108 protein-coding genes, 1 riboswitch and 2 other annotated features (1 of these 111 running past the window's edge) are annotated in these 105,322 nt (G+C 36.7%); of the genes, 88 read left to right on the top strand and 20 right to left on the bottom strand.

Going from position 1 to position 105,322, the window contains the following annotated elements; translation table 11 throughout:
* The first annotated feature begins 40 nt into the window (after positions 1 to 40).
* The 5 genes from EW028_RS11435 to EW028_RS11415 all read left to right on the top strand — a co-directional run bounded on the left by EW028_RS11435 (position 41) and on the right by EW028_RS11415 (position 3,381).
* Positions 41 to 205 carry a thiazolylpeptide-type bacteriocin gene (locus EW028_RS11435; RefSeq protein ID WP_131520947.1) on the top strand — a complete coding sequence of 55 codons (165 nt, stop codon included), beginning with the start codon at positions 41 to 43 and terminating at the stop codon, positions 203 to 205.
* A gap of 268 nt (positions 206 to 473) precedes the next feature.
* Positions 474 to 1,769 carry a sensor histidine kinase gene (locus EW028_RS11430; protein WP_131520946.1) on the top strand — a complete coding sequence of 432 codons (1,296 nt, stop codon included), beginning with the start codon at positions 474 to 476 and terminating at the stop codon, positions 1,767 to 1,769.
* Positions 1,766 to 2,515, top strand: coding sequence for a LytR/AlgR family response regulator transcription factor (locus EW028_RS11425; RefSeq protein ID WP_131520945.1), 750 nt, complete (start codon positions 1,766 to 1,768; stop codon positions 2,513 to 2,515). Before EW028_RS11430 ends, EW028_RS11425 begins: the two co-directional genes overlap by 4 nt.
* Before the next feature lie 157 nt (positions 2,516 to 2,672).
* Positions 2,673 to 3,239: an accessory gene regulator B family protein gene (locus EW028_RS11420; RefSeq protein ID WP_193767360.1), complete on the top strand. Its 567-nt coding sequence runs from the start codon at positions 2,673 to 2,675 to the stop codon at positions 3,237 to 3,239.
* Positions 3,232 to 3,381 (top strand): cyclic lactone autoinducer peptide, encoded by a 150-nt coding sequence (locus tag EW028_RS11415; RefSeq protein ID WP_131520943.1) that lies wholly within the window; start codon positions 3,232 to 3,234, stop codon positions 3,379 to 3,381. The genes EW028_RS11420 and EW028_RS11415 overlap by 8 nt, the downstream gene beginning before the upstream one ends.
* Before the next feature lie 473 nt (positions 3,382 to 3,854).
* On the opposite strand, the gene EW028_RS11410 is transcribed toward EW028_RS11415, so the two are convergent.
* Positions 3,855 to 4,346 (bottom strand): SRPBCC family protein, encoded by a 492-nt coding sequence (locus EW028_RS11410; RefSeq protein ID WP_131520942.1) that lies wholly within the window; start codon positions 4,344 to 4,346, stop codon positions 3,855 to 3,857.
* Between the two features lie 135 nt (positions 4,347 to 4,481).
* On the opposite strand from EW028_RS11410, the gene EW028_RS11405 reads away from it, so the two are divergent.
* Positions 4,482 to 4,847 carry a YybH family protein gene (locus EW028_RS11405; protein ID WP_131520941.1) on the top strand — a complete coding sequence of 122 codons (366 nt, stop codon included), beginning with the start codon at positions 4,482 to 4,484 and terminating at the stop codon, positions 4,845 to 4,847.
* Here EW028_RS11405 and EW028_RS11400 read toward each other — a convergent pair.
* On the bottom strand, positions 4,844 to 5,638 hold the full coding sequence (locus EW028_RS11400; protein WP_131520940.1) for a sulfite exporter TauE/SafE family protein: 795 nt from the start codon (positions 5,636 to 5,638) through the stop codon (positions 4,844 to 4,846). The two genes, EW028_RS11405 and EW028_RS11400, sit on opposite strands and share 4 nt — an antisense overlap.
* A 110-nt stretch (positions 5,639 to 5,748) precedes the next feature.
* Between EW028_RS11400 and EW028_RS11395 the strand changes: the two genes are divergently transcribed.
* The 14 genes from EW028_RS11395 (at position 5,749) to EW028_RS11330 (ending at position 17,659) form a co-directional block, all read left to right on the top strand.
* Complete coding sequence (locus tag EW028_RS11395) at positions 5,749 to 6,558, top strand: alpha/beta fold hydrolase (RefSeq protein ID WP_131520939.1); 810 nt, start codon at positions 5,749 to 5,751, stop codon at positions 6,556 to 6,558.
* A 15-nt stretch (positions 6,559 to 6,573) separates the two neighbouring features.
* The gene (locus EW028_RS11390; protein WP_048394081.1) at positions 6,574 to 7,143 is read left to right on the top strand and encodes a nucleotidyltransferase family protein; all 570 of its coding nucleotides are present in this window, start codon (positions 6,574 to 6,576) and stop codon (positions 7,141 to 7,143) included.
* A 21-nt stretch (positions 7,144 to 7,164) separates the two neighbouring features.
* Positions 7,165 to 7,629 (top strand): DinB family protein, encoded by a 465-nt coding sequence (locus EW028_RS11385; RefSeq protein ID WP_103118936.1) that lies wholly within the window; start codon positions 7,165 to 7,167, stop codon positions 7,627 to 7,629.
* Between the two features lie 10 nt (positions 7,630 to 7,639).
* Positions 7,640 to 8,470 (top strand): helix-turn-helix domain-containing protein, encoded by an 831-nt coding sequence (locus EW028_RS11380; protein WP_131520938.1) that lies wholly within the window; start codon positions 7,640 to 7,642, stop codon positions 8,468 to 8,470.
* Positions 8,471 to 8,674: 204 nt separating this feature from the next.
* Positions 8,675 to 9,658, top strand: a complete 984-nt coding sequence (locus tag EW028_RS11375; RefSeq protein ID WP_048394087.1) for an ABC transporter substrate-binding protein — start codon at positions 8,675 to 8,677, stop codon at positions 9,656 to 9,658.
* 155 nt (positions 9,659 to 9,813) lie between these two features.
* Entirely contained in the window at positions 9,814 to 10,821 is a 1,008-nt protein-coding gene (locus EW028_RS11370; protein WP_009370610.1) for a FecCD family ABC transporter permease, read from the top strand.
* Positions 10,822 to 10,849: 28 nt separating this feature from the next.
* Positions 10,850 to 11,845: a FecCD family ABC transporter permease gene (locus tag EW028_RS11365; RefSeq protein WP_016993066.1), complete on the top strand. Its 996-nt coding sequence runs from the start codon at positions 10,850 to 10,852 to the stop codon at positions 11,843 to 11,845.
* Between the two features lie 29 nt (positions 11,846 to 11,874).
* Positions 11,875 to 12,654 carry an ABC transporter ATP-binding protein gene (locus EW028_RS11360; RefSeq protein ID WP_048394302.1) on the top strand — a complete coding sequence of 260 codons (780 nt, stop codon included), beginning with the start codon at positions 11,875 to 11,877 and terminating at the stop codon, positions 12,652 to 12,654.
* Positions 12,654 to 13,424: an alpha/beta hydrolase gene (locus tag EW028_RS11355; RefSeq protein ID WP_131520937.1), complete on the top strand. Its 771-nt coding sequence runs from the start codon at positions 12,654 to 12,656 to the stop codon at positions 13,422 to 13,424. The genes EW028_RS11360 and EW028_RS11355 overlap by 1 nt, the downstream gene beginning before the upstream one ends.
* Positions 13,425 to 13,543: 119 nt before the next feature.
* Complete coding sequence (locus tag EW028_RS11350; protein WP_066037974.1) at positions 13,544 to 15,115, top strand: BCCT family transporter; 1,572 nt, start codon at positions 13,544 to 13,546, stop codon at positions 15,113 to 15,115.
* A gap of 82 nt (positions 15,116 to 15,197) precedes the next feature.
* Complete coding sequence (locus EW028_RS11345; RefSeq protein WP_131520936.1) at positions 15,198 to 15,686, top strand: GNAT family N-acetyltransferase; 489 nt, start codon at positions 15,198 to 15,200, stop codon at positions 15,684 to 15,686.
* Complete coding sequence (locus tag EW028_RS11340) at positions 15,683 to 16,327, top strand: aspartate/glutamate racemase family protein (RefSeq protein WP_131520935.1); 645 nt, start codon at positions 15,683 to 15,685, stop codon at positions 16,325 to 16,327. Before EW028_RS11345 ends, EW028_RS11340 begins: the two co-directional genes overlap by 4 nt.
* A gap of 72 nt (positions 16,328 to 16,399) precedes the next feature.
* Entirely contained in the window at positions 16,400 to 16,879 is a 480-nt protein-coding gene (locus EW028_RS11335; protein WP_131520934.1) for a hypothetical protein, read from the top strand.
* Positions 16,880 to 17,146: 267 nt separating this feature from the next.
* Entirely contained in the window at positions 17,147 to 17,659 is a 513-nt protein-coding gene (locus EW028_RS11330) for a YfiT family bacillithiol transferase (RefSeq protein ID WP_048394098.1), read from the top strand.
* Positions 17,660 to 17,791: 132 nt separating this feature from the next.
* On the opposite strand, the gene EW028_RS11325 is transcribed toward EW028_RS11330, so the two are convergent.
* Both EW028_RS11325 and EW028_RS11320 read right to left on the bottom strand, forming a co-directional pair.
* A complete protein-coding gene (locus tag EW028_RS11325; protein WP_009370618.1) occupies positions 17,792 to 18,406 on the bottom strand; it encodes an exosporium glycoprotein BclB-related protein in 615 nt (204 codons plus the stop codon).
* A gap of 163 nt (positions 18,407 to 18,569) precedes the next feature.
* Positions 18,570 to 19,757, bottom strand: a complete 1,188-nt coding sequence (locus EW028_RS11320; RefSeq protein ID WP_131520933.1) for a hypothetical protein — start codon at positions 19,755 to 19,757, stop codon at positions 18,570 to 18,572.
* A gap of 235 nt (positions 19,758 to 19,992) precedes the next feature.
* Between EW028_RS11320 and EW028_RS11315 the strand changes: the two genes are divergently transcribed.
* From EW028_RS11315 to EW028_RS11300, 4 genes are all read left to right on the top strand, one after another.
* The gene (locus tag EW028_RS11315) at positions 19,993 to 20,643 is read left to right on the top strand and encodes a BMQ_0737 family morphogenetic spore coat protein (RefSeq protein ID WP_004231775.1); all 651 of its coding nucleotides are present in this window, start codon (positions 19,993 to 19,995) and stop codon (positions 20,641 to 20,643) included.
* Between the two features lie 84 nt (positions 20,644 to 20,727).
* Positions 20,728 to 21,300 (top strand): hypothetical protein, encoded by a 573-nt coding sequence (locus EW028_RS11310; protein ID WP_048394104.1) that lies wholly within the window; start codon positions 20,728 to 20,730, stop codon positions 21,298 to 21,300.
* Positions 21,293 to 21,574 carry a hypothetical protein gene (locus EW028_RS11305; RefSeq protein WP_112116799.1) on the top strand — a complete coding sequence of 94 codons (282 nt, stop codon included), beginning with the start codon at positions 21,293 to 21,295 and terminating at the stop codon, positions 21,572 to 21,574. The genes EW028_RS11310 and EW028_RS11305 overlap by 8 nt, the downstream gene beginning before the upstream one ends.
* A gap of 11 nt (positions 21,575 to 21,585) precedes the next feature.
* Entirely contained in the window at positions 21,586 to 22,320 is a 735-nt protein-coding gene (locus tag EW028_RS11300; RefSeq protein WP_048394108.1) for a hypothetical protein, read from the top strand.
* Positions 22,321 to 22,468: 148 nt separating this feature from the next.
* Here EW028_RS11300 and rpmG read toward each other — a convergent pair whose 3' ends face one another.
* A complete protein-coding gene (rpmG, locus tag EW028_RS11295) occupies positions 22,469 to 22,618 on the bottom strand; it encodes a 50S ribosomal protein L33 (protein ID WP_004231780.1) in 150 nt (49 codons plus the stop codon).
* A gap of 169 nt (positions 22,619 to 22,787) precedes the next feature.
* Between rpmG and EW028_RS11290 the strand changes: the two genes are divergently transcribed.
* On the top strand, positions 22,788 to 23,981 hold the full coding sequence (locus tag EW028_RS11290; RefSeq protein ID WP_131520932.1) for a GTP-binding protein: 1,194 nt from the start codon (positions 22,788 to 22,790) through the stop codon (positions 23,979 to 23,981).
* A gap of 20 nt (positions 23,982 to 24,001) precedes the next feature.
* Here the strand turns inward: EW028_RS11290 and EW028_RS11285 are convergent, their stop codons facing one another.
* Positions 24,002 to 24,544 (bottom strand): isoprenylcysteine carboxyl methyltransferase family protein, encoded by a 543-nt coding sequence (locus EW028_RS11285; protein ID WP_112116796.1) that lies wholly within the window; start codon positions 24,542 to 24,544, stop codon positions 24,002 to 24,004.
* Between the two features lies 1 nt (position 24,545).
* Positions 24,546 to 25,628, bottom strand: coding sequence for a type III polyketide synthase (locus tag EW028_RS11280; RefSeq protein ID WP_131520931.1), 1,083 nt, complete (start codon positions 25,626 to 25,628; stop codon positions 24,546 to 24,548).
* 392 nt (positions 25,629 to 26,020) lie between these two features.
* On the opposite strand from EW028_RS11280, the gene rsgA reads away from it, so the two are divergent.
* The 4 genes from rsgA (at position 26,021) to metG (ending at position 30,236) form a co-directional block, all read left to right on the top strand.
* Positions 26,021 to 27,091, top strand: coding sequence for a ribosome small subunit-dependent GTPase A (gene rsgA / locus EW028_RS11275; RefSeq protein ID WP_004231826.1), 1,071 nt, complete (start codon positions 26,021 to 26,023; stop codon positions 27,089 to 27,091).
* A gap of 17 nt (positions 27,092 to 27,108) precedes the next feature.
* Positions 27,109 to 27,534, top strand: coding sequence for a FosM family fosfomycin resistance protein (fosM, locus tag EW028_RS11270; RefSeq protein WP_131520930.1), 426 nt, complete (start codon positions 27,109 to 27,111; stop codon positions 27,532 to 27,534).
* Positions 27,535 to 27,549: 15 nt separating this feature from the next.
* On the top strand, positions 27,550 to 28,197 hold the full coding sequence (locus EW028_RS11265) for an HAD hydrolase-like protein (RefSeq protein WP_131520929.1): 648 nt from the start codon (positions 27,550 to 27,552) through the stop codon (positions 28,195 to 28,197).
* Between the two features lie 87 nt (positions 28,198 to 28,284).
* Positions 28,285 to 28,545: a binding site (T-box leader), on the top strand.
* A 56-nt stretch (positions 28,546 to 28,601) separates the two neighbouring features.
* Positions 28,602 to 30,236 (top strand): methionine--tRNA ligase, encoded by a 1,635-nt coding sequence (metG, locus tag EW028_RS11260; protein WP_131520928.1) that lies wholly within the window; start codon positions 28,602 to 28,604, stop codon positions 30,234 to 30,236.
* Positions 30,237 to 30,286: 50 nt separating this feature from the next.
* Here metG and EW028_RS11255 read toward each other — a convergent pair whose 3' ends face one another.
* Together EW028_RS11255 and EW028_RS11250 are read right to left on the bottom strand one after the other, a co-directional pair.
* Positions 30,287 to 31,858: a 2-isopropylmalate synthase gene (locus EW028_RS11255; protein WP_036079516.1), complete on the bottom strand. Its 1,572-nt coding sequence runs from the start codon at positions 31,856 to 31,858 to the stop codon at positions 30,287 to 30,289.
* A gap of 91 nt (positions 31,859 to 31,949) precedes the next feature.
* Positions 31,950 to 32,188 (bottom strand) — a binding site (T-box leader).
* 262 nt (positions 32,189 to 32,450) lie between these two features.
* Positions 32,451 to 34,145 carry a methyl-accepting chemotaxis protein gene (locus EW028_RS11250; protein ID WP_131520927.1) on the bottom strand — a complete coding sequence of 565 codons (1,695 nt, stop codon included), beginning with the start codon at positions 34,143 to 34,145 and terminating at the stop codon, positions 32,451 to 32,453.
* A gap of 311 nt (positions 34,146 to 34,456) precedes the next feature.
* Here EW028_RS11250 and EW028_RS11245 point away from each other — a divergent pair, with 311 nt between their 5' ends.
* The 4 genes from EW028_RS11245 to EW028_RS11230 all read left to right on the top strand — a co-directional run bounded on the left by EW028_RS11245 (position 34,457) and on the right by EW028_RS11230 (position 38,369).
* Positions 34,457 to 34,951: a DUF1648 domain-containing protein gene (locus EW028_RS11245; RefSeq protein WP_131520926.1), complete on the top strand. Its 495-nt coding sequence runs from the start codon at positions 34,457 to 34,459 to the stop codon at positions 34,949 to 34,951.
* 226 nt (positions 34,952 to 35,177) lie between these two features.
* On the top strand, positions 35,178 to 35,768 hold the full coding sequence (locus EW028_RS11240) for an RNA polymerase sigma factor (RefSeq protein ID WP_131520925.1): 591 nt from the start codon (positions 35,178 to 35,180) through the stop codon (positions 35,766 to 35,768).
* Positions 35,740 to 36,864 (top strand): DUF4179 domain-containing protein, encoded by a 1,125-nt coding sequence (locus EW028_RS11235; protein ID WP_131520924.1) that lies wholly within the window; start codon positions 35,740 to 35,742, stop codon positions 36,862 to 36,864. Before EW028_RS11240 ends, EW028_RS11235 begins: the two co-directional genes overlap by 29 nt.
* Positions 36,865 to 37,388: 524 nt before the next feature.
* Positions 37,389 to 38,369, top strand: a complete 981-nt coding sequence (locus EW028_RS11230) for a GNAT family N-acetyltransferase (RefSeq protein ID WP_131520923.1) — start codon at positions 37,389 to 37,391, stop codon at positions 38,367 to 38,369.
* Between the two features lie 48 nt (positions 38,370 to 38,417).
* Here the strand turns inward: EW028_RS11230 and EW028_RS11225 are convergent, their stop codons facing one another.
* Complete coding sequence (locus EW028_RS11225; protein WP_048394127.1) at positions 38,418 to 38,855, bottom strand: Rrf2 family transcriptional regulator; 438 nt, start codon at positions 38,853 to 38,855, stop codon at positions 38,418 to 38,420.
* A gap of 190 nt (positions 38,856 to 39,045) precedes the next feature.
* Here EW028_RS11225 and hmpA point away from each other — a divergent pair, with 190 nt between their 5' ends.
* The 11 genes from hmpA to EW028_RS11170 all read left to right on the top strand — a co-directional run bounded on the left by hmpA (position 39,046) and on the right by EW028_RS11170 (position 46,756).
* Positions 39,046 to 40,212 carry an NO-inducible flavohemoprotein gene (gene hmpA / locus EW028_RS11220; protein ID WP_131520922.1) on the top strand — a complete coding sequence of 389 codons (1,167 nt, stop codon included), beginning with the start codon at positions 39,046 to 39,048 and terminating at the stop codon, positions 40,210 to 40,212.
* Positions 40,213 to 40,433: 221 nt separating this feature from the next.
* The gene (locus tag EW028_RS11215) at positions 40,434 to 40,694 is read left to right on the top strand and encodes a metal-sensitive transcriptional regulator (protein ID WP_004231849.1); all 261 of its coding nucleotides are present in this window, start codon (positions 40,434 to 40,436) and stop codon (positions 40,692 to 40,694) included.
* A 41-nt stretch (positions 40,695 to 40,735) separates the two neighbouring features.
* Positions 40,736 to 41,077, top strand: a complete 342-nt coding sequence (locus EW028_RS11210) for a rhodanese-like domain-containing protein (RefSeq protein WP_131520921.1) — start codon at positions 40,736 to 40,738, stop codon at positions 41,075 to 41,077.
* A gap of 12 nt (positions 41,078 to 41,089) precedes the next feature.
* The gene (locus EW028_RS11205; protein WP_131520920.1) at positions 41,090 to 41,389 is read left to right on the top strand and encodes a rhodanese-like domain-containing protein; all 300 of its coding nucleotides are present in this window, start codon (positions 41,090 to 41,092) and stop codon (positions 41,387 to 41,389) included.
* 65 nt (positions 41,390 to 41,454) lie between these two features.
* Complete coding sequence (locus tag EW028_RS11200; protein WP_131520919.1) at positions 41,455 to 42,003, top strand: sulfurtransferase TusA family protein; 549 nt, start codon at positions 41,455 to 41,457, stop codon at positions 42,001 to 42,003.
* 17 nt (positions 42,004 to 42,020) lie between these two features.
* Positions 42,021 to 42,416 carry a DsrE/DsrF/DrsH-like family protein gene (locus tag EW028_RS11195; RefSeq protein WP_016992899.1) on the top strand — a complete coding sequence of 132 codons (396 nt, stop codon included), beginning with the start codon at positions 42,021 to 42,023 and terminating at the stop codon, positions 42,414 to 42,416.
* 79 nt (positions 42,417 to 42,495) lie between these two features.
* Positions 42,496 to 43,623 (top strand): MBL fold metallo-hydrolase, encoded by a 1,128-nt coding sequence (locus tag EW028_RS11190; protein ID WP_131520918.1) that lies wholly within the window; start codon positions 42,496 to 42,498, stop codon positions 43,621 to 43,623.
* 144 nt (positions 43,624 to 43,767) lie between these two features.
* The gene (locus EW028_RS11185) at positions 43,768 to 43,995 is read left to right on the top strand and encodes a sulfurtransferase TusA family protein (protein WP_131521045.1); all 228 of its coding nucleotides are present in this window, start codon (positions 43,768 to 43,770) and stop codon (positions 43,993 to 43,995) included.
* 80 nt (positions 43,996 to 44,075) lie between these two features.
* On the top strand, positions 44,076 to 44,852 hold the full coding sequence (locus EW028_RS11180; RefSeq protein WP_103118920.1) for a sulfite exporter TauE/SafE family protein: 777 nt from the start codon (positions 44,076 to 44,078) through the stop codon (positions 44,850 to 44,852).
* A gap of 12 nt (positions 44,853 to 44,864) precedes the next feature.
* On the top strand, positions 44,865 to 45,569 hold the full coding sequence (locus tag EW028_RS11175; protein ID WP_131520917.1) for a DsbA family oxidoreductase: 705 nt from the start codon (positions 44,865 to 44,867) through the stop codon (positions 45,567 to 45,569).
* 236 nt (positions 45,570 to 45,805) lie between these two features.
* Positions 45,806 to 46,756: a c-type cytochrome gene (locus tag EW028_RS11170; protein WP_131520916.1), complete on the top strand. Its 951-nt coding sequence runs from the start codon at positions 45,806 to 45,808 to the stop codon at positions 46,754 to 46,756.
* Positions 46,757 to 46,795: 39 nt separating this feature from the next.
* On the opposite strand, the gene EW028_RS11165 is transcribed toward EW028_RS11170, so the two are convergent.
* On the bottom strand, positions 46,796 to 48,490 hold the full coding sequence (locus tag EW028_RS11165; RefSeq protein WP_131520915.1) for an FAD-dependent oxidoreductase: 1,695 nt from the start codon (positions 48,488 to 48,490) through the stop codon (positions 46,796 to 46,798).
* Between the two features lie 250 nt (positions 48,491 to 48,740).
* Between EW028_RS11165 and EW028_RS11160 the strand changes: the two genes are divergently transcribed.
* The gene (locus EW028_RS11160; protein WP_131520914.1) at positions 48,741 to 50,729 is read left to right on the top strand and encodes an ABC1 kinase family protein; all 1,989 of its coding nucleotides are present in this window, start codon (positions 48,741 to 48,743) and stop codon (positions 50,727 to 50,729) included.
* A 322-nt stretch (positions 50,730 to 51,051) separates the two neighbouring features.
* A complete protein-coding gene (locus EW028_RS11155; RefSeq protein ID WP_004231877.1) occupies positions 51,052 to 52,206 on the top strand; it encodes a C40 family peptidase in 1,155 nt (384 codons plus the stop codon).
* Between the two features lie 161 nt (positions 52,207 to 52,367).
* On the opposite strand, the gene ytvI is transcribed toward EW028_RS11155, so the two are convergent.
* Entirely contained in the window at positions 52,368 to 53,426 is a 1,059-nt protein-coding gene (gene ytvI / locus EW028_RS11150; RefSeq protein ID WP_131520913.1) for a sporulation integral membrane protein YtvI, read from the bottom strand.
* Positions 53,427 to 53,516: 90 nt separating this feature from the next.
* Between ytvI and EW028_RS11145 the strand changes: the two genes are divergently transcribed.
* The 20 genes from EW028_RS11145 (at position 53,517) to EW028_RS11050 (ending at position 73,025) form a co-directional block, all read left to right on the top strand.
* Positions 53,517 to 54,071 (top strand): hypothetical protein, encoded by a 555-nt coding sequence (locus EW028_RS11145; protein WP_131520912.1) that lies wholly within the window; start codon positions 53,517 to 53,519, stop codon positions 54,069 to 54,071.
* Positions 54,072 to 54,152: 81 nt separating this feature from the next.
* Positions 54,153 to 54,698: a glutathione peroxidase gene (locus EW028_RS11140; RefSeq protein WP_131520911.1), complete on the top strand. Its 546-nt coding sequence runs from the start codon at positions 54,153 to 54,155 to the stop codon at positions 54,696 to 54,698.
* A 124-nt stretch (positions 54,699 to 54,822) separates the two neighbouring features.
* A riboswitch (cobalamin riboswitch) is annotated at positions 54,823 to 55,020 on the top strand.
* Between the two features lie 158 nt (positions 55,021 to 55,178).
* Positions 55,179 to 55,736, top strand: a complete 558-nt coding sequence (locus EW028_RS11135) for a hypothetical protein (protein WP_131520910.1) — start codon at positions 55,179 to 55,181, stop codon at positions 55,734 to 55,736.
* Complete coding sequence (locus EW028_RS11130) at positions 55,720 to 56,670, top strand: ABC transporter substrate-binding protein (RefSeq protein ID WP_131520909.1); 951 nt, start codon at positions 55,720 to 55,722, stop codon at positions 56,668 to 56,670. Before EW028_RS11135 ends, EW028_RS11130 begins: the two co-directional genes overlap by 17 nt.
* A 145-nt stretch (positions 56,671 to 56,815) precedes the next feature.
* Positions 56,816 to 57,583 carry a tyrosine-protein phosphatase gene (locus EW028_RS11125; protein WP_131520908.1) on the top strand — a complete coding sequence of 256 codons (768 nt, stop codon included), beginning with the start codon at positions 56,816 to 56,818 and terminating at the stop codon, positions 57,581 to 57,583.
* 134 nt (positions 57,584 to 57,717) lie between these two features.
* The gene (locus EW028_RS11120) at positions 57,718 to 59,085 is read left to right on the top strand and encodes an MATE family efflux transporter (protein ID WP_131520907.1); all 1,368 of its coding nucleotides are present in this window, start codon (positions 57,718 to 57,720) and stop codon (positions 59,083 to 59,085) included.
* 2 nt (positions 59,086 to 59,087) lie between these two features.
* Entirely contained in the window at positions 59,088 to 59,921 is an 834-nt protein-coding gene (locus EW028_RS11115; protein WP_131520906.1) for a putative RNA methyltransferase, read from the top strand.
* 79 nt (positions 59,922 to 60,000) lie between these two features.
* A complete protein-coding gene (locus tag EW028_RS11110; RefSeq protein WP_048394163.1) occupies positions 60,001 to 60,603 on the top strand; it encodes a lysophospholipid acyltransferase family protein in 603 nt (200 codons plus the stop codon).
* A 60-nt stretch (positions 60,604 to 60,663) separates the two neighbouring features.
* On the top strand, positions 60,664 to 61,125 hold the full coding sequence (locus EW028_RS11105; protein ID WP_131520905.1) for a low molecular weight protein-tyrosine-phosphatase: 462 nt from the start codon (positions 60,664 to 60,666) through the stop codon (positions 61,123 to 61,125).
* 201 nt (positions 61,126 to 61,326) lie between these two features.
* Positions 61,327 to 62,046 carry a YebC/PmpR family DNA-binding transcriptional regulator gene (locus EW028_RS11100; RefSeq protein WP_131520904.1) on the top strand — a complete coding sequence of 240 codons (720 nt, stop codon included), beginning with the start codon at positions 61,327 to 61,329 and terminating at the stop codon, positions 62,044 to 62,046.
* A gap of 64 nt (positions 62,047 to 62,110) precedes the next feature.
* Entirely contained in the window at positions 62,111 to 63,406 is a 1,296-nt protein-coding gene (locus EW028_RS11095) for an arsenic transporter (protein WP_131520903.1), read from the top strand.
* Between the two features lie 82 nt (positions 63,407 to 63,488).
* Positions 63,489 to 65,237: a methyl-accepting chemotaxis protein gene (locus EW028_RS11090; protein WP_131520902.1), complete on the top strand. Its 1,749-nt coding sequence runs from the start codon at positions 63,489 to 63,491 to the stop codon at positions 65,235 to 65,237.
* Positions 65,238 to 65,461: 224 nt separating this feature from the next.
* Positions 65,462 to 67,204, top strand: a complete 1,743-nt coding sequence (locus EW028_RS11085; protein WP_131520901.1) for a methyl-accepting chemotaxis protein — start codon at positions 65,462 to 65,464, stop codon at positions 67,202 to 67,204.
* A gap of 75 nt (positions 67,205 to 67,279) precedes the next feature.
* On the top strand, positions 67,280 to 67,855 hold the full coding sequence (locus EW028_RS11080) for a YdcF family protein (protein ID WP_483308056.1): 576 nt from the start codon (positions 67,280 to 67,282) through the stop codon (positions 67,853 to 67,855).
* Between the two features lie 141 nt (positions 67,856 to 67,996).
* On the top strand, positions 67,997 to 69,694 hold the full coding sequence (locus EW028_RS11075; protein WP_131520900.1) for a M3 family oligoendopeptidase: 1,698 nt from the start codon (positions 67,997 to 67,999) through the stop codon (positions 69,692 to 69,694).
* Positions 69,695 to 69,859: 165 nt separating this feature from the next.
* Positions 69,860 to 70,951, top strand: a complete 1,092-nt coding sequence (locus tag EW028_RS11070) for an AI-2E family transporter (RefSeq protein ID WP_131520899.1) — start codon at positions 69,860 to 69,862, stop codon at positions 70,949 to 70,951.
* Between the two features lie 11 nt (positions 70,952 to 70,962).
* On the top strand, positions 70,963 to 71,586 hold the full coding sequence (locus EW028_RS11065) for an NUDIX hydrolase (RefSeq protein ID WP_131520898.1): 624 nt from the start codon (positions 70,963 to 70,965) through the stop codon (positions 71,584 to 71,586).
* Positions 71,587 to 71,720: 134 nt separating this feature from the next.
* The gene (locus EW028_RS11060) at positions 71,721 to 72,185 is read left to right on the top strand and encodes a hypothetical protein (protein ID WP_131520897.1); all 465 of its coding nucleotides are present in this window, start codon (positions 71,721 to 71,723) and stop codon (positions 72,183 to 72,185) included.
* 22 nt (positions 72,186 to 72,207) lie between these two features.
* The gene (locus EW028_RS11055) at positions 72,208 to 72,399 is read left to right on the top strand and encodes a hypothetical protein (protein WP_004231917.1); all 192 of its coding nucleotides are present in this window, start codon (positions 72,208 to 72,210) and stop codon (positions 72,397 to 72,399) included.
* Between the two features lie 17 nt (positions 72,400 to 72,416).
* Positions 72,417 to 73,025, top strand: coding sequence for an alpha/beta hydrolase (locus tag EW028_RS11050; protein WP_131520896.1), 609 nt, complete (start codon positions 72,417 to 72,419; stop codon positions 73,023 to 73,025).
* Between the two features lie 44 nt (positions 73,026 to 73,069).
* On the opposite strand, the gene EW028_RS11045 is transcribed toward EW028_RS11050, so the two are convergent.
* The 3 genes from EW028_RS11045 to EW028_RS11035 all read right to left on the bottom strand — a co-directional run bounded on the left by EW028_RS11045 (position 73,070) and on the right by EW028_RS11035 (position 76,945).
* On the bottom strand, positions 73,070 to 75,181 hold the full coding sequence (locus tag EW028_RS11045; RefSeq protein ID WP_131520895.1) for an MMPL family transporter: 2,112 nt from the start codon (positions 75,179 to 75,181) through the stop codon (positions 73,070 to 73,072).
* Between the two features lie 105 nt (positions 75,182 to 75,286).
* Positions 75,287 to 76,303: an inorganic phosphate transporter gene (locus EW028_RS11040; RefSeq protein ID WP_004231925.1), complete on the bottom strand. Its 1,017-nt coding sequence runs from the start codon at positions 76,301 to 76,303 to the stop codon at positions 75,287 to 75,289.
* A 21-nt stretch (positions 76,304 to 76,324) separates the two neighbouring features.
* The gene (locus EW028_RS11035; RefSeq protein WP_004231927.1) at positions 76,325 to 76,945 is read right to left on the bottom strand and encodes a DUF47 domain-containing protein; all 621 of its coding nucleotides are present in this window, start codon (positions 76,943 to 76,945) and stop codon (positions 76,325 to 76,327) included.
* Positions 76,946 to 77,370: 425 nt separating this feature from the next.
* Here EW028_RS11035 and EW028_RS11030 point away from each other — a divergent pair, with 425 nt between their 5' ends.
* Positions 77,371 to 78,057, top strand: a complete 687-nt coding sequence (locus EW028_RS11030) for an ABC transporter ATP-binding protein (protein WP_131520894.1) — start codon at positions 77,371 to 77,373, stop codon at positions 78,055 to 78,057.
* Between the two features lies 1 nt (position 78,058).
* The gene (locus EW028_RS11025) at positions 78,059 to 79,378 is read left to right on the top strand and encodes an ABC transporter permease (protein WP_131520893.1); all 1,320 of its coding nucleotides are present in this window, start codon (positions 78,059 to 78,061) and stop codon (positions 79,376 to 79,378) included.
* A 59-nt stretch (positions 79,379 to 79,437) separates the two neighbouring features.
* Here EW028_RS11025 and EW028_RS11020 read toward each other — a convergent pair whose 3' ends face one another.
* Complete coding sequence (locus EW028_RS11020; RefSeq protein ID WP_131520892.1) at positions 79,438 to 80,598, bottom strand: class I SAM-dependent methyltransferase; 1,161 nt, start codon at positions 80,596 to 80,598, stop codon at positions 79,438 to 79,440.
* Positions 80,599 to 80,796: 198 nt separating this feature from the next.
* Between EW028_RS11020 and putP the strand changes: the two genes are divergently transcribed.
* The 12 genes from putP to EW028_RS10960 all read left to right on the top strand — a co-directional run bounded on the left by putP (position 80,797) and on the right by EW028_RS10960 (position 94,342).
* Positions 80,797 to 82,284, top strand: coding sequence for a sodium/proline symporter PutP (gene putP, locus EW028_RS11015; protein WP_131520891.1), 1,488 nt, complete (start codon positions 80,797 to 80,799; stop codon positions 82,282 to 82,284).
* Positions 82,285 to 82,417: 133 nt separating this feature from the next.
* On the top strand, positions 82,418 to 83,704 hold the full coding sequence (hflX, locus tag EW028_RS11010) for a GTPase HflX (RefSeq protein ID WP_131520890.1): 1,287 nt from the start codon (positions 82,418 to 82,420) through the stop codon (positions 83,702 to 83,704).
* A 399-nt stretch (positions 83,705 to 84,103) separates the two neighbouring features.
* On the top strand, positions 84,104 to 85,591 hold the full coding sequence (locus tag EW028_RS11005) for a peptide MFS transporter (RefSeq protein ID WP_048394189.1): 1,488 nt from the start codon (positions 84,104 to 84,106) through the stop codon (positions 85,589 to 85,591).
* A gap of 205 nt (positions 85,592 to 85,796) precedes the next feature.
* Complete coding sequence (locus EW028_RS11000; RefSeq protein ID WP_131520889.1) at positions 85,797 to 86,942, top strand: M20 peptidase aminoacylase family protein; 1,146 nt, start codon at positions 85,797 to 85,799, stop codon at positions 86,940 to 86,942.
* Positions 86,942 to 87,766: a GNAT family N-acetyltransferase gene (locus tag EW028_RS10995; RefSeq protein ID WP_131520888.1), complete on the top strand. Its 825-nt coding sequence runs from the start codon at positions 86,942 to 86,944 to the stop codon at positions 87,764 to 87,766. The genes EW028_RS11000 and EW028_RS10995 overlap by 1 nt, the downstream gene beginning before the upstream one ends.
* A 21-nt stretch (positions 87,767 to 87,787) precedes the next feature.
* Positions 87,788 to 88,894, top strand: a complete 1,107-nt coding sequence (menC, locus tag EW028_RS10990) for an o-succinylbenzoate synthase (protein ID WP_131520887.1) — start codon at positions 87,788 to 87,790, stop codon at positions 88,892 to 88,894.
* Between the two features lie 51 nt (positions 88,895 to 88,945).
* On the top strand, positions 88,946 to 89,998 hold the full coding sequence (locus EW028_RS10985; protein ID WP_131520886.1) for a YkvI family membrane protein: 1,053 nt from the start codon (positions 88,946 to 88,948) through the stop codon (positions 89,996 to 89,998).
* A 284-nt stretch (positions 89,999 to 90,282) separates the two neighbouring features.
* Positions 90,283 to 91,233, top strand: a complete 951-nt coding sequence (locus tag EW028_RS10980; RefSeq protein WP_131520885.1) for an ABC transporter permease — start codon at positions 90,283 to 90,285, stop codon at positions 91,231 to 91,233.
* Positions 91,226 to 92,179, top strand: a complete 954-nt coding sequence (locus EW028_RS10975; RefSeq protein WP_131520884.1) for an iron chelate uptake ABC transporter family permease subunit — start codon at positions 91,226 to 91,228, stop codon at positions 92,177 to 92,179. The genes EW028_RS10980 and EW028_RS10975 overlap by 8 nt, the downstream gene beginning before the upstream one ends.
* Positions 92,176 to 92,937, top strand: a complete 762-nt coding sequence (locus EW028_RS10970; RefSeq protein ID WP_131520883.1) for an iron ABC transporter ATP-binding protein — start codon at positions 92,176 to 92,178, stop codon at positions 92,935 to 92,937. Before EW028_RS10975 ends, EW028_RS10970 begins: the two co-directional genes overlap by 4 nt.
* A 63-nt stretch (positions 92,938 to 93,000) precedes the next feature.
* A complete protein-coding gene (locus tag EW028_RS10965) occupies positions 93,001 to 94,026 on the top strand; it encodes a siderophore ABC transporter substrate-binding protein (RefSeq protein WP_131520882.1) in 1,026 nt (341 codons plus the stop codon).
* A 1-nt stretch (position 94,027) separates the two neighbouring features.
* Complete coding sequence (locus EW028_RS10960; RefSeq protein ID WP_131520881.1) at positions 94,028 to 94,342, top strand: antibiotic biosynthesis monooxygenase family protein; 315 nt, start codon at positions 94,028 to 94,030, stop codon at positions 94,340 to 94,342.
* Positions 94,343 to 94,994: 652 nt separating this feature from the next.
* Here the strand turns inward: EW028_RS10960 and EW028_RS10950 are convergent.
* Positions 94,995 to 95,540: a hypothetical protein gene (locus tag EW028_RS10950; RefSeq protein WP_131520879.1), complete on the bottom strand. Its 546-nt coding sequence runs from the start codon at positions 95,538 to 95,540 to the stop codon at positions 94,995 to 94,997.
* A gap of 340 nt (positions 95,541 to 95,880) precedes the next feature.
* Here EW028_RS10950 and EW028_RS10945 point away from each other — a divergent pair, with 340 nt between their 5' ends.
* The 8 genes from EW028_RS10945 (at position 95,881) to zupT (ending at position 102,991) form a co-directional block, all read left to right on the top strand.
* Complete coding sequence (locus EW028_RS10945) at positions 95,881 to 96,783, top strand: polyprenyl synthetase family protein (RefSeq protein WP_131520878.1); 903 nt, start codon at positions 95,881 to 95,883, stop codon at positions 96,781 to 96,783.
* A gap of 12 nt (positions 96,784 to 96,795) precedes the next feature.
* Positions 96,796 to 96,954, top strand: a complete 159-nt coding sequence (comX, locus tag EW028_RS10940) for a competence pheromone ComX (RefSeq protein ID WP_131520877.1) — start codon at positions 96,796 to 96,798, stop codon at positions 96,952 to 96,954.
* A 5-nt stretch (positions 96,955 to 96,959) separates the two neighbouring features.
* On the top strand, positions 96,960 to 99,248 hold the full coding sequence (locus EW028_RS10935) for a sensor histidine kinase (protein WP_227744932.1): 2,289 nt from the start codon (positions 96,960 to 96,962) through the stop codon (positions 99,246 to 99,248).
* Complete coding sequence (locus EW028_RS10930) at positions 99,232 to 99,843, top strand: response regulator transcription factor (RefSeq protein ID WP_225341057.1); 612 nt, start codon at positions 99,232 to 99,234, stop codon at positions 99,841 to 99,843. The genes EW028_RS10935 and EW028_RS10930 overlap by 17 nt, the downstream gene beginning before the upstream one ends.
* A gap of 414 nt (positions 99,844 to 100,257) precedes the next feature.
* Positions 100,258 to 101,157, top strand: coding sequence for a hypothetical protein (locus EW028_RS10925; protein ID WP_131520876.1), 900 nt, complete (start codon positions 100,258 to 100,260; stop codon positions 101,155 to 101,157).
* Between the two features lie 39 nt (positions 101,158 to 101,196).
* A complete protein-coding gene (locus EW028_RS25865) occupies positions 101,197 to 101,328 on the top strand; it encodes a hypothetical protein (protein WP_255501606.1) in 132 nt (43 codons plus the stop codon).
* Positions 101,329 to 101,414: 86 nt separating this feature from the next.
* Positions 101,415 to 102,023 (top strand): phosphatase PAP2 family protein, encoded by a 609-nt coding sequence (locus tag EW028_RS10920; RefSeq protein ID WP_131520875.1) that lies wholly within the window; start codon positions 101,415 to 101,417, stop codon positions 102,021 to 102,023.
* A 158-nt stretch (positions 102,024 to 102,181) separates the two neighbouring features.
* Positions 102,182 to 102,991, top strand: a complete 810-nt coding sequence (zupT, locus tag EW028_RS10915; protein WP_016992734.1) for a zinc transporter ZupT — start codon at positions 102,182 to 102,184, stop codon at positions 102,989 to 102,991.
* Positions 102,992 to 103,046: 55 nt separating this feature from the next.
* Here zupT and EW028_RS10910 read toward each other — a convergent pair whose 3' ends face one another.
* The 3 genes from EW028_RS10910 to thrC form a co-directional block, all read right to left on the bottom strand.
* Positions 103,047 to 103,733 (bottom strand): MtnX-like HAD-IB family phosphatase, encoded by a 687-nt coding sequence (locus EW028_RS10910; protein WP_131520874.1) that lies wholly within the window; start codon positions 103,731 to 103,733, stop codon positions 103,047 to 103,049.
* 99 nt (positions 103,734 to 103,832) lie between these two features.
* Positions 103,833 to 104,747 (bottom strand): homoserine kinase, encoded by a 915-nt coding sequence (gene thrB, locus EW028_RS10905; RefSeq protein WP_131520873.1) that lies wholly within the window; start codon positions 104,745 to 104,747, stop codon positions 103,833 to 103,835.
* Positions 104,744 to 105,322, bottom strand: partial view of a threonine synthase gene (gene thrC, locus EW028_RS10900; protein WP_131520872.1) — the 3' portion only. Its footprint extends 474 nt past the window's final position; 579 of the gene's 1,053 nt are visible here — the last part of the coding sequence; its start codon lies beyond the right edge, outside the window; the stop codon is at positions 104,744 to 104,746. Before thrC ends, thrB begins: the two co-directional genes overlap by 4 nt.

Here is a 105,322-nt window from a genome sequence, read left to right as displayed (position 1 = left end):
GTGTTGTTCATCATAAATAAAAAAAGTGGAGGAAAGACTTATGAAAAAAGAAACACTTATGGAAGAATTATTCTCAGATATTGAGGACATGGACTTTGTAGAAATCAATGAAGCAACAGCACTACCAGAAACAGCGGCAACAAGCGGATCAATGATAAGTAATGGCTGCTCAACATGTGGTTCTAGCTCGTGTTGTTCATCATAAATAAACTATCAAAAACACTAGCTCAAAATTTAGGCTAGTGTTTTTCTTTTTGTCAAAAGAAGTTATTAAATATGAAGTAAAATAATCGAAAAGTTATAATTACTCATTGTAAATAATCACACTTTATACTTATCACCATTATGTTGAAGTGTTTACTTTTCATCAAATACAGACTATAATAAACGGAAAAATGAGAATAGTTTCCATAAAAATATATTCCTTACATTGTTTTTGATTTGGATTCTTCTGGTTAAAGGTGAGTGAGAAAGTGAACACTATTTTTTCGGTTGAGTTTGTAGGACTGTTTTTACAATATTTTTTTATTTTTTTATGTGGTGGTTATTTAATAAGAGTAGCGAACAAAAAAATATACATATTAATTACCTTTATATCTGTATTTTTTATAAGTATGGTTTATTTTAAGCTAAATGTACTTGCTACTGGAGTTCTATGGGGAGTACTATCATTAATTTTAATAAGATATTCTAGAAAAATTGATTTTTCCTTTTTTGCATCATCAATGTCCATTCTATTATATATTTTATCGGATTACATAATTGTTTACCTATTAAGTTCTTTTGAATTAATGACAAATCTTGTTTTTCGTTTCATAGTTGGGACATTTCTCTATCTAGGTATTATTTATTTATTAAAAAAGATCATAGATAAATATACATATTATTTTAAAAGTACTAGTTTCCCTTTGATGATTTCCGCTGTCGCTTCTTCATTAACGGTGATAATTTATTTGGTGATAATTTCTATAGAGAGAGCTATAGAAAGCGGGATCTCTATGGAAAAGACAAATTCAGTGTTCATTGTTGCGTATGCCCTTGTTTCAGGTTTAGTTTGTTTAGCGATCATTTACGCAAAGAATAAAATGTATGTAGCAAGAGAAAAACAAAAAGAGTTGACATATCTCTTAGAATACTTAGATCAGATAGAGAGTAATTATAATGAAATGAGAAAATTCAAACATGATTATATGAATATCTTGATTTCAATTGAAAGCTTCTTAGAATCTAATGATATTCAAGGGTTAAAAAAGTATTATTATAATGAAATAAAATGGACATCACAAAACTTTGATCGAAACTCATTTAAATTGTCCCAATTAAGTAATTTACAAGTAAAAGAATTGAAAAGTTTATTGGCCAATAAATTAATGGTATCGCAAGAAAAAGGTATAGATACCGAAATCGAAATGAGAGAAAAAATAAAAAATATACCGGTTGACTCCGTTGTTTTAGTACGTTCCTTAGGGATTATCCTAGATAATGCCATTGAAGCTGCTGAGGAAATAAATAATGGAAATATCAGAGTTGCTATAGTAAAAGATAATCAAGTTATAAAAATAATAGTAGCAAATTCTTGTCATAAGGACATACCTAAACTTTTTTTATTGAAAAAAGAAGGTTTTTCTACAAAAGGAGAGAATCGTGGTTTGGGTTTAGGTAACCTAGATCAGTTATTGAGTAAAGCTAAAAACATAATTCTTGAAACTAAAATTGAAAGAGATGTATTTACTCAAATCCTTACTATTAATGGGGAGGTGAGAGTATGATAAAAGTATTTGTGTGTGAGGATAATGAAAAACAAAGAAATATTATATCTAATATAATTCAAAATTATTTAATAATGCAGGATTATGATATGAAGTTTGAACTTTCAACAGAAAATCCTAATGACATCATATCCTATTTGGAGCGTAATAAACTAAACAATGGCTTATATTTTCTAGATGTTGAGTTAAACTCAGAAATGAATGGAATTTCTTTGGGGGTAGCAATTAGGAAGTTAGATCCTTCTGCAAAAATAGTTTTTATAACAACTCATACAGAATTAACATATTTAACTTTCCTCTACAAAGTAGAAGCAATGGATTATATACCAAAAGATAATCAAAAAATTATGCAAAATAAAATTATTGAATGTATAGATGTTGTAATGGAGAGATACTTAAATTCAGGGGCTTTGATTGATGATAATATTGTAGTTAAAGCTGGTGAAACGAGTATAAGATTAAATGTAAATGAAATTTATTTTATTGAGTCTTCCTCTGTTCCACACAAGCTAGTTGTTCATCTGAACAATAGGACAATAGAGTATTATGGAAAGATAAAAGAAGCTGAAAATTTAAGCCCCAAGTTTTACAGATGTCATCAATCTTATGTTGTAAATATTAATAGTATTCAAGAGATAAATAAAAAAAATAGAACAATAACGATGAAAGACGGAGAAACGTGCTATGTTTCCACTCGATATTTAAAAGAATTACTTAGAAAGTTTGAATCTTCTATAAAAGAATAATAAAAAGTGCACTTAAATTTTCAAAAGTGCACTTTTTTATTTGTTTAGATAACACTTTTTACTTTAAATATATGTTTTAAGAAAATTTAATCATCATTAAATAATACGATGTAGAATCAGTTTAAAGAGAAGGGGGAGGCTAATGAGGAATCTATCGATGGAAGAAAAACTATCATGCTATTTAACAGATATTATCAATAAAAATATTCAATTAAGTAAAATGGAATTAGCAAAGATAAATTATGGCATAGCCACTCTTTTGATCAACCTAATAAAGGTGAGCTTAATTTATAGCGTATCTATTATGTTAGGTGTTGTAAGTGAAACCTTAGTTTGTCATTTGGTTTTTTGCATAATGAGAAGATATTGTTATGGGCTACATGCTAAGTCAAGTATTGTCTGTTCGATAATCGGAGTATTGTACTTTTCGATTGGTCCTTTTATTGTACTAAATTACTCGTTTAGTATTACTCGAGAGTTAGTAATATTACTCGGAATTATTTTTGAAATTATTATTTATTATAAAGTTCCAGCTTATACGAATAACAGCAGAGTTGGTGACTCAAAAGAGAAAAGAAAGAAAGCGTTGATTATTAACTTCCTTATAATTTGTGGAATACTAATGTTAAATGATGAACAATTAAGGCTTATTTCATTTATGGGGATTTTTTTATCAATACTTCTTACAATACCTATAAAAAAAGGAGATATGACTAATGTTTGAACTAAATGCTATCAAAGTAACAAAGGAAAAATTGTGTTTGTTTTTTGCTATACTTGCTATAAGTATTGGAGAGATGGCTATAAATAACTGTTGTCTTTTAGGGATCTATGAGCCTTCATTACCTGAAGAATTAAAAAAATAACGATTTATTCTGCTAACGGATAGTAAGTATCTAAAATATTTACTGAAGCGATTAGGAGGTAAAGAAAGCTGAAAAATAACAAGAAGAACCCATATTCTAATGAGAAAAGAAAAAAGAATAGAGATTTAAAGTTAAGTATTACATATGGTTTAATTAGTTTTCTAGTGATCATAACTAGTTGGACAGTTGTAATTGCGATAACTAATGGCGACATTGATATGTTACAGATTAATTTTGATAGATTACTTAAAAATATAAGCAGTTACACTTTGATGTCTTCTTTATTTGCTGGATTAATCATTAGTGGAGTATTTTATTTTTATATATTTCCAAGAAAAACACACAACTCAAAACAACCCGATAAGTAAAAGGTAGATTTTGTAAGTATCATGAGAGATACCTATATGATAAGATTTTGATTAAAAATATAACTCCTGAAGCATTTTGCTAAAGGAGTTTTATACATTATAGATTTAGATTTTTTCAGTCTTAATCACAAGTTGCTTATAGTTTGTAAAACATTTTTGCCATTCTTTCATCGGAAACTCTTCATGTATAGTTCCGCTTAAAAAGTCTGTTAGTTGGTTTAGGCATATATGCCACCCTGCTAAATCCTTCGGTGTATGCTCTGTCAGCTCTTGAAGTGTCTCCACTACTACCAATAATGAACCATCGTCAGTAGAAGATAGTTCAAATCTCACCGTATCTGTTCCCCAATCAAATTCTAGTACTTCTTTCTCAGCATAATCTGTGATGGTTATTTCCTCAAAGGTACCTGTTCCATCATTCATATTAAAATGTATTTTCCCGTTCTTACGAAGATCAATGATTTCTAGATTACTCATCCACTTTTGTAGGCTTTCATTGTTAGTAAGCACTGCCCAAACGGCATCTACTGAATGTGTCAGTGGTCGTTTGAATGTTGCAACATGACGATTGGATTGTTTTTCAATAGTAGCTAACATAGACATCCTCCATCTTTATTGTTTTGACTTCATTATAGGTGTTCTTCATTAGCTGTCCAAGCAGAAGGTCATTCAACAATTATTATTTCTAAGAAGTCAATCTTAGGATAATATTGTTAAACAGGGGGAGTGAAGATGACACATCAACAAGCATTAGAACGTTATATACAAGCTACAAATACACATGATTTTAATGAAGTTAAGGCTATTTTGCATCCACAAGCGGTTTATTGGTTCTCCGATAAAACTTGCACAACTACAGATGAGATTGAGGCTTATTTCAAGCATGCATGGAATGTCATTAAAGAAGAGGTTTATTCAGCTACTGAAGTAAAATGGTTAACCGTTGATGAAAAGACGGCTACCTGTCTTTATACATATCACTATGAAGGCTATCATAACGAAAAGTTTGTATCAGGTAGCGGTAGAGCGACAAATATTTTTACGTTAGTTAATGATGAATGGAAGATCATTCATGAGCATTTGAGTAATGGTCATTAAATTATTTTCAATGTAACCTGGACAAGCAACAATATAATAATCAATGTTAGTAGTGTTTTGGCTATTTTTAATGGAATGTAGGGGAGCACTATAAGACCTAATTGGGAACCTATAATGGAGCCAAGTGCCATAGCAATCGCATAGTGCCATTGAATAAAGCCAGTGTGATAAAACACAACAAATGCTCCTGTACAGCTCCCAAAAAGGAGTACTCGAGTGAGCTGTACAGCCTTTATGTAAGTGTGGTGAGAACGTAGATAATGCAAAATGCTAAATGTCGAAGAGCCAGGGCCGAAACCACCATCATACATGGCGATGAAAAATGGTTGCCAAAAACGAGGTGCTTGATGTTCTAGCGAATCAGGAATCTCAGTCCACGCCTTATTCTTCAAAGTAACGACTAAAGCCAAAAGAAGTAGTACACAGGCAGAGTAGTTCATAGTTTGCTCAGACAGCGAAACGGCTAGAAGTGCGCCACAAATTCCCCCAACAATAGCAAGAGCTATATATTTGATGATAGATATGGGATGTAGCTCCTTCTGGTAGAGAAGATAGAAAATACTGGTTAAAGCCGAAATGCCTGTCGAAAATTTGTTTGTGGCAATACTTGTTTGAATAGGGATACCGACAAGCATCATGGCAGGAAGTGTAATTAGTCCACCACCTCCCGCAAGTGTACCAATAAAAGCAGACACCATTCCGATACATATGAGTGTTAAAGAAATGTTTGTATAGAAAAGTCCAACTAAGGTAAGTAGTACAAATAATAACAGCATGATCATTTTATTCATAAGCTTCTCCCTTTCTTTTATTAGCTTTAGGGTAAATGGTGTTAATGTATAAATCTAATATATTATTTTTGAAAATTCATAAAATAAATTTATATAAATAGGGGGATTAAATGAATCACCAAATATATCAATGGGGAAATCCTCATAATCCATCTTTAGTTTTTTTACATGGACTTGGAAGCTCAGGTTTAGCATTTGGGGAGCTAGCAGCGTATTTATCGGAGTACCATGTTATTTCCTTTGACCTACCTGGACATGGTTATAGAACCGCGTTAGAAGAAGAGGAGGGTTATCTCCCTTCCAATTTAATTAAACTAATAGAAGAAATAATAGGTACAAATTTAAAGAGTAAGCCTTTTTATTTGATAGGGCATTCTTTTGGAGCAGATCTGGCTATCCATTTCGGATCTAAATACCCGCAGCAACTTAAAGGCATGGTATTGCTAGATGGGGGATATATGTCAGGGAAAGATTTAGGTATCACTTTAGAAAAGGAATTAAAGGACGTAGCAAGCTTTTGCGAAAATGTCCGCTTCCCATCATGGGAAGAATTTTTTAAATCTGAGAAAGAAGAGCTTGCTCGATGGTCAGAAGAGTTAGAAGTAGCTTCAAAAGCACAAGTAAAGGAACAAAATGGCGAGATTAGACTAACTCTATCTCCCTTCACGGCACAAGCAATGATAAAAGGTATGAATGTGGAGCCAGTTGACCAAGTAGTGGGTATGATAAAATGTCCTACACTATTATTGCATGCAACGGTACCTGCAGAGCTAGGAACGAAAAGAAAAAATTGTATTCAGAAATTACAAGTAAAAATAGAACATTTAGATGTTGAATCTATTGAAGGAGCAGGACACGATATCTTTCGAGATGTCCCTGAAATAGTGGCGGAAAGATTAAATTTTTGGTGTAAAGTTTAATTGGAGGCTGACAGAATGAGGTTGCTTCAATCGGAGGAAGAGCTGAAGAACTTAATTGCATCTGATGACTGGATGATGAGCATTTTATCCACAGTAGAAAACTTGCAACTACCAGATTGGTGGATATGCGCAGGAATTATTCGCTCAAAGGTATGGGATTACCTTCACAATAAGGAGGAAAGAACACCAATTGCTGATATTGATGTGATATATTTTGATAAAGAAAATTTAGCAGAAGAAGTAGAGAAGCAGTATGAGCAAGAACTGAGAAAGTTATCTCCAAACGAGCCTTGGTCCGTGAAAAATCAAGCACGAATGCATGTCCTAAATGGTAGTAAACCATATCAATCTGCTGTTGATGGAATCTCTCATTTCCCAGAAATCCCAACGGCAATTGGAGTAAAATTATCAGATGGGGTACTAGAGATTGCAGCACCGTACGGTATTCATCTTTTAGGAGCAGGCATAGTAGAGCCAACATCGTTTTACCTAGAAAATAAGTATGCCTATGCGATTTATCGTCAAAGAATTCAGCAAAAACAATGGCATTTATGTTGGCCAGAATTGAAAATTCATCTTCAATAAAAAAAGAAAGAGGGGGAACAATTGCAACAAGATAAAACCTATGTCATTAAACACTATATAAAATCTTTAGATTGGATAGATAATTTACGAGGGTTATCTGAGGCACAATGGCGTATGCCCATTGAACCTGGGAAATGGTCGGTTGCAGAGGTAATTGGGCATCTTCCTCCATGGGACAAGTTTGTGCAAAATTACCGAATTCCTTTTCTCTTTACAGATGAGCGTCTGCCGAAAGGGCCAGATGTAGCACATTTGAATACGATGGCAGCTAAGAAAAGCCGTGAACAAACAATGGAGGAAACATTGAATGATTTTATTTCCACAAGGCGTCAATTATTGCAGGACATTCAGCAATGGACAGATGAGCAATGGCAACAGTCATTTAAAATTGGACAGTCAGAAATGACTATAATCGACTATTTTGTAGGATTAATCAATCATGATTTACATCATTTTTCACAGATTCAGAATGTTATACATGTATAGGAGTTAGCATATGGATATCAAGTATTTAATTGATTACTTTGCACATGCTTCTGTAAAATTTACAGATGTTTTTACTAAAAAAATGGAGCCAGGTGAAGTAGATACTGGTAGAACAACAGCTCCAGAAAAGTGTGGTATAGTAGTGCCACTTGCAGGGAGTGCGATCTTTAGCTTTAATGGAACCCCCTATATGATGGAGCCAGGAATGATTGCCCATGCTGGCCCCCAGATGCCGATAGAAGTGAGAGCGACTGGCCATAAAGGTTGGGAGTATGCAGTTGTTCATTACAGCCTACCTACAGAAGAAATAAATCTATATCCGCTAGCCGAGCAACATTTTCTAATCAATACAGGCTTTAACACACAAATTATTAGCCATGTTCAGCAATTAGTAGAAAGCTATTCCTTTCCTGGTAATATGGCTGTATTCAAGTCTAAGACATTATTTATGAATTTGTTGGAAGATATCCTTGTAGCGGCAAAAATGCAGGTTTTAGATAGTGCCAGCGAATTAATGGAACAGGCATTACAGTATATACATGAAAATTTTTCACAGCAAATCTCAGTATCAAATATCTCGATGGAACTGGGCATTGAGCGTCGTCGTTTTGCTTATTTATTTGAGCAGCATACAGGTATGAATCCAAGTACATATATAACAGAATACCGTATACGACGTGCGAAAGACTTACTAGAATATGGTGGAATACCTGTAGCTGAAATTGCAGAATGTGTTGGATATGTAGATTGTTTTTATTTTAGCAGAGTATTTAAAAAGTGTACGGGTTTATCTCCCTCAGCCTATCGCAAGTTAAAAATAGAGGAAGCCAGATATGTATAATTGACTGTTTCTTATAAAAAAGAAGCAGTTTTTTTATTGCTTAAATCGGCAAAAATCCATGTCATTTTCGAAATCGTCCATTCACAATCTTTTTTCACTTTGTTAGGATAGTATCCGTAAATGATAATGAGTATCAATTATATATTGACTTATATATGAAAACGATTATCATTATCAATATGAGCTCGTTAGGGGAGAATATCTATGAATAAATATTTTAAAATGTGTGCACCAGCACTATTAGCATTATCACTGGCCGCATGTGGAACAGACAAAGCAGAGGAATCAACATCAACAGCTAATACAGCAGAAACAAGTGCAACAGAATCACAGACAGAGCAAGCTAAATCAACGCAGACCATCACGTACTTAGGCGAGCAATATGAGCTACCAGCCGAAGTAAAGAACATTGTCGCTGCCAGTCTTGAATCAATGGAAGATGCGGCAATGCTTGGTATTAAGCCAGTAGGTGTTCTAGAAGTAGGTGGAAAAGTTCCTGCCTATCTAGCAACAGATTTTGAAGGAGCTACACTTGTAGGAAATAAAATGGAGCCAAATGCAGAAGCCATTCTTAATCTGGATCCTGATGTAATTGTGGGTACTTCGAAATTCCCTGAAGAAACGGCTGAAAAGCTCAACAAAATTCAAACAATGATTCCATACTCACATATTTCAACAAATTGGAAAGAAAATTTAACATTGCTTGCACAATTAGCTGGGAAGGAAGAGGATGCAAAGAAAATCATCTCTGACTATGAAGCCAAAGTTGCTGATGCCCAAGTAAAATCCAAGGAGCAATTAGCAGATAAGCAAGTATTAATCATCCGTGTTCGTGGTGGAGTGATGTACATCTATCCAGCAGGCGTTTATTTAAACCCTGTTCTATATGAAGATTTAGGAGCACCTGTACCAGAAGTTGTTACAACAGCTAAGGCGCAAGCGGAACTATCACTTGAAACATTAGCACAAGTAAATCCAGATGTGATTTTCCTGCAATTCGAGGATTCCGAGAATAAGGATACGCCAAAAGCTTTAGAGGAGCTACAAAAGAATCCAATTTTCACTAGCTTAAAGGCAACACAAAATAATCAAGTTTTCGTCAACACAATTGAGCCATTAGCACAAGGTGGTACTGCTTGGTCTAAGGTGAAATTCTTAGATGCTGCAGCTGAAAAATTATTTAAATAGTATAAACAGGCTGGTAGTAGATTTGGTGGTATCACCGGGCTATTACCAGCCTTTTGTAAGATGTGGCATTTTTCATTGCAGGCAGTTGTTACGGGTATACACTTAAGTGATTGATATTGTGTACCGCAAAATGGATAAAGAAAAAGGTGTGAAAGTTGAAAAAAACAAACATAGTGTCGTTTTCAATATTAGCGATATCTCCTTTCCTTATTGCCCTTGTGGCACTTATTTCTGTTATGTATGGGACAAAAGATATTAGTGCCATTACAGTATGGCAGTCGATGACAGCATTTGATCCATCGGATGTCGATCATCAAATTATAAGAACAGGCCGTATTCCAAGAGTTGCCGCGGTATTACTAGTTGGAGCATTTTTAGCAGTTGCCGGTGCAGTTATGCAGGGGATTACACGAAACTATTTAGCCTCGCCTTCATTAATGGGTGTCAATGATGGCTCTGCATTTGTCATTACATTAGCCATTGTTTTTTTTCCAGGGCTACCAAACTATCAAATGATTTTATTATCGATGCTTGGTTCTGCATTGGGAGCTGGTATTGTCTTTGGTTTTGGCTCGTTAATCCGCAATGGCTTATCTCCAGTAAGGCTAGCCATAATTGGAACGGTCATTGGCACATTTTTAAGTAGTATTGCTACTGCTATTGCGATGTATTTCCAAGTATCACAAACAGTAAGTGCTTGGTATAACACAAAGGTACATATGGTAAATATGGATATGCTGATTCTTTCTATTCCATTTGGTTTAACTGGGTTGATCTTGGCTTTATTATCGGCAAAAGCGATTACCATTACTTCATTAGGTGAAGATATTGCCATGGGGCTAGGACAGAAAACAAAAGCAGTACGTATTATTAGCATGCTAGCTGTCGTATGTTTGACAGGGACAGCGGTTGCACTTGTAGGGAAAATCGCCTTTGTAGGGTTAGTCATACCACATATTACACGCTTCCTTGTTGGTGTTGATTATCGCTATATTATTCCTTGTGCAGCTGTCATTGGAGCCTTTTTCTTAGCGCTTTGTGATGTCCTGAGCCGCGTTGTCAATTATCCATTTGAAACGCCAATTGGTGTCTTAACCGCATTGGTCGGTGTACCATTCTTCTTATATTTAGTTCGTAAGCACGGAGGTGAAAAACGTGCATAAAAAAACCTCAAGTGTATTCTTTTTAACCATGCTGATGCTTGTTTTAATGATTTTAGTTGCGAGCTATTTACATATTACAAATGGTGTTTTTGATATGTCTGTAATGGATGTCATCAAAACATTGCTACGGATCGAGTCAAATTCAAAGTTTGATCTTGTTATATTTGAGTTCCGTTTACCTCGGATTGTCATTGCTGGACTTGTCGGTATTGGCTTAGGTATGGCAGGAGTTGTATTACAGGGGATTACACGCAATGGACTAGCAGATCCAGGAATATTAGGGATTAATGCTGGAGCTGGTGCAGCAGTCGTACTATTCATGTACTTCTTTCAAGTAAAGCTAGTGAGTGCAGATATGAACAGCTGGATGTCAATTTTAATGATGCCACTATTCGGTTTTATCGGTGGAACAATTGCAGCTATCCTGATTTTTTCATTTGCTTTAAAAAATGGTCATCTCGATATGCAGCGATTAATCTTAACTGGTATAGCTATCAATAGTGGATTTGGAGCTTTGTCCTTGTTCCTATCCTTAAAAATGAGTGCACAAGATTTTGAGTCAGCGGCTATTTGGATGGCAGGTTCAATTTATAATGCGAATTGGATCTTTGCGCTTACGATGCTACCTTGGCTTTTGATTTTAGGAATATATGTGCATAGAAAATCATATTTACTCGATTATTTTCAGCTTGAAGAGGATAGCATCACAAGTTTAGGAATAGCTGTTGAAAAGGAGAAAATGAAGCTGTTACTAGCCAGTGTAGGTCTTGTCAGTGCTTGTGTGTCTGTATCAGGGAGTATTGGCTTCATAGGTTTAATGGCCCCACACATTGCCAAGCAGCTTGTTGGTATTCAGCACCGTTATGTTATGCCAGTGAGTGCTTTAATTGGTGCAGGTCTGTTAATCCTCGCTGATTTTATTGGTAAAACCGTTTTTGCACCATCGGAACTGGCTGTAGGTATTGTCGTTTCAATTATTGGGATTCCATATTTCTTGTATTTACTGGTGAAATCTAAGGCATAGGAGGAAATGGCGTGCAAACTGCATTTAGAATGGAAAATTTGGCTTCAGGTTATGAGCAGGTACGTGTCTTTGAAGGGTTAAATTTAACGATAGAAGAGGGCAAAGTGACTACAATCATCGGTCCAAATGGTTGTGGTAAATCTACACTCCTTAAAACGATAGGACGTATTTTAAAAAAACAACAAGGTACGGTATATTTGCAGGAGCAAAATATGCAAAATTTATCGACCAAAGATATTGCCAAGAAACTAGCAATATTATCTCAAACACCGATAGCTCCTGGTCAATTGAAAGTGGAGGAGTTAATTGCGTATGGTCGCTATCCACATCGCAACAATGTCAATCGTTTAACGAATAAGGATGAGGAAATGATTGAATGGGCTTTAACAGTTACTAATACGATGGAATATCGAAATAGGGAGCTTGCCCAGCTTTCAGGAGGTCAGCGTCAGCGTGTTTGGCTAGCTATGGCCTTAGCACAAGAAACAAATATCTTGCTATTGGATGAACCTACTACTTATTTAGATATGGCGCATCAGCTAGAGGTATTGGACATTGTTAAAAGTTTAAATGAGCACCACAGCTGTACAGTAGTGATGGTTCTACATGATATTAACCACGCGGCCAGATATTCAGATCATCTTATTGCAATGCGTAAGGGTATTATTATGCAAACTGGCACGCCACAGGAAATTTTAAGTGCTGAGGTAATGCGTAAAGTATTTAATATTGATGCACGTATTATGGAAGATCCTGTAACCAATACACCTGTATGTTATGGCTATGAAATTTTGAAGGAGGATATCTAATGAATACAACTAAAGTAGACTACATTACACAACAAATGACTTCAAAATTGACAAATTATTTGTACACGATTAATATCTATGTGCCAGAGGAGGAAGCGCCACAAGATGGCTTTCCAGTTTTGTATGTACTTGATGGCTCATCCTATTTTAACCTTGTAAAGGAAGCGGTGCGTCTACAAAGTCGTAATGCACCAAAAACAGGTATCCTTCCAGCTATTGTTATTGGAATTGGTCATGGCGACGATATGCGTGAAAGAAGATTTTATGATTTTACAGCACCTGCGGAGTCTTATATTTATCCAGCAAGATTTAAAGGAAAAGGTCATGAGAAGCTTGGAGGAGCAGTGGATTTTAGTCGCTTTATAGAAGAAGAGCTAAAGCCGACGATTGAGGCACAATATCCAGTAAATCAAGCACAGCAAGCTTTATTTGGTCATTCTCTAGGAGGTTACTTTGCACTGTGGCAACTATTTCACCACCAATCCAGCTTCCAGCGCTATCTAGCTATTAGCCCATCCATTTGGTGGAATGAGCATGAATTAGTGCAGTGTGCTTCAGTATTTCTGAACGAGCATCAAGACATGAACGAAACTTTGTTTTTGAGCGCTGGTGAACTTGAAACCTTTATGGTGGATGATGCGCGCCAAATGGCGACAGTATTAGAAAAAATAATGAATGTTGAATTTTATGAGGCTTTAAACGAAAATCATGCTTCGATCGTACCAACTGTTATGAGTAGAGCCATACGTTTTATGCATAAATCACATTAATAGTAGACCGCATTGTCTTTTGATAATGCGGTTTCTTTTTTATTTATTAATAAAATTAACGAATGATACGCATAATAAAGGAAATTTGGTCATCTGTCTGGGATAAATGGAGGCGCTGTATGCAAAATAAAATTTTAAGAAACCCAGTATTTCTTATTTCAAGTGGAGCAATTTTTCTTTTGGTCATTATTGGAGCAACGATACCAGAAAAATTTAAGAACGTAGCAAACAGCGTATTTCATATGACAACGGATTATTTCGGCTGGTTTTATTTAATGTCAGTCTTTATTATCGTTCTTTTTTTATTCGGACTGGCAATTAGCAAATATGGCACTATTCGTTTAGGGTCAGAAGATGGTCGTCCTGAATTTAGTTTTCTAACATGGATTTCCATGCTCTTTTCAGCTGGACTTGGTGTCGGTCTGGTCTTTTGGGGTGTAGCTGAGCCGATGAGTCATTATTTTTCACCTCCATTCAGTGACACAAAGCCTCTATCAACGGATGCAGCCCGACTTGCGATGGGATATTCATTCTTTCATTGGGGATTAAGCCAGTGGTCTGTTTATGCCATATTGGGCCTTGTTATGGCCTTTGTACAATTCAATAAAAAAAGAAATATGCTCATCTCCACTGCTTTAGAGCCTGTCACTGGAACAAATCGAGTCGTTAAAGGAACGATCGATATTCTCGCAGTAATTGCTACCGTCATGGGAGTAGCAACGTCTATAGGGCTAGGCGTATTACAAACAAATGGAGGTTTGACATTTGTTTTTGGTTTGCCAGATACATTTATCTTGCAAGTGGCCATTATTCTTATCATGTTTATTGGCTATATGTTATCAGCCACAACAGGTCTACAAAAAGGGATGAAGATTCTGAGTAATGTCAATATGACTTTAGCAATTGTCTTACTCTTATTTGTTTTTATTACAGGCCCAACAATCTTTATACTTGAAACCTTTACATTAGCTATTGGTGATTATATTTCAAATTTTATTCAATATAGTTTAAGGATGCAGCCATATGTTGGTGGAACTTGGGTGAAGGATTGGACAATCTTTTACTGGGCATGGGCGATTGCTTGGTCACCATTTGTAGGCTCCTTTATAGCTCGTGTATCCAAAGGCAGGACTATACGAGAATTTATTATAGGTGTATTAATTATTCCGCCCCTCATTGCCTGCTTTTGGATCGCGACCTTTGGAGGAACTGCGATGTGGTTTGATTTACATCAAGATGCACAAATCGCTCAATCTGTTCATAATGATGTAACGGTTGCTCTTTTCCAGCTTTTTGAACACTTACCACTTTCAATGATTGCATCCACAATTGGAATACTTTTAATCATAATATTTTTAATTACCTCTGCTGATTCCGCCACCTTTATTATGGCAAGTATGACGACAAAAGGATCTTTAAATCCCACCATTTTATCAAAGTTTGTATGGGGTGTTTTGATGGCAGCTATTTCAGGTGTTTTATTGTATACAGGAGGTCTTGAAGCATTACAAACGGCCTCGTTAATTGCTGCATTACCCTTTACAGTGGTGTTACTTTTATTAATGATTTCTTATATTAAGATGATGAAGGAAGAGATTATTCCTCTTAAGAAAAAGGATATCCAACGTTTGAAAATAGCGAGAAAGCATATTGAAAAGGAAGCAAAAGTGAAAGACAAACATACTAAGTAGTAGGCCGTATTCGAAATAATACGGTTTCTTTTTGTTTTAATATGCACTATTATGAATAAAAAACGATAAGAGGTGGTTTAGGATGGAAATTGTTTTAGCACAGAGCAAGGATGCCCCAGTTATACATCAGGTGATGGTACAGGCGTTTCAAGAATATGAAAAAGCTACTCCACCATCCAGTGCACTAAGTGAAACGGTGGATTCTATTGAGCAGGCAATGCAGCAAAGTGAACAAGCGTTTATTGGCTATATCGAAAAACAGCCAGTTGCCATGGTAAGGTTTACCCTCAGTACAAAGGGAATTTATTTTTTTAGACTTTCAGTTATCCCAGAAAGACAGGGACAAGGTTTAGCTAAAACACTAATTTCTTGGCTTGAACAATATACACTATCGAAGGGGATTACAATTAGTCAGTGCAAAGTACGTATGAGTGTTCCACGTAATATTGAGTTATATCGTTCTTTAGGTTATGTTGTAACGAAAGAGGAAATGGTGAAGAATCGTAATGGTAACTCTCTAGTAATAGCAACAATGGAAAAGAGACTTTCCAATGAGGAGGAGTTTAATTGAGAAAAAAGGTCGCCTGCTTGCATGCTCATTATTCCAATATACAATACATTGAGCAGGCTTTTCAAAGCGCTGAAGACATAGAGATACTCCATTTTGTAGACCCTGGCGTGATACAGCACGTGTCTAAAGGTAGTGATGGTTTAGCACGTAAAGTTAAGGAGCAAATTGAATGGATGATTAGCTGTGATGTGGATGCCATTTTAATAACGTGTACAAATTATATTGCTTTATTAGAGGATGAAACTTTGTTCGATCCCTCGATCCCTATCATCAAGATAGATGAGCCCTATTTTGAAAGTATATGTAAGCAACAGCCTCAATTTATTCTTTTTACAAATCCTGCAACTGTCGAAGGAACGATGGCAAGACTTCACCAATATGCTAAGCATCAAGGAGTATCAGTAGATGTAGAGGGAAAAATTATTGAGCATACATTTAATCTCATTATGCAGGGGAAAAAGGAAGCCTATGATGATGCTATTTTAAGGGCTTTACATAATTTGTCAGCTGAAGAAAAATCCATATCAGTTGCCCAGCTATCGATGGTGGATGCAGCACAACGATTTGAAGATCACACGGCGATTACAATTCTCCATCCATTAAAGTCATTAGTTGATATTGTAAAGAGTACGATAAAATGATAGTTTCATAATTTACAGAATTATCTGTAACAATCTGGTTAAAACAAACGTTTCATAAGAAAGGGGGATTTTATGAAACGAGTTGTATTTGGATGTATATTGCTATTATTTTTAGTGGGTTGTACAGACAAAGCAAATGTTACAATGCCAGAGGATCTACCTGATTTTGTGAAAGAAAGTGATATTGAATCAGTTGATTGGAATCAAAAGGCAGTGGAATTTGGTGATAGAGGCATTATTGGTAATGCTGATAAGTCGGGTGTCATTGGTGCGAATATGCCTAGTCTAAGCACACAAAAATGGATGTGGCATCTATGGGGAATAGATGAAGTACGAGATACAGAATTAACAGTTATTGGATACCATAGAGACTCTAAAGTCATACAACCGATTTTAGCGAATGGTTGGAGCATAGGACTCGGAGGACCTGTTAATGGAGCAGATGCTCATACACCTTCTCATGTGAAAGTTCCTAAGCCTGGTGAATGGGCTATTCTACTGTATACAAATGAAAAATACTTTGATACGTTGATATACGATATCCAGGAATAATAGTAAACCCTTATATTGTAATTATTTATACTTATAAAATAAGGGTTTTTGATTGTTAGAATATGTATTGGGAAAGAAGGTGTATGGTGTGCGCATGTAAGCTTGCATTGTGTATTGCTTTCATATTTCTGAAATGCACAAGATGCTGAAGACGCCATTCAGAAATTTAAATGCGAAAAGCTATTGAACATAGATAATTACAGTGCATGGTTGTAGCAAGAAAAATATTAAATTGGTAATATAAAAAATAAAATGGAGGTCAGCAGTATGAAAGATTTACGTTATCCCATTGGACAATTCCAATTTCCCAAAGAAATGAATTCACAGCAAGTACTAGAGTGGATTAATGAAATTCGTTTGTTACCAAAACAACTTGCAGAGGCATTAAGTGGTGCAAGCGAGCAAGACTTAGTAAAATCTTACCGTGAAAATGGCTGGACTGTGACACAGCTAGTCCATCATATTGCTGATAGTCATATGAATAGCTATATTCGTTTTAAGCTAGCGTTAACAGAGGATGTACCAACCATTAAGCCATACAATGAGGCAGAATGGGCACAGCTACCAGATTCTGAAATGCCAGTAGCAATTTCTTTTAATTTAATTGAAAGCTTACATGAACGTTGGGTTTATTTACTGTCAAGCTTATCGGATGAACAATTACAAAGAGCCTTTAATCATCCTGATTCAGGCCTAACGACTCTTGAGCATGCAATTGGCCTTTATGCATGGCATGGTAAGCATCATTTGGCACATATTCAAAATGCATTGGTTAAATAAAGATTTCAGAGTGAAAACAGGCGATTTCCTAATTTGAAGGAAATCGCCTACTTTACTTATTACTTTTGATTTCAAGTAATTTACACAAGGATGCTGTAAAGTAGCTATAATCTAACTTGTGAATGTAAATTTTTATATAATATTAATTCCTGCACTTACGGATCCAGTAATAGTTTCCACAAGTGATGAAGTAGTAGCGGAGAACACCATTAATAAACGATCACCAGCAGCCACTGGCACTGGTGTAACGTTTGCAGTTCCAAATGTAAGAGTACCTACTGCTAACGTTGTGAGAGCTGGTGCTAAATCGACAAATGCTGTTGTAGGACTGAAAATACTACTTCCCGCAACCGCGCGGTAAATTTGTGCTCTGACTGTTGCTGGTTGTGTAAGAGCTAAAGTAACTGTGGACTTCAAGGTTGCAGAAATAGATGTAATAGTACCAGCACGTGGAACTGAAAAGGCTTCCGTGCCAGTAACAGCTGATAAATCTATAATTGTACCAGTAAGACTGATCCCTGTAATATTTGTACCGAATCCTACAAGACTAACTGTACCGATCAAGCCACCAAGACCTGATACTAAGATAACAGGAGTTGGTCCTGAAGAGAATGGGATGATCGAGCCTGTAGCTACTGGTGGAGTAATACATGCAGCATCAACGCCGATAAAAGGCCCCAGTGCAGTACACTCCCCGTTACCATGACCGTTACCTGAACAGCCACACATTGAGTTATTCAAACACATTTTTACACCCCCTTTCTTCATTATTCTATTCATTTCAGATTAGGGGTTAAGGGCAATTATCTATTTCACCTATAAATTCAATGATTTCTTTATGACTGCTTTTATTTAACACATAAAGACATCCACTATGTATGTTTTGACATAGTGGATGTTTAAGATAATGTTAACTCCATCTTTTAAAGAAATCGAAAAATGAGTTTTTTCCCTTTTTATGTTCTTCCTCAATCGGCTTGTTTACAGATTCAAGTTGCATGATCTCTTCTTCAAAGGACGGATGAACCTCATAGGTTGCATCAGCATGATACACTTCAACATATTCTTCTGTTTCTAATGAAGGAGAATGATCTATAGCTGCAGGTTCTGCTACTGTTTCTGCAATGATTTGGTTGAGAGGCTCACTAGCTATTGCTTCAATGTCTTGACTAACAGGTTCGCTAAGTTGCTCAAAGATAACTTGTTCTATCGATTCATTCGTTACAATGGGATTCTCAAGATTGTTATGTTCATTCTCAATTTTCACAACCTCCATAGGATTATTTAATGTTTCAGTTTTAGTGCTATCTGATTCATTAACTATAGAAGATTGTAAAGTATCATTCTCGATGTTTTCTTCTCTTGAAGCAGGCTGTACGGCAGATGGATCATATACACTTACTGGAACTTCCTTTGCATCCATGGCATTTTTAAAATGGAAGGTGGATTCAACTGTCGTGTTTCTGTATAAACCATTGTATATTTGGCTGGGGTGCGTATTGATTGATTGGAAATATTGCTGATTAAAATGCCGTTCTTCAGGTTTAGTTTCCGGTAGACCATTCTGAGGAGAGGGACCCCCGATATTTACATTTGGTTGGTGGTTTTTGGCTTTACCTGCCACACTTTGTAGTAGTCTATAAGAAGGTTGTGCTGATGTAATTGTAGTTTGATCTGCTGTCTGTGTCATTCTAGGTTGTCTAGGTAAAAGATTAGAATAGGTTTGAGCAGGCATGTCAATGGAGGGCATTATGGTTTTTGTATCATTTCCTTTAACTGGCAACAGTTTATTTAAAATTGATAAAATCTCTTGGTTCATTCCTTCAATGGTTTGATTCAAAGACTCAAGCTGTGTTGAAAGAACCCTAATTTGATCGTCGTATCCTTTTATATATGAATTTTGTTTAGTATCCAATGTCTCTGTAATCCCTTCTAAATGGGCCATCTGTGTTTTTAGTCCATCAAACTCCTGCTTCATATAAAGGAAATCTTCAATTGACTTCCCCATTTTTAACGAGGTTAACGATTCTCTATAAGATTCAATTTTTTCCTTTAAATTTTCAATTTCTTGAGTGGTATACAATTTTGACTCTTCCATTGTAGTTCACCCCTTTCAGTCCATTATTAGTTTATTAAAAATATTGACTTTCTGTTACAAATATAACGGTTCTTTCAACATTTTGATTCGTATCGTTAATGAGGGAAGTGTATGAAAACAAATCTTGATTGATTTTAATAAATATCCAATGTAACTATTTGTTAGCCCATGCACTTATAGCTGAAAAACATATGCTACAAACGAAAGATAAAAATTTTATGGAGGTGTCAAAAGGATGCAAGAGCATATGCCATCCCAGGCGCAGGAACTAATCTGTATAAATGTTGATAAGGTATACGACTGGATTGTAAAAGAAATGTCGTTTGATATTTCACCTACTGGACCAATTACATTCCCAGGTGTTACAGCAACTACTGACTTAACAGGTGCTATTGTTACTTGTCGAGTAATTCCAGCAACTACAAATCCAATTGTGATTCTGAACCGTGAGAATCGCCAATTCTCTATTGATGGATCAACTGTTTGTCTGCAACATCTAAATGTTCAAAAGAACTTCATTCTAACAATTGTCGTTACTTTACCTAATGGTACTGTTTTCACAAGCAATAATATTCCAGTTTCTCGCTGTGAGCAAGTGACATTATGTGCACCTAAGGGAACAGACGTTGAAATTTTATACACAGATTTAGATTGCTTCGTTTGTACAACTGGAACACTTAGTGTTGGAACAGGTGCTGCAGCAGGTACAATCACGTTCTCTGCGTTGACAATTACTGTTGCTGTTTGTCAAAGTATTCAATCTACATTCCCAGTTACTGTGGAATTTTTAGCAACTTTCTGCGAACCAAGAGCAGACTTACCATTCTCATGTCCAACTGCGGTTCGTCCACAACAATGCCCAGTTATTTTCCCAACTGTTGGTTAATTGTGATAACAAAAAGAAGAAAGTCATACTATGAAGAGAGGGTAATCCTCTCTTTTTTTAATGGAAATAACAAGGAGGTTTAAAGTGGCAGATCGTATTGAAGACAAGATACAGGCACTAAAAGAACAAACAAATGCCTATGTTCATGATATTAAAAGATTGGTTGAGGAATTAGCAATTCCGAATAGGATTAACCTCATTAGTTATTTTACAACTGCACTTAATATTTCTTATGATCCTGAGCAAGAGAGTTTATGTTTAGGCTCCTATCATATTCGTAATATTGGTAGTGCAGCCGTCACGAACCCATCTTTGTGTATAACAATACCCAAGGAGTCACCGTTTTACTTTTCAGGGAGATATGTTCATGAAAATTTCACTCCGAATTTTAAAACTCAGGGGCAGAGTCAGTGGGAGCGTTTTAATGACAAATCAAGCAAAGAGGAGTATTGGCTGAGACCAGTTGGTAAATCAACAATCGAACCGAATGAAACCATTTCATTTACCAATTTTCAAATAAAATGGTCCCATAATTTATCATATTCAGGCACGATTATGGGTTTTACATATTGCGATCAGCTCACAGAAGGTGTTGTTGTTTTAAATCCAATTAATCTAAATGGAATGGGCCAAACACAGGAGGAAGACAATGGGTGACAACGAAAAACAAGAGTTCGGTAGTGTAATTCAACAATTAGTAAAGGAACAGCTAAGTCGTCGTAATGAACAAGATAATAGCTTTGCCTTTCTTGAAAAAAGTACATTACAGCTATTAATGGCTTATCTTGTTTCAGGCGAAAAGAGTCATGTTGAACAAATAGAGAATTCAAAGTTAGAAGAAAAATGGATGAAGCAGCTGGATGATTTACTAGAGGAAAGTAGAGAGCAGCTTGAAGAGGTGGTCGATTTACTAAAAAGATATTCAGGCTAGGGGGTGTGATGATGGACAATGATATTGTGAAAAACAATGATCCAATACAGCTCCAACAAATGATTATTTTTTTAAGGGCCGAGTTAGCCAAGTACAAAAATGAAGTAAAAAGACTTAGAGATAGTGATTATTATGCTTTGGTTCTTCGACTTGAACGAGAAAATGTTCAATTAACAAGGCATAAAAAAGAACTTTCGATGGAGCTCCTAAAGTTGAAAAGAGACTTTGATAAAGAATTGCAAGCTTACGATGAAGAAATTCAGAAGAGAGAAGCACAAAGAAAAAAGCAAATTGCATCCATTGAGGCATTATTAAAGGAATTGGCAGAATTGCGGGCTGAAAAAAAGTCATTGATGGACAAATTTCAAGCATCGAAGGAGGCTTCGATCGATTCAAATGAAAGGTCTATTGTGGAAGGCATAGATAAAAAGTTAAGTGACTATACAACCATAGCAAGTAAACAAATGGAGAATATTTTAGAGACACTAGAAAAATACCATAGAGAGAAAGTAGAATCGGACAGCCTTCATCGACATTTACTAAGTGAGTTAGAGACGAAAAATCTAGATATTGAGAGATTATCCAATGAAATAGTTGCATTAAAGAAACAATCTAAGGATGGTAGCACATCAATGAAACAAGGAGTTAATATTGATGAACAAATAGATTTTAGATTACGCATGCTCGATGAATTAGATGAGAAATTGAATGAATTAGCGTTAGAAATCAATAGTGAGCAGCTTTAGCTATAAAATTTCATCATGACTGTTTCAAAGTGTACCCTTGAAACAGTCATTTTTTTGATTCGAATAAGAAGCTTTTAAGAAGGTTCAACCGCTCACAAAGAAGAGGAAGGCGCTCCAAAGCATCTCATCTTGACCCCCTATTCCAATATTACTTTGTTTCTCTATGCAAGGTTACGCGTTTCAGGCGAGGGGAGTACTTTTTAAGCTCCAATCTTTCGGGATTATTGCGTTTATTTTTAGTAGTAATATAGTTTTTATCACCTGTTTCAGTACAGGCTAATGTTACTTGTACACGCATTGAAGGACCTCCTTTTAAATAGTAATTATTACGATTTAAACAATATATTTCTTACTGGATATTGTCAAGTTTAATTTCACTAGTAATAAAAAGCTTTGCATTTTCCAAAATAATATGATTTAATTACAAATTGTAAATAGTAATGATTACGATTTGAGGAGTTGTAAGAATGACAAAGAAAATTCCTGTTACAGTATTGAGTGGATATTTAGGTTCTGGTAAGACAACAATGATGAATCATGTATTGCAAAACAAAAAGGATTTACGTGTCGCTGTTATTGTGAATGATATGAGTGAAATTAATATTGATGCGGAGCTTATCGCAAATGGTAGCGGTATATCACGTACAGAAGAGAAATTTGTGGAGCTATCGAATGGTTGTATTTGCTGTACATTACGAGAGGATCTATTGCAGGAGGTGGAACGTCTTTCGAAGCTAGGCAATATTGATTACATTTTGATTGAATCGACAGGGATTAGTGAGCCGATTCCAGTTGCACAAACATTTAGTTATTTAGACGAGGAGCTTGGCATTGATTTAACGAAGTTTTGTCGATTAGATACAATGGTTACTGTCGTAGATGCCCATCGTTTTTGGCATGATTTTCAGTCTGGGGAAAGCTTATTGGAGCGGAAGGAAGCTGTTGGTGAATTAGATGAGCGTGATGTTGCAGACCTTCTTATTGATCAAATTGAATTTTGTGATGTCCTTATTTTAAATAAGTGCGATTTAGTATCCGCAGAGGAGCTTGAGCGATTAGAACGTATTTTACGTGCATTACAGCCTGAGGCAAAAATTATACGTACAACAAATGGTGTTATTGATCCAGTTGAAATTTTAAATACAGGGCGCTTTGACTTTGAACGTGTCTCTGAATCGGCTGGTTGGTTAAAGGAGTTGGAGCTTGGTCATGAAAACCATACACCAGAGACTGAGGAGTACGGGATCTCTTCTTTTACCTATAAACGCAAAAGACCGTTTCATCCGATGCGCTTTGTTGAGTGGTGTGATCACATGCCAGATTCAATAGTACGAGCAAAGGGTATTATTTGGAGTGCAAGACATCAGGAAGTTGCGCTATTATTATCGCAAGCGGGGTCATCTGCAAAAATTGAACCAGTCTCTTATTGGGTAGCGGCACTCTCTCAAGCCCAGCAGCAGGATGTATTCCAGCAAAGCCCTGAAGTATTGGAAGATTGGGATGAAGAGTTCGGAGATCGAATGACACAACTTGTGATTATTGGCATTGATCTAGATCGAGAAGACATCACTAAACAGTTGGACAACTGTTTGTTAACAAATGAAGAGTTTCAGAACCCTTGGGAACGTCTACAAGATCCCTTTAACTGGGAATGGCAATAAAGAAGAAAAGAAGATTTCGGCTAAGACTCCGAAATCTTCTTTTGAAATACACGATTATAATTAGTAGCATCTCGTAATGCTTTTTCTTCTATAGGTATTCGGACAGAAAGCATTGTAATATTGAGTAATGTAAAACAAAATGCTGTAAAGTATGCCTGAAACATGAGTGGTAGCAAAAGGATTTCTAAACAAACTACCGCATAATTGGGATGGCGCATATATTCATATGGCCCTTTACGAACAACATGTGCGTCAGGTAAAATGAGGATCTTTGTATTCCAAAAAGTGCCTAAAGAGCGAATACACCAGATTCTTAAAGCCTGCACAGCTAAAAATAATATAAAAAATAACGGAAATAAGGGCGAGATACCATTGTTGTTTGTGACGATTTCCACTATTAAAAACAGAAAAAAGCTAATATGCATGGCTACCATATAGGGGTAGTGTGAAGCACCTACTTCATAGGCTCCTTGAGAAAGCATCCACTTCTCATTGCGCTTGGCAATAACAACCTCTGTCAATCTTTGTAGAACGACAAGGATAAAAATAAAATAGAAGATCATGTTACTCCCTCCAGTTTAATAATACAGCTTCTGCACAAAAACCAGGGCCAAGAGCTACGAGCAAGCCTGTATCCTCCACTTGTCCTTCATTTAACATAAACTGCTCTAATACGTATAACACTGTCGGTGATGACATATTACCATGTCGTCTCAATATTTCCCGAGAAATGTCGGTTTTTTGGGGAGATAGATAAAGTGTATCTTCGTAAGCTTTTAATACCTTTTTTCCCCCAGGGTGCGCAATAAAATGAGTCAATTGTTCGCTATACAGTCCTTGTTCCATTAAAAATTGCTCAATGAAAGGTCCGAGCCAATTGGTAATAATAGAAGGAATACTTTTTTGGAAAACGACATGAAGCCCGTTGTTTTTCACATCCCAACCCATTACATTTTCCGAATCTGGCATCCATTTAGAACCTGTAGCTAGAATATTAGGGGTTGGCCTTTTTGTTGCGATAGCTACTTCATCCCCACAAACAAGTATGCATGCTGCACCATCGGCAAAAAGGGAAGCACCAATTAAATTACTTTTAGAAAAATCATTTGGCTGAAAAGTGAGGCTACATAACTCGACACAAACGACAAGTACCTTTGCATGTGGATGGGCTTTACAAAAATCATAGGCTCTGCTTATACCAGCGGCTCCTCCTGCACAACCAAGACCCCATACAGGAATGCGTTTAAGTCGATCTGAAAAGGGAAGCTTGTTCATAACACGTGCGTCAATGCTAGGTGTTGAAATTCCTGTACTGCTAACAAAAATGATGGCATCGATGTCCTCAGTAGGAATAGATGAGGATAAAAAAGCTGAATTAGCTAAACATGCTTGAATGACACTTACACTGTATTGTGTAGCTAACTCAATATATAAATTATTACGTTCTTCAAAGGAGTGATTCGTACGATGCCATTCAGCTGGCACACAAAAATGGCGTGTGTCGATGCCACCATTTTCAAAAACCTTTAAGTAGCGCTCTAGTTTTGGAATTTTTGCATAAAAAAGCTCTTTCGTTAGTTCCTCTGCGTTATCTTGCTGTAATGTGTAAGGTGGTTGATATGTGCTAATTGAAATGATTTTAGGCAATCCAACATCTCCTCGCATTTAATGGTTTTGTTCATTGTATGCGTGGAAGATTGGAATAAATGCTTATAATATTGTAATTGACAATTTCTGAAAATTTAGCTATATTGATAACAACTAAATGGAAAGTAGGTGATGTGACATGATGAATAGATCTGTAATTAGCGAACTGCAATCCGGTTTGTTCAATTTCACACGCCTAAAATATACAAAGTGACGCCGTGCCATAACTTGGGGTATTTGTGTATCTTTTAAACGTGCCTGTGAAACCTTGTAACTGCCGAATTGCAGCTACAAGGTTTTTTATTGTAGTTCCAAAAGGTGAATTGCGATAGGGCCTCTTGCGGATGACAACTATTTTCGCTGAGGCATCATACGTTTAGGAGGAAAATAAATTGAATTTAACAACATTAGGTTTTACAACATATTTTGAAGAGCAAATGATAGAAATGAAAAAACAGGCTAAATTAAAAAATTGTGTGCCTGCAAGGGTTACTTTAGAGCATAAGCATTCTTATCGGGTGTTAGCTGAAGAGGGAGAATGGCTTGCGACAATTGCTGGTCATTATGCGTATACATCTTTAGCGAGGGAGGACTATCCAGCAGTTGGTGATTGGGTGCTAGTGGAGAAAATGCCCGGAGAGGAACGAGCAATTATTCATCAGCTATTCCAACGAAAATCTGTATTTTCACGTAAAGTTGCAGGAACGGAAATTCAAGAACAGATTGTCGCATCAAATGTCGATATTGTGTTACTTGTTATGAGCTTGAACGCAGATTTTAATATTCGACGTTTGGAGAGATATTTAGTGGCTGCTTGGGATTCAGGGGCAAAGCCCATTATTGTCCTGACAAAAGCTGATTTATGCGAAGATGTTTCGAGCTTAGTACAAGAAGTGGAGTCTGTAGCCTTTGGTGTGGATATCTTTGTAACGAGTGCTCTATCGGGCGAAGGTCTAAAAGAAATTCAGACGCTATTCACAGAGGGGGTCACGGGGGCACTATTGGGGTCTTCTGGAGCAGGGAAATCCACATTAACAAATGCTTTATGTGGTGAGATACTGATGAAAGTAGCTGGTATACGTGAGGATGATGCCAAGGGACGACATACAACAACCCATCGAGAGCTAGTAGTATTGCCTGCTGGCGGCTGTCTAATTGATACGCCAGGGATGCGTGAGCTTCAATTGTGGGATCAAGGGGATAGTTTAGCTTCTAGCTTTCAAGATATTGAGGAACTAGCAACAGCTTGTCGTTATCGTGATTGTACACATCAAAAAGAGCCTTATTGTGCTGTCCAGCAAGCTATAGTAGATGGAGACTTGGACCAATATCGTCTACAAAGCTATTTTAAGCTGCAAAGAGAATTGGCTTATATGGAGCGCAAAACAAATACGCAAGCAAAACTTGAGGAGCAGCGCAAGTGGAAGCAAATAGCCAAGGGAATGAAAAAGGGGAAGAAATAATCAATAGGAGCACAACCATGACAATTCAAAACATCAATCATTTATTGTTTTCAGTTTCTAATTTAGAGGAATCCATCACTTTTTATGAAAGAGTATTTGATGCCAAGTTGCTAGTAAAGGGGAACAGCACAGCCTATTTTGATGTAAATGGGCTGTGGCTAGCTCTTAATGTAGAAAAGGATATACCCCGTAATGACATCCATCATTCCTATACACACATTGCCTTCACAATCGCTGAGGATGACTTTGATAATATGTATGACAGATTGGTGCAGCTAAAGGTCAATATTTTAGCAGGTCGGCAAAGAGATGAAAAGGATAAAAAATCGATTTACTTTACAGATCCTGATGGTCATAAATTTGAATTTCATACAGGAACTTTGCAGGATCGTTTGAGTTTTTATAAGCAAGAAAAGCAGCATATGTTGTTTTTTGATAACTAATGAAGGAGAGATTTTATGAATAAAGCGTTTATTTTTGATATGGACGGAACATTATTTCAAACCAATCTTATTTTAGAGCCTGCGCTCGATGCAACATTTGATGTGCTGCGGACAAACGGCTTGTGGCAGGGAGAAACACCTATAGAAAAATATAGAGAAATAATGGGGGTTCCTTTACCTGTTGTGTGGGAAACATTATGTCCTATGCATGCTTTAGAGATACGAGAAGAGAGCAATGTATTATTCCATGTAAAGCTGATTGAGCAAATACGTGGACATAAAGGTGCTTTGTATCCAAACGCTGAACAAACCCTTGCAACATTGTCAGAGAATTATCCGTTATACATAGCGAGTAATGGACAGGTTGACTATTTACAGGCAATCGTCGAAACCTATCAGTTGGAGCGTTTTATAAAAGGAATTTATAGCATTCAAGCAATTGCAAGTGGGCATAAATCAGATCTGGTAAAAAGAGTTGTAGATGAAAATAAAATTGATTATGGAGCAGTGGTAGGAGATCGTTCTTCGGATATCCAAGCTGCACATGACAATCAATTACTATCAATAGGTGTTCGCTTTGACTTTGCACAAGATAAGGAGTTAGAAAAAGCAGATATAGTAATTGATGATTTAACTGATTTGCTAAAGGTTACATTCGATTAACTCAAGAAAATGAATTAAAAAAAAGACGCTTTTATAACAGTCATTGCAATTCTTCACAAGAAGGCGTAAAATAATGCCAATCCTATAGAAAAAGCATTGAGAAGGAAAAGTAAATTGGATTAGCATTTTATAGAGAGCCTCTGTTGGTGGAAATGAGGTAAATGAACCCTTTTGAAAATGACCTTTGAGCTTCGTACCGAAAGCTTTTTAGCCAGTAGATTACGACGAGATGGGCACTCGTTACAACAGCAGCAGTATCTCTTTTTTGAGTGAAGACGTACTGATAGAGGCAAATAGTGTGAGCTATTTGTAAATATAGGTGGTAACACGGGTATACTCGTCCTAATCAGATTTGATTAGGGCGATTTTTTTTATCATTTTTTCTGTGAGGGGAGCAATTTAGAATGACGATTGTTATTGGAGGCGCTTGGCCGTATGCAAATGGCTCTTTGCATTTAGGGCATGTTGCCGCATTATTACCAGGTGATATTTTGGCTAGATATTACCGACAAAAAGGTGAGCAGGTTTTATATGTATCGGGCAGTGATTGTAATGGTACACCCATTTCTATTCGTGCCGCCCAAGAAAATACAACGACAGAAGCTATAGCTAATCACTATCATGAGGAGTTTACAAGATGCTTTCATGATTTAGGATTTACCTATGATTTGTACACAAGAACGGATGCGGAGCACCACCATGAATCCGTTAAGGCCCTTTTCTTACAGCTACTGGCTAATAATTTCTTATACAAGAAGAAAATTGAACAGGCTTACTGTGAGACGGATAAACAATTTCTACCAGATCGATTTGTCGAGGGGCTCTGTCCAAATTGTGGAGCGAAAGCAAGGGGAGATCAATGTGATAACTGCTCAGAAATTTTAGACCCATTGGATTTAATTGATAAGCGCTGCAAAATATGTGGGAACGAACCTGTTATTCGGGAAACTGAGCACTTTTATTTTACCTTTAGTCAATTTCAAGGAAGGTTGGAGTCTTATTTAGCACAAGCGAAAGCCGAGAAACGTTGGCGTGACAATGCTTTAGGGTTAACGGAGCGATACTTGGCAGAGGGAGTTCCCGACCGAGCAGTAACAAGAGATTTACCGAATGGCATAGATGTTCCAGTGCCAGGTTTTGAAGGGAAAAAAATATATGTATGGATTGAAGCTGTAGCAGGGTACTTAACAGCAAGCTTAGAATGGGCAAAAGAGCATCAAATAGCTATTGAAGATTTATGGAATGAAGAGACCATTTCATACTATGTACATGGGAAGGATAATATTCCATTCCATACAGTTATTTGGCCAGCCATTTTAATGGGAATTGGATCCAAGGCATTGCCTACCCATATCGTATCTAATGAGTATTTAACATTAGAAAAACGCAAATTATCTACTAGTCAGAATTGGGCTGTATGGGTTCCTTATATTTTAAGCCGTTATGATGCGGACTCTATTCGTTACTTCTTAACGATGAATGCGCCAGAAAATCGTGATACTGATTTTTCATGGCGGGAATTTATTTATAGCCATAATGGCGAACTACTCGGAGCCTATGGCAATTTTGTAAACCGTACATTGAAGTTTATTGAGAAATCATTTGCTTGTCAGGTGCCACAAGCGGAGGTGGATAGCGACATTCGAAAACAAACCGTACAATTGTTTAATGAAGCGGGCGTTCTTATCGAAGATGGTCATTTCAAGCAGGCATTAGAGTCTATTTTTGAGTATATTCGAGGAGCTAATCGTTATTTTGATGAACAACAGCCATGGCTACAGGTAAAAGAAAACGTAGAGGCAGGTAATCGTACATTAGCAACTTGTGTCTATATCATTGCGAATTTAGGACAGCTGTTGCATCCTTTCTTACCGTTTTCAGCAAAGAAAGTAAGAAATATGTTAGGTATAAATGAAATGATGTGGCATGAGCAGGTAGATCTCCCTAAAGTCATTCGAGAGGTGACACCATTATTTGAACGTCTTGATATCGAACGAATCGATGAGGAATATCAAAAACTAGTTAGGGATAGTCACTAGGATTGAAAAAGCAGTATAGCGCAAGAGCCATACTGCTTTGCTATTTTCATTTAATTCATAACAGGTGTTAATTTTGTCACTACAATGCTATTGATGGCATTAATATAGGCTAATGCACTTGCCTTAAGAATATCTGTATCTGCTGCTTTTGCAATATACTTTTCACCTTCATGCTCAATCGTAATTTTTACTTTACCTAAAGCCTCTTTGCCTCGTGAAACACTATTGATATTATATTCCACTAGTTTAACATCCATATTTGTAATTTCTGCAATGGCTGAATAGAGAGCATCAATTGGGCCAGAGCCTACAGCACTAGCTTTAAATACTTCGCCGCCTTTACGAACCTTAACACTTGCAGAAGGGAAGCTTGTATTGCTGACGACTTGTAGATCATCAAAATCAAAGAATTGCTCACTATAATGTGTAGCATTTTTATTATTGGCATCATGTTTTTCATAATAGCTTTCAACAATAACATATAAATCGTGATCATATACTTCTTTCTTCGCATCGGCTAGCTTTAAGAATCCTTCGAAAATACCTTCAAATTCCTCTGTTGAAAGATTAGTAAAACCTAATTTTTCAAGAGCATTTTTCACTGCATGGCGACCAGATCGAGCTGTTAGTACTAGCTCCATATCATCAAGACCTACATCCTCAGGATGGACGATTTCATAAGCATCACGCGATTTTAACAAACCATCCTGGTGAATACCAGAAGAATGGGCAAATGCATTATCTCCTGTAATGGCTTTATTGACCTGTACATCTAAGCCCATAAAGCTAGAAACAAGACGTGAAGTATTCATAATTTCTTTTGTATTAATGCGCGTTTCTGCATTGTAGACGGAGCTACGAGTTTTAAGTGCCATGACAACTTCTTCTAATGCAGCATTACCTGCGCGTTCACCGATACCATTGATTGTACACTCTACCTTATCTGCACCATTTTTAATTGCAGCTAGCGTATTAGCCGTTGCCATGCCAAGATCATTGTGACAATGAACGCTTAAAAGAACGCTATCATCTAAGTTTTTCATACGGTCATTTAATTTAAAAATCATTTCGCCAAATTCCTCTGGCTCTGCAAAGCCAACCGTATCAGGAACGTTAATCATCGTTGCGCCAGCTCTCATAACAGCTTCAATTGTTTTCCAAAGATATTCAAAGTCAGAACGAGAGGCATCCTCTGTGGAATATTGAACTTGCGGCAATAATGTTTTAGCGTATTTCACAGCATCCACGCCAATTTGTAAAATTTGATCTTTTGACTTGCTGAATTTTTTCTCCACATGAATATCAGATGTGCCAAGTACCATGTGAATCATTGGGTTTTGAGCATATTTCACAGCGTTATAGACAGCATCGATGTCAGCCTTTACTGCACGTGCTAATGCTGTAATCATAATGTCATTTGTATTGCCAACCTTTTCAGCTACAGCTTTGACGGCATCAAAATCACCTTGAGAGGAAGCGGGGAATCCAGCCTCAATAATATCGACACCTAATTTTTTCAGCTGCTGTGCGATCTCTACTTTTTCATAAAGATTTAGCTTTGCTCCAGGCACCTGTTCGCCATCACGTAAAGTTGTATCAAACACCCAAATTTTTCTTCCCATTTTCAAACACTCCTTTTTAGTGATTAGTATCTAAAATCTACACTTAGGCCAATAAGTCATTAAAAAATAAAAAAACCCGTCTCTATTTAAAAATAGAGACGAGTTTATGCTCGCGGTACCACTCTAATTGACCTTCTCTTTATAGAAAAAGTCCCCTTATCGACAGCTATCACTGTCTATCCTGTTAACGGGGGAAACCGACATCCCTTACTAAAAAGTTCAGGGAGTAGCTCATGGACGAGTTCAAAATGTGTGCCTACCGATTTACACCAACCATCGGCTCTCTACAAGTACACAAACACTTTTACTATTTCCAATCTTGGCCTGCAATGTGTTGTTGAAAGCAATATTACTTGGATATTAACTTCCTGTCAATAATATTCTAAAAATTTATTTAATTCTGTCTTAGGTAATGTCTATTTTATTAAAAATTTGATATTTGGTGAAGTGTGAAATGAAATGTCGAATAATGTATTTATTGGGATAAAATGTTAAGCGTGGTTAGCATACGATAGGTAGAAAAATCATGCTATTTTTCATTGTATGAAGAAACTGCTCGTTTTCTATAAACCTAAAGAAAACGAGCAGTTTTTTATTCTACCTTAAAACGAGAGACTTGCGTGTGAAGTTCTTCTGCCATATTTGAAAGTGTTGCTGCTGAAGCAGCTACTTCTTCGATAGTAGCTAATTGTTCCTCGGAAGCAGAAGCAACATTTTGTAAATTAGATGAGGACATCTGTGCAATAGTTGCAATTTCATCAAAGGAAGCATAGATTTGCTCTGCACTAGAGGACATCTCCTCTGACACTGTCGTTGCTTCTTGGATTTGCATGGATACTTGCTCAATCAGCTCAACAATCTTAGAGAAACCTTCTTCTGCTACCTTCACTACTTGCATACCAATTTGAACCTCTTGAGTTCCAGTATCCATCACCGTTACAGCACGGTTTGTATCCTGCTGTATTTCAGAAATCAAGGTAGCGATTTGCTCAGCGGATTTTTTTGATTGCTCTGCTAGCTTTTTCACTTCATCTGCTACGACTGCAAAGCCGCGTCCATGATCGCCTGCACGAGCCGCTTCAATGGCAGCATTAAGTGCTAATAAGTTTGTTTGTTCTGCAATATCAGTAATAATGCCAATGATATTGCCAATTTCAATAGAATGTCCGTCTAGATTTTTAACAACACTTGCTGACTCTAAAACAGCCGTGTTGATTGTTGTCATCTGAGAGATAACACGATGTAAAGAATCATTCCCTTTCTTAGCCTCTGAATTTGTTTCGATTGCCAGTTCAGAAACAGCCGCAGTAGTAGAAGCTAATTGTTGTATACCCTTTGTCATGTTTTTCATTGCTTCTGAGCTTTCAGTTGCGTTTTTCCCTTGAGCCTCTGAGCCACTAGCAACCTCTTGAATAGAAGAAGTGATTTGTTCTGTAGCCTGTATAGTTTGCTCTGCACTAGCTGTTAACTCAGCAGCAGAGCCACTTACTTGTACAGTATTTTGGCGAACATTCGTAATTAAATCCTTTAAATTTGTAGCCATTTGATTAAACGCAAGCGCTAAATCACCCACTTCATCACGATTCTTTATACGAATTTTTTCAGCTGTTAAGTCACCCTCAGCTATTTTTTTCGCAGCCTTAGCCATGCCGTTAATTGGACGAGACATTAGACTACCAACAACCATAGCAATTATCAGACTTATGACAACAGCAAAAACTCCAAGAAGCATCATTTGGAGCTTGATGTCTTGAATTTGATTGGATGTAGCAGCCATTTTACCTTCTACATATTCATTTTGATAATTAGAAAGGTTTTCAACACGTTCATCGAATTGTTTAATAATTAAGCGTCCTTGAGTACTATCCAATTTTTCGTACTTCTCTGTTTCGCCAGCAGCTTTTAACTCAAACATACGATCTGCAAATTCTTGCACATTTTGCTCACTTTTATTAATCGCTTCAAGCATCTTAATTGATTTTTCTGAATCTAAAGTAGCCATTAATTCTTCTGATTTTTGTTTGAATTCCTCGCGTGAGGCTTGATTACTTTGAAAGTTTTGTTTGTCTCCAAGTAGTAAGTAGCCTCGCATGCTGACAATTTCCTGTTTTGCAATCACCCGTAATTCCTGAATACTTATAGATTTAGTAGTTTGTTCCTCCAATAATGTACGATAGGTCTTATTTACAGAATCAAGCTGTTTTATATTTAAGCCGATTGTTGTAACGAGTACCAAAATAACTATAAAAAAACCGAGTAATAATTTCTTGTAGATAGTAAATCGCATAGTTGAAATATCCCTTCTCAGTAATTAGTAGAAATGTTACAAAATAATGAAATATGTATATATATCATTTATATCAGATTATATGAATTTTACAAAGTATTATGAGTATTTCTACAGTAATTAGTAGTTTGAAAATGGGTCTTAATTATATATGAAGTAATAAAAAAAGTAGATTTTATCGCTATAATGCTACTAATAATAGGGATAATTAATGGTGCATGTTGAATATTAAGTCAATTTTCATAAATTTTGAAACTTTAATAGTAGTCATAACGTAGAAGTAGTAGAGGAAAAGAACAGGGGTGGAGAAAATGTATAGGCCAATTTTAAAGTTACCTAAAACAAGATCAGAAAAGATATGGGACTATATTGGTGGTAGTATATTTATTTTATCCATCTTTTATATTATATTGGCATGGGGTAAGTTGCCTGATGAAATACCTGGTCATTTTAATGGATTAGGTGAGGTGGATCGTTGGGGCGCAAAAATAGAATTATTCATTCTTCCGTTCATCGGTTTATTTTTATGGATTGTTATGGGGCTGCTAGAAAAAGCACCTCATATGCATAATTATCCGACACGTTTGAATGAAAGTAATGTAAAAGCATTTTATTTGAATAGCAGAAAAATACTAAATCAAGTGAAAAACATCTGTCTCATTTTATTTGCCTTTATATCGTTTCAAATGGTTCGTATCGGTCTTGGTGAGGTAAATTCATTAGGAAGGTGGTTCCTACCCATTGTATTGATAGGAGTATTTATCCCAATTATTAAAGGGTTTATAACAAGCTACAAAATAAAATAGTGAGACTCAAACGCTTAGGATACCCTTAAGCGTTTTATTTTTGCGAAAAAATTTTTATAGTGTGTCACAAATGGCTGTTGATTTCAGTTATATAGGCGAGGAAGGGAAGAAATAAAAGATTTCTCCAAGTAACTCGATGACATTCAATAATATTTTTAAGATTTTTTATCTAGTGTCACAAACTTCTAATAATTTCAGTTATATAGATTGGAGAGGGGGGACAACATTGACTACACGAGAACCATCAAAAGAGCGAGCTGATATAGATATTCAATCAATCGTGGAGCAAGTTCAATCAGGGGACACGCATGACTATGCAGAAATCATTCGTTGTTTTCAAAAGCAAATTTATATTTATTGTTACTATATGCTAGGAACTAAAGAGGAGGCGGAGGATGCTTCGCAAGATATTTTTATTAAGGGATTAGAAAATATTCATAAATTTTCTTATACAGTATCCTTATCAGCTTGGCTTTATAAAATCGCTCACCACCATTGTATTGATGTCATAAAAGCAAAAAATAAGGGCTATAAATTTTGGCTAAATCTGAAGCAGGAACAGGTGAAGCAGACACAGACACCAATGCCTGAATATGATGAAATGGTACATAGGCTACTGGAAAACTTACATGTAGATGAAAAAAGAATTTTACTGCTTCGTTCTATTGAAGAGTATAGCTTTGAAGAAATTGCTGCCATTATGGATTTGAAAGCAGCTACAGTAAGAAAAAAGTATGAACGATTACGGAAAAAATTGATGAAGGAAAATATGTTAGGAGGGGATATTTATGGACACTCGTTCAAAATTGGAGGATAAGGAGTTAACTCAGATAGAAAGATTTATTCGGGAAACACCTGTTGAAGTGGATATAGTAAATCGGACTATGGACAAATATGAAAGCAGCCGTGATACAAAGCAGTCTGAAAAATTTAAAGCTCGTAAGAACTTACGTCAAAGAATCATGATGATTACAGTCTCCGCAGCAATGATTGTTAGTTTGATTATTATTACAGGTTTAATTTCACCAACGATGGCTGCGGCGATGAAAGAAGTGCCTTTATTATCATCTGTTTTTAAATTTACAAGGGATCTTGGTCTACACGCCGCAGATGAAAAGGGACTCTCAACAAAATTGAATATAAGCGTTACGCATGAAGGCTTTACATTAAATGTAACAGAAGTAGTGTATGACGGTACACGTGTTGCAATTGGGATCGAACGCCATCATAAGGAAGATGAAAATGCCAAAGAAAGTTTATCAGAGCAAATCAGTAATATTGAATTTTTACTAAATGGTGAACCATTGAATCACACCAATTTTAGTAGTGTTTTTGGACAACCAAGTAAGGATAAGAATTCCGCCATTCTTGAATTTGCAGATTTGAAAAACCAAGGTGGAAGTCCTTTTCCAAAGCAATTTAATTTGACATTTTCTGCTACAATAAATGGGGTTTCTAAACCTTTTAAAATGGATATTCCAGTGAGTGATATTGGAAACTATGTAAACCTACAACCTAATATAAGTAGAAAATACAAAAATAATCAGTTTACTATTGAACAAATTGTGCTAACTCCCATAACAACTAGTATTACAACAAGAATAGCCTTGCTTGATAAAACAACTTCTGTCGATTTCCGGGAAGGAATAAGTATCGAAGTTTATGATGAACAAGGGCATGAACTAAAACTAATTCATGGCAATGGTAGACGTGAGACAAATAAAGGAAATAGTGATTTCATCATGGATCTACGGGTACATCCATTTGAAACCGTACCGAAAGCTATTACAATGAAACCGTATATTCATCTTTATGACGATGAGGGATCATACCAACTGGATGAAAACGGAGACCCCAAGATTCAATACATTCCAGAGCTAGAAATAACAATACCAATTAACTCAAAAGAATAAAAAAGTAAAGAAAGTGAGGCAAAGCTCACTTTCTTTACTTTTTAGTACTTCAAACTATCCTCTTATATAAAAATAATAAGTACAAGTAGTGCTTGTACTACAGCGTTCCCTACATTGACAACTCTCTCTCCTTGCGCAATTGACCAATGATGACCATTCAATGCGATTCTAGAGTCAACATTTTGAATTAAATTCCAATAAATAATAACGTTATAAAAATAACGTGTTATGAATTTAATGGTAAATATCGTATATTTTACAATAGGTGTTTTATAATGAAATGTTGCAAAGTGAGTAATGCATAAAATACAGTTGATCTTTTATAGAAAGGAATAATGAAAGTATTAATAAAGTAAACTTTTTTATAACTCGTTTGGTTGTAGTTTTTGTTGCCTTTATTTAAAGTAGTTTGTAAGGCTACAAAGATTATTACGTCTTATGGATATTCCAATCGATGAAAAAGTTTTTCGTAAGCTTTACAATAAAGAAAATGTATTGTTAACAGAAATAAAGGAGAATAGAAGATGACGGTAACTTTAGTGAGACACGATATCAAATATGCCGAGGCTATGCATGCGTTGTCTTCTATGCCGCAGGTTCGTGATGCCCTTGGCTTACCTGCCGGCAAGGTAGAAGACACGATTCATTTTATTAAGCGTGAACGTATAGATGAAGAAGAAGGTAAAACCGTTCCTCGTGTGGTTTTAAATGAGGAGGGGCAAGTCATAGGTGTTACATCTCTGATGTTTATAGACCATCATAAAAAGAGCTGTCATATCGGCTCTTGGCTTGGCTATCAATTTTGGGGGAAGGGCTATAATCTTGAAGCAAAAACGGCTATTTTAGATATTGCGTTTTTTGAGTTGGGATTATCACGTGTTTTTGCAGGAGCCCGAAAGGTTAATATCCGTTCACAAAAAGCCCAAGAAAAGCTCCCTTTTGTTCGAGTAGGGGTGGAACAAGATTATCCTGAGGAGCATTTGTGGTTAGAAGTGAAGGAAAAGCAACCATGTGTGTTGAATGTTTTTGAACGAGAAGATTATGTCCATTATCGAACATCCCTAGAAAAGGTAGAAGGAAACCGAGAAGCCTTTTTACCTCAGCTTTTATTAGCGGATGAGAGTGAGGTGGCGGTTCGGAAATATTTAGATAAGGGTACATTATATAAAATTAATTGTGGGGAACTGCTGGTGGGAGTGGCATTAGTCATTCCTCAAACTGATACTACAATTGAATTGAAGAATATTGCTATTGAAGCCAAGTATCAAGGTAAGGGAATAGGCAAAGAGATTTTGCGACAACTTACTGAAAAATGCCGTAAGGAAGGCTATCAGGTAGTATTGGTTGGAACAGCGAACTCAAGTATTGATAATATTGCTTTTTATCAAAAAGCAGGCTTTCGCATGGAGGCTATTGAAAAGGATTTCTTTAGTCATTACCCAGAACCAATTTATGAAAATGGTATTCGTGCATTGGATATGATTTTCTTTACAAAGCAATTATAGGCAATTTCATAAAAAAATACCCGTTCAACAAATGTTGAGCGGGTATTTTTATTTACCGAGCAGTAGAGCCATTAATTTTTCCTTAGAATGAAGGAAATCGTCTAAGGTGTATTGATCTAATACTTTCAAATAGGCTTGCAAAGCTTCATACAGTACACCCTTTAATTGACATTCTGGAGCTATTTTACATAGGTTATTTTCTTTATCGAAACATTCTACAAGATGAAAATCCTCTTCTGTATGACGAACAATTTCACCGATGGTAATGGTTTTTGGATCGATAGCAAGGCGAATTCCACCGCCGCGTCCACGAATTGTTTCAATGTAACCTAATAATCCAAGCTGGTGTGTCACCTTCATTAAATGGTTTTTCGATATATTATAAGCATCTGAGATCTCTTGAATAGTTGATAATTGACCATCTTCCTTTGCGCCTAAATAAATAAGCGTGCGCAGAGAGTAGTCCGTGTATAAAGTTAAGCGCATCCGAACACCCTACTTTCTATAATTCATAATAATTATAGCATTTTTACATTGAAGTATAATATCTTCAACCTATTTTTAAAGATGTATTTAGAATACATCAAATATGTCTATTTTGTTAAAGATGTATTTTATATATTGCTTTAAGAGAATGAAAGCGTTATATTGTAATCACGAAAGGATGGTAAGCGATATGTTAAAACAAGAAACAATTCAAATTATTAAAGCAACAGTACCTGTATTAGAAGTTCATGGTGTTGAAATCACAAAGACGTTTTACAAAAATATGTTTCAAGCTCATCCAGAATTACTAAATATTTTTAATCACACGAACCAAGAACAAGGCCGCCAGCAAACAGCATTAGCTAATACTGTTTACGCTGCAGCAGTTCATATTGAAAACTTAGAAGCGATTTTACCAGCAGTAATGCTTATTGCACATAAACACCGTAGTTTAGGAATTTTACCTGAACATTACCCAATCGTGGGTGAAAACTTATTAAAAGCGATTAAAGAAGTACTTGGTGATGCAGCAACTGATGACATTATTGGTGCATGGGCCGAGGCTTATGGCGTTATCGCAGATATTTTCATTCAAGTAGAAGAAGAGTTATACCAAAAAACTGAGAACAATGGTGGTTGGCGTCTATTTAAACCATTAAAAGTGGCAAAAAAAGTTGTAGAAAGTGACTTAGTAACTTCTATTTATTTTGTTAATGAAGATGGATCACCACTACCAACTTATGAACCAGGTCAATACATCTCTATTCGAGTGAAAGTGCCAGGAGAAGAGTATTTAATGAACCGTCAATATACACTTTCACAAGCGAGTGCAGAAGATGGCTATCGTATTTCGGTGAAACGTGAAAGTGACCATACGCCAAATGGTAAAGTGTCAAATTATATTCATGATCACTTACAAGTTGGAGATTTGGTAGATGTAAGTGCTCCAGCCGGATTATTTGTGTTAGAAGAAACGGCTGCACCAATTACATTTGTAAGTGGCGGTATCGGTGTAACACCTTTAAACAGTATGCTGCAATCTTTAAATGATAATGCAGTGAATGAAGTGAACTTTATCCAATGTGCTCGTAATGAGAAGGTTGTAGCATTCAGTGATGACATTCAAGAGAAAGTAAACGTATTACCGAATGCATCCTATACAGCTTTATACTCTGATGAAGACAAGCTTATTACAAAAGAATTGCTGGCTGAAAAAGTAGCTGATAATGCAGATGTATATGTATGTGGCCCTGTAGGCTTTATGGAAGCGGTTATTAAAAATTTACAGGAAATTGGCGTGAAAGATGAAAAAATTCACTATGAATTCTTTGGACCAGCCATGCAATTAGCTAAATAAAAAATAAACTCCCTGCTATGAGTAATAACTCGTAGCAGGGTTTTTTGTTGAAATAATAAGGAAGCAGATAGTTGAGGTTAAAGCAATAGGCAGAACATTGTGACTCGCAAGTGCAGCATTAAAAAAAAGATTGAAGCTTTATATTGACAATATACCTATAGGGGTATAATATAAATCTCGTAAGGAAGTTGAAGCTATCGTTTGAAAGGGGGCAAAACAGAATGGCGTATGGTTCAAACACTGCAAATCGTGTGAAACGTATGGAAGGTCAAATGCGGGGTATTTTACGCATGATGGAAGAAGATCAAAGTTGTAAAGATGTGATTACACAGCTATCTGCCGTGCGTTCTGCTGTTGACCGGACGATCGGTGTCATTGTAAGTGAAAATTTATTAGATTGTGTATCGACTGCTGAAGGTAATGCTGAAAAAATGAATGCTGCTATCCAAGAGGCGATGGATTTGGTCGTGAAAAGTCGATAACTTGATATACCCATAATTGTATAAAAAGGAGGACTGATCATATGGAAATATGGATTATTATCGCGCTTGTGGCAGCCTTTTTCGTTTGGCGAATGAAGCCAGCGAAAGGCGTTCAATCAATTTCTACAACCCAATTAAAAGATATGCTGAATGATAAGGATAAGCTATTTATCGATGTACGCACGCCTGCTGAGTATAAAGGTCGGCATATCTCGCAATTTAAAAATGTTCCGCTTGGATCAAGCTTTGAAAATCTTCCGAAGGATAAAGAGATCATAGTTATTTGTCAGAGTGGCATGCGAAGTAGTCAGGCTTGTAAGCAACTGAAAAAGCAAGGCTTTGAGCGTGTTTCTAATGTTCGTGGTGGAATGAGTGCATACTAGGAGGAGAAAAAAATGAAGGAAATTACAGCCAGAGAAGTTCAGCAAACGATGGAGCAAGGAGAGAAGCTGAATCTTATTGATGTGCGAGAGGTAGATGAAGTAGAGGCTGGTCACATCCCAGGCGTTATTCATATCCCGCTAGGTTTATTAGAGTTTCGACTACATGAATTGAATAGGGGGGAGTCGTATATTATGGTTTGTCGATCAGGTGGACGAAGTGCTCGGGCTACTCAACTATTAGAAAGTCATGGTTTTAATGTAACTAACATGACTGGTGGTATGTTAGCTTGGGAGGGCAAAGTACAGTTATAGTTTTATATCTATATTTTTTTTGAATAAAATAATACCCTTACAGGTATGTGGAGGTTATGGAAAGTATGAAGGCGGATTTTCAGCTAGATGCCAAGGGTCTTTCTTGCCCGATGCCGATTGTGAAAACCAAAAAAGCGATGGCTGATTTAGTAGATGGTCAAATTTTAGAAGTAGCTGCGACAGATAAAGGGTCAAAAGCTGATATTGCGGCATGGGCTGAAACTGTAGGTCATCAGTATATTGGTACTTTAGAAGATGATGGTGTACTGAAACACTATATTCGTAAATGTACAAACGACCAAATAGAAGAAATGACGTTTGATCAAACAATTGATTTAGAGCAAATCACAAGTTGTAAAGGATTAATTCTAGATGTACGTGAGGAAGCGGAATTCGCTTTTGGGCATATTGCGGGAGCAAAATCGATACCAATGGGCGAACTGGAGACACGACTTTCTGAGCTTGATAAAGAGCAGGAGATATATGTTATTTGTCGTACTGGAAAACGCAGTGACATGGCTGCGCAAATGCTGGCTTCACGTGGTTTTACGAAAGTATTTAACGTCTTACCAGGTATGACATCCTGGTCAGGTGATTTAACAAAAAACATTTAAATTGGAGGAATTTTATTATGTCGAACAAAGTAGCAATCATTGCAAGTAACGGTGGTTTATTTGATGCATACAAGGTATTTAATATCGCAACAGCTGCGGCAGCTTCTGAGAAAGAGGTAGCTATCTTCTTTACATTTGAAGGTTTGAACCTAATTCATAAGCAAGGTATGCATGCATTACCAATGCCAGCTGGAGCAGAACACTATGCTGAAGGGTTTACAAAAGCAAATGTGCCAGCTATTCCTCAATTAGTGGAAATGGCACAAGAATTAGGTGTGAAATTTATTGCTTGCCAAATGACGATGGATGTTATGAGTTTAACTACTGAAGATTTCATAGAGGGTATTGAAGTTGGAGGAGCCGTAACGTTCCTAGAATTCGCGAAAGACGCAGCACCGTCACTTACATTCTAGTGACCTACCTATAAAAGCGGAGAGGGCACCCCTCTCCGCTATAAAAAACATAAAAATAATACCGATGGGGGTAAAAGAGATGTCAATTCAAAAATGGAGCGCGTCACAAGTAGCTAAAAAGGTTATTCACAATGAAGAGTTGTTTATTTTAGATGTTCGTAATGCGGATGCATTCGAAGATTGGAAAATCGATGGACATCGTTTTGAGTACTTAAATATACCGTATTTTGAACTGTTAGATGGTATTGATAATATTTTACCGAATATCCCAACTGATAAAGATGTATTAGTCGTTTGTGCTAAAGAAGGATCGTCTTTAATGGTTGCTGAAATGTTAGCTGAGGCAGGTATTGAGGTTGCCTATTTAGCTGGAGGTATGAAATCCTGGAGTGAATATTTAGAGCCAATTAAAGTAGGTGATTTAACAGGCGGTGGTGAGCTTTATCAGTTTGTGCGCTTAGGAAAGGGTTGTCTGTCTTATATGGTCATTTCTGAAGGTGAAGCAGCTATTATTGATGCTGTACGTTTTACAGATGTGTTTATTAACTTTGCAGAACATAAAAATGTCCAAATTAAACATGTTTTTGATACACACTTACATGCTGATCACATTTCAGGTGGGCGCCATATTGCAGAGATGACAGGCGCAACCTATTATTTGCCACCTAAGGACGCTGAGGAAGTTATGTTCCACTATACACCATTAGTTGATGGAACGACTGTTCAAATCGGTGCATCAAAAATAGATGTAGGAGCTATCTATTCTCCTGGTCATACGATAGGTTCTACTTCATTTGTGGTTGACAGCAAATATTTATTAACAGGAGATATTTTATTTATCGATTCAATTGGCCGTCCTGATTTAGCTGGCCTTGCTGATGACTGGGTTGGAGATTTACGAGACACGCTTTACAAGCGTTATCGAGAATTGTCTGATGAACTTATTGTCTTACCAGCACATTTTATGATTATTGATGAGCTGAATGAAGATGGGACGGTTGCTAGACGACTAGGGGATTTATTTGTACAAAACCATGGATTAAATATTCAAGATGAAGCAGAATTTAGACGTGTGGTAACAGATGAATTACCTCCACAACCAAATGCTTATCAGGAAATTCGTCAGGTGAATATGGGGAAAATCACACCTGCGTTAGATGAGCAAACAGAAATGGAAATTGGACCAAATCGCTGTGCAGTACGATAAAGCATGCTAAAGTGCAATGAGTATGCATGTATGCTGATTATATGTAAATTTCGTGAATTGAAGGCGCTCATCCTTCATGAAGATATAAAACAAGAAGAACCGGCAAAATCGCTTACAACTTTTGCCGAGTCGAAGGAGAATATGATGAAATCAAGTTTACAACTAGATGCAAAAGGCCTTTCTTGTCCAATGCCTATTGTGAAGACAAAAAAAGCAATGGATACCCTAAAGTCTGGGGAAGTTTTAGAAGTTCAGGTGACAGATAAAGGAGCTTTAGCGGATATTCCTGCTTGGGCAAAAGCAGGAGGTCATATCATTTTAGATCAATCTGAAGAGGCTGACGTTATTACATTTTTCATTCAGAAAGCATAGGGCTGATTGAGGGTTGTCTATTACAGTAGAACAACCCTTCTTTCCTTTTGTTGAATACAGCCAGAAAGAAGGAAAACTAAATGGATATTGCATGGATCTTAACCATTTTACTTATTGGTTTTCTCGGTTCATTTGTATCAGGGATGTTAGGTATTGGCGGTGCCATCATTAATTTCCCGATGCTACTATATATACCGCCATTACTAGGATTTGCGGCCTTTTCGGCACATGAGGTGTCAGGAATAAGTGCGATTCAGGTGCTTTTTGCTGCTCTTTCAGGTGTTTGGGTCTATCGTAAAGGTGGGTATTTAAATAAATCACTCATCATCTATATGGGGAGCGCCATATTAGCGGGAAGCTTTGTGGGTAGCTTCGGTTCAAAATTTTTATCTGAGTCTGGTATTAACATGGTCTATGGAATCCTTGCATTGATTGCAGCTGTGATGATGTTCATACCGAAAAAGCAAATTGATGATAAACCGATGCAGGCTGTTACATTTAATAAACCATTGTCGGCCCTATTAGCTTTCGTTGTTGGTATCGGTTCCGGGATAGTAGGGGCAGCTGGTGGATTTTTATTAGTACCAATCATGCTTGTGGTCTTAGGAATCCCTACTCGTATGACCATTGCGTCAAGCCTTGCTATTACGTTTATCTCCTCAATAGGAGGAACTATTGGTAAATTAATGACTGGGCAAGTGGAATATTATCCAGCGCTCATCTTGATTGTAGCTAGTCTAATAGCTGCTCCTCTAGGTGCGAGAATAGGGGGCAAGTTAAATACTAAATTCCTACAAATTATTTTAGCGGTTCTTATATTAGCAACAGCTATTAAAATTTGGATGGATATATTATAAGGGGGTATGGTAATGAAAATTGAAGTTTTCTCTGATTTTACATGTCCATTTTGTTATATTGGCAAGCGAGAACTGGAACGGGCGATTGGCATCGCAGGCTATACAGGATTAGTGGAAATAGAATATAAAGCATTTCAAATAGGCCCAGATATCCCGAAAGTGAATGCACCCTCTTTTTATGAGGCACTGGCTAAAAAGTATGATGTCACGCTAGATGAATTGAAAGATATGGTCGAGGGTATAGCTACGAGAGCAACGGAAGTTGGTTTGCATTATGATTTTGCTAAGATGAAAACAGCGCATACAGAAAAGGCTCATCGTTTAGCTAAATGGACGCAGCAATTTGGTAAATCGACAGCCTATACGGAAGCACTAATGGCTGGTTATTTTAAAGATGGTGAAGATTTGAATAAAGATGAGTTCTTATTAAAAGTTATTGCGCAATTAGATTTGGATAGAGAAGTTGCAGCGGGAATATTAGCTTCAACTGATTTTAGTGAAGAGCTAGACAAGGATCGCTATGAAGCACAGCAACTTGGCGTGCAAAGTGTTCCGTTCTTTGTATTTGAAAATCGTTATGGTATTAAAGGGGCTGAACCGAATGAAGTGTTTGTGCGAACTTTGCATCAAGCTGCAGAAATAGCTGGTATTCAGCCAACGATAATGATAAATGGTAATGGAGAATCGGTATGTGCTGATGGACAGTGTAAACTATAAAAGGCTTTAAAGGTGTCGAGTGCGTAGGTGTACTTGACGCTTTTTTTTTTCGAACAAATGAATACTGCAAGAGGTATTAAGTCTTGTTTTCTGTGTTATAGAACAAAATTAAATGTATAATTTATCCTTTTTTATCATCTAAATGGTTCTATTTTATGGTAGTGTGAGAAAAATCACATCCAATAAATTGTTATGTTGCTAAAATATAAGTGTGAATACAAAGGGGGGTATTATAGATGAAACCTATAGTAGCAGGAGTAGCAGGAACAGTACTGTTAGCAGGCGCCATTTTTGTTGGGACGTTTGTCAGTGACAAAATTACAGTTGATTCGAATGTGAGTGAGAAAGAAGCGACAGTGCAAGCACAAATACCAACAACAGCAGCTGCTCAGTCAGTGGTCTATGCTCCACCAAGTATTGAAGAAGTACCAGATGGTCCAATGAAAGAAGCAATATTAACGGGCTATGAACTTGTTAATAACACACATGTTGCGGCAGATGAATATGTGGGCAACCAATTATCTTGCACAAGCTGTCATGCTGGTGCTGGCTATGACGAGCAAGCCTCATCATTAGTAGGTGTAATGGCAAATTATCCACAGTATATTGGACGCTCAGGTGGTGTGGTTACAATAGAAGAACGGATTAATGGCTGTATGGTTCGTAGTATGAATGGTAAAAAATTCGAAATGAATAGTGATGAACTAGAGGCTATGGTGGCGTATTTCGCTTATATTTCTGAAGGTGTTCCGATTGGAGCAAAACGTGAATGGGCGGGCACAAGTGATATGAAGAATGTGCCGATTCCAAATGTTGCAGATGGTGAGGAGCTTTATGCACAGTCCTGTATAGCCTGTCATGCAGCTGATGGCGCAGGAACTGGTGCTAATACTGGCCCAGCTTTATGGGGAGATAATTCATTTAATGATGGCGCAGGCATGGCACGTATGTCAAAAATGGCTGGCTATATTCAAAATAATATGCCGATAGGTGCAGCGGGGACCTTAACAGATCAAGAAGCTGCAGATTTAGCTGCCTTTATTTTATCGCAAGATCGTCCAGAGTGGGCAAACCATGAAAAAGACTGGCCAAAAGGCGGACGTCCAAATGACATCATGACTAAGGAAAAACGTGAACAAGTTAAAAATGGTACGATTGACTGGGAAAAAGTTTTGTCTACAAACTAACGTAGAAAAGGGATGCTGATAATTGGCATCCCTTTTAATTTATTTAAAATTATAAGCAGTTACTATTTTGTCTCTGTTTGTTGTGATATCTGTAAAATATTCATATAAGCAAATCCCTAGGAATGACCCACTTACATTAAAGACGTTAGAAAAACCGCTATTTTGAAGGGTCATAACAGCATTATAGCTACGTTGACCAGATCGGCAATGCACATACACTGCTTGATCCTTCGGAATTTCATCCATTCTTACCCGAAGTTCACTTAGAGGAATATTGTGTGCATTGATGAGATGACCTGATTCAAATTCATTTTTTTCACGAACGTCTAAGAAAAAGGCATGATTTTCAATGAGTTCCCTCACTTCATCAACTTTTACCTGCTTAAAGTGTCCGTGTAATAGATTTTGAGCTACAAGAGCTGCCAAATTAACGATATCACGGGCAGTGCTAAACATTGGGGAATAGGATAACTCTAGCTCCTTTAAATCTTCTAAAGTACCACCCATGGTGATGAGGGTAGCTATTACGTCAATCCTCTTATCTGCATTACCTTTGCCTATTGCTTGAGCCCCTAGTATTTTACCTGTGGGTGTTTCATAAACAAGCTTAAAGTGAAGTGGATGACTATTAGGCATTAGTCCTACTTTGTCGGGAGCTATCAAATAAACACTTTTTGCTTGAAAGCCATTTGCTAGGGCTGTTTTTTCGTTCAAACCTGTTGTCGCGCATACGAGATCGAAAATTTGTACGCTTGAAGATCCAATGACTCCTTTGTTGTGATGAGGGATGTTATACATATGATTAGCTGCTGCACGTGCTTGTCGTTGAGCGGGACCGGCTAAAGCAAGGCGCGTCTGTTTATGGGTAAGCTGATGGAATACTTCTATCGCATCTCCCACAGCATATATGGAAGGATCAGACGTCACGTAATTTGCATCAACTTGGATACCTCCGAGTTCACCAATTGTTAGACCGGCCTCTTTGGCTAAGCGGATTTCAGGTCGAACGCCAATTGCTAATACGACTGCTTGTGCCTTCAAGTGTTTGCCTGAGTTCAACGTCACATTATTTGGTGTAACCTTTGCAAGACCGTCATTGACAATAACTTGAATCCCTTTATCAGTCATTTCCTTGTGTAAGATTTGAGCCATATCATAATCAAAAGGGGCCATAATTTGTTGGCCGAATTCAACTAGAGATATATTATAGCCTGCTAGCTTCAAATTTTCCGCTACCTCTACACCAATGAAGCCTCCGCCGACCACGGCAATATCCTGTACATTATCTGCTTGTAGATACCAATTTAAACGGTCAATATCAGCCACGTTTCTAATAGTAAAGACGTGCTTAGATTGAATGCCCTCTAAGTCAGGGACGATAGGACTTGCTCCTGGGGATAAAATTAATGTATCGTAACTTTCCTCATAATCTCTATTCGTTTTTAAATCCTTAATGGTGATGGTTTTTTGCTCTCTGTTAATACGTACAACTTCCTGCTGAACACGAGCCTCTATATTGTATTTTGTTTGGAAGCCTTGAGGCGTCATTAAAATTAATTTGTCGCTATTTTCAACAATCCCGCTTAAATGGAAGGGGAGAGAACAATTAGAGAATGAAACATTCGGCCCCTTTTCAAATATAATAATTTCTGCCTTTTCATCTAGACGACGAAGACGAACAGCTGTGGATGCACCACCTGCAACGCCGCCGACTACTAAAAATTTTTTACTCAAATGTAAACACTCCTTTTCTTAGTAAATACATGATGGGGTATTTGAAAGCTTATAAATAAAGATTTTGTTTCTATAAGTAAGTAGATTATGTAGTTTAAATACTACAAATAAATAATATACCCTAAAGGGTATATTATCAAGGTGCAAAATTAATAAATTTTCTGTGGTGTTCCTTCTTCAAGAAAGTTGGTGAACAAATTTGCTATACTAACGGTAGTAGGAAATGGAAATGGCACAGGGGGTGAAACTGTTGATCTTTTTGAAATTTTTAACCCAAATCCTCATAGTATCGGGTTTGATTTATATTGTGAGTGGACGATTAATTGGCTCGAATATCAATTTTGTACGAAGAGTGCTGTCAGTTGTTATTAGTGTGACATTAACCTCTTTTGTGTATTGGTATTCTTATCTGCGCCATACAGATTTTTTATCAGAAACGATGATGCAAACAGTAACCGAGGTAAGCACACTGATTTGGATCGGTAGTATGCTACTAATTTCGATGTTGCTTTATTTGGTATTTGAGCTTTTTGACCCGAGTGGTATTACAAATGGAGATCGCCGTCACGGCCAAAAATCTTTAATACTACGATTGCGTAGCTATTGGCGACAGCAGAAACGCCTGCGTCAGGTATTAAAAATTGCTGTTACAAACGGTGTCGTACAAACGATTAAATATGCGAGGCAACGAGAAAATGAAAAAGAGCTTGCAATTGCTTTGCGCGCAACGTTAGAACAATGTGGTGGGATTTTCATCAAATTTGGCCAGGTGCTTTCCACACGAAAAGAGCTTTTTTCACCTATTTTTATTGATGAATTAGAAAGACTTCAACACCGAGTAAGGCCTTTATCAGAGGAGCAGGTGAAACAAATTTTAGAGAGGTCTCTTCCGCAATCAATGGACGAAATATTTAGCCAATTTCAAATGGAACCCATTGCAGCAGCCTCTATTGGCCAGGTGCATAAAGCAAGGCTTAAAAATTATGAAGAGGTGGTAGTCAAGCTATTGCGTCCAGAAGTAAAGGGAATTATGCGCGATGACCTTGAAATTTTAGAGGAATTTGCTAATTGGCTATCCACAAAATCAACCTGGGCAGAATCATTGGGCTTTCGAGAGTTGGCTGGGGGATTTGCAGATGGGTTACGTGAGGAGATTCATTTAGATATTGAGGTACGTAATACGCTACAGGTGAAGAATGCTTTGGCGAAAAGTGATTACAAGGTTCGCATTCCTAAAATTTTTACGCCTTACAGTAATGAAAATGTTATTGTGATGGAGTATATTCGTGGACAAAGTGTGGCAGATGGGGCATCTGAATTTAATCGCTTGTCTATTGATCGTAGGCAGTTTGCAAGAACCGTACTCTATTCATTTTTTGAGCAGATGCTATTCTCTGGTATTTTTCATGCAGACCCGCATCCAGGAAATATCCACATAGATGAAACAGATGGCACACCAGTCTTGCTTGACTTTGGCGCAGTAGGACGTTTAGGTGCAACACAGCAAGAAGGCTTAAAGTTATTTCTGATGGGCATTCAACTAAATGATTCAAGTGTTTTATATGATGGTTTAACATTATTGGTGGAAAATGCTGATCATGCAGAACGTGCGAAAATGGAGCAGGCAATCGACCAAATATTACTGAAAATTTCCTATGTTGACCGTATACCAACTGAAGAATTAATTCACGCGCTATTTACAGTGGTAAGAGATTTTGGACTTGCATTTTATCCAGCAGTAGGATTAGCTCTCCGTTCCTTAGTGACGTTAGATGGCACATTACGGGTAATAGATCCACGTTTTGATATCTTTACTGAGGCAAAGGATTTTTCTGCTACATATATGCGTGCCTCTTTCCTTAAGCCTTTTAAAGAACCGATGGCAACTAAGGAGCGGCTGCAAGAAGAATTATCTATGCTAATACCGACTTTACGTAAAATGCCTAGAAGAGTCGATCAGCTCATTCAGCGAGTTGAGAGCGGAAAAATCATTTTACATCATGATGTCTTTTCGGATGAACATAATTCACGTTTTATTACACATTTGTTTTCTCAATTTGTTTTGCTGCTGGTGGGTATAACTTTTGGTATTATATCTGTCGCTCTTTTAGCTATTTCACAATTTATCCACGATTCTTATGCGGTCTATTTGAACACAGCGGCATATTTAGGTTTATTTTTATGTGCTATTTTGTTAGTGAGATTATCTATACAAGCCTTAAGGTCGATGAAGCAATAGGTAGGGAATTTTTTCCCTACCTTTTTTCTTTGGCACCTAGAAATATTACAAAAACATTACAAAAGATCTGTTAGGTCTAATGTCGAATTAGCTAATAGTTTCTTTGTGTAGAAGAAAAATGTGTTTTGTAGAATAATGTAGTTTAAGTGCGAATGTTACAGAATTATTTCGAGTTTTACTAATGTATTAAATAGACATGAAATAGTATAAAAGTTATGTAGAAAATGCTAAACTTTAAAAGGCTAAAATAAATATAAGAACATTTGATTAAAATAGAAATCGTTCAAGTGATTACATAGAATATCGAGAGCGAAATTGATAGATGAAGGGAAATGAAGGTAACGTGGCTAAGCGTAACAAATGGCGTAAGTCGATGGTGCTAGCATTAGCACTAGCTGGCGGCTTATTATTTAATACAATTCAACCAACAGAAGTACATGCCGAAGAAACTTCTCAACAAATGATTGAGAAAAAGGCTGAAATAGATGCACAAATTAAAAAATTACAAGAAGAACTAACGAAACTACAACAAGAGATCGACGCAAAAGTAAAGGTATTTAAACAAGTACAAGCAGATATTAAAGAAGTGGATGCTAGTATTGTTGAAACACAAAAACGTATCGAGCAACGTTCAAAAATTTTAAGTGAGCGTATGGCTGCATACCAAGCACAGGACAACACTGTAGGTGTTTATTTAAATGTAGTGCTTGAGGCAAAAAGCTTTGCAGATTTAATGGATCGTGTCGTAGCGGTAAAAACATTAATGGATGCTGACCAAGAATTAGTAGATCAACAGGAAGCAGATAAAGCAAGCTTAGAGCAACAAAAAGCTACATTAGATGAAAAACAAAAGGAACTTCAAAAACAATTCCAAGAGCTTCAGCAAAAAGAAAGCGAAATGGAAGTGAAGAAAGCTGAGAACGAAGCGAAATCACTTGCATTAAAAGCTGAAATTGCAACGAAACAAGAAGAAGAACGTTTAGAAGCTGAGCGTAAAGCAGCTGAAGAAGAGGCAGCTCGTTTACGTGCACTTCAAGCAGCTACACCAGTTATACAAGCAACTCAAAATAATGGTGGAGGCGAACCACAAAAAATTATTGTTGGGTCAGGAGCTGGCACTGTTTCTTCAGGAGATGCCATTTCTACAGCTAAACAATTCCTAGGACGCCCTTATGTTTGGGGTGGTAGCAACCCATCGACAGGCTTTGACTGTTCAGGTCTTGTACAATGGTCATATAAGCAAGCGGGTGTTTCTTTACCTCGTACAGCATCACAACAATATTTAGCAACACAACGCATTTCAGCAGGTGAAGCACGCGTTGGGGACTTAGTGTTCTTCAGCTATGGTTCAGGGGTAGCACACGTAGGTATTTATTTAGGTAATAACACAATGATCGACGCTCAAAACAATGGTGTCGTAATTGAATCACTTGATTGGTGGAATCAATACTTAGTAGGCTTTGGACGTATTCAATAGGCCTCACTATTATATAGACGGTTGAGATAAGAAAAAGGTCATCTTTGTAGAGAAAAATATACAAAGATGGCCTTTTTTGTTTTTGGAATGCTATTCTTTCAAAGAAACAAGACGACAACTTCTATTCTTGAAAAGAGATTTTCCTGCATACTAGATGGATATTAAATTTTAAAATTTACTTTGATGACACCTGTCTCTTTCAACGCTATAAAGAAAATAATAACGAATGGGCCGACAAGTAAACCGATAATACCAAATAACTGTAGACCTATGAACATGGAAATTAATGTTGGTAAAGTGGATAAACCGATATGGTCTCCCATTAATTTAGGCTCGACTACTCGACGAATAATAAGTAAAATAGCAGCTAAGATGAATAATTTTACAGCTATAGAGGTGTTTCCCATCAATAGGTGATAAAGTCCCCATGGCGCTAGAATAATGATAGAACCTAGGAATGGTACAATATCTATTAACCAGATAATAATCGTCATTGTTACTGCGTATTTCGGTTGGATTAATAGCAGTCCAATGAGTGTGACGCCTCCAATAATAAAGCTTACAAATAAGTGAGCCTTCATATAGCCAAGTGTTGCATCTTTTAAGCGATTTAAAATAATTTTTATCTTCTTTGCTGTATTGGGCTTTAAATATTTATAAGTGATTTGCTTTAACTTAGGCAAATCAAGCATAAATAGGAATAGCGCAATCATATAAACGAGAAGACTGATGAATAGGCTGGGTATCTCTGAAAAGAAGGCAGAAACTTTGCTATAATTAAAGAAGCTTAAAAAGGATTCTTCAACTTTCTTTATGAAATCCATTGTGGTTTTTTGAAGCGAAGCACTTACTTCAGGTGGAAAGTCTTCTGTATATTTAGAAATATTTTCTTGCATATGAAGCCACATATCTGATAGCTTGGAAATATAATAGGGAGCTTGCTTAGACAGTAAAATTATTTGTGTCATTATTTGGGTAATGGACAGATAACAAATAATAGATATAACTATTACACTCACTATGTAAATAAAAGCAACTGCTATTTTCCGTGACATTTTCCATTTCCGTTTAACGAACATGACAAGTGGTTCTAAGAAAAATGCACTAATCCCAGCAAGGATTAAAGGCATGGACACTGGGATAACAAAATACGCAGCTAGAAGTAGGGATATAATCACAATCAACCGAAAAATCAATTTCCTAGCATTAAATTTATTCATAAACTCACCTTCTTTGCGAAAAAAATTAAGTTAAGTGTACCATAAATCAAATTTTATTACGTTCTGAATCAATAAAGGTAGGGATGAATTATGGAAAAAGAGATTTTGCAACTTTTTAGTAATTTAACAGAGCATGATCGCGATATTCAATATGAATCTTACGAGGAATTAATGAAAATTATGCAGGAACCTGTAGATTGGACATATGCAGTTTGGGAACAGCTAGTAAAAGCACTTACATACAATAATGGTTATTCTCGTGCACGTGCTGCACAAATTTTATGCGCTTTAGCTGCAAAAAGTGATCCAGAAGAAAGGGTCTTGGAGGATTTTTTAAAGATTTGGGCTGTGACTTACGATGAGCAATCTGCTACAGCAAGGCATGCATTACAAGCAATTTGGAAAATTGGACAAGCGGGTCCAGTACAAAGAGATTTGGTTGTATCGTATCTAGCTAAAAGATTTCAAACATGTATAGATGAAAAACAGCCATCTCTTATTCGTCAGGATATTATTATGTCATTTAAAAAGCTATATGATCAAACAAATGACTCGAAATTATTAGATATTGCCCATCGTTTAATTAATGAAGAACAAGATGCTAAATATAAAAAGAAGTATAAGTCAGCCATCCGTTCAAAGTAGCGAGGTGGTGTTTTTTTGTGCAAATTCTTTGATGAGTGGTAGAATAGTCAACTATAATGAATGAAAAAAGGGGATTATGGCATGAGCATTTATAATTATCTAGTTCGGAAGCCTAATGGCGAAATTTTATCGATGGAAACATATCGTGGAAAAACAATGTTAATTGTTAACACGGCAAACCAATGCCGATTTACATATCAATTTGAAGACTTACAGAAAATGTATGATAAATATGGAAAAGAGAATTTTGTAGTTCTTGGATTCCCTTGTGATCAATTTGGCCATCAAAATCCTGAAGATGGGGAGGAAACTAAGCATCTCTGCAAGGTAAACTATGGGGTCACATTCCCGATTTTTGAGCTTGTACAGGTAAATGGAGAGGCTACCCATCCACTCTTTAATTATTTAAAGCATGAAGTGGATTACCGAGAGTTTGGGAAGGCAAGTATGCAGGAGAAAATGTTGGCAGAAGCAATTGTTCAACTTGCCCCAAGCTTTTTAGATGGTCGTAATATTCGCTGGAACTTTACAAAATTTCTAGTAGATGCTAATGGTAAGACCGTCTCACGCTTTGAACCAACAGATTCACAGCTCGATATTGAAAAAGCAATTGAAACACTATTATAGTAAATTTCTTAATAATGTAAAAATTTGTTAGGGTTTTCTCTTCAAGTAGAAATATTGCTATATTTTAAAACTGAGTACAGCTATTTTTTCTGAAGCATATATGATAAACTGCTTTACAAATGAAATATTCTTGCAGAATAAAGGTGCTAATTAGCATAATCGGGAATCCGGTGAAAAACCGGAGCTGTTTCCGCAACTGTAAGTGCAGCCATTATAAAGATTTACCACTGTCTCAAAGAAGATGGGAAGGTCCTTTATAACACATTCGTTTCATGTGACGAACTGTACAAGCCAGGAGACCGACCTTTATTTGAACGTATAAAAACTTCTCGGAAGCTAGGAGGATATACGGCAAATACATAGGCTTTGTCCAGTTTGATGGCTCATTATGTTATTTTTGTCGTTCCTTTGCAAAAAGGAGCGACTTTTTTATGCCTTTCAAATAAGAATTTTTCATTATAGAAAATAGGGGGGAAGCAAGTGAAAAAAGATGCCCGTTATTCTTGTTATCCATTTATGCGTGAGAAAGCTTCAACGGTCGATTTTGAAATTCGAACAGATAGCCTTACAACACATCTAGGAGTTGCATTAGCTGCGGTAAAAAAAGAGGATGTTCAAGTCGTTGCTGAGGATTTATTGCTTATGTTACCTATGGCGTATCATGTGAATGGCTCAGTTCGTGGGAAATTAGCAGTAACTGAAGAGGATTTATCTTGGTTAAGTGAGCGTTATGATTTTTACGTTCGCCATGTGAAGGAAGAGATTCAAAGTTTTGTTTTACCTCAAGGAACAGAGGCCGCTGCAGCCTTACATCTTTGTCGCAGTGAAGCAAAAAAATCATATCGTACTTTACACAAAGTATCAGAAGAACGAGAGGTTCCTGCTATTCTTTTCGATTACCTTGGTTTATTAGCTAATGTATGTTTTGTCATGGCTGTTTTTATGAATCAGCAAGCTGGAATAGCTGAAATACCGTTTATTAGTAAATCCTACCCAATGAAAAAGAAAAAGGAGAATAACAATGAAGAAAGTATTTAATTTCCAATGGCTATCAGTGCTCTTACTTGCACTGGTATTAGCAGGCTGTGGCACTGCTGAAGATACAAAAAATAAAGATGCTTCGCAAGATACACAACACTCAGAGAAAACAAGCTATAAAGTGACAGATGACCGTGGAGTGGAAATAGAGTTTAAAGAAGTACCAAAAACAGTTGTATCTTTACAACCAAGTAATACTGAAATTTTGTTTGCTTTAGGTGTTGGCGATAAAATTGTAGGAGCAACTGAGTACGATACTTATCCAGAGGAAGCACAAAAAATTGAACGTGTCTCTGATACTACGAACTTTAACAGTGAAAGAATTATAGCGTTAAAGCCAGATGTTGTCATTGCTTATACAATCGGTGATAAGGATGCCCTAAAGCCGCTTGAGGACGCAGGAATTAAAGTGTTTGTTATTCAATCTGCGACAACTTTCGATGATGTTTATGGAGATATCGAACAAATTGCTGCTGTGATGGATGTTGCTGATATAGGAAATAAATTAAATGAAGAGATCAAGGCGAAAATTGCTGAAGTACAAACGAAGGTGAAGGACGTAAAAACGCCGAAAAATGTTTATTTAGAGGTTAGCCCTAAGCCAGACATATATACAGCAGGCTCTAGCACTTTCCAGCAAGAAATATTAGATGCAGCTAATGTTAATAATGTTTTTTCTGACTTGAATAGCTGGGCAAAAGTGAATGAGGAAGATGTTATTGCGAAAAATCCAGATGTTATTTTAACAACAGTAAACGATACAGAAGATCCAATAGGAGAAATTCTTGAACGAGATGGTTGGAATACTGTGACAGCTATTCAAAACAAAGCGGTATTGTCCATCGATACAGATATCTCTAATCGACCTGGTCCGCGTATTGGTGAAGCTGTAGAATTAGTAGCGAAAGCTGTGTACCCCGAATTATTTAAATAAGAAATGTTTCCATGCTAGCTGTGAGCCATTCAGCTAGCATTTTTTATGTGGTTTAAATTATTACCTAGCGTGAAAATTGGAATTAATGTAGTTTGTTCTTTAAAATAAAAGTAAGTATGCTTAATAATCTTAGGAGGTGTAGTGATTGGAGCAATTAGAGACAAAGGTAATTCCATTTGAGGCAGTCTATAATTTCCGAGACATGGGTGGATATAAGACAAAAGATGGGCGTAGGATAAAAAAAGGTTTATTTTACCGCTCAGCTGCTCTTGGAAAAATGACACTGGCAGATAAAGAGCTATTTGAAACATTAGGGATTAAAACCATTTTTGATTATCGCGATAACAATGAGGCGTATCATAATCCTAACCCAGTGTTCTCGCATGCTCAATATATACAAATCCCAGCGAAGGGTAATCATGCTTTTGAAATGCCTACCAATGCTGGTGGTAGAGATTTCTATAAAGTGGTAAGCCCTGAGATGTTTCGGGATTTTTATGCACAAATGCCTTTTAACAATCTTTCATTTAAAGAGTTAATGCAAACGATTCAAAATCCTAATAATCTAGGTCTTGTCCATCATTGCGCAGTTGGTAAGGACCGAACGGGTATTGGAGGAGCACTTATTTTACTAGCTTTAGATGTACCTGAGGAGACTATCATGGAGGATTATTTAGATACTAATATACATTTACGTCCGATGGTAGAAAGAATGGCTCAGGCTATTCAGCATCAGTATAATGAGCAAGAACTACTGCAATTTTATGCCTTAATGTCCGCCCGTGAAGACTATTTACAAGCAGCGTTGGATGCGATGGATCGTCGCTATGGTTCAAAGAATGGGTTTTTAGAGCAGGAATTTGGCCTAACAATTGAAAAACGAGAGCAATTACAATCCTATTGCTTGATTTAAAAATGGACCCTTTCACACGATGTGAGAGGGATTTTTTATGTGGAAGCGCTGTCTTCCTATAAATCTCTTTACAGTCTGAATATTTGTGATAAGATACAATAGATTTTTAAGAAAAAATAGGAGAAGTGAAAGTATTGGCAGACACAATTAAAGAGACAAATAAGTTAAGTCTATTCCATTTAACATGGCCAATCTTCTTAGAAGTTTTTCTATTTATGTTGATGGGATTAGCCGATACTTTTATGCTCAGTGCTTTATCAGATAATGCTGTATCAGGAGTAGGTGCAGCCAATCAATATATCCATATTGCCATCTTGATTCTGGAGGTAGTGGGCAATGGTGCATCTATTGTTGTTTCTCAGTATTTAGGCTCCAGACGCTTTTTTGAAGCAGCCAAGATCTCGGCGTTAGCGATCACGATGAATTTGGTCGTTGGGCTTTTAATGAGTATTTTATTTTTCTTCTTTGCGAGACATTTAATGACAATGATGAACTTGCAGGGAGAAGTACTCCACTATGCACAAAGTTACTTAGCCATCATTGGGAGTTTTATTTTCCTACAGGCTATTATTAATGCACTAGCTGCAATTATTCGTGTACATGGTTGGACAAAACAAACTATGTACGTTTCACTTGGCATGAACGTCTTACATGTTGTGCTAAACTACGGTCTTATTTTTGGGAATTTAGGTTTACCAGAGCTTGGTGTGAAAGGAGCGGCTATTTCCTCTGTCATTAGTCGCGGATTAGCCGTCCTAGTATTTTTCTGGTTACTGTATCAGGTAATGGAAGTGCGCGTAAAGTTACAATATTATTTTGAGTATTCAAAGGAATATGTGAGGAAAATACTAAACATTGGTTTACCATCTGCGTTTGAACAGGTACTTTATCAATTTTGCCAAATCATCTTTTTATATTATGCGACATACTTAGGAGCAGAAACACTAGCAGCACGACAATATGCTATGAATATTTCGATGTTTACATATTTATTTGCAATTGCCATTGGTACAGGAACAGCCATTATTATTGGTCGTCATGTAGGTGCAGGAGAAAAAGATGAGGCGTATCATCAGCTATGGAAAAGTGTTCGTGCAGCATTTGTTTTTACGATTATTATGGTCGCAGTCGTTACGCTATTCCGTAAGCCACTTATGCAGGTATTTACTGATAATCCAGAAGTCATTAAGATTGGGGCATCCGTGTTAGCATTAAGTATTTTGCTAGAGACTGGTCGCACAATGAATATCGTGGTCATTAACTCTTTACGCGCTTCAGGGGATGCTAGATTCCCTGTGAAAATTGGTTTTCTATCAATGGTTTGCATGAGCCTGCCGCTTGGCTATTTATTTGTCTTTGTATTGGATTGGGGCTTGGTCGGAATTTGGCTAGCCATTTCAGCAGATGAATGGGTGCGGGCAATTATCGTATACTTTAGATGGAAAAGTCGTAAATGGGAGCGTTATGCTCTTGTATCACCGAACGACAAAAAGGAGGCATAGAAATGGGCGCATTATCGAAACGTGCGATCGGGGCGGCATTAATGGATCAACATATCACCCTTTTTGCTTGTCCAATCTGTCAGCAATCAATGCATGTCTATGAGCAGGGGAGATTGGTTTGTACTTCTAACCATTCCTTTGATATGGCGAAACAAGGCTATGTCAATATGCTGACACATAACGCCGCTTCTAAATATAGTAAGAGCCTTTTTGAATCCCGCAAGGCTGTTATTGATAGTGGGATTTATGATGCTGTAGAAGCCCGAATCGGTGAGCTTATAAGCTCTGCAAAAACGGTGCTCGATACTGGTTGTGGAGAGGGCTCACATTTAGCTCGCATTATGAATGATAGAGATCATGGTATTGGCGTTGGAATTGACATAGCGAAGGAGGGTATTTTGGCTGCAGCACGTCATTATCCTCAACAAATTTGGTGTGTAGGGGATTTAGCTAAAAGTCCATTTGCTCAAGCGAGTTTCGATGCCATTTTAAATATACTATCACCAGCAAATTATGAGGAGTTTAAACGACTTCTTACACCGAATGGCTGTCTTGTGAAGGTTGTACCGCAAAGTGGTTATTTGAGGGAACTGCGTGCTCAATTATATGCAGATTCAAACAAGGAAACTTACTCTAATGAACAAATTGTAGCTCGTTTTCAAGATAGTTTTCGTGAGGTAAACGTAGAACGTGTAACTTATACTTTACCGCTTTCGGAAGAGCTAGTACCCGCGCTATTAGAAATGACACCAATGGGTTGGCATAAAGCAGAACAAACAGCCGTTGAACTAAATGAAATCACGATTGATGTGGATCTATTAGTAGGGAAGGTTTAAGTTGGTCACCAGCAATTGCAGTATACTGGTCTTTTCGATTACAATGGGAATAACTATTGAATAAGGTAGGAATGTAACAGTGTATAAACTAGCAGCAAATGTTGTCAAAGTAATATTAAAATTAATGGGTTCAAAGGCTCGTGTATACGGAGAAGAAAACTTGCCGAAAGAGGGTGGGTTTATTATAGCTTGTACACATACCGGCTATGTTGATATTTTAAACCTTGGTGTAGCCATGTACCCTCGTGAAATTCACTTTATGGCGAAGAAGCAATTATTTGAAATGAAAGGGCTTGGCTGGCTTGTTAAGCATTTAAATGCTTTTCCGGTAGACCGTGATAATCCTGGACCAAGCGTGATTAAAATTCCTTCGCAGTTATTGAAGGAAGGTAAAATTGTTGGGATTTTCCCCTCTGGGACTCGTAGTGCAGAAGGAACAGATTTAAAACAAGGGGCTATTACCATTGCACAGTTGGCAAAGGCGCAAATTGTTCCAGCTGCTTATGTTGGTGCACGTAATGTGGGTGATGTAATGAAGCGAGGCAAAGGCTATTTAATTTATGGTGAGCCATTTTATGTAACAGGCAAGGGTAAAGAAGGCCGTGAGCAGTTTACTCAACACCTTGAGCATGAATTAGTTGCATTAACAGAAGAACTACAGAAACGTATTCCCGTAAAATAAAAGCAAAGGGCACTCAGAATCAAATTGATTTTGAGTGCTTTGTTGTAGGAGGAAAATAAAATGATTCGAGTACTTTTCGTATGTTTAGGTAATATCTGTCGCTCACCCATGGCTGAGGCGGTCATGCGCGACATGGTGAAGAAAGAGCATTTAGAAGATAAGATTGAAGTGGATTCCGCTGCTACTAGCTCATGGCATATTGGCGAACCTCCACATAGGGGTACACAGGATAAGCTTAGGGAATATGGTATTTCTACAATAGATATGCAAGGTCGACAATTACAAAAGTCTGATTTTGAAAAGTTTGCTTATATTATTGGAATGGATGAAAGCAATATTCGTAATATCCGCACAATACTAGGCAATCCAAACTCGCCAAAGATTTTTCGGTTTTTAGATTTAACAGCACATCGCAAGGATGTCCCGGATCCTTATTATACAGGTGATTTTCAGGAAACCTATGAATTGGTGCAAGAAGGTTGTCAGGCATTGCTAGCAAAAATTAAACAAGAGCTGTTGTAAGATGGCGCTAAAATCGTAAATTTTAACAGCCGTTTTTTTAGAAAAATACTACCTTAAACATTGGTATATCTAGCTTTGTAAGCATCATTGTGTTATTATTTGCAGAGTAAAGATACGATAAGTATTTAATTACCATTTACAGATATGCAACCGCGTATCTATTATTTTTATAAATTTATCTTTTGAAAGAGAGTGAAAACAATGGGTCGTAAGTGGAACAATATTAAAGAAAAGAAAGCGTCTAAAGATCAAAGCACAAGCCGTATTAATGCAAAATTTGGGCGAGAAATTTATGTGGCAGCTAAATCAGGCGAACCAGATCCAGAGTCAAACCGTGCACTTAAAGTAGTGCTTGAACGCGCAAAAACATACAGTGTTCCAAAACATATTATAGAAAAAGCCATTGATAAAGCAAAAGGTGGCGGTGATGAAAGCTTTGATGAATTACGTTATGAAGGCTTTGGACCAGCCGGCACAATGATTATCGTGGATGCTTTAACAAACAATGTAAATCGTACAGCATCTGATGTACGTGCAGCATTTGGTAAAAATAACGGCAATATGGGTGTCAGTGGATCTGTAGCTTATATGTTCGATTCAACAGCGGTTATTGGCTTAGAGGGTAAAACGGCTGATGAAGTACTAGAGATTTTAATGGAAGCTGATATAGATGCTCGTGATATTCTAGAAGAGGATGAAGTGGTAATTATTTATGCAGAGCCAGACCAATTCTTTGCGACACAAGAAGCATTAAAGGCTGCGGGTGTAGAAGAATTTACAGTAGCAGAGCTTTCTATGTTGCCTCAAACAGAAGTGACTTTAATTGGCGACGATGTAGCGAAGTTTGAAAAACTAATTGATGCATTAGAAGATTTAGAAGATGTACAAAATGTTTTCCACAACGCAGATTTAGGCGAATAAACCATTAACAAAATGAGTAAACCAGTAGCATTTAAGCTACTGGTTTTTAATTAGGGAGGAAAAGATGCAGACTGCTTTAGCCATTATTTTATTTTTAGTCACATTATTTTTTGTCATCGTGCAACCACGAAAACTATCAATTGGCTGGTCAGCCTGTATAGGAGCAGCTATTGCGCTAGTAATAGGTGTAGTAACCTGGCATGATGTGTTAGAGGTAACGGGGATTGTTTGGAATGCAACGCTATCATTTATTGGTATTATTTTAATTTCACTCATTTTAGATGAAATTGGCTTTTTCGAATGGGCGGCTCTACATATGGCACGACTTGCAAAGGGAAGTGGAATTCGCTTATTTGTTTATATTAGTTGCCTTGGAGCTGTTGTATCGGCTTTGTTTGCGAACGATGGGGGTGCTTTAATTCTAACGCCAATCGTTTTAGCGATGGTGAGAAAACTGAACTTGAGTGAAAAAATGATCTTTCCATTTATTATTGCAAGTGGATTTATAGCAGATACAACCTCGTTACCGTTCGTTATTAGCAATTTAACGAATATCGTATCAGCTGACTTTTTCGATATAGGCTTTATAGATTATGCAGTTCATATGCTTGTACCGAATTTCTTTTCGTTAGTGGCAAGTATAGTAGTACTTTACATTGTTTTTCGCCGTTCCATACCACAACATTATTCTCTTGAGGCAGTTGAGCAACCAAGTCAGGCAATCCGAGATCCCAAATTATTTTCGATCGCTTGGTATGTAATTGGGATTCTATTAGTGGGCTTTGTAGCTGGTGAGGTTTTACACATCCCTGTATCTTTTATTTTATGTGGGGTCGCTGCAATATTCTTATGGCTAGCACAGCGTAGCTCTGTGGTAGATACAATAAGAGTTGTAAAAGGAGCGCCGTGGAATATTGTGTTTTTCTCAATTGGCATGTATGTGGTTGTCTATGGGTTAAAAAATGTAGGGATGACAGGAATGTTAGCAAATTTATTAGAACTAGCTATACAGCAGGGCTTCGTAGTAGCAACGATGACGATGGGATTTGTTGCTGCCATTTTGTCTGCTGTCATGAACAATTTACCTACTGTTATGATAGATGCTTTGGCGATTTCAGAAACAAGCGCATCGGGCATGATGAAAGAGGGACTGATATATGCAAATATAATTGGTACGAATTTAGGCCCAAAAATGACACCGATTGGCTCACTGGCAACATTGCTATGGCTTCATATATTAGCCCAGAAAGGCATTAAAATTAGCTGGGGACAATATTTTAAAATTGGTGTTATTCTTACCATTCCGACACTGTTCGCCACTTTAATTGCATTAATTATTTGGATATGCTTAATATCATAGATTTATTGTCGAAATAGTTAAAAAAATAGTACAATAGGAACTATTAAGATATTAGTATATCAATATATTAAAGGAGGAACGTATGCGAGCGACAGGCAAATTAAGCAATAAAATAGTGTTAATGTCATTAGTAATGTTAGTGGCTTTGTTATCTTTTTTCGTTATAACAACAATCTACACAGCAAAATCATCTGTTAATAAAACCATGGGAACACAGGCAGTTGCAGTTGCTGAGAATATTGCAAAACATCTAAATGCTGCTGAATATGAGCAACTCTCAAAGGAACCAAAAGAATCTGAGTTATATTGGCGACTTCGAGAAGAGCTCAACGAATTACGTGAAATAAATGGTGTTCTCTATGCCTATACTTTCGCAGTACCACAGGAAGATAAAAAGGTACGTTTTTTAGTGGACGGTATGCCAGCAGATGATCAAGAAAATGCTGGAGCTATAGGAGATGAGTCCTCCACCACATACTACAAGGATATTGAAAAGGTAAAGAATACAGGAAGTTATTATTCCGCTATTTTACATAGTGATTTTGGAGATTATTTATCTGGTACTGTTCCATTAAAGGATGAGGAAGGGAATACTGTTGCCTTTGTTGGGGTCGATATAGAAGCAACAGAGGTAAGCAATGTTGCGAATGCCGTATTAACGGCTATTTTACCTGCATTAATTATTGTCATCTTAGCTTTAACAGGTATTGTTATGTTCATCCTATATCGTTATATTAATGGAGCGTTAAAACCCCTTGCACATTTAGGTGATGCAGCACAAAGTTTTGCTCAAGGTGATATTGCTAAGGCAACGATAGCAGTGGAGAAAATCCAGCTAAAAGGAGCAAATGAAATTACAATATTTGCACAATCCTTCAGAGAATCACTACAAAAATTAAAAGAAACTTTCCATACGATTCAACAACGCACATTTGCTTTACAAAATGTTGTTCAAAAAATTGATGAGACTTCTCAGCATGTGGAAGAATCAAACGCTCAAATTGCAGATCGAATTATTGAAATTGCTGCTGGTAGTGAGCAACAGCAGCAAAATAATCAAGAGGTTGTATTAACGATGAATGAGATGTCAATTGGTATTCAAAGACTGGCTGATACAACTTCAGAAATTGCGGAGTCATCATCAGCAATGACGGGACTTGTGGAAACAGGTGTTAGTCATTCTCAAGAAGTTGTATCTCAAATTCAAAACGTAGAATCTTCTGTTTTACGTACGGCTAATCATGTCGAGGAAATGGGTGATAAGTTCCGCTCAATTGAAGAGATGGTGACCATCATTACGAGTATTGCGGATCAAACCAACCTACTAGCTTTAAACGCGGCAATAGAAGCAGCTAGAGCAGGAGAAGCTGGTAAAGGATTTGCGGTCGTGGCAGATGAAGTTCGTAAACTTGCAGAGATGTCTAAAGCATCTGCTGACGAAATACACATGCATTTAGAAAGCTTTAAGAAAATTACTGATCGAGCGTTACAAGAGATGGCTAGTAGTACCATAGATGTACAGGCAGGCAATAAAGCAGTGCAACACATAGGTGAAAGTCTAGAGAAAATATTGCAATCTGTCCTTGAGGTGAATAATAAAATTCAAGATGACTCTGCTGTCATTGAAGAAATGTCAGCAGGCTCTGAGGAAGTATTAGCTACTACCGAACAGATGAATGCTATTGCGAAGCATAGTGTCCTAGGAACAAAGGAAGTAGCAGCTGCCTCTGATTTACAAGTAACGATGGTTTCTGAATTAAATGAAGTTGTAACAATATTAGATCAAACATCGAAAGAGGTTATAGAAACGATTAATACATTTAAATTATGATTAGTTTAGAACTATTTCTCTATAAGCTTATGTCTTGTGGAGAAATAGTTCTTTTAATTTTTGGCATTTAAAATTTAACTAGGGGTTAGCATAAAGGTATGAAAACAAACCATATTAAGGGAAATAAGAAAATAATTTGTGCTTTACCCATTGTGAAAACTTTCAAACCATAACATAATATAAAGTAATATATTGTTGAACGAAGAAAATAGGGGGGCTAAAGTATGAAGTTTTTACGTTCAATACAGGGGAAATTGATTATTATTTCATTGGCATTACTAGTTATTCCAAGTTTAATAATTGGTATAGTTAGTTATGGTAAGGCTAAGAATGGAATGGAGGATATAGGAGAGCAGGTACTTTACAATAGTGTTGAATCTGCTTTGCAATTAATCGAGCTCGCAAACGAGAGTGTTGAAAAGGGCGACATTTCCTTAGAGGTTGCACAGGAGCGAGTACGAGAAGCATTTCTTGGTCCGAAAGATAGCGAAGGAAAACGGCCAATTAATTATCCTGGTGATTTAGGGGAATATGGCTATATCTATGTGTTGGATGATAAGGGAACATTAACAACACATCCAACACGAGAAGGAGATAATCTTTGGAATGACCAAGATAGCAGTGGCAATTACTTTATTCGAGAAGTAACTGAAAAGGCACTTGATGGGGGTGGCTTTACACAATATGAATTTGAACTACCAGGTCAGGATGTCTTAGCCGATAAAATTATTTATTCTGAGAAAGATCCATATTGGGGATGGATTATTGCATCAGGTACATATATGCAGGATTTTAATGCAGAGGCGAATTCTTTATTGCTAGTAATTGGTTTGACATTAGTAGGTGCCATCATTATTGGGACAATCGTTGTCATTCTTGTATCAAGACATCTGGCATTACCAGTTCAAAAATTATCTAAACGTGTACGTGAAGTAGCAAAAGGGAATTTAACGGTTGAAATTGAGCATTTACAGCGCTCGGATGAAATAGGACAGTTAAATGCTGGCTTTAATGAAATGGTACATCAACTTAAAACACTTATTTCAGATGTGGAGGAAGCGATTGTAGAAATACAATCAACATCAGCCAACTTAACCGCAGTAGCTGAAGAGACAAATGCCTATGGGGATGAAATCGTCAAAGCAATCAATGAAGTATCCAAGGGTGCAGTCAAGCAAGCATCTGATGCAGAGGATACAAACCGAACGGCTATCGAATTTGCGCACCAAATTGAAGGATTGCATGATAAAAATGAATTAATGTTAGATGCCTCACAGCATATGAAAAAATCAAATGAAGAAGGCCTAGTTAATCTAGAAAGCTTAAAGGATAAGTCGAGAGAGTCTTCAAATCTCGTTCAGAATATTCAGTCTGTATTTGGTAGCTTAATTGTCAAGGTACGTGAAATTGAAGGCATCGTGGGCACGATTACGGAGATTTCAGATCAAACGAATTTACTTGCACTTAACGCCTCTATTGAAGCAGCAAGAGCGGGTGAACATGGTAAAGGATTCGCAGTTGTCGCGGAAGAGGTACGTAAACTTGCTGATCAAACCTCTGTAGCAACTGAGCTAGTACGCACAACGCTAAAAGGCATTGAAAGTGAAACAAACTTAGTCAATGGTGAAATGCAGAAAACCCATATCATTGTAAGTCAACAAAATGATTCTGTCATGGTAACAGAATCATCCTTTACAGAAATTAAATTAGCTGTTGAAAAAATTATAGCCATTATAGGCGATACGACAGATAGTGTAGAATATTTAAATAGCTCTAAGAATACGATTATGCAATCGATTGAAAGCATTGCGATGATTAGTGAAAAGAATGCTGCTGCATCTGAAGAGGTAACAGCATCTGTAGATGAGCAACAACGCGCAATACAACTGGTTAGCGAATCTTCCAATGATTTAACCGATGAAATATCTGCCTTACAGGAGTCTATTAAACGATTTATATTGAGATAATATTTCAGGGTGCTTGGTTAACAAGCATCCTTTTCTTTTTATCATCGTTAATAAAAGGTAAAGGAGGAATGATTTGTGAGAAGGTGGTTGATGACAGTTGGTGTTATTTTAATCGGTAGTGGAATCGTTCTTTATATTTGGCTTGGGAAAGAAATTGATCAGGGTATGGAACCGAATGCTGATGGTTCAGCTGATTATATGATTGTATTGGGAGCAAAAGTAAGGCCAGGTGGTGTACCATCGCTTTCATTAAAAAGTAGATTAGAGGTGGCTGTTCCATACTTAACAAAATACCCACATGTTAAGGTCATTGTGTCAGGCGGACAAGGGCCAGATGAAGATCGTACAGAGGCATCTGTAATGCAAGACTATTTGGAACAGCATGGCATTGATGCCACGAGAATTATCATAGAAGATCAATCTACATCTACTTATGAAAATTTAGTATTCTCTAAAGAATTATTACCAAAAGAGACAAAGAAAATTACCATCGTTTCAAATGACTTTCATTTAAAACGTGCAAAATATCTTGCTGAAACTTTAGATTTTGAAGTAGATGTCCTATCAGCAAGAACACCAAAATCAGTAGAAGCAAAATTAAGAATAAGAGAAAGAGCTGCGTTATTAAAAACATATATTGTGGGCTATTAAACAACAACGCCATTAGATTTAGGAACTGCTTCTTTCTCATAAAAATCATTTCAACAGAAAAGAGATAATTGTTTCTTAATAGATTCTATTTGGCATATAATAGAAATATTACGGGGTATAGGACAGAAAGAGGGGACTTTAATGACAACGTTTAAAGAATATCAGTACAGCCGTCCAAATGTGGCATCGATGAAAGAGCAGCAATTAGCACTCATTGAGCAATTTAAACAAGCACAATCCATGGACGAGCAAAGTAATATCATTGAAAAGCACAATGCAATTAGTAATGACTTTGCGACAATGGCTAATTTAGTATATATTCGTGCTTCAATCGATACGAATGATGAATTTTATCAAGCAGAACGTGATTATTTCGATGAAGTAGGTCCTGAGCTAGAAGAAGTAACGACGGAATACTATAAAGCTTTAATTGATTCACCATTTCGTGAGCAATTAGAAGAAAAATGGGGTCAGCAATTATTTGATCTAGCAACTTATCAAATTAAAGGCTTCTCACCAGAAGTTATTGATTTGATGCAAAAGGAAAACAGACTTGTTTCTGAGTACAATAAGCTTGTTGCATCTGCACAAATTGACTTTAATGGAGAAACATTAACGCTCGCTCAACTTGGTCCGTTTGCAGAGTCAACGGATCGAGAAACACGTAAGGCAGCAACGGATGCTCGCTTTGGCTTCTTTGCACAGCATGAAGATGAATTCGATCGTTTATATGATGAACTTGTCAAGGTACGCCATGACATTGCGATTAAACTTGGCTATAACAACTATGTTGAACTAGGCTATATTCGTATGAATCGGATTGATTACAATGCTGATATGGTTAAAAAATTCCGTGATCAGGTACGTGATTTAATTGTGCCTGTTGCAACGAAGCTTTACGAGCGTCAGGCAAAGCGAATTGGCATTGAAGATTTCAAATTTTATGATGAAGCACTTAACTTCTTATCAGGTAATGCTACACCAAAAGGGAATCCTGAGTGGATTGTAGCAAACGGTAAAAAAATGTATGAGGAGCTTTCACCTGAGACAGGAGAATTCTTTAATTTCATGATTGACCATGACTTAATGGATCTTGTAGCGAAGAAAGGGAAAGAAAGTGGCGGTTATTGTACGTTTATTGAAAACTATCATTCCCCATTCATTTTCTCAAATTTTAATGGTACTTCAGGTGATATCGATGTATTAACACATGAAGCTGGACATGCTTTCCAAGTTTATTCAAGCCGTAACATTGGCATTCCTGAGTATTTATGGCCTACCTACGAGTCTTGTGAAATTCACTCGATGAGTATGGAATTCTTCACATGGCCTTGGATGGAGCTGTTCTTTGAAGGTGATACAGAGAAATATAAATTTACACATTTAAGTAGTGGTCTTTTATTCTTACCATATGGTGTGGCAGTAGATGAGTTCCAGCATGTTATTTATGAAAATCCAACAATGACTCCTGCTGAACGTAAAGCTGCATGGAAAAAAATTGAGGAAACGTATTTACCACACCGTGACTATGATCATAACAGCTACCTAGAGGCTGGGGGCATTTGGCAACGTCAGGCTCACATCTATGCAAGTCCGTTCTACTACATTGATTACACGTTAGCGCAAATTTGTGCCTTCCAATTCTGGAAACGTTCACGTGAAGAATTTGAAGCGGCTTGGAAAGACTATATTCATCTTTGTGGTTTAGGTGGCTCTATGTCCTTTACAAAGCTTGTAAAAGAGGCAGGTTTAATCTCGCCATTTGAGGATGGCTGTGTTGAATCGGTTATTGGAGAAATTGAGACATTCTTAAATTCCATTGATGATTCTTCTCTATAATTGATGACTTAAATTCGTTTCACTTCCACGATAACTAGTATTGTGGAAGTGAGCGAATTTTTTAGTTTGTCAGAGGAGTTCTGTAAAAAAATACTAGGATACTTGCGAAATGGTTAATATATCAGTAGTATTTTCAGTAACTGCTATTAAAGGAAGTGAAAGAAAGTGACAAGGAAAGTTTGGTTTCAAGTAGGAGTAGGGATACTACTTACACTACTAATCATTAAATATTTTATAGAAATTCATTGGATTTTTTCACCGCTTGTCATCATATTAAAAGCGATTTTTGTGCCTTTACTACTTGGTGGTGTTCTCTATTATGTGACGGAGCCAATTCAGAGATTTTTAGAAAAACGTAGATTTCCTCGATGGGGAAGTATATTGACGATTTTGTTCGGACTAATAGCAATGGTAGGTATTTTTGGCTGGATTATTGGTAACCCAATTGCCGAGCAGGTCAATAAATTAGTGAAGAATGCCCCTATGATTAGTACGAGTATTAGTACGAGCATCCAGCAATTAACAGACTATGTAACGCAAAATAAGGATAACTTCCCTGAGCAATTAAATGATGTTATCGAAAAAATGGCGAATTCGGTACAAGATATTGCAGTAGTGGCGAGTAAAGGTTTTGTGTCCTTTTTACAATCCATTGTATCTGTGTCGTTATTAGCCATTTTAATTCCGTTCTTCTTTATTTTTATGCTGAAGGATCATGAGAAGTTTGCTCCATCCATCTATAAATATTTCAGTGGTGAACGTCAGCAATGGGTAAAGAAAACGTTAAGTGAAATTGATGATGTATTACGTACCTACATTCAGGGCCAACTGCAAATTAGTTTTTTATTAGCACTAATAATGTATGTAGGCTATTTAATTATCGGATTAGACTATTCGTTATTACTAGTGATTTTTGCATTCTTTATGAATATGATTCCATTTATCGGGCCTTGGATTGCCTTTGCGCCAGCCCTGATTGTGGCAGTTATTCAAGATCCAATTTTAGTGGTGTGGGTTTCGGTTGTGACGCTGGTTGCTCAGCAAATAGACAGCAACTTTATTACACCTAATGTCATGGGGAAATCACTTGATATCCACCCCCTTACCGTTATTACAATTATTTTAGCGGCAGGTAATATAGCAGGTTTTATTGGTATTATTATCGCTGTACCATTTTATGCAGTCTTAAAGGTTATCGTATCCAATATTTATGATCAACGTAATGCAATTAAGAAAAAAGCGACGAAGTCAGTATAGGAGTCGAAACAATGGAACAAGAAATTGTAAAGGTATTTAATGAACAGCATGAGCAAATTGGGACAGCTACGAGAGCGGAAGTGCATGAAAAGGGGCTTTGGCATGAGACTTTTCATTGCTGGCTTGTAAATGAAGACTATATTTATTTTCAAGTACGTAGTTCACAGAAAAAGGATTATCCAGGGTTACTCGATATTACAGCAGCAGGACATCTTTTAGCGATTGAGACAGTAGAGTCAGGCATTCGAGAAGTAAGAGAAGAATTGGGCCTTAATATTGATGTCCATGAGGTTGTCAAAATGGGTATGACATCTTGTAGTATCGTTTCTGAAAATATGATCGACAATGAATTTTGCCATGTCTACATATATCCTTTCAAGCATGATTGGGATTCCTTTGCTTTGCAGTATGAAGAAGTATCGGGTGTAGTTAGAGCGAAGCTAGATGAGGCGGAGGCTTTCTTCTTGGGAGAAACGACGACACTTAATATTGAAGGGTATGAATATTTCCCTGATGGTCAACGTGTGAGAATTGTCAGACCAGTAGGTACTGCACAATTTGTTCCTTATCGGGAATTGTATGTTGCACAGGTGATAAAATTCACACGTGAAAAAATAGTTAATCAAACCTCATAAGTTTAAATAGGATAAGCTATAATATTAGCTTGTCCTATTTTCTTGCGCAAAAATGATTTAGAAACGACACGATATAATAGGAAAAAATGAGTTATACTGTTAGATAGATTGTAAAGAAAAGGAGCATTTTTTATATGCTAACATTTGAACAAAAACAAGCGATTATTGAATCGTTTTCTGAGCTAACAAAAAAAGAAATTTCTTTAAAGCGCTTAAATTATCATTACATGGACAGTCTTTACGAAAAGACGATTGTAGTTGAGAAATTACATCCAAACGGCAATGGCTTTGTCTTTGTAGGAGATTTATTACGCTATGAGAATGAGGCTAATGATAAAGGATTAGTAAATATCCGCGATTACTATGAACAACAACTTCGTGAAATTATTGAAGACGCAATCCAATATTTATCTGAAGAAGTAGAAGAGCAGGAGCCAATTGTAGAGATTTGGCATAGTCGCGATGGTAGTCAGTTACAGCTAGCTTTTGAGCAACGTTCGTGGAACGTGTATCATGGAGACAATCTAGAAGAGGCATTTGGTACGTATGAGGCAGCAAAGGAATATTTACTAGAAGAAGGCTTTCGTACAAAGAAATAAGTTATACGGGGGATCATGATAGATGAACGGAAAAAAATTAGTGGGAATTGTTATTGTTGTTGTGATTGCGGCATGTTTATTTTCAGTTTATACCATTACTAATTTTTATAAAAATCACGAAGAACAGCCTAATCGTGAAAATCGTGAAATTAATAAGTCAAAGAGCTTGAATTTAATTTTGCCACAGGCTACAATTATCTCGAATTCAAGATAATTGAGAGGTGACTGTCAGTGCAACATATTTATTATAAAGGTACAGACGAAACAAAACCGACTTTATTATTGCTACATGGTACAGGTGGTAATGAGGAAAGTCTTATTGGGCTAGCAAAAGAAATAGATGAAACAGCCAATATTTTAAGTGTTCGCGGAAATGTACTTGAGCATGGAATGCCACGATTTTTCCGCCGATTAGCCGAAGGTGTCTTTGATATGGAGGATTTAATCTTTCGTACAAAGGAGCTTCATGAATTTTTGGAGACGTCAGCACAGCAATATGGCTTTGATCGCCAACGAATTGTAGCAATAGGGTATTCGAATGGTGCTAATATTGCAGCAAGCTTATTATTCCACTATGATGATGCGTTAGCAGGAGCTATTTTGCATCACCCAATGGTACCAAGACGTGGTATTGAATTACCGCAACTTTCTCCAACACCTGTGTTTATCGGTGCTGGTACGAATGATCCGATGTGTACAGCACAGGAGTCTGAGGATTTAGAAACCCTTTTAAGTGCTGCAGGTGCCAAAGTAACGACGAAATGGTTTAATTTTGGTCATCAACTAACAATGCCTGAAGTACAAGCAGCAAAAGAATGGTATAAAAGCATTTACGCTTAATTGGAAAATCCACCTCCTTTTAAAGGAGGTGGATTTTCTTTATGTTATTTACTTTTCTTTGAGAAAGGAAGCCACCAGTTCCAATCACCAAACAGCTTCATAAGACTAGGTACAAGCATAAGACGAATAATCGTTGCATCAATGGCAACAGCAATAGCAATACCCACACCAATTTGCTTCACAGGCATTACATCTGTGAAGGCAAATGCACCTGTAATAACAATCATGATAAGCGCTGCCGACGTAATTATTCGGCTAGTGGATGTTAAGCCATCAATTGTTGCGCGCGTATTATCGGAGCCCTTTAAATATTCCTCTTGGATACGAGAAATTAAAAAGACTTCGTAGTCCATACTTAAGCCAAATACAAGACAAAAAACAATAACTGGAATGATTAGCACAATGGAGCTTGCTTCAATACCAAAATGACCATATTGGAAAATATAAACGAGTATACCGAATGCAGATGAAAGCCCAATAATGTTCATGATTATTGCCTTTAACGGAATTAAAATAGAACGGAATGCCAACATTAAAATAAAGAATGTAGAAACGATAATAATTGCTATAGCTAAAACAATTTTATTAGCAATTTCATCAAAGATTTCTTGGTTGAATTTAGCTGGTCCACCAAGTGCAAAATCCACGCCCAGGTCTTTGTCCATCCATGTTCGGGCAAATTTTTGAGCTGTAGAGGAAGAACCTGCTGCATCAATTGTAATTGGAACAAATAGCTGTGTATCCTTTGAAAATGAATTAATAACAGGTTTTAATTGTTCAGCAACCTGTGGAATAGCTAAAGAAGCAGAAAGCTCCTCTGGTGTTTGAATGTTAGCAGCTGTATAAATAGTTGAAACATTAGTCACTAATGGGTCCTTTAATAGCTTTTCTTGAATCGTATAAATTAGCTCTCTACCCTCAGTATCCTCCCAGCCATCTTTTCGTTCAGCCAACAAATACAATGTAGAGGATTCAGCTAGTCCAAACGTTTCATCTAATTTATCGTATGCTGCACGAGCATCATATTTCGTAGGTAAGGAGTCCACCTGTGGAATGGTTAATTGGATATCCTTTAAAGGGATCATGCCGATGCCTAGTAATAATAATGCTGAAATCACTATAGCTACTGGATGCTTCATGACAAAACCTGCAAAGCCACGCCAACGATTTGCCCCACCTGGTTTAACGCGTATTAAGCGCCATTTATTAAGTCTATCTCCTAATAGCATCATAGTGGCAGGAAGTAATGTTAAGCCAGAAAGAACGGCTAACAGGACGACTATAGTGCCTCCTAGGGCGATATTATGAAAAATTTCTACATCAATGACAATCATAGCACCTAAGCCAATCATGACACAGACTGCGGAGAAAATGATAGAACGACCTGCTGTCTGAATAGCAGTTTGAATGGCTTGAGCAATAGAAGTATGTGTGCGTTCTTCTCGGTAACGATTAATAAACAGCAACGCAAAATCAATACTTAAAGCCAGCCCAAGCATTGGAACAATATTTAAGACGAAAATAGATAGATTGACATTAGCACTGAGCAGCGTCATCATACCAAAGGCGGTAACCACTGTCACAACACCAATGACGATTGGCAAAATAGAAGCAACAACTGTACCGAACGCTAATAAGAGAACCACGATGGCAATTGGCAATCCAATGGCCTCAGCTGATGCCAAATCCTTTTGACTAGCAGTATTTATGTCAGCAGATATAACAGGCCCTCCAGTGATACTAATGCCGTCTTTTTCAATTAATGAACGGCATTCCTCAACAATGTCAGGAAGGTTTTCTACATCGTTCTTTATGTGAACCATCGCATAGGCAATACCATCTTTCCGTAAAGAGGAGTCTTCTAAAGGTGATTGAATAGAATGAATCTCTTTTATGCTATCTAATTTTTTTAAAGTGTCTTCAATTTTCTGATCATCAGCTGGATCAAAGACAACCAAAATCGTATTAGATGGTAAATCAAATTTTTCTGCTAGCTCGTTGGTAACATAGGTATGATCTGCTTCGACAAAGAAACCATCACCTTGAAGTTTGCCTGGAAGCTGTAAAGCAAAGTACGCCATTGCTAGAAAAATAATAAGCCATATGACTACGATTGCTTTCGCATGTGCTGTAATAAAAGCTGAAAAAGTTTTCATAGTTGTTTATACATCCCCCTTTTCAATTAGTGTAAAGGATGTGTCACATTTTGTCGTGTGACAAAGTAAAGACTCCCATCCACTTTTTGGACAGGAGTCTTACTATTAAAAGAATAATGATAATATAAAATAAATAACAGATGCCATAACGGCAGAAATTGGCATTGTAATCACCCAAGTAGTAACAATCTTTCGAGCCATACCCCAGTTTACACCACGCACACGCTGTGCTGAACCGACACCCATAATGGACGAAGAAATGACATGTGTTGTTGATACTGGTAAGTGGATTAGCGTAGCGCCAAAAATAACAGTAGCAGATGCTAAATCTGCCGCAACACCATTAACAGGGCGGATTTTCATAATCTTACCGCCTACCGTTTTAATGATTTTATAACCACCAATTGAGGTACCTAGCCCCATTGCTGTAGCTGCAGCAGCACGCACCCAGAAAGGTATTTCATCTCCAGTGTGCAAGCCACCAGCGATTAACGCCATTGTCATAATCCCCATCGCTTTTTGCGCATCATTTGTACCATGGGTGAACGATTGGATGGCAGCAGTAAAAATTTGCATTGTACGGAAACCCTTATTCGTCCGATATAAATTTAAATTTTTAAACCATAATTTAAAAAGAGTCATCATAATAAAGCCTGCACAAATAGCAAGTAAAGGTGAAAATACTAAAGCCATGATGATTTTAGTAAAGCCGCCATAGTTTAACACATTAAAACCAGCGGATGCGATTGCAGCACCGGCAATAGACCCAATTAATGTGTGTGAAGAACTTGACGGTATACCGAAATACCATGTCAGTAAATTCCAAATTATGGCTGAAATTAATGCAGCTAAAATAACGACTGAGCCAGTTGTGTCTCCTTCAAAGGCATTTAATGCAAAAGGATCTACAATATCTTTTGTTAGAGCTTTTGCAACCCCTACAAAGGTGATAGCGCCAATAAAGTTCATAGTTGCCGCCATGATGATTGCCGTGCGTGGCGGCAAAGCTCTAGTAGAAACCGAAGTTGCAATAGCATTTGCTGTATCATGGAAGCCATTGATAAAGTCAAATGTTAGGGCAAAGATGACGACCAGTACGGTTAAGATAATGATTGTGTTCATTGTAAAGTGCCCATCTCCTAATTATGCGTTACGCATGATAATTGTTTCCATAGTATTTGCTACGTTTTGACAATGATCAGCGATATCTTCAAGTTGTTCATAAATATCCTTAAATTTAATGAGGCGGATTGGATCCTTTTCATTTAAAAATAACTTCTTAATAGAAGTACGTTGTACCTCATCACATTCACGTTCATAGTCTTTAATAAGAATTGCGTGTGGACGCATGCCAATTAGATTCTTTTTCTTTAACTCTTCTGTCGCTTTGACTATTTCATCAGCACTTTTTGAAATAAACCCTAAGAAAATGCGCATAGATTCATCAATCTCAGTGAGCGAAAACATTTCAAAGTGTGCAATACAGTGTTCTGTTCCATCTAAAACATCATCCATACGAATGGCGAGCTCTAAAATATCCTCACGTTCAATAGGTGTCATGAATGATTTGTTTAACATGACAATCAGTTCATGAATAAGCTTATCACCAGCAGTTTCATAATTTTTCATTGTAATGCTAATCTCTTTTAGGTCAGCTACACTGTTAATACGAAAATCATTTGCGTAATGTACAGCCTCTCTCATATTTTCAGCAATTTTATGCAATGCAATAAAGAAAGGGTCTTGTTTTTTTGAGTTAAGCATGTGAATCGAATCCTCCTGGATATAAATAAATTAATCGACCTCTAAACTTTACTATCATAACAAAATCTTTAATTTATCTACATAAAAATTTACTAATCGACACGAAAATTTACATTGCTGTAATATACAATTCGTTCACAAAATGTGAGGTAATCCAACTGTATTTATTTTTATGAGTACAGATAAAACCTTGTTATAATGGGCAATTATCCTATTACGCTGACTTATTAGTACAGATTAAGACACGAAAGATAATAGAAGGTAATAAAAATAGCGCATTCGAATTGTAAAGGTATTGTAAATTCATTTGATAACCAGAAGAGTACCTTCTTATTCTTAAGAATATCTTCATTTTTATCCTCCCTCTTTATTAAGAATTGTTTACTACAATGGAAAATGAATAGGAAAGGAGCGTTTATTAACTAATGATTCAGGTTGAAAACTTACAACATACATTTTTAATTGGAAAACGAGGGAAGGAAAAGCAAGTGCCGGTATTGAAAGGTGTGAACTTCGAGGTCAATAAAGGAGAAATTGTTGCCATTGTAGGTAAAAGTGGCTCAGGAAAATCGACCTTATTACAAGTTCTAGCTGGTTTTATGAAGGCTGAACAGGGCTCTATTAAAGTAATTGGAAAGGAAACAGCCCATCTAACTGAAACAGAAAGTGCTGCCTTCCGTTTACGTCAATTTGGTTTTATTTTTCAAAACTTTCAATTGATGCCTGGCTTAACTGCTTTTGAAAATATCGAATTACCTTTAAAGCTACAGGGTTTGCGTAAGGCTATGCGCAAAGAAAAAGTAAAGAAATTAATGGACAAGGTTGGTTTGACAGAAGTAGCAGACCATTATCCCAATGAATTGTCAGGTGGACAGCAACAGCGTGTCAGCATTGCACGAGCCCTTATTACGAATCCTCCTATATTACTTGCTGATGAGCCAACAGGGAGTCTCGATTCAGAAACCGAGCGGGATATCTTATTGCTTATTCAAAGTTTAAATCGTGAATTAGGGCTAACTTTTGTCATTATCACACACGATGAAGAAGTAGCTACGATCGCACATAGACGCTTCCGCATGTACGATGGAGAACTTGTAAAGGAGGAAGCTTAACATGTTATTTAAGGATCAATTAGATTTTGTAACACAGCATATCAAGAAAAATAAGCTGCGTGTGTTTATGACGATACTAGCTGCAACGATGGGCTGTGCCTTTCTAATCGTGCTAGCATCCGTTGGTTTTGGTTTACAGGAATCTTTACGCAATGAAATTCTATCGAACGAAACAGTTACAAAAATTCAAGTATATGGCGATAAGCAATTAACTGAAGAACAAGTACAAGAAATTAAAAAAATGGAACATGTAGAAACAGTGCTTGAAACAATTAGTGTCAATGCTTCCGCACAATCATTTTTTGAAGATCGTGATACAACTTCTAATTTAATATTGTCAGATATGCAGGACTTTGAACAGGTAAATGGAAAGCTTGCAAAAGGGCGTTATCCAACAAAATCTAATGAAATTGTTGTAGGCTATCATTTTGCTCAAACATTATTGAATGACACAGAACGTGATGTCATTGCGGAAAAAAGTAAAAAGGCTGAAGCAGAGGGTACGTATTATGATGGTAGTGAAGAGGGCTATAAAGAATCATTAATTGGAAAAAACATAGACCTGTCCTTAGTTCCTCACACGGGTACAAATAATGAAACACAAAAAATGAGCTATACAATTGTTGGCGTAATGGAGAAACCTTCTTATGATTGGATGGTTGATAACGCTATTCATATGGATAAAGCGCAAAAGGCAGTATTAGTTGAAAATTTATCTACAACTAATAACATGGCAGAGAATGAGCTGTTTTACTCTGAATTTAATATTTTTGCGGATACTTTAGAAAACGTAAAGCCGATTTTAGAGAAGTTAAAAGATAAGGGCTATAGCGTATATTCAGTAACAGAGCAACTAGATCAAATGAATGTATTTTTCCTTGTATTAAAAATTGGCTTAATCTTTGTTGGCACAATTGCTGTGTTGATTGCTTCCATTGGTATTTTTAATACAATGACAATGGCTGTCACAGAGCGAACACGTGAAATTGGTGTGTTAAAGGCAATTGGGGCAAGTCCAAAGCTTATTCAACGATTATTTTTAATGGAGAGCACATTTATCGGCATTTTTGGTACGCTAATTGCGGTTGTCATCTCGTATGCTATTAGCTTTGCAGCTAATGCAGCATTACCATTAATTCTTAAGGCGGCAACAGGGGAGGAAGCTTTCGCAACAAATGATATAACATTTTCTCTTATTCCATGGCAACTAGTCATTATTGCAGCAGCCATTAGTGTTGGCGTAGCGATGATTTCAGGTTATCGCCCAGCACGTAAAGCAACAAAAATCGACGTTATTCAAGCTTTACGACAAGAGTTATAATAAAAAAGGCGGTCCAATCAACATTGGATCGCCTTTTATTTGGATTGAACATCTGTATGTTATAAATACTCTTTTAACTCATTCGCTAAAAATGGTGTTGCATTCAATAATTTTAAGAAGGCATCATAGCTGGCACGTTGCTCTTCATTTGGTTTTTTACCTGTTTGATAGGCTCGAATTAATATGTTTTTAGGTGTATTCTCCATATCGATAAACTCTAAAAGCTGTGCCTCATAGCCAACAAGCGATAAAATTTCAGCTCGAATAGCATCTGTAGCAAGTGCCGCAAATCGCTCTCGAACAAGTCCATGTTGCAACATAATATCGAGAGCAGGTGTATTTAGTTGACGATTTAACTCATGCTGACAGCAAGGCACACTTAGAATGACACTTGCTCCCCATTTCACAGCACGAGCCAAGGCCATATCTGTCGCTACATCACATGCATGGAGTGTCACCACCATATCCACAGCACTTTCATCATTATAATCATTGATATCTCCTACAAGAAATTCTAGCTGATCATAGCCTAGATCCTGTGCTATTCTTGAGCACTCTTCAATAACCTCTTTTTTTAAATCTAAACCAGTAACACGAATGTCTAAGCCTTTTTCAATTTTTAAATAATGATACAAAGCAAAGGTTAAGTAGGATTTACCTGAACCAAAATCTAAAATCCTCACCTGTCGATCCTGAGGTAAATAGGTTAAGGCATCATCAATAAATTCAATGAAGCGGTTAATCTGTTTAAATTTATCATACTTTTGTTTCTTAACCTTTCCTTCTTCTGTTTGTACCCCCAGTCGAATTAAAAATGGATAGGGTTGATCATCAGATAGTAAATAATTTTTTTTACGATTATGGCTTAGATGGACTTGTTTAGGTGAAGCTGTTTTATCTGATTTCCAAAGGACTTTGTTCTTTTTTGATAATTGTACTTGTACCGTTTCATCTACGAAATCAATATGAGCTTGACGATACTCCTCAAAAAACGCGTCAAGCTTGGAAGGTAAACGAGCCAATAGAATATTTTCATGTTTTAAAATCCGTTCATATTGGTATTCAATTTGTATATGGTACTGATTTTTTAACATTAATGGTTTTAATTTTATACGTTTTATTTCATTTGATTTCATACGTGGTTGACTGATTGTAGCTGTCACAAGCTTTTGTTGCAAAATTTGCTCAGTGAGCAGAGCTTTCATTTCTTCAAATGTCATACATTTTCGCCTACTTTATTGTGTTATAGATGGCACTAGTTTAACACATTTTATAAAAGACAATGGCATCTTGGGTATTCGGAATAAATTTAATAAAAATTCCGAGTATTTATAGGTGGAATTGTATATTCGTGGTATCTTAAATACAGTAATTCTTTTTAAATTGGTGATACTAAGGATTAATAAGGAGGAGAAAATATGTCGGATAACATGTATCAATTATTAGCGATTGTTATTTATATGATCGCCATGCTAGCAATTGGCTGGTATGCATTTGTTAAAACATCTAATTTAACAGATTATATGCTTGGCGGTCGTTCCTTAGGTCCAGCGGTTACTGCGCTAAGTGCGGGTGCTGCGGATATGTCTGGCTGGCTCCTAATGGGCTTACCAGGTGCGATATTTTTATCAGGTCTTGTGGAGGCTTGGATTGCAATTGGATTAACAATAGGAGCTTACCTAAACTGGCTACTTGTGGCACCACGTTTACGGGTATATACACAGGTTACAAATGATTCCATTACTATTCCAAGTTATTTGGATAATCGATTACGTGATCATACGAAGCTGATTAGAATTGCTTCAGGTATCATCATCCTCATATTCTTTACATTTTATGTATCGTCAGGAATGGTAGCAGGGGGCAAGTTTTTCGATAGTTCTTTTGGTTATGAATACCATACAGGCTTATTAATTGTGTCAGCTGTAGTTGTAGCATACACTCTTTTTGGCGGATTTTTAGCGGTAAGTTATACAGACTTCTTACAAGGTCTTATTATGTTTTTAGCACTTATTATGGTACCGCTATTTGGTTTATTTGTAACAGGTGGTATAGGTGAAACTATTTCATCTATTAAATCTGTTGATCCAGATCTTCTAAATTTATTACCAGCCACTGCGACAGCACCAGGGATCATTTCTTCAGTTGCTTGGGGATTAGGCTATTTTGGACAGCCTCATATTATCGTCCGCTTTATGGCGATTAGTTCCGTTAAAGAAACGAAGCAAGCTCGACGCATTGGTATTGGCTGGATGATGTTAAGCTTATTTGGAGCTATTGGAACTGCCTTGGTGGGTGTAGCCTATTATCAGCAAAATGCTGGTGAGCTAAAAGACGCTGAAACAGTATTTATTGTACTTGGTCAGATTTTATTCCATCCATTTATAGCAGGTATTATGCTGGCGGCTATTTTAGCAGCTGTTATGAGTACAATTTCTTCTCAATTAATCGTAACTTCTTCAGCACTTGTAGAGGATATTTATAAAGCATTATTTAATAAAACAGCAGACGATAAGCATTACGTTTTTGTTGGGCGTATGGCTGTATTAGTTGTTGCAATTATTGCAGCAATCCTAGCGTGGAATCCAGATAGTTCTATCTTAAGCTTAGTTGGCTTTGCTTGGGCAGGATTCGGTGCAGCCTTCGGACCTGTTATTTTACTTTCTTTATATTGGAGAAAGTTAACGAACTACGGAGCACTTAGCGGAATGGTAACAGGGGCTGCAACTGCGTTTATTTGGGGTAAAGTAGATGCTTTATCAAGTGCGTTGTACGAAATTGTTCCTGGCTTCATTGTTTGTTTAATTGTTGCGGTTGTTGTCAGTATACTGACATATAAACCAAATAAAGAAATTGAAGAAGAGTTCACACGCTCAGAAGCCCTGCTAAAAGAAGAAAGAAAATAGTTGAGATGCGCCTTTACATGAGGCGCATTTTTTAGGAAAGTTAACGATGATCTTCAAATACGAAAAAGGGTATATTATGGTAAGATGAAGAAAATTTGTCGTAGCGACACCAAGCTTTGGTGGGAGGTTTCTAATGGATAGAATTAAGGAAGTTGATGTATTAATTGAAAAGGCCATACTAGTTGGCGTGAATTTACGAAATGATGAGTACTTTGACTATTCTATGGAAGAGTTACAAAATTTAGCTGAGGCCTTGCATGTAGAAGTGGTTGGGACTGTCACGCAAAATTTGGAACGTGTGACACCTTCCCATTATGTGGGTACAGGTAAAATAGAAGAAATCAAAAATTTTTATGAAGAAGCACAAGCAAACCTCGTGATTTTTAATGATGAACTGTCTCCTTCGCAAATCCGTAATTTGGAGCGTGATTTAGCAACGAAGGTCATTGATCGAACAATGCTTATTTTAGATATTTTTGGAAGGCGCGCAAAAACACGTGAAGCCCAAATGCAGGTGGAATTAGCACAGCTTCAATATATGCTACCTCGTTTAGTGGGTTTGCATGCCTCTTTAAGCCGTCAGGGTGGAGGTACTGGGGGAGGCTTTAAAAACCGTGGTGCTGGTGAGACAAAGCTGGAATTGGATCGACGAAAAATTGAAGATCAAATTGCTAAAATTAAAAAGGATCTAGAGCACGTTAAGGAACAGAGAGAAACGCAGCGTAAACAGCGTCGTAAAAACGCTCTTCCGGTTGTATCGATTGTAGGCTATACAAATGCTGGGAAATCAACGATTATGAATCAACTGCTTACACAAATAGGACAAGAAGAGCACAAACAAGTCTTTGAGAAGGATATGCTTTTTGCTACCCTTGAAACTTCTGTTCGTCAGATTGAGCTACCTGATAAGAAGACCTTTTTACTGACAGACACTGTAGGCTTTGTTAGTAAATTACCTCACCATTTAGTGAAGGCATTTCGCTCCACTTTGGAAGAGGCGCGAGATGCGGACCTTTTACTCCACGTGGTGGATGTTTCGAATACAGAGCACGGATTTATGATGGATGTAACGAACGAAACACTTAAAGCAGTTGGTGTTGAGGACATTCCGACAATCTATGTATACAATAAAGCAGATATAGCAGATGTTCCATATCCTGTGGTAAGTGGAGATAATATTTGGATTTCAGCAAAGCAGGGGGTTGGTTTAGAAGAATTAGTACAGCTAATTCGTCAACACATCTTCTCGCATTACGTAACGTGTGAAATGTTAATACCTTATGATCATGGGAACGTTGTTTCTTATTTAAATGAGAATGCCTCTGTTTTTAATACAGCCTATGAAGAGGGTGGGACATTATTGTCTCTTGAAGTAAAAGCAGCAGATTACGCAAAGTATCAGCACTATGTAATTAATTAAAAAATGTACTTCCCAAAGCATGCCAAAAGATTTTTGGCATGCTTTTTGTGATTAGAGGGAATAGTAGAATCTAGAACAAAGGTAAAACGTGTACTCAAGAAATTGTATTAATTTTCAAGTAAAGTAAGGAATCTGAATTTTAAATATTTTAGAATAATTCATTGTAAATTTAAAAATCTTTTAGGGATAAAGTGTGAGAAAACTTAGATATATCAAAGGATTTAATAATTTATCTAATAATCAATCAGAATTTATAGAAAAATGACAAATTTTCAACATTTTTTAAAACTCTTGCTAAAGTTTATAAAACGCTTTAGTATGATGAAACAAAGTTTTTTATCCTTATATTAGGGTAGTTGTGTTTTTGTAGAATAATTTTTTATTGGGAGAGGGTATTGTATGTCTAGTAAAGATGAAGTTGTAAAATCTGTCCCTCAAAATGGTTTTGTTGGACACCCTAAAGGGCTCTTTACTTTGTTTTTCACAGAATTTTGGGAACGTTTCTCGTACTATGGTATGCGAGCAATTCTTATCTTCTTTATGTATTACGAATTACATGACGGGGGCTTAGGTCTAGACCGCGGAACAGCAAACTCTATTATGGCCATCTACGGCTCACTTGTTTATATGTCTGGAATTATAGGTGGATGGATTGCCGACCGAGTTTTAGGAACACGAAAAACCATTTTTTATGGTGGCGTGTTAATTATGATTGGTCATTTACTGCTAGCATTGCCTGGTGGTGTGAGCATGTTATTTGCTTCCATGGCATTTATCGTTATGGGTACTGGTTTATTAAAACCGAACGTTTCAAGTATTGTTGGGGACATTTATGCTGAAACAGATAGCCGTCGTGATGCAGGTTTTTCTATTTTCTATATGGGTATTAATATGGGAGCATTTATTGCACCTTTTATTGTCGGAACAATTGGACAAAAATATAGCTTCCACCTTGGCTTCGGTTTAGCGGGTCTAGGTATGTTTATTGGTTTAATTGTTTATAAATTAACAGAGAAAAAATATTTAGGCTTAGCGGGCTTACAAGTAAACAACCCATTAAAGCCTGAAGAACGTAAAAAAGTCTTTACGCAATTCGGAGTTGCAGCTTTACTTATTATCATCTTGGGTGCTATCGGTATTAAAACTGGTACTTTAACAATGAATGTATTTAGTTTAATCATCACAGCTCTAGGTGTATTAATTCCAACTGCATTCTTTATTTATATGTATCGCAGTAAAAAAACAACAAAGGATGAAAAGTCTCGTCTACTTGCTTATATTCCTTTATTTTTATCAGCTGTAATGTTCTGGGCTATTCAAGAACAAGGAGCAACTATTTTAGCGACTTATGCAGATGAGCGTACACAGCTAAGTTTTGGTGGTATTCAGCTTCAATCTTCTTGGTTCCAGTCATTGAACCCATTATTTGTTATTACAATGGCACCATTATTTGCGATGCTATGGCTTAAATGGGGAGACAAGCAGCCGACAACACCACGTAAGTTTTCATATGCATTGTTCTTTGCGGGTCTATCATTCTTAGTGATGATGATTCCAGCACACCTGTCTGGTGGAGATACATTAGTGAGTCCTTTATGGTTAGTATTGTCATTCTTCTTAGTGGTTGTTGGTGAGCTATTATTATCACCAGTTGGTCTATCTGCCACAACGAAATTGGCACCACAGGCATTCGCAGCGCAAACAATGTCTTTATGGTTTTTAACAAGTGCAGCAGCACAAGCAATTAATGCGCAATTAGTTAAGGTCTATGAAGTTGTAAGCGAATTCACATACTTTGGTTTCTTAGGTACCTTATCTATTGTAGTCGGGATTATTATATTGGTGCTTTCACCAATTATTTCAAAAGCGATGAAGGGTATTAATTAAATGAAAGATGCAAGTACAGTTATTAAAAAAACTGTACTTGCATCTTTTTTTGCTATCTAAATAAAAGTCTATCTAAGAAGCTGAGAGCGAAATATATTATCGTAAGTAGTTATTTTGTTGAATGTGGGTATAAGTTTCTATGTAGAAAATTATCATTTTCGTTATAATAATTTTAATAATATGAAAATTTAAGGGGTTGGAATCTATGAAGGAAGAGTTAGATTATTTGAGGCCAAGATTAATGGAGATTTTTACGTATTTACATGCAAATCCAGAAATCAGTTGGCATGAAGTAGAAACCACCAATTATATAGTGGAGCTATTAACACAGGAAGGCTTTTCCCCAATACGATTTAAAAATTCCACAGGATTATATGTTGATGTGGGCAACGGTGACCCCAAAGTAGGGCTAAGAACTGATATAGATGCCTTATGGCAAGAAGTAGATGGTCATTTCCGTGCGAATCATTCATGTGGACATGACGGTCATATGACGATGGCCATTGGTACACTATTACTTTTAAAAGAACTACAGCAATCTATAAATGGTACAATCCGCGTTATTTTCCAACCTGCTGAAGAAAAAGGAACAGGAGCATTATCTGTATTAGAAGAAGGTGTTATTGATGACTTAGATTATTTATTTGGTGTCCATGTAAGACCTGTTCATGAGCTAGAGGACGGCACTTATTGTGCAGCCTTATATCATGGTGCCTCTCGTTTACTTGAAGGCGAAATTATCGGAGAGGATGCTCATGCTGCAAGGCCGCACCTTGGTATTAATGCCATTGAAGTAGGTGCAACAATCATCGAAGATTTGCGAACCATTCATACAGATCCTATGGTCCCTGTATCTGTTAAGATGACGAAATTCCATGCAGGGGGAGATTCGGGCAATATTATCCCAGGTAATGCCTCATTTACGATTGATATTCGTGCACAGCAAAACAAGGTGATGGACGATTTAGCACAAGGCGTAAAGCGTGTGATCGATTCATCTAAATTGTTGCATAAGGTACAAATTGAATTACGTACGGTGGCCAATATCGTAGCTGCTGAAGTTGATACAAGTGCTCAATATTTGATGGAGCAGGCAATTATACAGGCTGCTGGGTTATCAAATTTAAGAAAGCCTGTTCATACACCTGGAGGAGAGGATTTTCACCATTATGCTGTACAACGGCCGCATTTAAAAACAACCATGCTGGGCTTGGGTTGTGGATTAACACCAGGCTTGCATCACCCGAAAATGAAATTTAAACAAGCAAGACTTGTCACAGGAGTGGAGATACTTACAAGAGCAGTTTTATTAGCTTTGGAATCAGGGCATAAAAAGGAGGCGTCAGCGTAATGTTAGAGCAAGTGCGAATTCACAAAGTAACGACACCGAAAGAAATTGCAGAGATCCAAAAATTAAATGCTGAAATATGGGGCAGCCAAGCAATCCCCTCCCATCAATTACTAGCTGCTGTACAAAATGGCGGAATCGTATTAGGAGCGTATTTCGATGAAAAGCTAATTGGCTTTAACTATTGCTTCGTTGGCTATCGGAATAGAGAAATGTACTTACATTCGCACATGATTGGTGTAGAAAAAGCATATCGTGAACAAGGTGTGGGTGAATTATTGAAGCATGCCCAACAAGAATATGCAAAAGAGCATGGTTTTCAACTTGTCCGCTGGTTAATTGACCCATTAGAGGCGCGTTTAGCGAATCTAGCATTTCTAAAATTGAACGCCACTAGTTATCAATATGAAAATGATTATTATGGTCCGCTTCGCGATGACTTTAATGAAGGACTACCTTCAGATAGACTAGTCGTTGAATGGTGGATCGAGCGTGATCAAATGGCAGATAGCCTTGATGAATTAGAAGAGGGGGCACAGAAAATAGTACCTTGGACATTAACAGTAGATGGATTACCAGTTCTAGATGTAGAAAATACATTTCAGTTAAAACAATCCTTTTATAAAGATGCCTATCTTTTACCGATCCCTCAATCTCTACAGAAAATGAAAGTGGAAAGTCCAAAACTTGCAGAGGACTGGCGTTATAAAATTCGCACAATCTTAACAACATTATTTAACCAAGATTATGCCATCGTACGCATGAAGAAACATCCAGAATATGTTCATAGCTATCTGTTAGTCAGACGCTCCTTATTAGCTTTATAATAATGATAAGGAGTGAACAATGTGAGATTAGAAAAGATTACATTAAGGCATTTGAAAATGCCTATGAAAGCACCATTTACTACGAGTTTTGGCACAGTTGATGAAAAGGAAATGTTACTGATAGAAGCAAAAGATGAATCAGGGACGACGGGGTGGGGAGAAACTGTTGCTTTTGTAGCACCATGGTATACGGAGGAAACATTAAAGACAACATGGCATATGCTACAAGATTTTTTGATACCCATCTTGTTACATAAAGAGATTGGGCATCCAGATGAGGTAACCTCATTATTTGCACCTATTCGGCGAAACTGCATGGCGAAAGCTTCAATTGAGGGTGCTGTATGGGATATCTATGCTCAGCAAACAAAGCAATCACTTGCACAGGCGTTAGGTGGTCAAAAACAACGTATTGAAGTAGGAGTCAGTGTGGGTATCCAACCCTCTATCTCTCAGTTAATAGCATTAATAAAAGGTCATATTGAAAAAGGCTACAAAAGGGTGAAGATTAAGATAAAGCCTGGAGAGGATGTAGAGGTAGTACAGGCAATTCGTGCGGAATTTCCTAATTTACCCTTGATGGTAGATGCAAACTCTGCTTATACATTAGATGATATAGAAATACTACAGCAGCTTGATGACTTTAATTTATTAATGATTGAACAACCATTAGCTACTGATGATATTGTCGATCATGCAACATTGCAGAAAAAGTTAAAAACGCCTATTTGCTTAGATGAAAGCATCACCTCCTATGAGGATGCCAGACGAGCAATTGAACTTGGAAGCTGTGGTGTCATAAACATCAAGATTGGACGAGTAGGTGGTTTAACGGAAGCAATACGAATCCATGACCTATGTAAAGCAAACCATATTCCAGTTTGGTGTGGTGGTATGTTAGAGGCTGGAATTGGACGAGCACATAATGTTGCCTTAACGTCTCTTAGTCAATTTATTTTACCTGGCGATACAGCAGGTTCTAGTCATTATTGGTACGAGGATATCATTGATCCTGAAGTAAAAGTCAAAGATGGCTATATTGAGGTACCCCAGTCGGTAGGTATTGGTTTTAAGCCTGATATGGCTGTGATTGATAAATTAACAATTAGCAAAGAAATCTATCAATAAGGCAGTACTTAGTCGATCATTTAGTATTTAGGAAAACGAGGAGAGAACTGATTGAAAAAAAGCTTGCAAATCGGTGGTGCCTATGTGGGGATTATCGTTGGAGCAGGATTTGCATCTGGGCAGGAAATTGTCCTTTATTTTACAAGCTATGGCTTTAAAGGAATATATGGAGCATTGTTAGCTATGGTTGGTTTCTCAATTGTTGGCATGTGTGTTGCTCAAGTGAGCTCTAGGCTTCGCACATCATCCCATAAGGATTTGATCTATCAAATTTCAGGGAATACTATGGGCTTTGTATTGGATATAGTGCTATCACTCTTTTTATTTGGTGTAGCTGTCATCATGTTTGCTGGGGCTGGTGCAACATTTCAGCAAATGTTTGGACTGCCTATTTGGCTAGGGAGTATTTGTATGATCTTGCTTACAGTAGCCACTGTCATGATGGATGTGAAAAGCATCATTAATATCATTGCACTCGCCACACCGTATCTACTAACCGTCGTCTCCATCATCGCTATCTATGCTATTGCAACGATGGATTTTACCTTTGCAGAGCAAGCAGTTATTGCTCAACAGGCTCAAATAAGTGAGAAAAGTTGGTGGGTAACGGCTTTATTGTACATGTCGTTTAATGTAGGGGTTAGCTTCTCTTTATTGACTGTTATGTGTGGATCCATACGCAATCATAAGGTAGCTGGCATGGGTGGTATAATTGGTGGGATTTTGTTAGGTGCTTTAATCTTACTTGTGAATTTCTCCCTTTTAGCCAAGATGAATATCATTGTTGGACTAGACATTCCGATGCTAGCGTTAGCGAATGAAATTCATCCGATTGTTGGAGTGTTAATGACTATTTCTCTTTTAGGAATGATTTATAATACGGCAGTAGGGATGCTATATTCCTTTATGGTAAGGTTTTTCGAGCCTAGTAGAGCAAGCTTTAGGATCGCAGTTATATTTATAGGTGGTCTCGGCTTTCTAGCAAGCCTTGTAGGGTTTACAACGCTAGTAGCTAAACTATATGCAGTGATGGGCTATGTAGGGTTAGTATTAATCATATTCATTATTTCTGCATGGTTAAGAGGCACTAAAAAAATTATCTAATATAAAAATGGTAATTGAGGGATAGATTTTATTCTCAATTACCTTTTTATTTGGATAAAAATATTGTAGAAATAGTGAATTATTTCTGTTGATTCATTTACGGTTATGCTGATATTTCGTTAATTTGGCATATTTTTTAGTTAATCATTCATAAAACGAGAATAATTCTCATTTGCTTGTTGACTGAGAATAAAATCATGCTTATAATGGAAAACGTGAGTAATGATAATCATTTTCACTAATAAGTAAGTTACACACAAAAATGAAATCTACCGGGGATTACTATGAAAATAAGATATCTTTTAACAGCAACTGTTTTGCTGTCTATTGTGTCGCTATTTATCGGAGTAGTTGATATTAAGCCTAGCGACCTATTAGACTTCCAATCAGAAGAGGCTAGACTATTTTTAATTAGTCGTGTACCTAGACTTGTTGCAATCTTGCTAGCAGGTGCAGGTATGAGTATTGCTGGTTTAATTATGCAAAGCTTAAGTAGGAATAAATTCGTTTCACCAACAACAGCTGGTACATTAGATGCCACACGGTTGGGTGTATTGATTTCCATGATGTTCTTTTCGAACGTTACGTATTTCCAAAAAATTTCCTTCGCTTTCATATTTGCTTTAGCCGGCACATTACTATTTATGCAAATATTAAACCGAATTAAGTTTAAAGATGCGATTTTTATACCGCTTATTGGCTTAATGTTTGGGAATATTTTGTCCTCTGTTACAACATTCTTTGCATATAAGGCGAATATCATCCAAAACATTTCTGCATGGTTACAAGGAGATTTTTCATTAATCATGAAAGGCCGTTACGAACTGTTATATGTAAGTGTACCAATACTCATTTTAGCTTATATTTACGCAAATCGTTTTACAGTAGCTGGGATGGGGGAGGATTTTGCAAAAAATCTTGGTCTATCCTATAAATTTGTAGTCAATTTAGGCTTGGTGTTGGTAGCTCTTATCTCCACGACAGTGGTGTTAACAGTCGGTATCATTCCATTCCTTGGTTTGATTATTCCGAACATTATTTCCCTGTTCAAAGGTGATAATTTGGCAAAAACCTTGCCGCACACAGCATTACTTGGTATGTCATTCTTATTATTCTGTGATATTTTAGGACGAGTACTGATTTTCCCTTATGAAATACCAATAAGTATGACTGTTGGTGTAATTGGAAGTGCCATCTTCCTATTCATGTTGTTTAGGGGGAGAGCCTATGCGTAATCGTACAAAAATGTTCATTTTACTAGGTCTCGCTGTTATAGCAGTTGTCCTATATTTATTTTGGGAACTCAATGGTAATTATCACTATGCTTTTCCACGCCGTGTCATAAAGGTTGTGGCAATGGCATTAACGGGTATAGCAATTGCCTATTCAACCGTAGTTTTCCAAACAATTACACATAATCGTATTTTAACGCCAAGTGTCATGGGTTTAGATGCTTTGTATATGTTAATTCAAACATGCATCTACTTCTTCTTTGGCTCTACATCCATATTAGTTATTAATATCTACTATAATTTTACGCTTGCAATTGGGGCGATGATTCTATTCGCTTTAATTTTTTACCGAGTATTGTTTAAAGAAGGAAAGCGACCGATTTATTTTCTACTGCTTGTAGGAATGATTGTTGGTACGTTTTTAGGAAGTATTACTACGTTCTTCCAAGTATTAATAGATCCGAATGAATTTTTAGGCTTACAAAGTAAAATGTTTGCAAGTTTCAATAATGTTAATTCAGATTTAGTTTGGCTGGCAGGCGTTATCATTTTAATAACGTTTATCTACGGCGCTCGTCACATGAACCAATTAGACGTTATGTCTCTTGGACGAGACACAGCTATAAATTTAGGTGTACCTTACGATAAGCTGGTACAACGTATGTTAATTTTAGCTTCAATTTTAATTGCTGTTTCGACAGCGCTTGTTGGTCCGATCACGTTCTTTGGTTTAATCGTTGCAAATTTATCATATCAGTATTTCAGAACATACAAGCATTCCATCTTAATTACTGGCTCCTGTGTAATGAGTATTGTAGCTTTAGTCGGTGGACAGTGGATGGTTGAACGTTTATTTAGTTTCACTACTACACTTAGTGTCATTATTAATTTTGTGGGTGGGGTTTACTTCATCTACTTATTATTAAGAGAAAGTAGGTCAGCAGGATGATACAAGTCAAAGAAATCACAAAGTTTTTTGGTAAAAAACCTGTCGTTCAAGATGTAAGTGTTGATATTGTTTCAGGAAAAATCACATCGTTTATTGGACCGAATGGTGCAGGGAAGTCCACGCTACTTTCTATGGTGAGTCGTTTACTGAATGCAGATACTGGCGAAGTACTACTCGATAAGGCAGATGTACGTAGCTGGAAATCGGATGATTTTGCTAAACGTGTATCGATTTTAAAGCAGTCCAACTTTATGAATGTTCGTCTAACGATTCGTGAGCTTGTATCTTTTGGCCGTTTCCCTTACTCAAAAGGGCACTTAAAACCTGAAGACGAAGAAAAAGTGGACGAAGCTATTCGCTATATGAATTTAGAAGATATGCAACATAATTATTTAGATGAACTATCAGGTGGTCAACGCCAGCGTGCATTTATCGCAATGGTTATTGCCCAAGATACTGAATATATCTTACTGGACGAACCATTAAATAATTTAGATATGAAGCATTCTGTCCAGATTATGAAGATTTTACGTAAGTTGGTTGATGAGTTAGGCAAGACAGTGATTATCGTTTTACACGATATTAATTTCGCTTCTGTATACTCTGACCATATTGTTGCATTAAAAGATGGCCGTGTTGTTAAAAATGGTCCTACAAATGACATTATTAACTCACATGCATTGAAGGAAATTTATGATATGGATATTCCTGTTCAAGAGCAGGATGGCTGTCGAATTTGTGTTTATTTTAATTCGTAAAAATAGTTCAAGATGGATGCACATCTAACTATCAAATAATTTAATTAAAGGAGAAATTTCACAATGAAAAAATGGAAATTACTTACGATATTAATGGCTATGATGCTATTAGTATTAGCTGCTTGCGGTTCGAAAGATGAAGCAAAAGAAGATGATAAAGGTACTTCAACTGACAAACCAGCTGAGGAACAAAATGAAGAATCATCGGTATATCCACTAACAATTCCAGGTAGTACAGTTGAAGGTCGTGATGGTAGTACAACATTTGAAGAAGTAACACTTGATAAAATGCCAGAAAAAGTTGTTGTTTTTGATAATGGTTTCTTAGATACATTAGATGCTTTAGGCGTTAATCCTACTGCAGTGGTACAAGACTCATTACCAGCATATTTAAGCAAGTTTAAAGATAGTACTTATGTAAACGCAGGTACATTATTCGAGCCTGATTATGAAAAATTATCTGAAATTAACCCAGATATTATTTTCATCTCTGGTCGTGCTTCAGCAGCTTATGCTGAATTATCTAAAATTGCTCCTACAGTATACATTGGTGTAGATAATACTAACTTCTTAGAGTCATTCAAAGCGAATACAGAATTAGCTGGCAAAATCTTTGGTAAAGAAAAAGAAGCGGCAGATGCAATTGCTGCTTATGAAGCAAAAGTAGAAGAAGTAAAAGCTAAAGCTACTGCAACAGAAGAAAAAGCGTTAATCGTTTTAGGTAGTGAAGGTTCATTATCCGTATTCGGTCCTGGTTCACGTTTCGGTGTGATTTATGATGTATATGGTGTAAAAGCTGTAGCTGAAGCTGGTGGCTTCAAAATCGAATCACATGGTGATAATGCAAGCTTTGAATTCGTACGTGAGAAAAACCCAGATATCTTATTCGTTATTGACCGAGACGCTGTTGTAAATGAAAACGGTGAATCAGGTACAAAAGCTGCAATTGAAAACGAAATCGTAAGTGCAACAAACGCTGTGAAAAACGGTAAAGTATTCTATCTAGATCCAGAAATTTGGTACCTTTCAGGTGGCGGTTTACAATCAGAAACACAAAAAGCTGAAGATGTATTAAAGGCGTTCAACTAATATGTTTGTACAAATTAAACGTATTGTTGTGACGGAAGGGAATTCGGATAAGGTTGTGGATCGTTTTGGTGGTAAGCCAAACAGTCCCTCATTACTTGAACAACAACCTGGCTTCATTGATAAGCAGGTACTTGTAAAGAAAGTTCGCCGTGGTGATGAAGAAGTGCTAGTGATGGTTCGTTGGGAATCGGAAGAAGCATGGAAAAATTGGGAGAAGAGCCCTGAGCATATTGCAGGCCATAAGGCAAGTGCAGGTAAACCGAAGCCTGATTATATCATTGAAAGCGGTCAAGAAGTTTATTATGTAAAAGGTTAATCATCTAAAGGTGTCTCAAGGGATTGAGACACCTTTTCTTGTTGTTGAAAAAAGAATGTCACTAGCAGAAAAAGCCCTTTTAGCAAGGTGAGGGGTTGATTTCCGTTCTGCCAGCGTCCTTTCCAGGGGGCGTCCGATGAGCCGCTTCACTCACTTGCGCTCGCTCCAGGGTCTCCTCAGTGACGCTAAATCCCCTAGGCGTGACGCTGGCTCTTCTCCAATCAACCATTCTGCAAAGTGTCTTTACTTTTTTCATAGTAGCATAACAATCAAATAGCCCATTATCTGTATTCTTAGAGGGGATAAGCTCTTATTTTCAATGTGGAGAAGTGATGCGTGACAACACCTCTTCATAAAGAGTAATGAACACCTTCACTTTATTTGAAAACCTTCACTAAAAAGCGGTTTATAGTGGTGGGCTACTGGACTACCATGGAATAGCGAGACAGGCAAAACTTTAAACAGAGCAGTAGCGGAGGAAGCGATTCGGCGCTCGCCTACAGGAAAGCAAGTAGCCTGCAACGGAAATTCATTTTCATCTTTTATATAAATACTATTGATTGCTTTGTTTATCAACACTATGTAGAGATGTCGTTTTATTACTCAAAAAGCAGGTCACAATCAGTGTGACCTGCTTAGCTAGGCGTATAGGTTAATGTGTAATAGATGGTTTTCTCCATTTACTAAATGTCGAATCCATATTAAAGGATATGGTGTTCTCATTAATGGACAAGCCTGAGATACTTGTATTACAAAGTTCATCCAAACTATCTGAATGATTGTTTTTATTTGATGCATTGGCCGCCATTGCCAGCCCTCTCGCATTAATAATTGTGTCATGTGGCGTTACATACACTATAGGGGAATCTATATTTAATCCAAAAGTGAAAGGATTGACTAATGACATAGTAGAAATACTTTCGTTTGATATTCTAATAATGCCATATTGCTCAATATAATAATCTCGTTTTTGTTGAAATGTATCCTCAAATCCAGGAATATCACTAATATATTTTGAATAGAGTGAAATATTTTTATAGGCAGATAGTGTATCTTGATAGGCTTTTACTTCAGATTGAATAATGATTTGTTCAATTCGTTGTTGATCCTTGCTAGGCTGTTTAATTGTAATTTCTTCAGCTGAGACAGAGATATTACATGAAAAAGTAGCCGTAAGTATGAAAACAGTTTCATTCAATTTTAAGTCACTCCCAGTACAAAAAGATTTCATGTTCATCAATCTATCCTGACTTTATAAATATATTTTATTGCTAATCTAAGCGTAACATCTGTTAGAGCGCCATTTCAATGGTAAGTTTACGCCACTTTAATGGCGGTACTTGGTTCTCTACCGCCATTTTTTTAGTAATAATTAGCAAAAATCTGGCGTGGTTTGCATGAATAACGCCATTTTTTGGCGGTCTTTCTCTTTATAAAGGAATTAATGGTATTTAATGTATTATATAATGGCGTGACTAGTATTAATTCCCACTAATCTATATAATATCTAGTAATACACTAGATAGGAGAGAGGACTATTGAAGGATTTAGATATGCGTATCAATGAATCATTAGACATCCTTATAGAAAATGAGCTATTGCTTGGACCTGAGCTAAAATTAATGCTAAAAAGCTTTAAAGAAGAAAAAACAACAGTAGGTTTTTCCTTTGGTAAAATGTGTTTTTGGCATTATGAAGCATTTTCAAGTAGTATAAATCAAGATATCTACAAGGTAGCTGCTGCAATTGAACTTTTAATACTGTCTTTTGATATTATTGATGATCTGCAGGATAAGGATTCAGACTATAGTTGGAACAAAACACCTGAATTATCATTAAACGTTGCTTTAGCTATGCTGATCATGGCATCTAAAACAATAGATGAAACCTCTTTTGAACATAAAAGAGCGGCTATAAAGCTAGTTGATGAATACGCATTAAAAAGTATAAATGGACAGCAATTAGACTTACTAAATAGTTGTCGCGATGAAGATTCCTATGTAAAAATGATTACCTTGAAATCCGGATCATTAACAGCAATGGGTTGCTTGGTTGGCGAAGTACTTGCAAAAGGAGAAATATCTCAAGAAGTAGAGGAATATGGGAAATACATAGGGATCATCCAACAAATTAAAAATGATATTCAAAGCTTAAAGGTATGGGGTCCTAAAAATGATCTGCTAAATAAAAGGTATTCTCTGCCTATTATTTATCTTTTATCACAGAAAAATGATGTTTCAAAATCTGTTTCTAGCTATTATAATGATGATATAGTTACAGATTTGGATAATAATGCAACAGAAGATGCGTTGACAAATGGTGGGGCGATACGTTATGCCATTACCATAAAAAACGTCTATAAATTTAAAGCATTAAATTACCTAGAAAATGTAGCTATAAATCAGGTAGGTAGAGAATACCTACAAAAACTATTGAAATGAGGAGAGATAAAAATGATTAATGTAATCCAATATTTAGAGCAAAATCCAAGCCTAGTTACACTATTAAAAGAGCAAAAAGCATCATTAGTTGGAGTTTCATCTGTAGAGCAATCAGCAATTTTAGAAGCATTTAACGGTGAAATGAATACAGAAAGTGATATTTGGAACTAAGAAAGTTGCGAAGTAAGTTGTTTTGGCCCGCTATAATTCTCTATTTAATTATTGGTTTTTATTTAAATTATGTGAATTATAGCGAGCCTTATATACAAATTGGGGTAGAAGAAGAGAATGACAAATGGGTTATTTCTCAACTTTATTATAAAGACTGGGCAGAGGATCAAAATATTTCTGTTGGTGATGCAATTTTAAGTGTAGATCATGAACCCATCAATGAATTAAATCAACTGAGATATAAATCTAAAATTTTATCTGCTAATGAAATAACAGTACTGAAGCCCGATGGAGATCTAATCAATATACATATTAAGCATTTGGATATCCCTCAACAATTTATCTATGTATTAATCATTCCAGCTTGTTATTATTTATTAACATTATTTGTTGCATTTTATTTACATTTCAAACAAAGGAATACAAAATTAGCTGACTTACTAATTCTTTTTATGTTAACCGTTTCATTGGCTTATGTAAGTAGTGGTGTCTCTGGTAGGATGGATACGATTGGCATTATCGTAAATCGAAGTAGTATGCTGTTATGTTTAGTTATACTATTACATTTTTTGAGAAATTATTATTCATTTGTGAAAACAAATTGGGTGTTTACAAATAATATCAAGCTCTTTTATATAATTCCTTTTATAGCTTTTGTATTAGGATGTATGGGTACTATTTATCCTGCTTCAAATGATATTCTTTCCAATGTTATATTGGCTATTTTCTTTATTCTCCTAGTGATCATCCTTAGTATTCTATTAATAAGCTATTTTAAGTACAGCTCACCTCAGTTGAAAATTTTATTAAATAGTATATTAATACCGTTTCTACCATTTCTTTTTTTATATGCACTCCCTAAAATTTTTTTCCATACGTATATACTTTCTTCTGAGATAAGCTCATTATTTTTATTGTTTATACCATTTAGCTTTATTTTTACGCAATTAGCAGAGCGATTATTTGATATTGAGTACCATATTACAAGACTACGTTATTATGTTATATTTTCTTTAATCTTTACTGTATGGTTTACAGTGGGACTATATTTTATTGCCGGGCGTTATTTAACCATGACTGTTGTGTCGGGTGTATCTTTCTTTACATTTTCTTCATTAATCATACTTTTTTACGTAAAAGAGAAGGTCGATTATCGCAAGCGGAAAATATTATTTTCCACAAAGGGTGACTATATTCATCAGCTATATACAGCTGTAGATAAAATTGGGAAAACAATTAAAATTAACGAACTTTTAGAAAAGTTTGCTTATGAAGTTTCCGTGCATCTGGAGTTAGAGGATGTTTTTGTCTTAACATATAACTATGACAAAAACGAATTCTTACCAATAGCTGGTGAAAGTATTAGGATCGATCCTGACACAATGGAAGAAATCAGATTAGGTGAAATACGCAAAATTGACAAAGTTTATATAGCATTCCTCCATCAGGATGCACATTTTAAAAGAGCTTTAGTGCTAGGGCATAATAATACGATTCATTTAAAAGATGAGGAGCTTTTATGGCTTGAACTACTCTTATTATATGTAAATAATTTTATTGAAAATACCAAGATGGTAGAAGAACTGCTAGAGGAACTGAAGCATATGAAGCAAGCTGATGATGGTCAGTTACCATGGCTGAATAAGCTATTATGGCTAAGATTTGAAGAAGAAAAATACCAGTTAGCTCAAGAGTTACATGACACCAATTTACAGGAGCAACTTCATATAGCTCGCGAGGTGGATGTCCTAGTAAATGCAAAAAATACCACGGATATTCAAGAAAAGCTTGCGAAAATTCATAAACAAATGGTTGCATCCTTACATGAATTACGTACTTATTGTGAAAACCTAAAACCGCCGTTACTAGATACATTAGGTTTAAATGCTGCTTTAGAAAAACTGATTCGGAAAGTTCAAGAAAGAGCTAACTTCATGCTTATTTACACCATTGATCGTCTTTATTTAGAGGATGAGCGCATGAATTTGATGATTTATCGTTTATTCCAAGAGCTACTTAATAATGCATTGAAGCATTCTTATGCAGTATCAGTTGAAATTCATTTAAAAGAAATGAACGATGGTTTTGAAATCATTTATAAAGATGATGGTGTAGGCTGTAATGTAGAGGACATTATAGTAGCAGAATCTATGGGCATTCAAGGCATGCAGGAGCGCGTAAAAGCGTTTAACGGACAATTTACTATTGACTCAAATATCAATAAAGGGATGTTTATTAGAATCATGGTGAAAGAAGGGAGTGAAACACTTGATTACGATGCTCATAGTGGATGATCACCCTATAGTGTTAGAGGGAACTAAAAATTTATTTCAAGAGAATGAAGATATTATCATCGATACGGAAAGTGATGCAACTTGTGTCATTCAAAGGATAAAGAATAAACCGTACGATATCTATCTAATAGATATCAATATGCCATTAGAAAATGGAATTAACCTAGCCCGTAATATCAAGGCTATTCAGTCAAATGCTTCAGTTATTCTTTACACAGGTGATGACATTACGGATTATTATCCACTCATTTTAGAAAGAAAAATAGAAGGTATTTTAGCTAAAACAGCTTCGAAAGAGCAAATATTAAGAACAGTAAGGGCAATTGCAAACGGTGAAATTGTTTTACCTAAAAATTTCTTAGATTTTCTGGATGATAAATTTAAACTGCAAGGCGCTAAAGATATTCACTTAAATGAAAAGGAAAAGAAAATTCTAAGACTCATTGCAGAGGGCCATACAAATAAAGCTATCGCTATTGAATTAAATATTCCTCAACGTACAACGGAGAGATATTTAACGCAACTCTTTTCTTTGTTGAATGTAGATTCACGAACAGAAGCTGTAAATCTTGCTGAGAGAATGAATTTACTCTAAAATATTTCTATGTTATACTGTTGGTATATTTTTCAATTAATAGGGGGCATTATGGGAATTGAATATCCTATATATTTCCTTAGTAAAATAAAACCATATTCCTATACTGAATTGCCTATAAAATATGATAGACACCGCCAAAAAAGTGGCGGTGTTTTTTGTTTCCGCCAAATCACGCCAAAAATTTGTCTGAATCACGCCAGAAAATTGGCGTAAACCCGAAGTTGAAATAACGGTATAACTACTGGTACGCTTAAATTAACAATGGTTAAGTAGATTTGCTTTAGTGAGTAATATATAAATCATTTTATTAAATAAGCAGCCTGACTATCTATGAATAAAGTAGCGTTAGTAGAATGTTACTAGCTAGTCAATATACTTCACCATAAAACTTTATAAAGGTAGGCGTGTATTGTGAAAGTAGAACTTGAAAATTTGTTTTCCATAGATGAAACTAGTCAAGATCAAGTTATTAACGTTTATAATCGTCATGGTATTGCTATTGGTGCGCCTGAATTGAGAAAAAGAAACTTAAAAACAAAATTTAATCCTATTTTTACATTAAATGAAGAGGTAACATACGAGCAGGTAACAGCTTTATATGAGTCATTAGAGCGTGAATTTGGAATCGTTTCAATCGGAGAACGTTTTTACTTTGAATTTTCAGATACAGAGTATGAACGAGCACCATTATTTACTTTAAATTCAACAGGTAATTCACCGGAAATGTTCTTAGAAGATAAAGGGACACTATTTTCTTTGAGTACACATTGTAAGTGTTGTGGGCTCATGGATAAAGAGCAGTTATCACCAATAGTCATTGATACTACGCAGATGAAAGATCGTCATCTAGTGCATGTAAATGGTTATTGGGTAGCTTCTGAGGAACTAGTATCTTTAATGAAAAGAGAAAAACTAGAAGGCTATGAGCTTTTAGAGGTGATCCATCAAGGCCCGGAAGAAGGAAAACAGCCAGCCTATCAAATTATTCCTATACAAATACTCCCTGAGTGTAGTAAGGACAGAGTTAAATTATACTTTGCAACTGAGCAACCTCCGTGTAGTTGTGGTTTAAATGGTGTCATTAATGGTCCTGATATTTATCATCATGAAGATTTGGAAAACTTAAAAGGTGATGTTTTCTACTCAGCCGAGTGTAGTCATGATGGAAGATATCTATATAGAAAGACTTTGTTTAGTAAAAGATTTAGAGAAACTATTATAAAATATGGTATTTCACGTGAGGTTAGAGGAGAAAAGGATGCAAACTTTGGTTCAAAAGATTGGCTTTTTGATCCAGTGCTAATTAAGTAGACAAATTTGGTCTAGTAAAAGAATAAGGGAGTGTTTAGGATGTTTAGAAGAATACTACCTATAGTAGCCATTTTATTCATTGTTGCATTGGCCGTTTCCAATTACTTTCACAAACCAGAAGAAGAATCTGTCACTATTTATCAAGAGGTCAATGGTGTAAACCTTTCATAAAATGAAGGCCTATATTTCATTCAGAAAAGATTTATTTGTGTTATGATGTGAAGGACATAGCATGAATGTTTTTTTGAGGTGAAAAAATGAAAAAATGGGCATATCCATTAGCAGTTTTAACGTTAATTGTCTTTATTGTATTAAGAGCCACTTATCATAGTCAGCTGATGAATACATTTGATGCAAAGATGGCAGAGCTTCTTTTTGGTAATCGTTTTATTGAGATCTTTCATTATATAGGTGAGCCGAAATTTGTTGTTGCTGTTGCAATAGTTTTAATGGTGTATTTAGCTTGGAAGGTAAAAAATTATCGAGGTATGCTATTTGTTGTACTAACTTTTGCAGTAGGCAATGTTCTGAATCAATTACTAAAGAAATGGGTGCAACGTCCACGACCTGAAATTGAGGATCAACTGACATCCTTTAGCTTTCCGTCTGGACATTCGATGACAGGTATACTTTATTTATTTACACTTGCTTATATTTTAGCGGAGAATAGTAGTAAAGAACGTAAAAACCTTCTGTGGCTTGGGGCTACAATTTTAATGGTGCTTATTGGTTTATCACGTATTGCAGGAGCTCGACATTTTGCTACAGATGTACTTGGTGGTTGGAGCATCGGCTATACTTGGTTTATCATCTGTGTCATTTGGTACGAACGGCGTAAACGTTTATTTCCATCTAATCATAAATAAAAAGACAGGCAGTATCTATTTCACATGATAGATACTGCTTTTTTACATTTTACCGAGACACTGTAAAGAATGATATTTGCCTTATAAAAAAGAATTGCGTATAGGAAACTTCTACGTTAAGATGAGTACAATAAGAAAAAGAGCAAAGGAAGAAGGGCATGGACGGAAATGTTTTACTGGCATTAGGATTAACCCTGTTTGCTGGACTTGCAACAGGTGTAGGTAGTTTAATAGCATTTTTTACATCAAGAACAAATACAAAATTTTTATCATTAGCATTGGGTTTTTCAGCAGGGGTGATGATTTATGTATCCCTTGTAGAAATATTTGTGAAAGCTAAAGATGCTTTAACCAATGCATTAGGTACAACAAATGGCTATTGGATGACAATCCTAGGATTTTTCGGTGGGATGTTGTTTATTGCCTTAATTGATAAATTCATTCCGAAGGCAACTAATCCTCATGAAGTAAAGCTGGTAGAGGATGTTAATGCCATCAAACCACAGGTTAATGAAGAACATTTGATGAAGATGGGCGTTTTTACAGCTCTGGCGATTGGCATTCATAATTTTCCTGAGGGGATCGCTACATTTATGTCAGCTATTAATGATCCGAATGTAGGGATTGCTATTGCCATTGCAGTTGCTATTCATAATATTCCAGAAGGCATTGCTGTATCTGTTCCTATTTTCTTTGCAACAGGTAATCGAAGGAAAGCCTTTAAATTATCCTTTTTATCAGGATTGGCAGAGCCTGTAGGTGCATTAGTAGCTTTTTTGCTCCTTATGCCCTTTTTAACAGATGTCATGTTTGGAATCGTTTTCGCTGGGGTTGCAGGGATAATGGTCTTTATTTCACTAGATGAATTGCTACCGGCTGCACAAAGATATGATGAAACACATTTGTCGATGTACGGTCTAGTAGGGGGGATGGCGGTCATGGCCATTAGCTTAGTATTATTAGCATAAGTAAGTAGGAAAAGGGAGACATCTTTGTAAAAGTGGCTCCTTTTTCTTTTTTCTATTAGCGTGTAACAACAGCTTCTTTTGACTCCACTAGCTCTTGTACTATTTTGAGACAATCATGAAATGTGGTAAAAGGTCTATATGGAACATGGAGCTCTTCACAGCGTTGGATAAGATGATCTCTAGCTAAAACAATATCTGCTAGTTTAGCTGCCTCAAAATCTGATAGAGAATCACCAATTACAATTTTATAATGATCTTCCTTAGCAACCTTCCGCATTACGCTTGGTTTACAGCAGCCACATCCTTGTGTGCTGTATTTAGCGCACTCCTCATCACAGCTATTTGGGTAGATCAATTCTATTTGTTTACCAGAAAAATCGGCCTTATTACAGTAAATGCCTGAAAAGGGACCAAATTTATCAACTAAAGGCTCGATAAAAAAATCAACTCCGCCACTTACAATATAAAATGGTATATTGTTATTTTGAGCATAGCGGGCAAAATCACCAAATCCCTCACGTATAACTGCCGACTCCATTAGGTATTGAATGACTTCATCTTTTTGATGAGTAGAAAGTAGATGAAACATTGCTGATAGCCCATCTTTAAATGAAATGGTTTGCTCCATCATCGCTTGAGCAATTTTCTCAGATTCTTCTGGTACAAATTCAGTCATAAGTGAAAAAATGTTATCTGTTTCTGTTATCGTGCCATCGAAATCACAGAATATAATGGGTTTCAAGATAATTCCTCCTTAGAAAAGCGCGTATAAAAGGTCTAATTCTATACTTCTATAATATTAGTTTTATCCAAACTTGCTTTCAAGAAAAAACGCCTACTATTAAAGTAGACGTTTCACACATTCATTGACTTGTACACCATGTTCATCAGCATTTGTTAAAATAATTTGATGCTCTGGGAATTGCTTTTTCATTAATTCAACGAAGTCAGAGGCAATAGCAGAAGGAATAATAGAAATCATTGTTGGTCCAGCGCCACTTAGAGCAGTACCATATGCACCGTTCGATTTTGCAGCCATACGAATTTCTTCGTAAGCAGGAATTAGCTTTGCACGAAACGGTTCATGGAATAAATCTGCCTCCATATAACGTCCAGCACGTTCAAAATCTCGTACCATTAAAGAAGCGGCTAACATATTTGCATTTGCTGAGGCGTGAACAGCATAGGAACGGTTAAATTGCTCTGGTAAAACAGAACGTGATTCACTTGTTTTTAATTCAACATCTGGTACATATACCACAAAGGAGGCATCGATATCATTGATGTGGAATGTATCGACTATGCCATTGTCATCCATCGAAGAAATCGTTAATCCTCCTAAAACTGAAGCAGTTGCGTTATCTGGATGTCCTTCAATTTGTGAAGAGAGGTTGAGTTTATCTTGAAGTGTTAACTCCATCTTGCAGACTTGGTTAGCAAGCTCAATACCTGCAACAATAACTGCTGCACTGCTGCCAAGTCCACGTGCCAATGGAAGTTCACTAGTCATCTCCACACGACAGGCAGGTAGCTGTTGACCATATAGATCTGCAGTTTTTTTTGCAATGATGTATAGTAAGTGATCTTCAAGCTCAAACTCTTTAGGACCATTATCATCAAGATGAATAATTTCCCATTGTTCTTGCAAGGTAACAGAAAGCTGTAAGTAAAGAGACAAGCCAAGTCCTATTGAATCAAAGCCTGGACCTAAGTTGGCTGTGCTTCCAGGAACTGAGATTTGCCACATTTTACTCATAGTACACCCTCAATATATGCACGAATTTCTTCTTCATCGTTTTTAAGGGATACGACCTCTACAGTGGACACATTCATGGCTGTATCAGGATCTTTTAGGCCATTCCCTGTAAAGATTGTTACAACCTTAGCGCCTTGAGGGATTTTTCCATTTTCAACAGATTTCATAACACCTGCTAAAGAAGCAGCAGAGCCAGGCTCAACAAAAATGCCTTCTGTACTTGCGATTAATTTATAGGCTGCTACAATTTCTTCATCTGTAACAGAATCAATGATACCACCAGATTCATCTCGAGCAGCTTCTGCCAATGTCCAACTCGCAGGATTGCCAATTCGAATGGCAGTTGCCACTGTTTCAGGATTAGCAATTGGCTCACCCTTAACGATTGCTGCAGCACCTTCAGCTTCAAAGCCATACATTTTTGGTAGCCCACTATTTTTTGCAGCGTGATATTCTTTAAACCCTTTCCAATATGCAGTGATATTACCTGCGTTCCCAACTGGAATACACAAATAATCAGGGGCTGAACCTAAGGCATCAACAATTTCGAACGAAGCCGTTTTTTGACCTTCGAT

Source organism: Lysinibacillus sp. OL1 (assembly GCF_004332175.1).
GTDB lineage: Bacteria > Bacillota > Bacilli > Bacillales_A > Planococcaceae > Lysinibacillus > Lysinibacillus capsici.
Note: the sequence above shows the minus strand (reverse complement) of the source record. Positions and strands in the feature narration are given on the sequence as shown.

Coding starts and splice junctions, on each gene's coding strand:
- EW028_RS10975 (WP_131520884.1), top strand. CDS start 91,226: ATGCGTAATCGTACAAAAATGTTCATTTTACTAGGTCTCGCTGTTATA.
- EW028_RS11330 (WP_048394098.1), top strand. CDS start 17,147: ATGAAAGATTTACGTTATCCCATTGGACAATTCCAATTTCCCAAAGAA.
- EW028_RS11315 (WP_004231775.1), top strand. CDS start 19,993: ATGCAAGAGCATATGCCATCCCAGGCGCAGGAACTAATCTGTATAAAT.
- EW028_RS11025 (WP_131520893.1), top strand. CDS start 78,059: ATGTTATTTAAGGATCAATTAGATTTTGTAACACAGCATATCAAGAAA.
- EW028_RS11115 (WP_131520906.1), top strand. CDS start 59,088: ATGGGCGCATTATCGAAACGTGCGATCGGGGCGGCATTAATGGATCAA.
- EW028_RS11305 (WP_112116799.1), top strand. CDS start 21,293: ATGGGTGACAACGAAAAACAAGAGTTCGGTAGTGTAATTCAACAATTA.
- EW028_RS11045 (WP_131520895.1), bottom strand. CDS start 75,181: ATGAAAACTTTTTCAGCTTTTATTACAGCACATGCGAAAGCAATCGTA.
- EW028_RS11155 (WP_004231877.1), top strand. CDS start 51,052: ATGAAGGGAAATGAAGGTAACGTGGCTAAGCGTAACAAATGGCGTAAG.
- EW028_RS10995 (WP_131520888.1), top strand. CDS start 86,942: ATGTTAGAGCAAGTGCGAATTCACAAAGTAACGACACCGAAAGAAATT.
- EW028_RS11200 (WP_131520919.1), top strand. CDS start 41,455: ATGAAGGCGGATTTTCAGCTAGATGCCAAGGGTCTTTCTTGCCCGATG.
- EW028_RS11185 (WP_131521045.1), top strand. CDS start 43,768: ATGAAATCAAGTTTACAACTAGATGCAAAAGGCCTTTCTTGTCCAATG.
- EW028_RS11205 (WP_131520920.1), top strand. CDS start 41,090: ATGAAGGAAATTACAGCCAGAGAAGTTCAGCAAACGATGGAGCAAGGA.
- EW028_RS11005 (WP_048394189.1), top strand. CDS start 84,104: ATGTCTAGTAAAGATGAAGTTGTAAAATCTGTCCCTCAAAATGGTTTT.
- EW028_RS11175 (WP_131520917.1), top strand. CDS start 44,865: ATGAAAATTGAAGTTTTCTCTGATTTTACATGTCCATTTTGTTATATT.
- EW028_RS11375 (WP_048394087.1), top strand. CDS start 8,675: ATGAATAAATATTTTAAAATGTGTGCACCAGCACTATTAGCATTATCA.
- EW028_RS11320 (WP_131520933.1), bottom strand. CDS start 19,757: ATGGAAGAGTCAAAATTGTATACCACTCAAGAAATTGAAAATTTAAAG.
- EW028_RS11210 (WP_131520921.1), top strand. CDS start 40,736: ATGGAAATATGGATTATTATCGCGCTTGTGGCAGCCTTTTTCGTTTGG.
- EW028_RS11325 (WP_009370618.1), bottom strand. CDS start 18,406: ATGTGTTTGAATAACTCAATGTGTGGCTGTTCAGGTAACGGTCATGGT.
- EW028_RS11345 (WP_131520936.1), top strand. CDS start 15,198: ATGGAAATTGTTTTAGCACAGAGCAAGGATGCCCCAGTTATACATCAG.
- EW028_RS11195 (WP_016992899.1), top strand. CDS start 42,021: ATGTCGAACAAAGTAGCAATCATTGCAAGTAACGGTGGTTTATTTGAT.
- EW028_RS11435 (WP_131520947.1), top strand. CDS start 41: ATGAAAAAAGAAACACTTATGGAAGAATTATTCTCAGATATTGAGGAC.
- fosM (WP_131520930.1), top strand. CDS start 27,109: ATGACAATTCAAAACATCAATCATTTATTGTTTTCAGTTTCTAATTTA.
- EW028_RS11055 (WP_004231917.1), top strand. CDS start 72,208: ATGAACGGAAAAAAATTAGTGGGAATTGTTATTGTTGTTGTGATTGCG.
- EW028_RS10970 (WP_131520883.1), top strand. CDS start 92,176: ATGATACAAGTCAAAGAAATCACAAAGTTTTTTGGTAAAAAACCTGTC.
- EW028_RS11355 (WP_131520937.1), top strand. CDS start 12,654: ATGAATACAACTAAAGTAGACTACATTACACAACAAATGACTTCAAAA.
- EW028_RS11215 (WP_004231849.1), top strand. CDS start 40,434: ATGGCGTATGGTTCAAACACTGCAAATCGTGTGAAACGTATGGAAGGT.
- EW028_RS11030 (WP_131520894.1), top strand. CDS start 77,371: ATGATTCAGGTTGAAAACTTACAACATACATTTTTAATTGGAAAACGA.
- EW028_RS11265 (WP_131520929.1), top strand. CDS start 27,550: ATGAATAAAGCGTTTATTTTTGATATGGACGGAACATTATTTCAAACC.
- comX (WP_131520877.1), top strand. CDS start 96,796: ATGATTAATGTAATCCAATATTTAGAGCAAAATCCAAGCCTAGTTACA.
- EW028_RS25865 (WP_255501606.1), top strand. CDS start 101,197: ATGTTTAGAAGAATACTACCTATAGTAGCCATTTTATTCATTGTTGCA.
- EW028_RS11190 (WP_131520918.1), top strand. CDS start 42,496: ATGTCAATTCAAAAATGGAGCGCGTCACAAGTAGCTAAAAAGGTTATT.
- EW028_RS10960 (WP_131520881.1), top strand. CDS start 94,028: ATGTTTGTACAAATTAAACGTATTGTTGTGACGGAAGGGAATTCGGAT.
- EW028_RS11040 (WP_004231925.1), bottom strand. CDS start 76,303: ATGAACACAATCATTATCTTAACCGTACTGGTCGTCATCTTTGCCCTA.
- metG (WP_131520928.1), top strand. CDS start 28,602: ATGACGATTGTTATTGGAGGCGCTTGGCCGTATGCAAATGGCTCTTTG.
- EW028_RS11180 (WP_103118920.1), top strand. CDS start 44,076: ATGGATATTGCATGGATCTTAACCATTTTACTTATTGGTTTTCTCGGT.
- EW028_RS10980 (WP_131520885.1), top strand. CDS start 90,283: ATGAAAATAAGATATCTTTTAACAGCAACTGTTTTGCTGTCTATTGTG.
- EW028_RS10930 (WP_225341057.1), top strand. CDS start 99,232: ATGCTCATAGTGGATGATCACCCTATAGTGTTAGAGGGAACTAAAAAT.
- EW028_RS11425 (WP_131520945.1), top strand. CDS start 1,766: ATGATAAAAGTATTTGTGTGTGAGGATAATGAAAAACAAAGAAATATT.
- EW028_RS11390 (WP_048394081.1), top strand. CDS start 6,574: ATGAGGTTGCTTCAATCGGAGGAAGAGCTGAAGAACTTAATTGCATCT.
- EW028_RS11000 (WP_131520889.1), top strand. CDS start 85,797: ATGAAGGAAGAGTTAGATTATTTGAGGCCAAGATTAATGGAGATTTTT.
- EW028_RS11090 (WP_131520902.1), top strand. CDS start 63,489: ATGCGAGCGACAGGCAAATTAAGCAATAAAATAGTGTTAATGTCATTA.
- EW028_RS11245 (WP_131520926.1), top strand. CDS start 34,457: ATGTATAGGCCAATTTTAAAGTTACCTAAAACAAGATCAGAAAAGATA.
- EW028_RS11105 (WP_131520905.1), top strand. CDS start 60,664: ATGATTCGAGTACTTTTCGTATGTTTAGGTAATATCTGTCGCTCACCC.
- EW028_RS10965 (WP_131520882.1), top strand. CDS start 93,001: ATGAAAAAATGGAAATTACTTACGATATTAATGGCTATGATGCTATTA.
- EW028_RS11095 (WP_131520903.1), top strand. CDS start 62,111: ATGCAGACTGCTTTAGCCATTATTTTATTTTTAGTCACATTATTTTTT.
- EW028_RS11230 (WP_131520923.1), top strand. CDS start 37,389: ATGACGGTAACTTTAGTGAGACACGATATCAAATATGCCGAGGCTATG.
- EW028_RS11250 (WP_131520927.1), bottom strand. CDS start 34,145: ATGCGATTTACTATCTACAAGAAATTATTACTCGGTTTTTTTATAGTT.
- putP (WP_131520891.1), top strand. CDS start 80,797: ATGTCGGATAACATGTATCAATTATTAGCGATTGTTATTTATATGATC.
- EW028_RS11235 (WP_131520924.1), top strand. CDS start 35,740: ATGGACACTCGTTCAAAATTGGAGGATAAGGAGTTAACTCAGATAGAA.
- EW028_RS11360 (WP_048394302.1), top strand. CDS start 11,875: ATGGAAAATTTGGCTTCAGGTTATGAGCAGGTACGTGTCTTTGAAGGG.
- EW028_RS11420 (WP_193767360.1), top strand. CDS start 2,673: ATGGAAGAAAAACTATCATGCTATTTAACAGATATTATCAATAAAAAT.
- EW028_RS11290 (WP_131520932.1), top strand. CDS start 22,788: ATGACAAAGAAAATTCCTGTTACAGTATTGAGTGGATATTTAGGTTCT.
- EW028_RS11415 (WP_131520943.1), top strand. CDS start 3,232: ATGTTTGAACTAAATGCTATCAAAGTAACAAAGGAAAAATTGTGTTTG.
- EW028_RS11130 (WP_131520909.1), top strand. CDS start 55,720: ATGAAGAAAGTATTTAATTTCCAATGGCTATCAGTGCTCTTACTTGCA.
- thrB (WP_131520873.1), bottom strand. CDS start 104,747: ATGAGTAAAATGTGGCAAATCTCAGTTCCTGGAAGCACAGCCAACTTA.
- EW028_RS11035 (WP_004231927.1), bottom strand. CDS start 76,945: ATGCTTAACTCAAAAAAACAAGACCCTTTCTTTATTGCATTGCATAAA.
- EW028_RS10920 (WP_131520875.1), top strand. CDS start 101,415: ATGAAAAAATGGGCATATCCATTAGCAGTTTTAACGTTAATTGTCTTT.
- EW028_RS11350 (WP_066037974.1), top strand. CDS start 13,544: ATGCAAAATAAAATTTTAAGAAACCCAGTATTTCTTATTTCAAGTGGA.
- EW028_RS11225 (WP_048394127.1), bottom strand. CDS start 38,855: ATGCGCTTAACTTTATACACGGACTACTCTCTGCGCACGCTTATTTAT.
- EW028_RS11380 (WP_131520938.1), top strand. CDS start 7,640: ATGGATATCAAGTATTTAATTGATTACTTTGCACATGCTTCTGTAAAA.
- EW028_RS11020 (WP_131520892.1), bottom strand. CDS start 80,598: ATGACATTTGAAGAAATGAAAGCTCTGCTCACTGAGCAAATTTTGCAA.
- EW028_RS11140 (WP_131520911.1), top strand. CDS start 54,153: ATGAGCATTTATAATTATCTAGTTCGGAAGCCTAATGGCGAAATTTTA.
- EW028_RS11255 (WP_036079516.1), bottom strand. CDS start 31,858: ATGGGAAGAAAAATTTGGGTGTTTGATACAACTTTACGTGATGGCGAA.
- EW028_RS11400 (WP_131520940.1), bottom strand. CDS start 5,638: ATGAATAAAATGATCATGCTGTTATTATTTGTACTACTTACCTTAGTT.
- EW028_RS11365 (WP_016993066.1), top strand. CDS start 10,850: ATGCTGATGCTTGTTTTAATGATTTTAGTTGCGAGCTATTTACATATT.
- hmpA (WP_131520922.1), top strand. CDS start 39,046: ATGTTAAAACAAGAAACAATTCAAATTATTAAAGCAACAGTACCTGTA.
- EW028_RS11410 (WP_131520942.1), bottom strand. CDS start 4,346: ATGTTAGCTACTATTGAAAAACAATCCAATCGTCATGTTGCAACATTC.
- EW028_RS11300 (WP_048394108.1), top strand. CDS start 21,586: ATGGACAATGATATTGTGAAAAACAATGATCCAATACAGCTCCAACAA.
- EW028_RS11085 (WP_131520901.1), top strand. CDS start 65,462: ATGAAGTTTTTACGTTCAATACAGGGGAAATTGATTATTATTTCATTG.
- EW028_RS11285 (WP_112116796.1), bottom strand. CDS start 24,544: ATGATCTTCTATTTTATTTTTATCCTTGTCGTTCTACAAAGATTGACA.
- zupT (WP_016992734.1), top strand. CDS start 102,182: ATGGACGGAAATGTTTTACTGGCATTAGGATTAACCCTGTTTGCTGGA.
- ytvI (WP_131520913.1), bottom strand. CDS start 53,426: ATGAATAAATTTAATGCTAGGAAATTGATTTTTCGGTTGATTGTGATT.
- EW028_RS11075 (WP_131520900.1), top strand. CDS start 67,997: ATGACAACGTTTAAAGAATATCAGTACAGCCGTCCAAATGTGGCATCG.
- hflX (WP_131520890.1), top strand. CDS start 82,418: ATGGATAGAATTAAGGAAGTTGATGTATTAATTGAAAAGGCCATACTA.
- EW028_RS11065 (WP_131520898.1), top strand. CDS start 70,963: ATGGAACAAGAAATTGTAAAGGTATTTAATGAACAGCATGAGCAAATT.
- EW028_RS11170 (WP_131520916.1), top strand. CDS start 45,806: ATGAAACCTATAGTAGCAGGAGTAGCAGGAACAGTACTGTTAGCAGGC.
- EW028_RS11395 (WP_131520939.1), top strand. CDS start 5,749: ATGAATCACCAAATATATCAATGGGGAAATCCTCATAATCCATCTTTA.
- rpmG (WP_004231780.1), bottom strand. CDS start 22,618: ATGCGTGTACAAGTAACATTAGCCTGTACTGAAACAGGTGATAAAAAC.
- EW028_RS11405 (WP_131520941.1), top strand. CDS start 4,482: ATGACACATCAACAAGCATTAGAACGTTATATACAAGCTACAAATACA.
- EW028_RS11145 (WP_131520912.1), top strand. CDS start 53,517: ATGGAAAAAGAGATTTTGCAACTTTTTAGTAATTTAACAGAGCATGAT.
- EW028_RS11060 (WP_131520897.1), top strand. CDS start 71,721: ATGCTAACATTTGAACAAAAACAAGCGATTATTGAATCGTTTTCTGAG.
- EW028_RS11100 (WP_131520904.1), top strand. CDS start 61,327: ATGGGTCGTAAGTGGAACAATATTAAAGAAAAGAAAGCGTCTAAAGAT.
- EW028_RS11335 (WP_131520934.1), top strand. CDS start 16,400: ATGAAACGAGTTGTATTTGGATGTATATTGCTATTATTTTTAGTGGGT.